Here is a 115343-nt window from a genome sequence, read left to right on the forward strand (position 1 = left end):
CCCGGGATTTCCGGCCAAGATGCCTTATGCTCCAGTTTCTAACCGCTTTGCTCCGCTCACTTACTGTTTTAATGGTAATCCCGATTCCCGTAAAGATAATTGATCTGGATCAAGTTTTGCTGATTTTGTTTGATAGTTAATTAATCGCATCGCGTTAAAGATGACAACTAAGATACTTGCTTCATGGACAAACATGCCACTAGCCATGTAAATGTAACCAAGCATTAGCCCGATTAAAAGAAATCCCACTGTCGCAATGGCGATGAAGATATTTTCTTTAGTATTAGCAACCGTCTTTTTCGCCAATCCAAACGCGTGAACCAGTTCGTCAAATTTTGATGCCATTAACACCACATCCGAAGTTTCGACCGCTACATCGGTACCCCCGCCCATGGCAATTCCGATATCTGCTGTGGCAATTGAGGGACTATCGTTAATTCCGTCACCAATAAAGGCGATCCGATGCCCCTGGGACTGATACTTCTTAACGTACGCCACCTTTTGTTCCGGCATCAATTCTGCGTGGACCGTATCAATACCAATCTGATTGGCGACCGCTTCAGCTGTTGCTTGGTTATCACCAGTTAACATGACGGTCTTTTTAATGCCTAGGCGCTTAAGTTGTTGCAGACTTTCAGCGACGTTTTGACGCACAACATCCGAAATGCCTAAAATCAATTGAACTTTACCGGCAACCGCAACGATAACCGATGAACTGCCTTGGTTTTGAATGCCGACAAGGTCACTTTGTTGCTGGGTTAATAAATTAATACGGTGATCCATCATTAACGCCGCGTTGCCAATCAAGACTTGCTGACCATTGATCGTTGCTTGAACGCCACGGCCCTTAATGGTGTCGACCGACTTAACCGAATACCGATCTGAGTCAATCCCGTGGTCATTTGCAAATTGAACAACGGCATTAGCCAATGGATGATCTGAATGCTGTTCAATAGCCGTTGCCATCGCCAAACTCGTGTTATCCATTCCATAGTTTTTAACCTGAGTCACAGCCGTTTTGCCCTCTGTCAAGGTTCCGGTTTTATCAAAAACCAGTGTGTCAACGTTGGCGAGTGTATTCATAACCTCGCCACCCTTAATTAAGACGCCGTTCTTAGCACCATTACCAATTCCGGCAACGTTTGAAACCGGCGCGCCAATCACTAACGCCCCTGGGCAGCCAAGGACTAAAACGGTGATTGCGAGGCGAAAGTCTTTAGAAACCAGACCGACAACTAACGCGATGACTAAAACAGCTGGCGTATAATAAGTCGCAAACTTATCGATAAATTTTTCAGCCGGTGATTTCGTATCTTGAGCGTCTTCAACTAACTCCACAATCTTACCAAAGGTCGTTTCATCCCCAACTCTCGTGGTCTCAACCTTAACCGTCCCGTTATCCAAAATTGTGCCGGCGTATACTGAATCACCAATGCTTTTGGTAACCAGTCTTGATTCGCCCGTGATACTGGCTTCATTCAAGTGGCCAGAACCGTTAACGATTTTACCGTCAACTGGAATTTGCCCACCAGCTTTAACCAAAACCACGTCACCTACGTCAATGAAATCCACGTCAGTTTCTTCTTGATTGCCAGCTTCATCCACCACCGTAGCAGTCGTTGGTGCCATTGCCGTCAAATTCTTAATCGAATGACGCGTTTTTGCCAATGTCTTATCTTCTAAAAAAGTGCCAAAAAGAAACAAGAAAGTCACAATTGCCGATTCGTTGTATTCCCCAATGATAAAGGCGCCAATGACTGCGATGCTGACCAGTAATTCAATGCTGATCGTCTTAAATCGGAGTGCCGAAATGGCTCTTAACAAGATTGGCACTGCCGAAATAAGGGAAGCTAAAATAAAAGCCCCCGTATAAACCAATTGAGCGCCTAGCAAACTTCCCAGCGTCCCAATGCCAATCAGAATTGCTGTTGCTAAAGTAATTTGATTAATATGTTGATTAATGAATCGTTGAATTTTCATAATGATTCGCTCCCGTCCTTTGATGATGATTCAAGTATATGAGCAAACCATCAATAAAGAATTGATGTAGATCAAGTATTCACTGGGTTAATCAATAAAAATCATAACGCTTTGTGTATGCAAACCATTTTCTTTATAATGAAGATAGCATTTAAATTTTTAGACGCTTTGCTTCCTCTTTAGAAAAGCTGTGCTCACAAATTTATGAGGTGATACTAATGAAAATTATTGTAATTGGTGCAACCGGTCGAGTTGGTTCGACCGTTGTTTCAAAACTAGCTAAGGATTCTGATATGGAAATTTATGCGGGTGCTCGCCACCCAGAGAAGATTCCAGAATCACCAAACGTTACCCCTTTTCGAATTGATCTCTACGATACCAAAGATGATATTAAAGAAGCATTACCCGAAGCTGGCAGATTAATTTTTGCAGCTGGTTCAGGCGGCAAGGATCTCTTACAGGTTGATCTTAACGGCGCCGTCAAAGTCATGAAGGCCGCCGAAGAAAAAGGTCTCTTACGATTTATCATGTTAAGTTCCAAGGGATCATTGACACCGGATCTCTTTTCCGGCAAGAATCGGTCACCATTGGCAAATTATCTCATCGCAAAGTATTACGCAGATGAATGGTTAATGAATAACACTCATTTGCAGTACACAATTCTCCAGCCGACTGCTTTAGTTGATAAGCCAGGTTCCGGTAAAGTCACTTTGGGCGATTACACGACCAACGAGAACAGCATTGAAAACGTTGCTGAAGTCCTGATTGGTCTGGCGGAACACAATGCTTCAATTGGAGAAGTTATTGAAATGAGTACTGGTAATGAGCCAATCCCAGACGCAATTAACCATTTGACCTAAACTGATTTTTTATGTAAATTTTTAAGAGGCAAGCTGACATTTCCATTTTAAGGACTGTTAGTTTGCCTCTTTTCGTATGTTAGAATTATTTACATTTTCGCCAACAGACTTCATTTCTTTGGCAAAAAATTATTGACGTCACTTATTGCTATCATAATGACCTTGGTGTCGCTTACAAGATTACTTATAATTCTCTTATTTTCTAATTGATTTCAAAAAATACTGGAAGTTTTAAAACGATGATGTTAGAATTTATGACATTAAGAAAAAGGGAAGCGATGTTATGAATGCGGCAAATACATCTTTTATGATTCTATCCAGTATTTTAGTCTTGTTCATGACCCCCGGCTTAGCGTTTTTTTATGGGGGCCTGGTTTCAAAGCGAAACGTAGTTAACACGATGTTGTCCGTCTTTATCATGACCGGTGTCGCCATTGTGTTATGGATCGTTATCGGCTATTCATTATCCTTTTCCGGCAATATTGGCGGCGTGATCGGCAATGTCCAAAATTTTTTCATGAACGGTGTCGATCTTACCGCGCTTACGGCAACTAAAATTCCGACCGGGATTTTTTCAGTGTTTGAAATGATGTTTGCCATTATTACACCGGCATTATTTGTTGGCGCCGTTGTTGGCCGGATTAAGTTTAACTTTTTATTAGTCTTTTTGATTCTCTGGTCCATTATTATCTATTATCCAATGGTTCACTTAGTTTGGAGTCCCCACGGCATTCTTTACGGCCTTGGCGTCCTCGACTTTGCCGGTGGTACCGTTGTTCATATTAATGCAGGGGTCACGGCCTTCGTCTTGTCCGCCTTTTTAGGCAAACGAATTAAGTTTGGTGATCGGCCGCACAATCACTACAACCTGCCATGGGTTTTGCTTGGCGCAACCATTCTTTGGATTGGCTGGTATGGCTTTAACGCCGGGTCGGCATTAGGCGTTGATAACATCGCAGCTCAAGCGACCATCACAACCACCATGTCAACCGGGACCGCCATGGTAACTTGGATGATTCTTGATATGGTGATCTCTGGCAAGCCAACCTTGGTAGGCGTTTGTACCGGCACCCTTTGTGGACTAGTTGGCATCACGCCGGCCTGTGGGTTTGTCACCATTGCCGGTTCGTTTTGGATTGGGATGTTCTCAACCTTTGCCAGTTACTTCTTTGTTAACTACCTGAAAGATCGAATTGGCGTTGACGATGCATTAGACGCCTTTGGCTGCCACGGTGTCAGCGGGATTGTCGGTAGTGTGGCTACCGGGCTGTTTGCAACCAAAACGGTTAACCCGATCGTTACTCACAATGGTGTCTTTTACGGCGGCGGCTTTCACCAGTTTGGTATCCAATTATTGGCTACGGCTGTCACCATCGTCTTTGTCATCATTGCCGCTTCAATTATCATCAAAGGGCTCAGCCTCATTATGCCAATGCGGGTTGATCGCAAAGAAGAGGAACTTGGGCTTGATCAAGGCGAGCACGGCGAAGAAGCCGACTACACCGTTGGCATGAGTGACGACCTCGCCGAATACCGTTCCGACATGAACCTCTATTCAAAAGAATTCCGTGGGCAAATGGCAAACTTGGCGCCAAAAGATCCTCCAACTCACTAAGAATCAAACTTAATTGATTAAAGTCACAACTTTCTGCCCATTCATTGTAGAAAATTGCATCATCCCCATAGTAATTACGCGTTATTGAAGCGTAACTGCCGTGGGGATTTTCTTATGGCTGGCTTGTCATTTCTTCGCGGTAAGCATAATATTCAATATGTATCAAATAGTTGATTTAGCCCATCGAAGACTCATTGGGTATTTAAGGGAGGAACACTGTTGGCGGATAAAAATTTTTTACCTCTCCCCAAGGAGCTGCAAGCGCAATTGGGGATTAGAGCTGGGAACAACGTTGAGGTAATGTTCACCGAAACAGGGATTATGATCAAATCACCACAAAAACCGCTGAACATTAAAAAACGGCGTTGGCGTACAGTTATTTTGACCGTCTTGATGACGATTATTTTTTTGAGCTATTTTTTGGTTCGCCGCATCACTTACGTCTCTTTGACCGGTGGCGAATCAGTCGCTACTGCTTGTCTTGGATTATCAACAATGAGCGGTTTAATTAGCTTTACCATTTCATTCATTCAACTTAAACGAGCCAAAGAATCAGTGGTCCAGGCCATCTCTTGGCGGAACTTCCCAACGATTGTGGCCGCTGGCGCCTTGATTAGTTTTATGGTCATGGCCGGCCTATTTTGGTTGATCGGCAATATTTTTAAAGGCGCCAAGTTTGATCTGGTGACCTCCACAGCCGTCTTTGGCGTCATCACGTTGATCATCACTCAGATGATGGCCAACGTCGTGCCGCAACTTTCCTCTCGACTGCTGACAAATACCTTTATCGCCATTATCGTCAGCGGCATGGTCTTGGCGATGCTTAGTAATCAAAATCTATATTGGTGGAAACGCAATTTAAGTTTTCTTGGCACCATTGACGCGCAAAATGCTTGGGAATTCAATCTCACGCTAATTTTCTCCGGGCTCATCCTAATTGCGCTCATTGATTACCTGTTTGTGTCGTTGAAACGGGTATTTAACCGAAACCGCCGACTATTGGTTTTGCGGATTCTTTTAACGCTGTTAGCCTTAGATTTGGCCTTCGTCGGCATTTTCCCCAATAACCTGCAGCTGCACTTATTGCATAATCGGGTGGCCGGCTCACTGGTTTATTTAGTCCTAGCCCTTATTTTAAGTATCAAGTGGCTACTACCAAATATTTCATCAGATTTTCTTCACCTCTCGTGGCTAATTGCCGGCGCGCTCTTACTTGGCGAAATTCTTTTTCAAGTAGTGGGTTACTTATCGCTAACCGCATTTGAAATCTTAGCTTTTCTATTAGCGTTTAGTTGGCTGGTAATGCTTTTTGAACGACTAAATGATTACTTAGAACCTACCCGTATCCGACACTACGTTGTAAAATAAACGATTGAGGTGATGAGATGACTTATTCCAGAACTGAACCAATCGAAATGGTCAATATGTGTATGATTTACAACCGGGAAACAGATGAAGTACTTGTTGAAGATAAAACCGACGTCGCTTGGAAATTTGGCCATACGTTTCCCGGTGGCCACGTTGAAAAGGGTGAAAGCTTATACGACGCCATGGTTCGTGAAGTACGCGAAGAAACCGGCCTTCAAATTAGCCACTTAGAATCCTGTGGCACCGTCGAATGGGTTAACACCAACCCCGCATATCGGCGAATTGGCTTTTTATATCGAACCAGCCAATTCAGCGGTCAATTGAAACCATCGACGGAAGGCAAAATTTACTGGTTGCCTTTAAGTGATTTAACTGAAGCAAATACCGCTGAAAGTTTTATGAAAATGCTTAAAATTTTCACCGATCGTTACGCCGTTGACGCAACCTCACCAATCATGAATGGCTCGCTCACCATAATCCCCAAACATGACTCATCAGCTAAATCATCATACAATGAGTATGACTAGCCAAGGATGACAAGGGAGGTGCGCCATGCAAAACTTCGTAATTATTTATAACGGTAATGCCGGCAAAAGTGATAATGAACGAATCGCTAATCAGGCAAAAACTTTTCTTGAAAAGAACGGTAAAACTGTTACTTTACAAAAGACAAAATCTGAAAAAGATGCTATATCGAAGGCTGCCTCGGCGGTAGGTCAATATGATTGTTTAATCACAATTGGAGGCGATGGCTCTATTAATACCGTTTGTACTGGATTCTTGCAAGCTGGCCAAGCAATTCCGCTGGGGGTCATTCCGGGCGGGACAGTTAATAACTTCGCCCGAGCGTTGAAGATTCCCTTAAATACCGATGACGCGATTAAAAATCTCCTAACGGGTACCCGAAAAAAAGTTGATTTAGGAACGATTGGCCCAACCCCGATGATCAGCAGTTTAACTTTAGGCCGACTGGCTGATATTGCTAGGAATATTAAGGACGATGAAAAGAAAAAATTTGGCAAGCTCATTTATCTCGTCAAAGGGTTTAAGGAATTATTTACGAACCGTTCTTATAAATTGAGAATTTCGGCTAACGGCCGTGTTGAAACTTTGCGGGCTCAAATTCTGTTAATAACGACCACTAACTCTGTTGGCGGCTATATTGATTTTAATCCAGAGGCTTCATATGATGATGACTATTTACATGTGTTTATATTAAAAAAATTTACATTGCCCAAATTATTCGCCTACCTTTCTTATTTTCTTACAGGTAACTTGAAAAACAACGATGATGTTAAGTACTTTAAGTGCCAAACTGTTAAAATCGAAGGCTTATCACGCCGAGAAATCCAAGCCCGGATTGATGGCGACCCGGCGATGGCACTGCCAATTACGGTTAAAACTAAAGCCAACTTTTTACAAGTTATCATGCCAAACTAATATTTCTGATATGAATCGAATAAACAGCCCAACCGAATTAGTCAAGTCACTGGATCATCTTGGCAGTACGGTTGAGCTGTTTATTTGGCTGTTAATATTTAGAGCTAAATGTTAACGTTTGGCTCGCTGTTCTTTATATGAACGAAATTGCTGATAAATCGAATAGGCTAATTGCCCTACTGCGATGATCATCGATAATTTTGTCCAAAAACCAGTTTTTTTCATTACCATCCCTCCAGTGAGCGGAGCAAAGCGGTTAGAAGCTGGAGCCTAAGTTATCTTGGCCGGAAATCCCGGGCTTGGATTTTTGGCCGAGATGGCTTAGGTGCAAGCTTCTGCTTTGCGGAGCTATCCTAAAATCAGTGAGCGGAGCAAAGCGCTTAAAAGTCGGAGCAGAAGTCTCCTTCAACAGAAATTCCCGGGTTTGGAATTTTTGTTGAAGGTGCTTATGCGCAGACTTTTGCTTTGCGCAGCTGTCCTAATAAAGTGAGCGAAGCCAGGCGCTTAGAAAGCGGCGTATAAGGCTCCTCGGATAGGAATTCCCGGGCTTGGAATTTCTGTCCGAGATGCTTATACGGAGCTTTCTGCCTGGCGCAGCCGTCCTAATAAAGTGAGCAGAGCCAGGCGCTTAGAAAGCGGCGTATAAGGCTCCTCTAACGGAAATTCCCGGTTCTGGAGTTTTTGTTAAGGGTGCTTATACGCAGACTTCTGCTTTGCGCAGCTGTCCTACAAAACAAACAGCTCCCTTACAAGTTAATCATCATTTTAATTAAAGAACTGGTCGTTCGCAATTTTAAACTCTGGCGTCTAACAAAATAACGCTACTTAATTACTATGAGCCGCCACCAATTTTCGATTAGCTGTGATATAGCTACCATCACTTAAGACATATCGGGTAGTTAAATGAAAGTTTACAATTCGTCGAGGCTTTAAAATCGTTCCTTTTTGATAATGCTTCAATTTACCAGTTAAATTTTTCAACCGATAAGCATTAATCCCGCTTGGATTAATGACGACCACTCGACCTTTATTATAAGCATCATAAACCGGTCGAACGTCACGCAAATCAGTGGTGATATACCCCTTATTGCCAGCGGTCCGGCTCAAATGATTAACGTCACGGACCCGATAACGCAGCTTGCCATCATTTGACCGCGCATAACCGATCACAACAAACATTGGCCGGAATGGTCGTGACACTTTTGAGTAAACGAACCGGCGGCTAGACTGACTAAAGTTAGCTGATCGATAAAGATTAATTTTTCGAATTGCATAGACTGCCAAGCCTTTGACCGCCACTTTGCTTGGCTGATTACTTGTTTCAGCGTGCCGTTCCGTTATTTTTGGCTCAACCGATGCCAGCGGTTTACTGTTCAGGTTATTCACTCTGAGTTCCCCAGTGGCGTGTTCGAAGGTTGAAGTCCCTTGCGTCTGGGGAGTTGATTGCCCTTTCTGCTTGATAACCGGCTGTTTTTCGCCACCATTAATAATGACAGTCGATTTTTGATCAACTGCTGAACTTGCTAATCCGGTCTTAGCAGGCTGAATGGGTTGACTAATCACTGCTGTTCCAGCGTCCGTTGTTGGACTAAGTGATTTTGTCCCAGAGTGAGTGGTTGCTTCTTTTGATTCTGGAATCTCCTTTTGAACAGCTACTGTTTGATTGACAACCAGATCTTTTTTCTTTGAAGCATATACTGGCTTTTCTTGGACATTATCTTCAACGGGTTCAACCTTAGTGTCCGGCTTAGCTTGACTGCTTAGCTGCGGCTTAACGGCAGTTTGACTAATCATTTTAGTCTCAGCGTTGTCAGAATTATCTGGGTGGATACTCTGAAGCACGTAATAAAAGTTAACTGTGTAGGTAGGATCGCGTAACTCTTTGAACGTAAAGTTCACCGATTTATCTAAGTTTTGAGCAAAATACCGATCCGGGATCCTAACATCCCGCAACTGATACCCCTTAATTGCTTTGGGGATAATTGTCACCTTATCAGTATAATGTAACGTTCGGGTGTCCGTAGAAATGACCGTTTCCTTTTGCTGATCAATATAATTTATATTAACTGTCGCCGTATATAAGCCAGTGCTTTGTTTTCGATACTTTAACCGAATTGGATGCGCCTGATCATTATCCCCGCTTGGCAACTTAGCCAGCTCAGTCGTTATCGGCACATAGTCCTTAATTGCTGGCGCCTCAATTGCTTGGCCTACCGTGCCCGCCACTGCAATCGGGCCAGTCCCTGGGATATCTTCCCAGCTGCCATCCCGGTCCAGTTGATATTGAGGCTGTACGTAAACTTGGACAGCCTGACGAGTTGCCGCGGCTGCTGTTAACGTCATTGTTGAAGCCACTGGTGATTGCAACAGCATCCAGCCGCCAACTGCCGCTAATAAAATTGATGCCAAATACCGTGAGGATCTGCCTAATTGTTGCCTAAATCCATAATTGTTCCTATTTTGCACTTAAATTCCCCTATTCATTTTAGTTTAAAAGAAGCTTCTTTGCTCCTTATAGAGTATATATACGGAAATAAAAATGACCATTTTTTTATTTTTTGGAAAAAATAAAAAATTCGCCAGAGATTTAATTCCCTGACGAATTTTATTAGACAGACACTTAGAAATCAAAACTAATGCCTACTATTTGGTTTTGCTTAATTCTTTTGGTTGTGGATCCATTGCGACCAAACCACCAGCCAAGTTATCCATATTTGGCTTTGCAGTCTTAACGATTAACTGTTCATTAACAAAGGCCTCTTCACCAATGTGGCTCATTTCACGACCGTAGCCTGAGAGCTTAACGCCACCAAATGGTAATTCTGGCAATGTTGTCATAAAGTTATTAACAAAGACCATCCCAGTTTCAATCTGAGAAGCAACCTCTGCGCCGTGATCTTCATCACCGGCAAAGACAATGCCACCAAGGCCATAAGGGTTGTCATTGGCAAGATCAATGGCTTCTTGCTCGCTGTGAACCTTGTAAACGCAAGCAATTGGGCCAAACAACTCAGTATGGTAAGCTGGGTTATTCTTGGAAATGTCAGTCAAGATGGTTGGCATAAAGAATTGACCTGGTAAGTCAATTGGTTTATTACCATAAACAACTTTAGCGCCAGCAGCAATTGCCTCGTCCAGTTGACCTTGAAGCTTATTCTTAGCTTTTTCGGTGTTCATCGGAGCAAGTGATGTTGATGGATCCATTGGGTCGCCTGGTTGTACTTTGCTGAACTTATCTTTCAAAGTGTCGACAAATTCATCATAAACGTTGTCCATGACAATGAATCGCTTAGATGAAGTACATACTTGACCAGTATTGTAGAGACGTGCTCGCCATGCGATATCGGCAACATCATCCATATTTGCATCACCTAAAACGATGAATGGATCCATGCCACCAAGTTCCATGGTGTTCTTCTTCAAGTTCTTGCCAGCAGCTTCAGCGACCGCTGTCCCACCACGCTCGGAACCAGTCAAAGCAACTCCTTGGACCCGAGGATCTTCAATTGCTTCGGTTACTTGATCATAAGTCAAGAACATGTTGGTCAATGAACCTTTAGGGGCACCAGCTTCAGCAACCACATCGCAGAACATTTGAGCTGAGGTTGGCGTGTTGGCAGCGTGCTTTAAAATCATGGTGTTACCAACCATAAAGTTAGGAGCGAACACCCGCATGATTTGATAATATGGGAAATTCCACGGTTCAACCATCATAATGACACCAGTTGCGTGTTTTTGAATTTCAGCTTGCCCAGTTGCAATCGTATCAATCTTTTCTGGGGCTAAAATTTCTTCACCATGATCCGCAAACCAATCAGCGATGATCGCAACCAACTCAACTTCGCCCTTTGATTCACCAATTAATTTGCCCATATCAATCGTACAAGCTTTGGCTAATTCATCTTCGTGCTCCCGCAATTTAGCAGCAACGTTATGCAGAATCTTTGCCCTCTCGGAAATTGGTTGTTTCTTCATTGCACGATAAGTGGCGTCACTTTCAGCAAGCACTTCTCCAAGTTGAACATCCGTTGCAAAAGGATACTCCTTCACAACTTCATTATTGTAAGGATTAACAGTTCGATAAGCCATTATACAACCTCCTATTATTGAAACTCACAACATTAAACTTTTAAATGACAAGACAACCAAAGAAAGGGCTTCATGGTTGACTCGTTGATGAACATGGTAGTTTATACAGGACTTTAGGCATCCAATTCTGAATGACCCTTTATCATCCAAAAAAAGAATACCATATTTTGAAAGCGAGTACAATAATATAGATTGTGATTTTCAAAACGTTCTAGTCGTTCAATTATAGATTGAATTAGAAATGAAAACTGCTTACATTTCACAAATGCGAATCTGCTCCCCTTTTCGTAGTATCTTTAATTTTGAAAACCAAAAAAATGGCAATTATTTCAAGAATTAGAAAAGTCAAAAAGACGTTATTGAAATTCTTTTCACCCAAAACAACGGTCGCCAATACAATCGCCGTTGAACCCATGACCTGGCGAACCGTCGCAATCACCGATGAACCATGGGGAATTAGGCTATTAGCTAATGAATTGGCACCAAGCGTAGTGGCTGGCATCATCGCAAAGGCATTGCCGGCCTCAATAATTATCGAACAGAGAACGGCAACCCACACATTTCTCAAACCAGAACAAATCAGCAACGCGCCCCAGCCAACGATGAACAAAGCAAATCCAATCAAGATAACTGGTTTAAACCCAATCCGATCTGCCAGGCGACCACTTCTTCGATTCAACCAGGATAAAAAAGCGGCAGCTGGCACTAATGCCAACCCTGACCAAAGTGGGGTCAATCCGATTATTTGCTGGTAATACAGTGGCATCACAATTGTAACGGTAATTAGTGACATATAAGATAAGGATGTCAGCGCAACGCCTAAATCAAAATTGGGAATTGCTAAAATATCTAATCTGAGTAACGGCATTTTCATATGTAACTGCCGATGAACGAACAGCACTAATAAAATTAATGAAACCACTAAAATTCCCCAGTTAAAGTAATCTGTCAAGGCCATATGAGAAATTTCATTAATAAAGTAAAGCAAGCCAATAATGCCAAGTGACATGAAAACAGAAATAAAATCGAAACTAGTCGAATGTATTTTCAGTGGACTCACAACCGTTTTCAAAGCCAAGAAAAAAACAATTGCTAAAACCAATAAGAAAAACCCAAAAATTGCCTGCCAATTAAGAATCTGTAATAAAACTCCAGACACGATTGGGCCTACTGCCAGTGCCGATCCCATAACTAACCCGACCGTCCCCATGACGGTTCCACGATTAGCCGTCGGTGTAATCTCTAAAATGATTGATTGATAAGACGGAAATAACACACCAACACTAAATCCTTCCATTAGCCGACCAAGCATCATAATTAAAAAGTTTGGCGCAAAAATAATGATCAGTGTGCCAATCACAAAGTTAATTAATAGGCTCAGATATAATGGTTTAAATTTAAAGTTAGCCATCAACCACGGGGACAATGGCATCACCACCGACATAATCAGCATGAAGCCGGTGGTCAACCAAGCAATTGTACTGGCTGGTAAATTAAAATATTTCATAAATGTCGGATAGGCGGTTGAAAGCGAAGACTGGCTAATTGACATTGTAAACGTTCCTAACAACAAGGTAAAAACAAACCATTTTCGCTGTTTAGCTGTCAAAGTCATGGTATTCCCCCTAAAAATTAAAGTGAGCGGAGCAAAGCGGTTAGGGATCGGAGTGTAAGGCTCCTCTAACGGAAATCCCCGGGCTTGGAATTTTTGTTAGAGGTGCTTACACGCAGATCCCTGCTTTGCGCAGCTGTCCTATCATCAGTGAGCGGAGCCAGGCGCTTAGAAAGCGGAGTATAAGGCTCCTCGGACAGGAATTCCCGGGCTTGGAATTTTTGTCCGAGGTGCTTATACGCAGCTTTCTGCCTGGCGCAGCTGTCCTAATAAAGTGAGCGGAGCAAAGCGGTTAGAAAGCGGAGCCTAAGTTGACTTGGCCGGAAATCCCGGGCTTGGATTTTTGACCAAGATGTTTTATGCGGAAGTTTCTGTTTTGCGCAGCTGTCCTAAAAAAAAAGCCAGCACAATGATTGCACTTAGCTCTTTAAGTTTATAACAATGGAAATAATCGAGTAATTAACGCACAACCATCACAGAGATTGGCGCGTATTTTGCCATATAAGCAGCTTGAGATCCAAAGTACTTTCGAACACCAGTCTTAGATAACGAGCCAACGATCAATAGGTCAGCTTTAACAGCCGGAATAATCGTCTTAACGATTGTTTCTCCTGGGTCACCTTCTTCAACAACTGTGTCTACTTGCTTAACCCCAGCCCTTAAGGCCAAATTACGGTACTCACTTAAATGTTGAACCAATTCTTTGCGTTCACCGTGGACATAGTCCTTGTTAAGTACTTGATAAACATTCATTTCTTCGTGTTCAAGGATTGAAGCAATGACTAATGAAGCACCAGAAAGTCGGGCTTCTGAAATTGCATAGCGAAACGCTAACTGGGCATCGGGTGAATCATCGACACCGACTAAAATGCGTTTAAACTTAGTATGTGGCATATCATTTTTGTCCATCTTTTATAATGCTCCTCTCATGACTATTTTACTCTTCTGGGTTCTTACTTTCATCATAATATTCTTCAGTTGTCTCAAAGCGTTTTGGCATCTTATCACGGCTTTGATACAAATCATAAATTGTCCATAAGAGAAGCAAAACAATCGCCACAATGATACCATAAGCGATTCCATGAGCTAATGAAACCGTGCTGGCAGAAGGGTTAGCTCCAAAGAAACTCGTGATATTATCTGGTAAACCTTTCATATTTAGGAAGGTCAAGCTTAAAACTGAAATCCAACCAAGAATCTTGACCCACAGCGTGTTCTTGAAACGATCGCCCATTTCTTTTGAATTATCAGTCATCATTAACAACGGCAACATTGAAAATGGCAAGGCAAAAGCCAAGAAGACCTGTGAGTTGTTCATTAACGTGTTGAGCGCCTCATGTTGCCTAATTGGTGATTCGCCACTTGTCATGGCAACACAAATCAAAACAGGAATTACTGAAATCAATCGAGTTACTAAACGACGAAGCCATAATGGCATTTTCATGTGAATGAAGCCTTCCATAATAACTTGGCCAGTTAAGGTACCCGTAATGGTTGAATTTTGACCTGAAGCCAGCAAGGCAACGGCAAATAGGATCGACAAGATGCCTGACTTAGCAACAGCAATCAAAATTCCGTTACTCAACATAGAAGTGTTTGATAAAGCGTCAAACAAACCGAAGAACGACGGATCCTTAACAGCGCCAGTCTTGAAGACTGCAACTCCCATAATTAAGAGCAGTGAGTTAATCACCCAAGCACACGATAATTGAATGTTGGAATCCCATGTTGCAAACCGAACAGTTCGAGCGACATCTTCTTGATCGTTATGATCCACTTTCCGAGTTTGTGAAATAGCGGAATGCAAGTACAAATTATGCGGCATAACCGTCGCACCAATAATTCCTAAAGCACCAGTCAATGGTGTATCACCATTAACATGATCTGCACTTGAGAAGGTTTGACCAGTCGGAATTAATCCCTTTAACATATCAGCAATATTTGGTTCTGACAAAGCAACTTCATAAACGAAAACAAATAAGATGACTAAGATCAGGCAAACAACAATTGCTTCAATCTTTCGAAAACCAACTTTAGTCAATAATAGCAATAGCAAAACATCAAATACCGTAATGAATACAGCGTAGACAAGTGGAATATGGAATAATAGGTAAAGCGCAATCGCTGCACCGATAACTTCCGCAATATCAGTTGCCATAATCGCTAACTCAGTTAAGATCCATAAAACATAGCCAAGTGACTTACTGGTTCGTGCCCGGATTGCCTGAGCCAAATCCATCTGAGACACAATGCCCAGTTTAGCCGCCATATACTGCAGTAACATAGCAATTAAACTCGACATTAAGATAACAGACATTAACAAGTACTCAAAATTTTGACCACCTGTAATTGAAGTTGACCAGTTTCCGGGATCCATGTATCCAACCGCTACTAGCGCACCCGGTCCTGAATACATAAACAAAGTTTTCCAAAATCCATGTCCCTTTGGAACCTCAATCGTTCCGTTAATCTCTTCCAAAGAAGGACCATTTGCATAATGAATCAAATGCTGCTTCTTTGGTTGCTTTTCTGTTGGCATCAGTGTACCTCCTCATTTTTGGTTCAAATTTATCCTATCATAATTTCAACTAATGTAAATCCTCAAATTAGGGTAACCTAACTTAGTTTTTAACCGAAATAAAAAGAAAGTCGCTTACTTATAAACAAAGAAAGCGCTTATCATGGCGACACTAATTATTTTATATTTTTTTGATTTCGCAACGCAATTTAGCGTCTAGAGGAAGCTTAATTGGATTTTTACGTCCCCCTTCCTTTTCAATAACGATTGCCTTTTTGGCCTTAGTCGCCATTTGTCAATAATCCGCTGAGTTCATTGCCCGGAACTGTCGTTCAATATATTTAATTTGCAATACTACTGCTCACACAAACGGTTTTGTCATATAATTATTATGATCGTGTTATTGATATTATTATATGTTTAAGGAGATTATTGCTTGTGAACAACTATATCAAACATGTCACGTCATTTACGGCCCTTACTGCAGTTTCTTGCGTGCTTGGATTTGCTACTCCTTGGCCAACTACCGAAACAATCGCTTCAGGTACCCATCACCAATCAACGACGGAACAAAAGATTGATAACCAGATCAAACACATGACCCTCAACGAAAAGATCGGCCAGTTGTTTGTAACCGCAGTCTCGAACAACCAAGCCGCCACTCGGCATGATATCAAGGCCTACCATTTGGGCGGTATCATTTTGATGGGCAATAACTTTGTCGGCACGCGATCTTCGTTTAAGCACCGCTTGAAAAATTATCAAAGCAGTGCCAAAATTCCACTCACGATTTCAACCGATCAAGAAGGCGGCTCCGTTTCCCGATTGAGTGCCAACAAGCGCATTTCGGGCCACAGTTATTATCTCTCGCCCCAACAGGCACTCCATCGCGGCGGTATGAAAGAAGTGTTATCAATGTATCGCTACCAAGCAAAACAATTGCACCGTTTAGGGATTAATTGGGATTTTGCCCCAGTAGCTGACGTGTCCAAGCATCACAACAGCTTTATATATGACCGAACTATTGGCAAGGGCTATCAAAAAACTTCTAAATACATTGCTGCCAGCGTGCCAGCTATCCAAAACCAACATGTTGCTGCCACCCTCAAGCATTTTCCGGGATACGGTTCTGCGGCAGATACTCACACTGGATCAGCAGGCGTCAACCGTTCACTTAAAACGTTTGAGACAAAAGATTTCCGGCCATTTAAAGCCGGCATTAACAGCGGCGTTGACTCGGTCATGGTCACCCATATTATCTTGAAAAAAGTCGATCCTCATAAACCCGCTTCCTTATCCAGAAAAGATATCAACTTGCTTAGAAACCAGCTTCATTTTAAGGGTGTTATCGTTTCAGACAGTCTGCAAATGCAAGCAGTTGGCAACTATGCGGTTTCCCACCATGTCTATCGAGACGTTGCCGCGTTCAAAGCTGGCAACGATGTTTTACTTACCAGCGACTATAAGCGCGGCATCAAACAATTGCATCGAGCTGTTGTTAAAAAACAAGTTTCTGTTAAACACATCAACAGTGCCGTCAAACGTATTTTGACAATGAAGGCTAAAATTGGACTGAATATTAAGTAATTGAAGGGATCATAATGAGCCGATGGAAACAATTAGTGTCGCTTTTAATAGTCGCCATGACAGGCTTGAGTTGGGCATCAGTTTCCACAAACGCCAGCACAACACCAACTGGATCAACCATTCAGCTCTCCGGAACCTACAACACGCAAGACTTGGGCGGCATCAGGACTAAAAATGGGCTAAAAATTAAAAAGAACCGACTAATTCGCTCAGATGCCTTAGCCAAACTGACTAACCACGATAGGTGGAAACTAACGTATCAAATTGGTTTGCGAACGGTTTTCGATTTTCGTTCCATTGGGGAAATCAACCGTGCTAAAGATAATAGGCTAAAAGGCGTTCACTACCGGGTTGATAGCGTGATGGCCAACTCAAAATTTGGTGTGCACACCGTTAGAACTTACGCAAACCAATTAGCAAACCAACGAACAACTAACATGTTGACCTTTTACCAAAGGATGGTTATCGATAAGCACTGCATCCATGCGTATCGCCAACTAATGATTCAGTTATTAAAACAGCATCATGACGCGTTGCTTTATCATTGCACCTACGGAAAGGATCGAACCGGAATTGCAACCATGCTGATTTTAGTAAGCTTAGGAGTTCCCAAAAAGACAATTATCGCTAACTACTTAAAGTCTAATGCGGCGCTGAAGCCCGTAGTCCATCAAGAATTTCAGCAACTAAAGCGCGCAACTCATAATCGCCGAGCTTTAGCCAACTTCAAACGGGCAAGAGAAGCCAAAACGAGTTACCTAAATGCAGCTTACCGCGCAATAAACCGCCATTACGGATCAATGAATCACTACTTAAACGATGCCATGGGTCTATCCGTCGCAAAAATTCATCGATTAAGACAGTTATACCTTACCAAGTAACGAAGAAAAGAAGCTTGACGGTATTTTGCCGCCAGGCTTCTTTTTGGTTTCAAAAACGTTTATGAAATTTACTTAAACTTTTCTACCAGGATTCAAAATATTATTCGGATCAAAGGCCTGCTTTACCCGACGCTGCAAGTCCACAACGTCTTTGCCTAATTGTGGCAAGACCCATTGATACTTCAAATCACCAATTCCGTGTTCAGCGGAAATGGTACCGCCAATCGACTGGACATATTTGAAAATCTTATTAATCGCCTCGTTAACATCTGCTGGCGTTTCCGCATATTCTTTTGAGACCGCAAAGTTTGGGTGAAAATTGCCATCACCAGCATGTCCGCCCAAGAAGGCCGTGACCTTTGACGTGAACGTCAAATTTTCCACAAAATCAGCTAGATCAGGCAGCTTAGACAGTGGAACGGCAACATCTTCGACAATTAATCGGCCATACGCTGCTTCGGCCTGATAATAATCTTGGCGGATTTTAATAATGCGTTTAGCATAATCTGGATCATCAGTGACGTTAACTTGCAATGCACCGGATTTTTTAAGAATTTGTTTCAATGCATCGACGGCTCCAGCTGGCGCAACGTCCAACTGAAAAATGAGCAACGATTCCGCCCCACCTTTACCCAGATCGGATTTTTCCAAATTATCCAAGGCTTCGATGGAGGTTTTATTGAGCGCTTCCATCATCGATGGGTAAAGGCCGCTACCCGAGATATTTTGAACGCCAACGCTTAATTGTTTCATGTTAGCAAAGGTTGCCAAACCAGTTACCGGATTACCAAATGGAATTGGCAGTAATTTGACCGTAGCGGCTGTGATAATGCCCAAGGTTCCTTCTGAGCCAACAAACAAATCTGTCAAATCATAAGGGGCGTTATTCTTAAACGTTTTGCCGCCAAGCTCGACTAATCGGCCATCAGCTAACACCACTTGAAGGCCCACGACGGACTGCTTAGTTGTTCCGTACTTTAACGAACTCATCCCACCAGCATTCGTTGCAATATTGCCGCCAACCGAACTGATTCGCTTTGAGCCAGGATCCGGTGAAAAGAAATATCCTTGTTTTCTAACCTCTTCATCGAGATCAGAATTCAAAACGCCTGCTTGGACAACTGCATATTGGTTTGGAATATTAATCTCAAGAATCTTATTCAATTTGGTCAAATCGATGATTAAACCATCCTTTTCGGCAGCTGAACCATTAACAATTGAGGTGCCAGCACCTCTAGCGGTAACTGGAACCTTGTTTTGATTAGCGAACTTAACCGCTGCTTGAACATCGGCCACGCTTTCGGCTTGAATCACCGCTAAAGGAGCGTTACTTTCTTCAATTGCTTCAGTAAACCGATCGTTACTAAGCTGATTGATCATATCAGGATCGGACACAACGTGGCCATCTGGTAATGATAATTCATGAATATTTACTGACATCTTGTTTTCAACCTTCTTCTTAAATTAATAGTGAGCGGAGCAAAGCGACTAGAAACTGGAGCATAAGGCAGCTTGGCCGGAAATCCCGGGCTTGGATTTTTGGACAAGATGTTTTATGCGGAAGTTTCTACTTTGCGCAGCTGTCCTAAAATCAGTGAGCGGAGCAAAGCGGTTAGGGATCGGAGTGTAAGTCTCCTTTGCGGGAAATTCCCGGGCTTGGAATTTTTCGCAAAGGTGCTTACGCGCAGATCCCTGCTTTGCGCAGCTGTCCTAGAATCAGTGAGCGAAGCCAGGCGCTTAGAAAGCGGAGCATAAGTCTCCTCTAACATAAATTCCCGGGTTTGGAATTTGTGTTAGAGGTGCTTATGTGTAGCTTTCTGCTTGGCGCAGCTGTCCTAATAGTGAGCGAAGCAAAGTTGTTAGAAAGCGGAGCATAAGTTAACTTGGCCGGAAATCCCGGGCTTGGATTTTTGGGCAAGTTGACTTAGGTGCAGCTTTCTGCTTGGCGCAGCTGTCCTAACCGTACTTACTTGGCACTTGCCGATAATTATGAGTAAAATATTAGAGTTTGTCAACGTTCTTTAGAAACCGATTGCAATTAAATGCGTTGTCAAGAAACTAACGTATAACGATTCTTCAAGATCTTTAAAAAGGCATTTTGCAGAACTTATCTGAGCATTTTTTAATAATTAAATCATTTTTTAGTTGACAAATGACGTATTCTCCAGTATTCTGTGGTCAACAAATTTCGGAGGTGTCTTTATGACTCAATTGATGTTTAATGCGATCAACAACTGTTGTCGAACAACGCACTTTTGGCGATGTTCGGCCTGTTTGCATGCATTGACATTTGAGGCATAAGACCTTAAAGGTTCAATTTATACCAGGCATGAGCTAAGCGAAGGGTGCGAAAATTCTGATGAGTTTTCGCACCCTTTTTCTATCTTAATTTCACTTAAAAGAGGATGAATCCATGTTAATCAATTCAGTTTCTGAACTTATCGGCCACACACCACTTATCGACTTACAGATTGACGTACCCCATCACAGCCACATTTATGCCAAGTTGGAAATGTTTAATCCTGGCGGCAGCGTTAAAGATCGACTTGGCCAGTACCTTATCGAAGATGGCATCAAAAAACACAAGATTGGTAACCAAACAACCATCATCGAACCAACCGCAGGCAATACGGGGATTGGTGTTGCTTTGGCCGCTCAACAGCACCATTTACCAACCATTTTAGTCGTTCCAGAAAAATTTAGTTTTGAAAAACAGCAGTTAATGAAAGCGCTGGGTGCCCGCTTAATTAATACACCAAGTGAACTGGGAATCAAAGGCGCTATCGCTAAAGCTAGGGAATTGGCTAAAGAAATTACTGATAGTTACGTTCCCATGCAGTTTGAAAATCCAGCCAACCCAGCCACTTATTACCATACCCTGGCGCCGGAACTGCTTGCGGATTTAGATGCGCCAATCACAGCCTTTGTTGCCGGGGCAGGCAGTGGTGGTACTTTCGCCGGCGTCACGCAATATCTTAAAGAGCAAAACCCGGCCACCAAGGCCATTGTGGTTGAACCAGAAGGCTCGATTCTAAACGGCGGGCCGGCTCACCCGCATCGAACAGAAGGAATTGGCGTTGAATTTGTCCCGCCATTCTTCAAAAATGTAACCATCGACCAGACTCTCACCATTTCAGACGAGGCTGCGTTTGCCCAAGTCAAACAAATGGCGGCTACCCAGGGGTTATTTATCGGCAGCTCAAGTGGCGCAGCCTTGGCCGCCAGTCTACAAGTTGCTGAAACCTTACCGGAAAACAGCCAAATCGTGACCATTTTCCCAGACAGCAGCGAACGTTATATGAGCGAGCATATCTACGAGTGAGCGAAGCAAAGCGGTTAGAAAGCGGAGTGTAAGGCTCCTCTGGGGGAAATTCCCGGGTTTGGAATTTTTCCCAGAGGTGCTTACACGGAGCTTTCTGCTTTGCGGAGCTGTCCTAAAATCAGTGAGCGGAGCAAAGCGTTTAGAATTCCAAGCAAACTCACCCTTCCACCAACCACAATCCATTTAAATCAAAGCGAGGTAATCAATTATGGAATTTGACACAAAATTATTACATGGCGGCATTAGTGAAGACGCAGCAACTGGGGCAACTTCAATTCCCATCTACATGGCTTCAACGTTTCACCAAAAAAAGATCGGTGAAAATCAATACGAATACTCGAGATCTGGCAACCCGACCCGAGAAGCAGTCGAAAAGTTAATTGCTGATCTTGAAGACGGCACCCGCGGCTTTGCCTTTGCATCTGGCTCAGCGGCAATCGATACCGTATTTTCCCTCTTTTCTGCTGGCGATCATTTTATTGTCGGCAACGACGTCTATGGGGGAACCTTTAGATTAATTGATGCCGTTTTAAAACGGTTTGGAATGACGTTTACGATCGTTGATACCCGTGACCTGGATGCGGTAGCCGCAGCCATTACCCCCGCCACCAAAGCCATCTATCTAGAAACGCCCACCAATCCCTTGCTGAAGGTGACCGATATTGCAGCCGTCGCTCAAATTGCTAAGGATCACGGTTTGCTCAGCATCATTGATAATACCTTCTCATCACCATTCGTCCAACGTCCTCTGGAACTTGGTGTCGACATTGTCTTGCACAGTGCTTCTAAATATTTAGGTGGCCATAGCGATGTTATCGCTGGGCTAGTCGTTACAAAAGATGAGACACTGGGCGATAAAATTGGCTACCTTCAAAACGCAATTGGCGGTATTCTAGCGCCTCAAGAAAGTTGGCTGCTTCAAAGGGGCATGAAGACCCTTTCACTTAGAATGCGGGCTCATTTGGCGAACGCCGAGGCAATCTTTAACTACTTGAATCACCAACCGCTTGTCAGCAAAATTTACTATCCAGGTGATCCCGATAATCCTGATTATGAAATCGCTAAAAAACAAATGCATGGTTTTGGCGCGATGATTTCCTTTGAGCTTCAACCTGGCCTCGACCCCAAAGCATTTGTCGAACATCTCCAAGTCATTACCTTAGCTGAAAGCCTTGGTGCGCTGGAAAGCTTGATTGAAATTCCGGCAGTTATGACCCACGGATCAATTCCACGGGCAACTCGGCTTAAGACCGGCATTCAAGATGAACTCATTCGGCTATCTGTCGGCGTTGAAGACAAAAAAGATTTGATCGCCGACTTGGAAGCTGGATTTGCAGCTTTGCAAAGGAGTACTCAGAATGTTTCAAACAGCTCGGTCCATCCTCAAGCGTGATCCGGCAGCCCATAACTTATTGGAGGTGATTCTCACTTATCCGGGGCTCCGAGCTTTATTCTGGTATCGAATCGCCCACTTCTTAGTAATGCGACGCTTCTTTACACTTGCTAGTTTGATCAGTCAGCACGCTGCCCATGTAACCGGCATCTCGATTGCCCCTGAAGCTCAGATTGGCAAGCGGGTTTTCATTGACCACGGCATCGGTGTCGTTATTGGCGCAACTGCCATCGTTGAAGATGACGTCACCATTTTGCACGGTGTCACTTTAGGCGCCCGCAAATTGGCTGGCGGCATCCGGCACCCACGGGTTGAACACGGTGCCTTCATTGGTGCCAATGCGCAAATTCTAGGTAACATCACAATTGGCGCTTTCAGCAAGGTTGGCGCGGGCGCTATCGTTTTAGCAGACGTGCCGCCAAAGGCAACTGCCGTGGGCAACCCTGCCAGAATTGTCGGCACCCCTGGTAAAAAAGTAATTGAAGTCAATTTTACAAAGCAAAAATCATAAATTCTTATTGAGCCTTACCAAACAAGACTAACCCCATAAAAAAAACTGCCCCACTCCAACAGGAGGATAGGACAGTTCAACAACATGTTCATTAATGGCTTCCTTGACAGACTCTCTGGACTATTTAAAGGACAAATTAGACCGGCGGCGCAAAATAATAGCTGGCGCGCTCACCTTTTCATCAGCGATAATTATACGTGAGCCCACTACAAAATGCAATTTCAAATTGTATTCTTCAAAAGCCTTGACAAAGATTAGAACAGCGACTAGTATTATCATTAAATTTTAATGCTAGTTCAAAAAAGCAAAGCTCTGAAGAGAAGAGTAGCCAACTAATACGCGTCAAGAGAGTCCGGTTGATGTGAAAGGATCGCTGCAATGTTGGTGAACATGAACTCTGATTAGCCGCGTTCAAGTTAACGCTTGAATTGTCGGGTGCGACCGTTACATCGCCGAGTATCAAGATGGTACTTTCAGAGGTATTATTCGCGAGGATAATATGAATTCAGGGTGGTACAGCGAAACATTCGCCCCTTAGGTCAGTTTTTGATGTAAGGGGCGAATGTTTTTTTATTTATCCAAAAGTATCTTGGAGGGTTTTTCTGATTTCAAGCTCGCGTTAAAATGATACTGTATCAAATATTTTTAAGGAGATTGGATATATTATGGCAAAAGTTGAAAGTTTTACATTAGATCACACAAAGGTTAAAGCCCCCTACGTTCGTTTGATTACAGAAGAAACTGGCCAGAAGGGTGATGTCATTTCTAACTACGATTTGCGGTTGGTACAACCAAATACTAACGCAATCCCAACTGCTGGGCTTCACACGATTGAACACCTATTAGCTGGTTTGCTTCGCGATCGACTCGATGGTGTGATTGACTGCTCACCATTCGGTTGCCGAACTGGATTCCATTTGATTACTTGGGGTAAGCACAGTACGACAGAGGTTGCCAAGGCATTAAAGGGTTCACTCGAAGAAATCGCTAATGACATCGAATGGAAAGACGTTCAAGGAACCGACAAGTACAGTTGCGGTAACTATCGTGACCACTCATTGTTCTCAGCCAAAGAATGGAGCAAGGATATCCTGGCAAAGGGCATCTCTGATGATCCATTTAACCGCAACGTTGTTGACTAAAACATGTCGGTCAACTCAACTTCGCCCTTCATATTAAGTTTTTGAACTAACATTAAAATAATTTGTAGCTAGGACAGCTGCGCAAAGCAAAAGTCTGCGCATAAGCACCTTCAACAAAAATTCCAAACCCGGGAATTTCCGTTGAAGGAGACTTCTACTCCGACTTTTAGGCGCTTTGCTCCGCTCACTGATTCTAGGACAGCTCCGCCAGGCAGAAAGCTACACGTAAGCACCTCTAACAAAAATTCCAGAACCGGGAATTTCTGTTAGAGGAGACTTACGCTCCGCTTTCTAAACGCCTGGCTCCGCTCACTTTATTTTAATAGGAGGGCTTCATATGACAACTACCATCATTGGATTTCCACGTATTGGGCATCATCGGGAATTAAAATTTGCAACTGAACACTATTGGAAGAAAAAGATTGACCAAGCCGAGCTTTTGAAAACGGCTGCCCAAATTAGGCAGAACCATTGGCAAGCTCAAAAAAAGGCTGGCATTGACTTAATTCCAGCCGGTGACTTTTCATTTTTCGACGGGGTTTTAGATACGGCTAATTTACTGAACATCGTTCCTGAGCGCTACCGGCAACTCCATCTATCGCCACTTGATGAATATTTTGCTCAGGCCAGAGGTTTTCAACAGGGACCAGAAACTGTCAAAGCCCTCCCGATGAAGAAATGGTTTAACACCAACTATCACTATATCGTCCCCGAATTTTCAAAGGATACAGATATTCGACTCGTTGGTCATAAACTATTTGATGAAGTTGAAGAAGCCCTGAAATTGGGCATCAATGTCAAGGCAGTGATTATTGGCCCTTACACTTTGCTAAAACTAAGCCGCTTTATTGATGGCGCCAAACCAAGGGATTTTGTTGACAAACTAGTTAGTGCTTATTCAACAATTCTCCAGCGACTAGCAGACCAAGGCGTTAAATGGATCCAAATTGATGAACCAGCCCTTAGCTTTGACGTCGATGCCGCAGAAAAGGCTCTGTTTGACAGCCTATATCAGCCAATTTTAGCCGCCAAAGGATCCCTTAAAGTTCTATTGCAAAACTATTTTGGTGATATTCGCGATATTTATAACGACGTCACTAACCTTGACTTTGATGGGATTGGCCTTGACTTTGTTGAGGGTCGCTATAACGCTGACTTAATTAAACAAAATGGCTTTCCAGCCGACAAGGTTTTATTTGCTGGCGTTGTTAATGGCAAAAACATTTGGCGAAATCACTACACCAAGACCATCGACTTCTTAACTAACTTAAACACCCAAGCAAAAGTTGTTTTGAGCAGTTCTGCTTCATTATTGCACGTCCCATATAGTGCCGCAGATGAAACCCAACTGCCATCAGACGTCAAACAGCATTTGGCCTTTGCAATTGAAAAGCTGGCCGAAATTACCGAACTGGATCACATTTATCACAATGAAACAGCCGGTGAAGCAGCGTTGGCTAAAAATGACGCACTCTTTAAAAACGTTAAGCATCCTTACAATCAAGCCGTCCATGATCGAATCGCCAGCTTAGATGAAGCTGATTATACGCGACAGCCTGCCCGTGATGAACGGGAGAAGATTCAAAAACAGGAATTTGATTTGCCAATCCTGCCAACGACCACGATTGGTTCTTTCCCACAAACTAAGGATGTTCGTCAAAACCGGGCTAAACTTCGGCGCGGTGAAATTACTAAAGAGGCTTATGATCGATTTAATGAAGACAAAATTCGCCGGATCATTAAGATTCAAGAAGAAATTGGCCTAGACGTACTGGTTCACGGTGAATATGAACGAAACGACATGGTGGAATACTTTGGTGAAAAATTAGCCGGTTTTGTCTTCACCCAAAATGGCTGGGTTCAATCATACGGTACCAGGGGCGTTAAACCGCCAATTATTTGGGGCGACATCAGCCGAACTGCCCCAATTACGGTTAAGGCTTCTGTGTTTGCCAAAAACTTAACTGACAAGCCGGTTAAGGGGATGTTGACTGGCCCAGTAACGATTTTTAACTGGTCATTCCCACGAGAAGACGTTACCCCCAAAGAATCGGTGACTCAAATTGCGTTGGCACTGCAAGATGAAGTCCTTGACCTGGAAAAGCATGATATCAAGATTATCCAAATTGACGAACCAGCCTTGCGGGAGAATTTACCATTACGTAAATCCAATTGGTACACTGAATATCTAGATTGGGCAGTCCCAGCATTCAGGCTAGTCCATAGTAAGGTTCAGCCAACCACGCAAATTCATACTCATATGTGTTACAGCGAATTTGGCGATATCATTAAGGCGATTGATGCATTGGATGCCGATGTCATCTCATTTGAAGCTTCCAGAGCTGATTTTACCTTGATCGATCAGTTGGTCGCAGCCCATTTTCAAACAGAAGTGGGCCCTGGCGTTTATGACATTCATTCACCACGGGTGCCATCTGAATCTGAAGTTGAAGATTTAATTAAGCAACTTGTCACAAAATTACCAGTTGAAAAAATCTGGATCAACCCAGATTGTGGCTTGAAGACACGCTCTGAAGATGAAGCCTTCGCCAGTTTAAGAAATATCGTCGATGCAACTAAAAAAGTTAGGAGTGTCATCCATGAGCCTAACAGCGTTGTTTAAGCAAAAAACGGTTTTCTCGCTGGAAGTATTTCCACCTAAAAAGACGTCACCTACAGAAGCAATCCTGCCAACTTTAGAACAGCTACAAGAAATTCATCCGGATTTTATTTCCGTTACTTTAGGCGCAGGTGGCACTGATCATTGTGATGGCACGGTTGCCATTGCTGACTTAATTCAAAATCAACTGCATATCCCAGCTGTTGCTCACGTCCCGGGCCTATATCAAACGAAGCAGCAAGTTTTAGAGCTGTTAGACCGGTTGGCATCGATCAACGTCAATGATGTTTTGGCTTTACGCGGGGATCATATTCCTGGCAAAGAGCCAGTTGGTGACTTTAATCATGCCGATGAGTTAGTTGCTTTTATTAAACAGCAACGTCCTAACTTTAGCATCGCCAGCGCGTGTTATCCAAACTGCCATACAGAAGCGGTGGACTTCGTTGACGATATCGGTCACTTAAAGCACAAGGTTGACGCGGGCGTTGACCACTTAATCACCCAACTCTTCTTTGATAACCAAGCCTTTTATGATTTTAAAGAAAAAACTGAGATTGCCGGCATCAACGTGCCAATCGAAGCAGGAATTATGCCTTGCACCAATCGGAATCAAATTGCGCGAATCACTCAGATTTCTGGCGTTCCGCTACCAAAGAAATTTCGGGCAATCATGGATCGTTATCAGGACAATAAAGCCGCAATGCGAGATGCCGGTATCGCCTTTGCGGTTGATCAAATCATCGATTTAGTTTCCCAAGGTGTGGATGGCATCCATTTGTATACGATGAACCACGCTAAAATTGCGAAAACAATTTGGCAGGAGACCCATTCCGTTTTAGAAGCTGCTCAGTAATTAAACAATCATTGAAAGACGTTCGAATCCAATAAGCTGATTTGAACGTTTTTTATGATTGTTATTTATTCACAATCTGATTACGTAACGCTAAGTTACCTATACCTGTGGTTCGTTTGCCCATCATTTTGGTCAAACATCTTTACCACTCCTAATTCTTGCACTAATTAGCTTTAAGTACATTCCTTTCCAGTAACTCAATCCCACCTCAAAGCCTAATTCTGTTAGGCTTTTTGCGAAAAAATCAGTCAATTATTTGAGGTATTCTCTGGTCAATTTTTTCTACCAGCTAATTATTTATCCTTGTTTGCTCGTTTTAGACGGTCATTTTAGAATCATTTAGAAAAGTAATGATTACCAAAATCCCACTTTTTGTCAGTAATTATTATGAAATTGTTAAATTTTGAGCAAAACATTTAACCTGGCCAATCCCTTGTGCCACTTGGTTATTAAAATGATTACAAATTGGTCTATATTTGATATTTCTTATATCTATGATAAGATACAGTTGGGGATGGAGTTAGTGATAAACTTCATTAGTTCAAAATTATCGTCGGGGTTTGCAAGGGAGATGGTTCTATGTTGAATTTAATAGTAGCACCCAGCAGCTCTTCAAGTCGTCTAGCTCGTAAATGGTTAATTGATCATGGTATCGAATTCAAAGAACGGAACCTTGCCCGCAGGCCACTTGGCGCCGATGAGATTAAGAAACTTCTTCGTTTAACGGAAAATGGCACAATGGATCTCATTTCTACCCGGTGCAACACCTACCATCAGTTAAAGGTTAATTGGGATGAATTGACCGTCTCACAACTAATTGATCTCATGGTTAAACATCCAGAATTGATCCGCCGGCCACTTTTGTTTAATGACCAACAGCTCCAAGTTGGCTTTAGTGAAGATGACATCAGAAGCTTTTTACCTCGTCAAGTAAGAAGAAAGCATCTCAAAGCGCTGATGAGTGCCGAGGCAGACTGAGCGGAATTAAAGAATCGTTTAAGTAAAAGTAGGGTGAGAAGTCAGGACTGGGACATACGGCATTTTGATCCCAGAGTTAACGCAAAATACCAACCAGGCGGCAATCCTGGTTGGTATTTTGCGTTAAATTTTGAGCTGGCTGTCAAGCGGGCCAGCCGCTACACGGCAGCCGTTGCAGCTTCTATTAAAAAATGAGTGAAACGTTAAGTTGTAGTGATAGGCATAACTGGCCAGAAACTTTACTTCTAATGGCGCAAGTTATCACCTCATTGCCCAATTCCTGACTTGACAAAATCATTCAATAATCTATCAGTTACCCGCTTCAACGACGCTTTCAAAAATAGTCCAACTAACAGCGCCATTATTAACATGCAGCCTAAGACGAAGAAGTCAACGGTTACCGTGCCTATATTAGGGCCACCAATGGCTTCACGAAAGCCACTGACGCTATATGAGAACGGAAAAATCGGTTGCATCAGTCTAAAAATCAGTGGGTTTAACTGAACCGGATACATGGCACCACTACCAGCTAACTGCACGGCAACCATCATAACCGCCAACGCCTTTCCCAAGTTGCCAAACACCGAAGCCATTGTGTAGACGATCACCGAGAACGTCAGTGACGTCACCACCCCCACCATTAACATGAGAAACAGGCTTTCCACGTGGACGTGGAGAATAAATACCGTTGATAGAATAATGATAATCGTTTGAATCATGGACAGCGTGTTAAAGATTAACATTTTGCCAAGATACTCTTCTTTAGGCTTTAACTTGGCAAACCGATGATATTTAGGCAGACTTGTGTGAAGAACCGCCACCAACATCGCGCAGCCCACCCAAATCGACAGTGCCATGTAGGTTGGCGAAAACGCTGAACCAAACGTGCTAACCGGATAAATATTTTCGTCTTTCACGTTAAAGGGTTCCGCCAAAGCATTGCCCATTAACTTTGGATTGTTCTGCAAAACGCTGATGATGTCGGCAATGTTATTATCCGAAGTTAACTTCAACTGATTGCTGGCAGTCAAAATAATATCCTTATATTGCAACAACCGGCTTTCTAACTGACCAGTGGTATCTCCGATCAATTGATTACCATGGATAACGGTATCCAATGATTTTTCATTCAAATTGCGAATTTGATTAAGATCGCTTAAAATTCCCGAAGTCCGATTAGTCGTTGCCAGCAAGTTCTGCTCAATGCCATCAAGGTCACTGCGTGCTTGATTGTGATAGCGGTTCACTGAATCGGCCAACTTGGAGCTAGTTGAATAAGCGTTATTGGCAAGCCGCTGTTGCAAACCGGCGATTGTTCGATTCCCTGAATTGAGATTGTTTTTTAATGTCGTGACTTCTTTTTGCTGCTCATCTAAAAGCTGTTGGGTTTTCTTAAGCTCATTAATCAAACTCGTAATTGTCCCAGTATGGTGTGCCTGATTAGCCGTCTGTAAATATGAAATCAACGGCGTCAATTGGCCGCGGATTAACTTAATTTGTGTTTCAATCTGATTGGCTATTCGGCTAACTTGGCCACGATTATTAGCCTCATTTAGCTGACTCAGCTGCTTGGATAAAACCGCGAGTTGTTTGGCATTCCTTTGAACGCTTGTTAAGTTGTTGTCAACGCGATTAAAGGATTGGTTGATTGAACGGTTCATCTCCTTAATCAACTCATCATTAGTAGTTCCAAGAACGCCGGCAACGTTCACATTTTGTGAAGCTGAAATGACTGGTTTTAATTCCGAAAACACCATTGCCAACCCATTTGACGCTTGACTGATATCTCCAAGCGAGCTGGTTGCCAATTCCATGCTGTCGCCCAATGAGATAATTAAATCTTTAAGGTTTAAAATTTCAGCTTGCTTACTGCCAGCTTTTTTTCCGGCGATATTCAAATAGGAAAAGATTGTTGCGTTAATTTGATACACAAATTGCTTTTTAACCGTGCTAACCAGTGTCTTGGCAGCCGTTTCGGTAATTTTATCCCCCATCGGACTTGCTTTCGTGTTTGCGATATAATTGATTTGAGCCTTTTGTGGATTGGCGGATGTGATGCTAGCCAGCTTGGTTGAGAAGTCACTTGGAATTTTAACTTCTGCATAGTATTGGCCATTCCGTAACCGGGTTTTGGCAGTCTTTTCGCTAACAAACCGCCAACCAATTTGGTGATTGTGCTTCATATTCTTAACAATCTGGTCGCCAAAGTTCATTTGCTTGCCCTGTAAAGTTGAACCCGTATCCTGATTCACAACCGCCACAGGAATTCGACTGACTTCCTGTGAATTGTAGGGGTTCCAAAGGGCTTTGACGTTAATTAACGTATATAGGCAGGGCAACACACAAAGCGCAGTAATTGTGAGTAAAGCCGCTTTATATTTGAAGATTGATTTTAAGTCGCGTTGATAAATAAGCTTGATGTTCTTAACCATAATTTATACTCCAAAATTTTGTAAATCGGTTTTTTTCTCGATAGAAATGCATTATACTGATAATAACGCGTCCATTAATCATTAACAATAGTTAACTAATAATTTTTAAACAGCTGTGTAAAGCAGAAATCTGCGTGTAACCGTAACTCCCGTCAGCAGAGACTTACACACTAATGCTTACTGCTTTGCTTCACTCACTTACTTCTAAGGAGATCTTACAATTGAAACGTTCACTAATCAACTTATTAATCACGAACCTAGTCGTCATTTTTGGCATTGGCTTATCTCAGTCAATAACCGCGGCTGCTAAAGCTAAGCCTGCTAAAGTTACGAGTACCAAAACTTTGACCAAAGATTCCTACCGAGCAACTAGCGGTTACCTATACAGTTCAGCTAAGTTAACCAAGAAAGTTCATAACGCGGATAATTATCCACTCACCACTTTTTACACCTATCGTTCTGCCAACATTACCCGTGCAAATGGCAACAAAGCCGTTTATTATTATATCAAGAACGGTAACGGCAAGGTAAAGGGGTGGATTTGGCGCGGTCATTTAGTAAGAATGATTAACGTTAGCAAACGGCGCCAACAGATTAATCAAATCATTGGGCTGATCGATACGTTATCAATTAATAATCGTAACCAAATTATTACGATCCTAGAATCAATGACGAAAACAAATACGTTGGTCGACTTACTCAACCAACTCGATCTCTTCAAGTCAACCATTCCAAACGACGCTGATATCGCCAAGCTAAACGAAATCTTTCAAATGATCAAGTCAGACGGCCAAGAACTTAACTACCTATTTAGTCAGGGAATCAATCGACTCTATCCAAAAGTAGTCGCTATTCATAACCTGAATGACAAAGTGTTCGCATTGGCTCAAGGATTGCTTGATCGGCTGAATTAATGAGGATCAATTCTTTCTATGAGAACAATATTTACTTTATTCAAACGAGATTTACGTAGCATTTTTCATAGCCGGCCGGTGTGGATCACCCTGCTGGCTTTTTGCCTAATTCCAGCAATTTATGCGATTCCAAATATCAAGGCCTCCTGGGATCCTTATTCTAAGGCTAACACCAGTCGACTGCCGATCGCCGTTGTTAATGGCGATCAGGGAAGCCGCATTAATGGCCGTTCAATCGATGTCGGCAAACAAATTGTCACTCAACTTAAACAAAGCAAAGATATTCATTGGGTCATTACCAATAGCTGGCAAGGAAATAACGGTTTGGATCAAGGCAAGTATTACGCATTAATTGAAATTCCCAACGACTTTTCCAGCAAACTTAGCACCTTAACGACCACTAATCCTCAAAAACCAAATATTATCTATAAATCAAACGAAAAGCTCAACCCTGCCGCGACCAAAATAACGGGTCAGGCAAAAGATTCACTAACCGAACAAGTCCGCGACAACTTTATTAAGATTAGCAGTAAAGCCGCTCTTAAAGAAATGAACACAGCCGGCGAAACGCTGAATACTCATAAACCCCAAATTCTCCAAATTCGCACTTCGCTATTAGACGCGATTAAAACGATTAAGAAAACGCAAGGCTATTTGGGCCAGATTAACAACGATTCAAAGGATATGCAGCAGTATCTCTCAACCGTTAAAAATGATATTCCTAAAATTTCCAATCAAATTACTGACCTCCAAAAAGTCGTTAGTCACGGCAAATCACTCACCAGTGCGACCAAAACAACCTTAGCCGCCACTAAAAATGATTTAGCAGACGGATTAGCCGACCTGCAAACCGATAATCAACAACTGTCTGCTTTAGCCTCAGACTTAAGAGCCAGCAGTGCTAATCCGTCCAGTTCATTAATCAAGACTGAGATCGCTCAATCCCAAACAGTGACGAACACCATTCTCGATCACCTTAATAACGCCTTGCGACTAGCCGATATCATTAATAATATTTTTCCTAGCAATCGAACCACTTCTTTAGTCCGCTCAATCAGCCAGGCTAAAAAAACTGTCCATCAGCAGCAACGCAATCTCACCAATCTTAAATCAAAAGCGGCCGCCGGTAGCTCAAAACAGACACTTAGCCAATTAGCGGCCAAAATTGCCCGGACAAGCGCGCAATTGAGCAGAAATATTGATGCCGCGAATACGTCATTTAACGACAGCGTGAACCAAGACTTAGATAACCTTAATAACACCCTAACGACCGGCATGACTGGTGATGACCAAGTACTCCAATCCCTGCGAAGCCTCATCCCCCAGTTAAATGCTCTCGCGGACGCCGGCACTTCCATCAGCAAGCTTTCCATTTCTCGGGTTAAGCAAATCCACAGTCGCCTAACCGACATTCAAGCCAAACTAAACGATTTAAATGATCAAACAAAGTTCATTAACGAAAAGAACCTCGATCATCTCATTAATCTATTGGCAGAGAATCCTCAAGCGGCTAACTTATTATCGTCGCCAATCACGTTAAAGCAAGCCGACCTTTACAACATGAGCAAATTTGGCTATGGCGTAACGCCATTTTACACAACCCTTTCCATTTGGATTGGCATTTTATTACTCACCACCATCATCTCTTGGAAATACCGATCAAAGAAGAACGAACGGTTTCCAAGAGCTAACCTCATTGAAAAGTACGTAGGTAAACTGCTGCTTTACTTGTCAATTTCACTCACCCAAACAACTTTTACCATGCTGGGAGAATTATTCATTCTGGGCATTCGACCCGTCAGCGTTTTGGCAATGCTGGCCACCGCTTATACGGCCACGATTGTTTTTACAATTATGATGTATACCTTGGTGTATATGTTTGGCAATGTTGGTAAAGTTATTAGTGTCCTACTCATGATTATCCAACTATTTGGTACCGGTGGCATTTATCCACTAGAAACAATTCCGCCATACTTGGCAGCTTTGGCGCCGTACCTACCGTTTACCTACGCCATTCAAGGATTCCGTGAAGCAATTGCCGGTCCAATTCCAAGTGTTTTTTGGCACTCATTATTGGTTTTAAGTGGTTTTGCGATTGCGTTCTTGTTGATTGCACCACTGCGACGCGTTTTTCAAAAGCCTATTGCCGAATTGGAGAACGGATTTCATCAATCAAAATTATAAGTGGTTAATGAAGCTTAACCGGCATCACAATTTAATCCGCTATTGATTTTTAACCACCATCTCCTGTGCCGGATGGTGGCTTTTTTAAGTTTCGCTGAAGGTTCATTTAAGGATGTTAGCGTTTTTTATAAACTCTTTTCACATCATCCCCAAATCGGTTCAATTTAAGTTTGACTTAAGCTGAATTGAATATTCTACTGTCATTCTAAAACGAAGGGGAGATGCCAATGATCTAATTAACCGACAATTGAATAAAAAACAATCCGGATTGAATCACTTACATGAACAACTTACATGAACAATTCAAACTTTAACCTATCAAACTAACTAAAATAAAAAGGAGATCATGCTTATGAATTTAAAACAATTTGTACTAACCTCAGGTGCCGCTTTGGCAATGTTAGGCACCACCTCAGTTTCAACAATGATCGCAAACGCAGATACAACTTCTGCTAATGCCCAAACAACTGCCGTTGCCAAAGGTACTCAAGGAAAAGCCGACTCAAAAGCAAATTCAACTAGCAGCCAAACTACTAGCGAAAAGGCGGCTGGCACTAGTTCGACTAAAGCTCAAACGTCAACCCCACAGGCATCTTCAAAGACAAGCTCGAATGAGAAAAGCACTACAATCACAACAAATAATTCGAGTCTAACCACAGAAAAAAAGCAGCCGGCAAAGGCTACTAACACCACGGTAGTCAACAACTCGAATACAACTGCCACAAAGACGCAGCCAGCTAAATCCACTAACACTGCTGCGGTCAACAATTCGAGTGCAACTGCCACAAAAACGCAGCCAGCTACATCCACTAGCTCTGCTGTAGTTAACAATTCAAGTACAACCACTCAAAAGAAGCAGCCGGCTAAATCCACTAGCTCTGCTGTAGTTGACAATTCGAGTGCAACCACTCAAAAGAAGCAGCCAGCTAAATCCACTAGCTCTGCTGTAGTTGACAATTCGAGTGCAACCACTCAAAAGAAGCAGCCGGCTAAATCCACTAACACCACTACGGCCACTAATTTGAGTACTCATAAAACTCAAACGCCTAAAGCTGGCAATACTAGCGATAAAACTGCTCGAAAAGCAACTGCCTCAACTAAAAGCAGCAAAGCCACTAACAGCCCAACTACTAAGAAGTTTAAACAACGGGCAACCCGTGTGACGGGAGACACTTACGCTTCTTATAATAAAGGTTATAACAGTTCTGTCACTGCAACCCAAGATAACTCAACGATCAACTACGCTGTTAACCTCTTTGATAGTGATGGTAACACTAGCAGCAAGCCAGTCCAAATCAAAATCTACAAAGATGGTAAACTGTGCAAAACGATTAACGCATCATCCGGTTCTGCAACTGGTTCTTTAAAGGTTGCTAAAGGAACTTACAGCTTACAAATCTTTAACAACAATTCTGCTCATTATGCAGGCGGCCTTTCACTCAACTAAACTTAATTGACAAAACTGATCATTAAGTTAAGCACCTGTATATGGCAGTTCGCTCCCATTTAAACGAAGCGGCGCAATCATTCCCAATTTAGGGAGTGGTTGCGCCACTTTGTTTTAAGCTGGTTTTTGATAGCTACAAGTCATCAGATTCAAGAACAGTCACGAAACGCCGATTTATTCGGCAGCTTCCAACCGTCTAGCTTTACTCATTTCAAGCTGGCCAACTCACTTCTTTGTCACCTCTGCTTGAATCATCTGATGCAGCCGTTCAAATAAGATGCCTTCTCTTAACCCGCTAGTCGAAAATATAATTCGGTCTGAATCCAAATAATTCATTAATAAGACCAGTGGGATTAACCCACCGACAATAATATCCGCCCGCGTTTTGCTAATTCCCGGAACCTTCTTTCGTTCCTCCAAATTTTCGCCAAGGATTCGTTGGAAAGTATCATTAACTTGATCGTCTCGTAATTGGTAACCGTGGATATCATCAGTATCTAGTAAATTATTATAACGGCGGTTAATTTTTGCCAACGTTCGATTACTCCCACCCAGACCAATGATCGGCAAATTCAAGCCGTTTTTCAACCACCAGACATTCTGAAAGAGCCGATCCACAAAAATGGTTGCCTTAAAGAACTCCTGAGCAGAAATTTCGTCTGATAATTCAAATTTAGATGACAGGGTTACCGAACCGACCGGAATACTGATTAAGTTATTGACCCGGCCATTTTGAACTAAGATCACTTCGGCACTGGCACCACCAGTATCGATAATGACACAGTTAACGGCCGGCAAAGTTTCACTAACTCCTACATAGTCATAATAGGCCTCCTGGGAGCCAGAGATAACTTCCAAATCAATCCCGATATCATTTTTGACCCGTTTCAAAAATTGTTTCTGATTGGTAGCCTGCCGGACCGCTGCGGTTGCGACAGCTTTTATCGTCAAGTTATCCAACTTTGAATAAACGTCCTTGAATCCCTGTAATGCAGTTAGCGTTCGGTCAATCGCATCCGGTTGGAGAATTTTTTCAACTCCCATGTTTTCCGACAACCGAACATACTCCTTCATTTGCGTCACGGTTTGATAAGTCGCATTCTTGCCAATCTGGCTAATGGTCATCCGAACGGAGTTGGAACCTAAATCAATCACAGCAAAATTTTCCATTATGAGTTCTCTCTCCCATCTTCATCGTCATTGAATGGATCAGGTTGATTTTGAGGGCTCAACATCGGCTGAAACTGGGCACCGGTTGTTTTCCGGTGAGTGTTTTGCTGAGCATCTGCAAGTTTGGTTGCTTGGGCCGCAAAGTATTCTTGAGAATCCAAAGGCGCTCGACCGCGGCGATCAACACGTTTATAGATCCCATCCTTATCCAAATTCCGAGTCTTGACGTTATCAGTCCACATCGTGTGATAAATTGCAATCACCCGTTTTGCTAAGTCGGGCTGCAATACTGGAAACAGCTGCTCAACCCGGCGATTCAAATTCCGGGTCATCAAGTCAGCACTCGACAAGTAAACTTGTTGTTCACCGTCAAAATCAAATAAATAAATTCGGCTGTGTTCAAGGAAACGGCCAACAATTGAATGAACGGTAATATTTTCGCTGACTGCTTTAATACCTGTTTTGAGGCAACAGATTCCCCTCACAATCAAGTCGATCTTAACCCCGGCTGCCGATGCCTCGTATAACTTGGCAATCATGTCTTGATCAGACAGTGAGTTCATCTTCATTTGCACGTGAACCGGCTGTCCAGCCTTGGCGGCCTTAATTGCTTCATTCAACCGATCAGTAATAAAATCACGAATCCCTTTGGGCGAAATGTGTAGTTGATGAAAGTATGGTGGTCGTGAGTATCCCGACAACATGTTAAAAATATTGGTAACATCAATGCCAATATCGTTATTGCAAGTTAATAATCCTAAATCGGTATAAAAGTGGGCGGTCACGTCGTTGTAGTTCCCGGTGCCCATGTGAATATAACGACGGATACCATTTTCTTCCCGCCGAACAACCAACGAAAGCTTTGAGTGCGTCTTTAGGCCAACCAAGCCATAAATGACGTGGCAGCCCATTTTTTCGAGTTGACGGGCCCAATGAACGTTATTTTCTTCGTCAAAACGGGCTTTGACCTCAACCAAAACCGTTACCTGCTTACCATTTTGCGCAGCCCGGCCCAAATACTTGATAATGGGTGAATCACCAGATACCCGATAAAGGGTCATCTTGATGGCTAATACTTCGTTATCAATTGACGCTTGGCGAATAAATTCTACGACGGAATCAAACTTATCGTATGGGTGCTGCATCAGCCAATCATGCTGTTTGATGGCATCGAAAATATTATGATCCGAATCCAAAGCTGCCGGTTGATATGCTTTAAACGGTGCATACTTCAAGTCGTCATGGCCAACTGTTGCACTGGCCAACTTATTCAAGAACGTCAAATCAATCGGCCCATTCACTTCATAAACGGAGTCTTCGTCAGTCGCTAACTCCCTGACCAAGCGCTTGCGTAACTTTTTGCTAATACTTGAATCCACTTCTAATCGGATCACTTGGCCATGCTCACGCAACTTTAGCTGTTGCTGAACTTTTTTTAGCAGATCGGACGTATCCTCTTCGGCAACATCCAAGTCCATATCCCGAATTACCCGAAACATGGTGACTTCTTTGATGTCGTAATTAATAAAGAGTTGACTGACAAACCGCTTGATAATGTCTTCAATCAAGATAAAATCATTTTGGCCGTCCGGGAGCCGAACCACCCGCGGAAAAATACTTGGCACCTGTAAGGTCGCGTACAAGTTCTTCCCATTCACATCATCATTTTTAGTGATTCGCAGGGCTAAATTCAAAGAATCATTACTGATAAATGGAAACGGCCGCGAACTGTCATCAGCCATTGGGGTTAAAACCGGGTACAATTCATCATGAAAATAGCCTTTAATAAATTGAAACTGATGGTCGCTTAACTCATCGACTGATAACAACCGGATACCGACTTGATTAATAGCCGGCAGCAGCGATCGGTTTAACGTACTATATTGCTTAACCAACATATCGTGGGCTTTATCATTAACCGCCTTTAATTGTTGTGCCGGTGTTAGTCCGGAAGCATCGGTCCCTTCATACTTAACCTCAGTCAATTTGGCCAGCGATGCCACTCGCACCATAAAAAATTCATCTAAATTGCTCTGGGTAATTCCTAGAAACTTGACCCGCTCCAGCAGTGGGTTGGCTTTATCCCGGGCTTCATCTAAGACCCGGTAATTAAAGTCCAGCCAACTGAGTTCACGGTTCGTGTAATAATTTGGATCCTTAAAATCGATTTTAGAACTCATTTTGCTTTCACGCCCCTTTGCTTCAATTCTGCTCTAAATCCATACGCTTCAGTAAAGAATTGACTTTTTGAATTGAATATCCAATTTTCATAAGCGAGACTAGCGTTACTAAAGACGGTAATAATCACTTTAGGCGCCTTGATGGAAACCGAAATCTTTTTGATTTTTTGCTGCCGGTCGTCGTCTAAAGCATCAGCCAGACGCAAAATTGCCGCTAGTTTGGAAATCAAGCGCCGATTTTCTGCTGAGATGTGCTGAAAGTGACTTAAATCTTCGCTTGGTGTCGTTGAGCTATGATATCTGGCAATGGCCGCAATGGTTCGGCGTTCAATATCTGACAAGCCAATAATGTCAGAGTGCTGAATGATATATTCCGAATGCAAATAGTGTTCATGAATGCCAATATAATTACCCACGTCATGCAAAATTGCCGCCACCTGCAGCAAGACCCGCTCCCGGTTACCCAATTGATGCAGTGGCTTCAACTGATCAAACAGGTGCAGCGCAAACTTAGTAACCAACTGTTGGTGGACTGGTTCCACCCCATAATGTTCGGCCAGGTTATTTGCCATAATGATCGTTTGGGGGACAAAGTTACGATTGGAATAGCCTTCAATCACGGCTTCATTATTGACCAGACCATCAACCACATTAGAAGTTGAAAAGCCAATCTCCTTTGCGTTGGTTACTCGAATAATGCGGCGAATCAATAACAGTTCCGGTAAAATGAGCGGTACATATTCTTCGTCAACCTGTAATTCCTCAATGACGTATTGATCCGAGGCATCGACTAACTTATCAATTAACTCGTTAAATTCATCAACCGTTAGATTTTTCTGCGGATCCCCCAAGTAATTATCAATCATCCGTTTGAGCGGCAAAGTGCCCAATAAAATAATTTTACTGGCAGCCGCGTCTTGCACAACGCTAGAAGGGTTGCCAATATAAAAGTCATTTAATTTACTATCAATGTAGTCGTTCAACAACCCAATTGAATTGGGGGCCGTCTGTCGCAGGCTTTGTAAGTCCTCGGCAATTTTAATTGGTCCCAACGCAAAGTTGGTCGATGACACAAATTGACTCCCATCAAATTCGGTGATGGCTGTATTGCCCGAAGTGACACCCACCAAAAAGGTCGTCCGCTGGGCCGTTTTTTCTTGACCCAATTTCATTGAAACCTTCTGATTCCGATAATAGGTTTCTTCACTTGTTGACAGCCATTGAACCGTCAACCCAGTATGAAGAAATAATTGGTCAGCAATAAAATCGGCGTTAATTGCTTCCGATAATGCCTGGCTTCCCCAAAGCTTATAATTAGTCACCCCATAATCATTTAAAATTTGGACAAACCCAGTTAACGCCTCAGAAACGCGTTCAACCGAATCAAAGCTCACTGGTTTATCTTGATAGACATCATCACCAAGGTTAATGTCTTTTTTTACCCGCTCTAAGGGTTTGGAATTCTTTAAATTCACAATCAACAACTCCAACCCCGAGACGCTTACAACAATTGCTCCAAAGTATTTGCCTGCCATTTTAATCATCCTCTGCACGCTTTACCACGGTTGTGGGGCCGCCTAATTAATATTATGATCAAAACAAGTATACAATATTTCTAATGGCTGGGTTGGATATCTGGACCGAGATTTTGCAATTCACAAAAATTTTACAATTTAGGGGCGTTTTAAATTTAAATCGAGTCAAAATCCGATTATAATATTTTTGGACCCACGGATATATCTTAAATGAAAGAAGTGGCAGTAATGGCAGAATTAAACGCAGCAAATGCGGGTACTTATCAGTTTGACGATCAGTTCAAGATTAATCGTTTAGGTTATGGAACAATGCAACTCACCGGTCCGGGAACTTGGGGACCGTACAAAGATCCGCAGCAAGCGGTTAGCGTTGTTAAACGGGCGACTGAACTTGGCATTAATTTCTTTGACACTGCCGATTCTTATGGCCCATGGTTTGCCGATCGTTACTTGGCTGCAGGCTTGAAGCAAGCAGCTAATCGTGATCAAATTTTTATTTCCGATAAGGTTGGTCAGACTCGCCAAGGCCCTAGTCAATGGACTCCCCATGGCGAACCCGGTTATTTGCGTCAGCAAGTCGAAGTGTCGCTGATGACTTTAGGCCTTGACCATGAAGACCTGCTGTTCTTGCATCGAATTGATTCCCACTTCCCAATTGCCGATCAAGTTGGTGAACTTAAGAAATTACAAGATGAGGGTAAGATTAAGCACATTGGCTTGAGCCAAGTTAGCGTCGATGAAATTAAGGAAGCCCAAAAGTACGCTCAAATTGATGCAGTTGAAAACCTTTATAACGTTGCCAACCACAAAGATGACGACGTGGTTGATTACTGTGAAGCCAATCACTTAGCCTTTGTCCCGTGGTTCCCATTGAACACGGGTAAATTAGTTGGTCAAGGAAGCCCATTGAGTGCAATTGCCAAAAAGAACAACGTTTCAGAAGCGCAAATTGCCTTGGCATGGCTCCTAAAGCGCTCACCGAATATTTTACCAATTCCAGGTACCAGTTCAATCCAACATCTAGAAGATAACGTCGCTGCAGCTAATGTCAGCTTGAGTGACGACGACTTTGATCAATTAAGCCACTTAGCTGAATAACTAATTGAGCGTTCATTTTTCGGCAATTTGCCGGCAGTTAAAAAAATCCCAAGCATTCTAGAATCACTTCAGAATGGTTGGGATTTTTCATTTTTGAACGGAAAAGGCCCCAAATATTAGCAGAACCAACCGTAATCGTTGTTGCTTCAATTCAAATATTGTGAATAGCTAACCTCGGCCGGCAGTCTCAACACTATTTTTTACCGCGATTACCAATAGAATCCCTTCCTGCTAATCACAAGCCACTAATTAGACTTGCTAGTTTAGAATTGTTATAATCTAGATATAAATAAGGGAATGGAGGCCTTACCATGAATAAACTCACAAATTACATGCGATTAATTGGTGTCCTCGTTGTCGGCCTAATCGCGCTTATTTTAGAATTTGCCCTCAACTTACCGCTATATGCCCAAATTGTTATTTCAACAATTGGTTCGCTAATCGCACTGTTGATGTTCATCGACATGGTGAAGACCTTGCGTTCTGGTAAATTTGGCGTTGATTTATTAGCGATTACGGCGGTGATTGCCACAATTGCTGTTGGCGAGTACTGGGCCGCCTTGATTGTGCTGTTGATGTTAACGGGCGGTGATGCGCTAGAAGACTATGCCGCCAATAAAGCGAATTCCGAATTACAGTCACTATTAGAGAACTCGCCCCAGTCTGCCCATTTAGTTCAAACTGACCAAATTGTCGAAGTCAAAATCGATCTTGTAAAAGTTGGCGATCGACTTCTGGTTAAACCGGGGGAAGTGGTTCCCGTCGACGGCACCATTACTGAAGGCACCACCACCATCGACGAGGCATCCTTAACTGGTGAATCCCGCCCAATCGATAAAACGGTTGGCGGAAACGTGATGTCTGGGGCAGTTAACGGTGATCATTCGTTTACAATGATTGCTGATAAAACCGCCGATGATAGTCAATATCAAAACATCATCCGGCTGGTCAAACAAGCAGAAAGCACGCCTGCTCATTTCGTTCGGATGGCTGATCGCTACGCAGTTCCATTTACCTTATTAGCATATGTCATTGCTGGAGTAGCTTGGTATCTTGCTAAAGATCCGGTTCGGTTTGCGGAGGTCTTAGTAGTGGCTTCCCCATGTCCGTTAATCCTAGCCGCCCCCATTGCGTTAGTTTCTGGGATGAGCCGGGCGAGTCGAAACGGGATTATCGTCAAGAGCGGGACGATCATTGAAAAGCTTGCCAACGCTAAAACCTTCGCATTTGATAAAACCGGTACGATTACGCGCGGCCATTTAACAGTTAGCGATGTTTTTGCAACGGCCGGTTACACAAAGCAAGCCGTCCTATCACTAGCAGCCGGGGCAGAACAGCAATCCAGCCACATTTTGGCGCGTTCGCTGGTTGCCGCAATCCCAGACCGAATTCCAGCGGCAATTAACGTCAAAGAAACGACTGCTCAAGGGGTTCAAGCAATTATTGATGATCACTTAGTTAAGGTCGGCAAGCCGGCTTTTGTGTCAGCTGATCCAATTAAACCAGTCGATAAAACGGCGGTTTACGTGTCCGTCGATGGTACTTACGTCGGCTACGTATCATTTGAAGATGAGCTGCGGCCGGAAGCCAAAACCGTCATGGACGACCTCCACCAAATGGGAGTTGCCCAAATCATGATGATTTCCGGTGACCGTCAGGCGATTGCCGCCGAGATCGCGGATCGAGTTGGCATTGATAAGGTTTTTGCCGAACGATTACCACAAGAAAAAATTGATGTGATTAAAACCGTTAATAAAAAAATGCGGCCAGTCGTCATGGTTGGCGACGGGGTTAATGACGCCCCTTCATTGGCAATGGCTGACGCCGGAATTGCTATGGGAGCCCATGGTGCAACGGCCGCCAGTGAATCTGCCGATGCGGTCGTGTTAAAAGATGATCTTAGTCTTGTCAGTAAAGCGGTTGATATTTCGAAAGGTACCATGGTAGTAGCTAAGGAAGCTGTTTTAATCGGCATTGCAATTTGTACAATTCTAATGTTGATTGCCAGTTTCGGCGTGATCCCTGCTATTATTGGGGCATTGTTCCAAGAGGTCGTCGACACCGTTACCATTCTTTGGGCATTGCGGGCAAGAAGCGACAAACGAACGGTGCGGGAGAAGAATCCACGGCGGACGCAAGTATTGAGTTAATATAATAAAAGCAAGGGTGGGGCGAATCTTGCTTTCCACTCGTAATTGTAGCTTAGACCTCCATATTTGGATTGAAGCTGTAACCAACAACAGCTTTCATCATTTAGCAAAGAGTGCCAACCATCCCTATGTCTGGAATGGTTGGCACTCTTTATTGAATGATGGAATCAAACCGCTGTCTGTCCCAGTCTATTTTCTAAGCCGTTACTTCTTGTTTCACAATCGTAGTTCCCTCAGTCCCGGCAATAATCTCTTTCACGTCTTCTAGGTCGCCGATCACCGCTGGATTTCCTGTATGGTTAACAAAGTCAACTGCCGCTTTTACCTTTGGCATCATGCTGCCCTTGCTGAACTCGTTGGCATCAATGTGAGTTTGGAGTTCAGCAACGTCAACTTGTGAGAGTTCTACTTGATCCGGCTTGCCATAGTTGTAGAAAATCCCGCCGCCAGAAGTTAGGATAATCAACTTGTCAGCGTCAATTAGTTGGGCAATCTTAGAAGCACTGAAGTCCTTGTCGATCACTGCTTCTTTGCCGATTAATTGGTTGCCTTTTTTCACAACCGGGATGCCGCCACCACCGGAAACGATCGGAATAATCCCGGCGTCAACGACTTGCTTAATTGCCCGATATTCATTAATCTCTAGCGGCTTCGGGGATGGTACTACTCGTCGGTAGCCCCGACCAGCATCCTCAACAATTTTCCAATCCGGGTGCTGGGCTTTTAATTCAGCAACCTCGCTTTCTTTATAGAATGGACCAATTGGCTTGGACGGGTTATCAAAAGCGTCATCGTCTTCGGCGACAATCGTTTGGGTGATAATTGAGATAACGTCCTTATCAATCCCATTTTCTAACAATTCTTGTTTCATTGCGTTTTGGAACCAATAACCAATACTGCCCTCAGTCATTGCCCCGCAGGTATCTAGTGGCATTGCCGGATTGGCTTGGCTATCAGCGGCTAATTGTTGCAAAAGCAAATTACCAACTTGTGGACCATTCCCATGGGTGATAATGAGCTGGTCACCGTTCTTAATGAAGTTAACCAATTCTTTAGCCGTCTTTTGAACAGCTTTCATTTGAGCCTCGGCTGATGCATCCTTTGATAAAATGGCGTTGCCGCCAAGTGCGACTACAATTTTTGACATATCCATATTCCTCCTAGTGAGCGGGGAGAAGAAGTTAGAAACCGCCAAGCAGGACGGTCATTTTACGGCCACCAAGCTAGGGTTCTTACCAAAACGACCCCACTCAAATTTTTCATTGCAGCGGTCGGAGAGGTTGCGGGCTGATCGATTCAATCAACTCACTGAGGCCAACCGTTATTTGCTGGCATCATTATATCAACAAACTTATGGTTTAAATAATTTAAGCTCTCGGAAAACGCTTACAAAGAGAATTATACCAGATTACCAACTGCCAGCAAGGATAATCTCCATCAACTGACTAGCTCATGCTCAATCATGAGAACTTTTTAATTTCAAAACCGCATCAAAAAAGAGCAACCCGCATCTGTTGCTCTCACATTATATTTCAATTAAGGCTATTCAGCCGCCGCTTTTGTCACCGACGTTTCTGTCATTTTCCCGTCCATGATTCGATACGCTTTATCTGCAAACTGCATCAACCGGGTGTCGTGGGTCACCACAACAACCGCTTTATCCCGGGTTTCGGCAAGCTCTTTAAATAGTTTGCCGACTTCGGCAACCCGGGCGCTATCCAAGGCAGCCGTCGGTTCGTCAGCTAAAACAATATCCGGGTTGGCAAATAATGCTCGGGCGATCGCAACTCGTTGCGTTTGGCCGCCAGAAAGCTCACCGGGAAATTTATTGGTCAACTGTTCGATTCCCAACTGTTTAAGCAACCCTGCCAGTTCTGCTTCGTTCAAGTTCCCCTGGCGTTTGACTTTATTTACAAAAGTGAATTGTTCCTTAACCTTCAAATACGGTACCAAGCTATAAGACTGCAAGACAAACCCAATTTGATTCAACCTTAATTTGTCTCGTTGGGCAGTAGATAATTGAGCAATTGGTTTGCCCTCAACAATGACTTCGCCAGACGTTGGCGTTTGCAGGCCCCCAGCAATGGTTAAAAAGGTACTCTTTCCAGATCCTGACGGGCCAACTACTAGGATTAACTCACCACGGTTGGCAGAGAAATTAACATCATGGAGAACATGAACTTTACTGATTCCAGAACCAAAGTACTTATTGATGTTTTTTAATTCAATAACTGACATATTAACCTCCTATGACTTTAACGGGATCAACGGTTGCAATCTTCTGAGCTGGTATAGCCGATCCAATGAAGCCCATGATCAACAATCCAATCGAAATCCACGTCAAAACGGGAATATTAAACGACATCGGCACGCCAATCGGAATGATGCTGGCTGTAGCTGCCGTGAGGGCTGCACCAATAACTAGGCCTGCCACCATCAGGATTAACGATTGACTAGTAACTGTCGCAACCAAAGTTCGTGCTGGGATGCCCTGGGCTCGCAAAACGGCATATATCGGTAACGCCTGCATCGTCAAAATGTACAAGAAGACGGCAATAATAATGAGCGAAATGATCATGAGAAACCCGATCATAAAGCCAAAAGTCGTATTTTGGGCTGAATATCCCGGCAGTTTGGAAATGAAGGATGAAATCGAATAGGTTTTTAGATGTGAATTTTTAGCATGGTATTTAGCCGTTTTAGACACAATGGCACTGCCGACAACTTTGACGTTCATCATTCCCCGTAAGGATTGCCAAGTTGAGACGGTTCCGTAAATAATTGGTGAAATATTAATTTTAGCGTTCTTGGTAAAGCCAACAATTTGATAGCTATCATTTGATGAATTTAGCGTAATCTTGTCACCTAGGCGGTAACCTTCATCCTTAAACTTTTGATCAACAACCACTTCATGACTGCTACGAGCTTTTCGGCCCGATGAGACTTTCAAATCCTTCAGCACAAATTGGTTACGCTTTGCGCCAATAAAAGTAGCTGAAACCTTCGCGCGCTTCTTATCTTTGGCAACCACCGGCGTTGAGCCAATTACCGCTTGCTTTGACGTTAATTTGGCGTTTTTAGCTTGATCACTAGTAATCACCGATTGGCTTAGATTAATATTCGAATCTTTATTCAAAACAATACTTTTGGCATCCCAGGAATCAATTGCCTGCGTATTTTCACCAGCTAGCCCAAATGCTAAACCGGTTAGAATAAATATCAAGTACGCAATCAAGACGATCATCGAAATAATGAGGCCATACCGTAATTTTTCGTGACGAATTTCCTTTAAGGCTAAATACATTAGTTGTGCCCCTTTCCTGCTAATAAATTCAATGCTTCACTAAACTTGTGCAGAATCATTGCTTGGTCGTTAGGCTGAATCAAAATTTGTTTAATGACTTCGTGGCTTAAAATCATAGCCGCCCATTCTCGACTACTCAATTTTGAAGCTTGACTACCACCTTGATCACCTACTAACGACTCGTTTCTAGTCAGATGCATCTCAATCAATTTTCGATAACGACTATTCATCACGCCATCGACAAACGCCTTAACTTGGTCAAGATAAAAAGTTGGAACAAACTTGCCGTCGCGCACCTCTTGGGTGATGGCCATGTGGATATTTTTCATTGCAACGCCATACATATAGTGGTAGGCATCGGTTAAATCATCGAAGTATTTGTAAAAAGCTCCCCGGGCAATCCCGGCTTCTTTGACAATCGGCGCAACCTGCGCTTCGGCTAACGGGTGAGTGCTAAACTCATTGACCAACGCTTCTTGGATTTTCAATTGTTTTTCATGGTTCAAATTTAAAAACGTGGTTGAAACCATTTGTAAGTCCTCCTAAGTGACATCGTGTCATTTTTTACAAGTATACATGCTTGGTGACACTGTGTCAACATTTTGCTCAAAAAGGGTGGGAAAAACTTGATTTCCACCCATACTTGCAACTTAGATCGCCAACCATATTGGGTAAAAAGTTGCGACGGCGGCCGGGAACACTTAGCCAATTTGGCAAACAGTCGGCCTTCTCTTAGTATCCTAAAAATCGGCTAGGGCTTAATTCTCGGTTAATTAGTAAGCGCGATTTGCCTGAAGCACTTCTGGGCAGTGGTTCACTAACAGATTGCCACGGGAGGTACCATCGTAGGCAATCCCCTCGAACTCTCGCTTAGGACCAAAGCGGGACCATTCAAAGCTGCGGTTAGTTAAATGACCACGGCCACGTAAACCTTTGGCTGGAAAACTGGCAATCGACGCGTCTGATAACAATAATAGCCGCTTGCGGACCGGATTATAGCCGATGCTCTGAATTCGCGTCCCTGGCACCCGTTTAAGGACTTGATGGGTCAGTCGGAATCTAACTGATCGTTTGTGGATTCTACCTTTAAAAATGTAGGCGCCCCAGCCAGGAAACGTCCAGAAATAAGCATTGCCGGCGTGGTCAAACGTGAGGTTATGGCCACCGGGAACGCGCGTACCATGGCTGCGCAGTGAAAACCGAATTGCATGATCAGGCCGCAGGGTTTCGGCATTAATGTGTTGGATATACCCCCAGTAATTGATTGGAATCCGCGGCGCTTTTTCCTTATCCCGCCACATGTATAAACCATGATTTTTCCAATTATAGGCTAACGACTGGCCGTGGCCGGTTGTAAACAGCGGCCCCACCTTAATCGCTCGTTGCAATTTTTTCTGCAAACGACTGTATTTGTGATGATGCTTGACGTACACATCCCGTAATTCTGCAGGATGCAAACGAACACCCATTGAATCCATTTTTTTCGTGTCAAAGCGCACAATTCGCCCACGATTTTTAAACTTGGTCGGGCAATAAACGATGTACATGTATTTCTTGTGCGTCATGGCAATCGACTGTGGGTTACCCCAATGCTGGCCATTTTTGCCCGGCAGCGGCAGAATGTAACGGGTCGTAAAAGTGACTCTCTTCCCCTTTATCGCCTTAATTTGATGCCTTTTGGAAACATCAACTACATGATCGTATTTCTTAGGAACTTTAACATAATGCACTTTTTTGTTATATAAGTTTCGCAGACGCCCCCGATAAAGTGCCGAAGATTTTTGGTGGTAAACTTTGAACTTAGCGTGGGCAACCATCGGGGCTGACAGCGCCATTGCCAAGATAAAACACAGCAAGACTTTGATTCCCTTCATTGATCGAATCCCCCCAGATAATGATTGCTAAATTTACAAAAATAACCTAGTAGTTATATGTTAATTCTTTCATAACTGAATGTAAATTTTTACGCATCAGTAGTTATCAGGCTGAGTTGAAGGATTTAACAAAGCAGCTGTAAACATCCAATGGATTACAATTTGCTAAAAAATGGCATCAACCTCCGATGTGAGATTGACGCCATTCGTAAATAATCAGGAAAATCATTTAATAATTGATCACCCGTTTAACCTAATTAGCCTCAGTTTGAAAAAGAAACTAGCCAATCATTCCGCTGCTGCCAGTGAATCCAACATCTCGATGTGCTTGAGCTTGTAATGAGTAATGATGCCAATTGCTAAGCTAAACGCCATTGTAAGCAACGCCGACCATAGATAGCCAGGATAATGGATTGTGAGTGGGAACAGAATACTGCCGGTCTGGGCCTTAATCATAATAAAGTGATGGAGGATAATGCCAACGCCCCAACCGAAAAGGATCCCCAACAGTGTCAAGATAACATTTTCCCTGGCAACATAGGCGGTCACCTCATTATCGTAGAAACCCAACACCTTAATTGTTGATAATTCTCGTAAGCGCTCTGAGATATTGACGTTAGTCAGGTTATAGAGTACGACTAGGCCCAGCGCACCAGATAACGCAATAAAGATGAGAACCACTGAGCTTAGGCCACCCGTTGCCAAAGAGCTGCCGGAATAGCGCGGATAGGTGACATTTAAGACGCCACTTTGTTTTAATAAGCGCTGATTGGTGTCATGGCGGGCGGCCGCGCTAGTGCTTTTCACTCTGATCAGTCGAGAAGTTGGCTGATAGCTTTTGCCGGTGATCTTTCGGTAATAACTCGGCGTTAGATACAGGTAATGACCAGCGTAATTTTTGGTCACAGCAGCAACTTTTGCCTTAACCAATTGATTACCGATCTTGACAGTCAATTGACCGCTACGATGCACATTCATATCCGTAGCCAATTTTTCGGTAATCACAACCCCACTATTAGTTAGTCGCTCAGGTTGACCATTATTAGGGTTCTTCAAGGTCACGTAACGACTGAACTTCTTGGTGGTCGCCGGCACCATCATTGTTACCGTGGCATTGCGTTTGGTCCCTTTAGTTGGCGAAGTCGTCACAGATTTAACCAGTGCCGATTGCTGGGAGTGGATATTTCGATCCTGAATTTGGTGATCAGCATCAGCCAACGTCACAATCCCCTGATAATGCTGGACTTGACTAAACTGGTCCGGCAATAAATCATTCACCGAATTACGAATGCCAAAGCCAGCTAGCATCAGACCCGTACAGCCGGCAATTCCGACAATCGTCATGATCATCCGGCCCTTATATCGAAATAAGTTGCGGTAGCTGACCTTTTGATTAAAACTCAGCCGACGCCAAAGTGGCTTAATCCGTTCAAGTAAAATTCGCTTGCCGGCTTTCGGCGCCCGCTGCCGCATTAGTTCAGTTGGTTTTTCCCGTAAATTCACAATTAAGACCACGATCGCGCTGCCGAGGGTCGCAACCAATCCGGCAATGACCGTTTCTATCAAGTAAGCCCACGGTATCACGCTTTGGTATTGAGTGAGGTTGTTATTGCTGAGCATGCTAAAGATAAACCGGGGCAAGGTTAACATCCCCGCAATGCCGCCAATAACGGCGCCAAGCAAGCCGGCCAGCAATGAATAAATGATGTACTTGAGTGAAATAACCCCTTTCGTGTACCCAAGGGCTCGCATCAGACCAATCTCCCGTCGATTTTTTTCAATCATCCGTGAAATCGTGGTAAAGGTGATCAGCACGGCGATAAACAGGAAAAATCCGGGGAAAATCACCGCGATGGCCGCGATACTTTGCGATTCATCAAAGTAATCTTGATAGCCCACGTTAGTTGTCCGATCATTATATAGGTAGGTCGGTACTGGTGTTTTGAGGAGCTGTTTTTTGGCGGTCGTCACCCTTTGGCGGCCAGCTTGCACTTTGACCGAAGCCGTTTTTAATCGGGCGGTTTGACCGGCAGCCGGCACTTGACTCAGCTGGGCCGCTCGTCGATTTAACCGGTCTAACTGCGAATTAATCTTTTTTAACGCTGGCTGAATGAGTTCAAGGCGTCGTTGTCGGGGCCGACCATTCAGCCGGTTCTCCAACCGCGTTTGATCAGCCTGAACCTGTCGATTATACCGATCAGTCCCGGCAGTCAGGTTAGCCGTGTTTTTAAACGTCATGGCAATCGTTGCGTACGTGGCTTGGTTAAATGCCTGTTGGGGGGCGTAAGCAAAGTACGTCACTTCGCCACTGCCCAAATTAGTCGTCCCCCGGTCAGTTGAGCTGACAAATAGCGGTGAATTAACGAAGCCAACAATTCGGTAGGCTTGATTCTTTAACCCACTCGTTTTAGGCACCCGATAGGTTTCACCCAACCGATACCCCTTGCGTTTAGCTAATTGGTCCAAGACGATTTGATGCTGGCTTCTTGGGAGATGTCCTGAAACGAGCTTGAGGCGATTGAGTTCAGCGGTGCGGCTAAACGAATAAACCGAAACCACTTCGTTTTGTGCTTTTTTGACAGTCACCATGTGAGTCGCTTCGGCGGTTTTAACCCCCGGCGCCTGTTTGACAAGTTTGAGATCCTGCTTGGTTAACCCCATCGTGGAGACGAGGTTAAGGTCGCCCAAGTGATACCGGTTAAAGTAATTGGCCGCCGAATGATCCAGATCTGGCCCAGTAGCCCGGATCCCTACGTAGAGAAGCGAGCCCAGTAAAATAATCAGGACAATTGAAATGAACTTGCCCCAAGAATATGTAATTTCGCGCATCGTTGCTTTAAAATAGGTCGTATTCATGTTCGTCACCGTCACCCATCATCATTAAAACTCACCTGTCTTATTTGGTCTATACGTTGAGTTTATACTATTTGGCGGGATAACGAAACATGGACGAGAATAATTAAGCATCAAAATCGGCATGCTGAATAGAGATTGAATCAAAATCAAATGAACAGACCAATCCATCCCAAAAGGCCAATCCTTCCAAGCTCAGGAACGATTGGCCTTTTCATCAAATTTTGGGATCAAAGAGAATCCAACTTCATGATTTTCACTTTCGGCGTTAGTGAGCGTCATAGTGAGTCCAGGCAGCAAATATCTTAACAACGTGATTGACGCCATCAACCTTATAAATCACTCTATGTTGCTCATTAATTCTTCGAGAGTAGAACCCATTATGATATGGTTGTAGTTTCTCAAAAGACTGGGTAGGTTGGTAAGGATCTGATTTTAGAGCAGAAATGATCTCCAAAAAACTATCTTTTAAGTGTGACCGGTTGATCTTTTTTAAATCCGCTTTTGCTGAGGAATTGATTTTAATTCGATAACTCATAGATTATCCCAATCAATATCATCAACATCAATGAATGTTTGATCATCTTTTTCTCGTTGACGGGCAACTGGTAATTCACCAGTAGCTTCAAGATAAATTGTCTCAGCCATTGAGTCCCAATCTTTTTTTGAAACAAGCACCGCAGCTTCATCTTCGTTGCCATTTGCCGGCGTAATTATCACCGGCTTTTTTTGTATGTTAACGTCTTTGATTAGCTGGAAAAAATTTTTTCGTGCCTTAGTTGGTGTGTAATTTTCCATATTGATCACCTCATTATGATTATAACGTACCATGGTACGGTACACAACAAAAAAGAGCCCAACCACATATTTCGATTGGAATTAATTGCCACAATTTTTTCCCACAGGTGAGCGCCACCGCCACCTTTAATTCCTTGGCAATTCTGATCAATTTGGTCGGCGCCATCAATCGTCCAATCGATACGGTCAACTTCATCAATTCCTTTTGTTGTAATACCTAGATCGTTAGCTTGCTTTTTCGTACGTTCTGAAGTGGGAACTCCGACAATTGAGAAACCTTTTTTATTTAACGTGTTCTCCCAATGCATCCACCATAAATCTGACGGTCAAACCCGTTCCTAAGCCAACAACTGTTTGATCTTCAATAAATTCAACAGCAGCTTGTCCAACTAATTTTTTCAGTTCATCTTGATGAGTCATCTATATGACCTCTCTTTTTGTGATTTCGTACAAAAGGAGCCAAGACAAATTGTACTGAATACGATTCGCCTTAGCTCCTACTTGTATGACTGTAAAGAATGTTTATTTCGTCCTACCTGCCAAACGCTGGTTAACCAACATCTCGACTTCCGCCGCCGTTTGGCATTTTGCCAATACTTCGTCAACGATTGCCGCACACTGGTCAGTTGTAAGGCTTCTCATTTGACTCCTTGACCGCAAAATTGAGCTGGCACTCATCGAATACTCATCGAGCCCCATTCCTAAAAGTAACGGTAAGGCTCTTGGGTCCCCAGCCATTTCACCACACATTGCCGCAATTTTTCCTTCCTTGTGAGCTGAATCGATCACATGTTTAATCAATCGCAACAGTGCCGGGTTCAACGGTTGATAAAGATAGGAAACAGCATCGTTGCCCCGATCAGCAGCAAATGAGTATTGAATCAAGTCGTTGGTTCCAATGCTGAAGAAATCAACTTCCTTGGCAAACTGATCGGCAAAGACCGCCGCAGCAGGAATTTCAACCATGATGCCAACTTTAATATTGTTACCAATTCCTGGCGTTTCTTTCTGAAGTTTTTGCTTTTCTTCAATAAAAATTTGCTTGGCCTTACGGAATTCATCCAACGTCGCAATCATTGGGAACATGATGCGGAGTTGGCCAAACTGTGATGCCCGAATCAACGCTCTTAATTGCGTCCTAAAAATATTTTGCCGATCCAGTGAAATTCGGATAGCCCGATAACCAAGGAATGGGTTCATTTCTTCAGGTAATGGCAAATATGGCAGCGGCTTGTCACCGCCGATATCCATCGTTCGGATGACAACCGGCTTGCCGGCCATGGCTTGGACGACTTGTTTGTATGACGTAAATTGCTGGTTTTCAGTTGGTAATGAATCGTTATCCATATACAGAAACTCGGTTCGAAACAAACCAATTGCATCCGCACCAACTTTCACGGCATCACTGACATCCTTTAAGGTTCCAATGTTTGCCGCAATCTCGAATTGTTTACCATCTTTAGACCGAGAGGCCACATTAACCATTTTCTCCCACTCAGCCCTTTGAACGGCAAATCGTGCTGCTTTTTTCTGATACTGTTTAATTTCATTTTGCGACGGGTTTACGATGACAATGCCATTAAGACCATCTAAAATAATTGAATCACCATTTGAGATTTCCGCCGTGGCCTGATTAGTCCCGACAACAGCAGGAATCCTGAGAGTCCGTGACATAATGGCTGAGTGGCTTGTTCGTCCACCTTCATCAGTAATGATGCCCTTAATATATTGCCGATTCATTTGTGAAGTGTCTGACGGCGTAAGTTCATGAGCAACTACGACAACTGGGCGATTAACCGCCGCTAAATCGGGTAATTTTGTCCCCAGCAAATGACTTAACGCCCTAATAGAAACATCTTTAACATCACTGGCACGTTCCTGCATATAATTGTTATTCTTCATTGTTGCCAATGTCTTAGTAAATCTTTCCGTTACATCAGTTAATGCTTGCTCTGCATTAACTTTGTCGTTTTTAATTTCAGCTTCAATTTCTTTAATCATGTCGGGATCTGACAAAATAGCAATGTGAGCCTTAAAAACGGACGCCTCATCATCACCCAAATTAGTCTTTGCCAAGGCTTGAATTTTCTCCAACTCCATAATTGACGAAGCAAAAGAATTATGAATACGCCTGATTTCATGATTAACATCTGTAACTAATTGCTTCTTAAACTTAAGCTTAGGTGCAACTAAGAGATAGGCTTGGGCAATCCCAATTCCGACACTAACCGGAATACCTGTAATCTTTTTGGACAAATAAACCCCTTCTTTTCAGCTTCTATCTTAGATCAATAAAAATCTTTGCTTAAAACCCAAGCTTATCTATAATTTGCTCATAAACGCTGTCAGCACCAATTCCAGTTAATAATGGAACAGCGTTAATCACTTGATCCCTTACATCATCCGGGACCACCACCGTGCTGACAAAAGCATCATAATCATCAATATTATTAATATACTGGGCAACTGTCCCTTTAAACGTGTTAACCTGATCAAGAAATCCCTTCGACGCCAAGAAGTCTCGAATTTTACCTTCTGCTACCGTCGACGTTGCCACACCACTACCGCATACAATCATAATCGTTTTCATTTTAGTCACCTATTCATTGTTCGGCTCAATTAATTATCGCTATCTCAAAGTTAACCCTTCAGCTTTAATTACGCTTTAAACTACTACTAATGTGAAATTTATTGTACCATATCATAATCAGTAAAGTTACTAACCCGATCAGGCCAATACCGCCCCACGTCATCGTTTTGCCAAGAGCTACCATCAGCCACGTTGTCCAGACGCCACCATCACTTAACACTGAGATAGAAGCATTAGCAGGCAAGCTCAATTTAGCACCATGCGCGGCGGCTGAAATAATAGGTGCTAACCACGATGCTGCATACAAGCTAATCACAATACTAACACCTCCGCCAATCAAAGTTCTAAATAAGTTCCCCCGAAAGACTGCCGCCATTACAGCAATCATGTAAGGGAAAGTTACCAAATCCCCAAACGGTAAAACATGGTTGCCAGGAACAATGACCGCCATGATTAGTGAAATGGGTACAAGTATCAGAGCCGTTGAAAGCACAGTCGCGTTCCCTGCTGCTAAAGCACTATCCATGCCAACATATACTTGGCGTTTCGTAAAGTGAGATTTAACCAATAAGTTAGTTCTTTCAGAAATTGGCGCTAACCCTTCCATTAATAAAGAAACCATCCGTGGCATCAATACTAAAAAAGCGGCGGTACTAACTCCCAACTCGAGAATTCGAGAAATTGAATAGTCGGCAAAGATTCCTATAATAATCCCCATGCATGAACCAAGTATGAGTGGATCTCCGAACAACCCCAATCGTTTTTGGATTGTCTTAGCATCAATCTTAATTCGATTGATACCTGGAATTCGATCCATGACCCAATTAAGCGGTAACGCAATTAGATATCCCGGAACTGAAGCGCCTTGTGGGAATGAAATCCCAGCTAACCCAAACTGTCTTTGAACATAAGGAGCAGACAGATCGGCTAGCAAATAAATTATCATAGTATGAACAATCATGGTTAAGATACCAAGATAAAAATCTTGTGAAGCAACGTATACCAATGATCCAGTGAACGCAATGTGCCAATAGTTCCAAATATCCACATCCAACGTTTTAGTTAAGCCGACATAAAGGAGGACAACATTCGAAATAATCCCAATTGGAATCGCACAACTGCCAAGTAATGTTCCATAAGCAATCGCCGATGCAGCTGGCCAGCCAACGTCAATTGTTTTAAGTGAAATTCCCCAATGTGCCATCATTGACTGAACGGCTAAGCCCAAATTTTGAGTCAAAAACCCCAAAACCAAATCCAAACCGATAAAACCGATTCCAATCGTCAACCCTGCTTTAAACGCCTTTTTAGGAGATAATTTTAAAATTAATGCAAAAACAAATAAGAGGATTGGCAACATTACGCTCGTTTTTAACCCCATAAACCATTGTAACTCCGCAACTATTATATCCATTGGGACCCCCCTTAATGTGCAATTCCAGCAGTTTTCATAATATTGATAAATGTGTCTTTGTCACGAACCGTCTGAAGATAGCCTAACATTTGATTATTTTGAAATAACGCCATTAAAGATTGTAGTAACGCCAGCTGATCTGTGGATTCTTTTAAAGCCAGCATGAAAATCAATTTAACCTGAATTTCCGTATTATCACCCATCTGGAGAAATTTAACCGGCCGTTTTAGCCGCATGAACGCTATTTGGGGCACTGTAACCTTATCTGTATCAGTGTGTGGAATTGCCACCCCAATTGTTTGCGTCTTGAGGGCTGTTGGAAATTGAGCCTCCCGAGCTAAAATTGCAGGTTTAAACGTTTCAGTGACACATCCTGCTTGGTAAAGCCTGTCAGCTAAGATTGACAAGGCACTTTCGAGGTCAGTTGCTTGCTCATCGAATAAAATGACGTTTCGATCAAATAACATGTTAGTCATCTCCAATTCAGATCATTTTGGACTCCCCTTAATAATATATCATCTAATCTGCCAAAGCCTGGATCTTGTCACGGCATTTCGTAATAATCAATACGAAATTTGAATTATGGATCAAAAGACGTCCAAATAACGACGAAACTCTCTCGCCATTTTCGGACGTCCTTTATATGAATATAACGTTTTTATGATTGGAGATGAACTTCACTCAAACTGCGCCTCATACAGCTGCTTATAATACCCATCTTGGCTCATCAAACTATCATGGGTACCGCGTTCAACAATTCGACCACCATCGACCACAAGTATTTGATCGGCATTGTGAATCGTTGATAGTCGATGAGCGATGACTAATGAGGTCCGCTCTTCCATCAGATTCTCCAATGCGTGCTGAATGGTTTTTTCAGACTCGTTATCTAGCGAAGCGGTGGCTTCATCCAAAACAACAATCTGGGCATCTTTGAGTAGCGCTCTGGCAATTGCAATTCGCTGCTTTTGACCACCAGAGAGCCGAATGCCCCGCTCACCTACTTGCGTTTGCATTTGATCTGGCAGCCCATCGATAAAGTCGGCAATGTCCGCTAATTTAGCAACCTCCCATATCCGATCATCAGCGGCTCCGGGTGTGCCATAGCGAATATTATCTGCGATTGTCCCATCAATAATAAAGATATCTTGAGAAACAATTGCGATGTTTTGCCGCAATGATTTTAGTTTGATGTGATTAATCGGCACCCCATCAAAATAGATTTGGCCGCTATCAACGTCGTAGAGTCGATCCAACAAATCAGTGATCGTTGATTTACCAGCCCCCGAGTGGCCGACCAATGCAGTCTGTTTACCAAATGGGATATCGAAAGTTACATCTTTGATAGCTGGCTTTTGAGTTTCACCCATTTCATCAGCTGCATATGCAAAGGTAACGTGATCAAACTTGACGCCTTGTTTGATAGTTGGGAAGTTAACCGCGTCTTTGGCATCAACAATTTCTGGTTTCAAACCAATAATGTGAACAATTCGGCCATAAGAAACTAAGGATTGCTGAAACTGATTCAACAATCTAGAGAAGGCGCTGATGGGGCTTTGAAGAATACTGACATAGCTCAGATAAGCAACCAACTCACCAATTGTTAACTGCTTCTTGAACACAAATAGCGTTCCCAATAACAGCACGATTGCTGTGCCTAAATACTGAATAAACGTGATTAACGGTGAAAAAATCGCTTGATTTCGAGTTGCCTCGATAATATTATCTTTATTCCGATTAGCAAGCTTGCTAAATCGACTCGACTCCAAGTCCTCCGTTGTATAGCTTTTAATCAGTTGAATTTGGGTTAATGTATTTTGCAGTTGGTTAGTCATCAACGCCTGCGACTGCCGCGCTTTTTGGTACGAATTCCGAATCCGCGTTCGAAAAATCCGAACGACTAAAAAGATTAACGGAAAGGTTAAGCTGACAGCTAAAGCCATTAACCAATTGACATAGAAAATAAATCCCAAAACGCCAATAAATGTAAACAAACTGCCAATCAGGGACAACATATTTGGTGAAATCAAGTTTTGTAAATTATTAATATCAGACGTTAATCGAACCATCAAGTCACCGGTCTTACTGGATTCAAAGAAGTGAGTATCTAACCGGATGAGGTATTGGTATAACTGATTTCGAAGTTTTGTAATTGCCCCTTGACTCATGACGCCCATAAAATAAGTAGACAGATAAGTAAAGATCCCAGAAATCGTAACCGTCAGCAGTAACAAAGCCACGACGATGATTAGACGTCCCGTATCTTTATTGGGAATCACGTGATCAATAATATATTGATTAAACTGTGGTAATAAGAAATCCATGAATGATAAGATCGTCAATACGGCGACGTTAAGGACCAGAATCCATGGTCGCTTGAGAACCGTTCCAAAAACAAACTTAAACATTGCAGTCATTGTAACGGCTTGATCCCGATTATCATCAACATTTTCTCGATGCTGCTGCATCCCCCTCGCCCCCTTATCAAAACCATTCGGTCAATTAATAACAACCAATTACATCATGATTATAGGGGAGATGTCAAAGAAATTGCTCACGTCATGGTGTCAGTCGTTTAAGAAGTTAGTTTAAATTGAAAACTAATCTTTTCGCTATTGATTGAATATGATACTATTTAATACTGTGCTTACTGCAAAATTAACTGTCATGAGGGAGACTGCAAATGAATCGTTTTAAATTACAATCAATTATTTTTGTTCTCGTTGCGTTTATGTTAGGCTGCAACGAATTTATTGTCGTTGGGATTTTGTCGGATCTCTCCAAAACGTTTGACGTGCCGTTGTCAATCATTGGTTATCTCGTGACGATCTTTGCGACCGTTTACGCCATCAGCACGCCATTTGTAACTGTTTTGACCAGCCGCTATAGTCGCTATAAGACATTATTGGCACTAATTGGGGTCTTTTTAATTGGTAACACCATGAGTGGGCTTGCAACCAGTTATCTTTTGATGGTGATTTCGAGAATGGTGACGGCCACCACGGCTGGTTCAATCATCTCTTTAGTAATGACGTTTGCCAGTACAATTGCGCCCCGAGACAAACGGGCGGGATTGGTTTCTTGGATCTTTGCCGGCTTTAGTATCGCTTCAGTCTTTGGCGTCCCAATCGGGGTTGCTGTAAGTACAAACTTCAGTTGGCGTTATGCCTTTTATGGCATCTCAGTGTTAACTATTATCACCTTTATTCTCTTAGTATTCATCCTGCCTCGAAACATCAAACAAACCCAAGGCACCATTAAAAATCAACTAACGTTACTGCTGGATCCACGAATCTACTTTGCCATCTTCGCAACTTTATTCATGGCTGCTACGATGTATGCTTACTACACCTACATTCGGCCCCTATTGACTACTTCACTGGGATTCAGCACGACGAGCTTAAACTGGCTGCTATTCATTATCGGCATTGTCAGTATTATTAGCAATCGACTGTCCGGTGTCTTGGCGGCCCGCCCTAATAGTTTACGACTAATGCCACGATTCTATTTAGCAGACATTGTTCTACTTCTATTAATGCCCTTTGCGTTACTCAATCAGGTTTCTGGCTTCTCGATCCTATTGGTTCTAACCTTAGTCGTCACCATCATGAATTCACCGATTCAGATTCACTTTTTAAACACGGCGGAAAGTGACTATCCACAATCACTCGTCTTAGCCTCTTCATTAAGCTCAATCTTTTTTAACTTTGGCATTTCTTTGGGTTCAGCAACCGCTTCTAGCATGACCGGCCTAGTCGGCTTGGATCATATCAGCCTTGGCGGTGCAGTCTATGCGGCTTTAGCGATGCTATTCGTTGTTTTGACCAACCGGGCGGTTAAGAAGCATGATCAGACCAAGGAGGCGCTGGGGCCCAATCTGAAAGTTGATAGATAAACATTGTTACTAAACTTGAGCAAATTGAATTTACCAAAATGACACCTGACCTATCTTCATAGATTGTCAGGTGTCATTTTAGTGTTCAAATGGCTACCACTCACATTGATATTGTAACTAAACTTAACTTACTCCCTCAATATAAAGTAAAAGCTAGTACCTTCGCAAGAAACTCGAAAGGCGATACGAATCGGCTACCGTGAGTTTTCCAATTACCTTAAAATTGGCAATTGTTTTTAGCGTCGTGACGGTTTTAGTCGTATCGATCCATGTTGGCTTATTTAGGCCAGCTTCTCTCCATTGCTTAATCTCAAAATAGTTATTTTGAATTTTTTTAGATTTAGATTGAAACTGGCTGGTAAGCTTGTAGAATCTGACTTCTTGGCCGTTATCCCAGACAATTAGTACCGGTCTTTTTTTGCCGCCCTCTTGATCAAAAAATCTGACATAAGTGATAGCAACATCATTCACCTTCATCAGACAGCCACTTTTCTAGTTTCTTGGGATCAGAAATATATTCATTAGGGACATTTTTTGACGCTTCCGCAACTGCAATATCTGCTTTTTCACGGGGTGATAATTTTAATTCAAATGGTAGGCTACCTGTCGCAGTAATCCTGCTATATAAAGCGTTAATGACAACGGTTGGATTAAGTCCTAATTCGTTTAAAACAGCTTCTGTACTGTCAGCCAGTTGCTTATCAACTTGAACTTGGATTCTTTTCTTTTCTTTAGTAGCCAAAATCACTCACCTCACTCAATTAGTACTTATATTCTACTTTTGAATGAGTTTGATTACAATCATTTTGAACCTTATTCAAATGAAAAACAGGCTCAAAATTGACTGAACCTGTTTGGATGAAATGTCAACTAATCAAACTATCTTGCTACTATGATTTGGAAACGATTTTAAAACGACTTCACCATTTCCTCATTTTCTTCATCAACATAGTAACCGACTCAACTTATCGCAACATTAACACTCTGTTTTTATTACATTTTCATAATTAATGTGTGAGCTGCTATTTTATAACCAACTAAGCAGAAATATCGGCGCTTTGGGACTACTTTTGATATGTCAGACAAGTAAGGGGAGTCAACAGCTACCCCTCGCAGTTTTGAACACAAAGATGATCAATCCACTCGACTTAGAGAGAATCTCATAGAATCATCTGCCGAGAACAAAGGCTTCTGGCAGCCTCAATCATGAACTTCAAAGGAGCAACCAAAATTGATCAGTTGCTCCTTTGAAGTCAACAAATTATTACTTGATAATTTTCACATACTTGCCATTAGCAGTTACATAACCACCAGCAACTTGATAACGCTTAGCCCCAAAGGTTGTCGTCGAATATGGGTGGGAATATTCCCACTTCTTAACCTTTAACACAGTGCCTTTCTTGATGTGCTTAGTACGTTTGCCAAAGTTAGCGTTGTTGTAACGGTAAATGGTTTTCTTAACTTTAATTTGCTTTGGCTGCTTAGTCTTAGCGGAAATCACTAACTTCCGGTTACCCGTAATGTAGTGACCATTACTCAAGAGATAACGCGTGGTCAAGTTATGCTTAACAAATCCCTTAACTTTCAGTTGAGTACCCTGCTTGAAGTTCTTAACCTTGCTCGTCAAGTTTTTATTCTTGTACTCATTGACACCCCCGGGATTGATTACCGTCAGTGTCTGGTGCGAAGTGTGATAGTAAACTGGGCGAACATAGGCGTACTTAGCAGTAATGTAGCCTCTCTTGCCGGCAGTCTTGCTGTAGTGGTTGACATCCCGCACAACATAGCGCAGGTTGCCCGCCTTGGACGTTGCATAATTTGTGACCACAAACATCGGTCGATTGATCCGCGGCTTCTTAACGTAACTGGCACTTCGCTGGTTCTTCTTGAAGTCCTTGTGCTTGTAAAGGTAAATCTTCTTCAAAGCATAAACAGCTTCACCCTTCTTGGCAAGCCCGGGAGTTGCTGATTGAGTCGTCGTTGTGCTGCCCGGGGTTGGCGTTGGATTAGGCGTTGGTGTAACTGGGTTAACTGGGTTCACCGGATTAACTGGGTTAACCGGGTTCACTGGAGTCGGTGGTGTCGGTGGCGTTGGGTTGCTATTCTTTGTATACGTCATCGTGACCGATTGGGCCTCGTTCGACAACGTATACTCAAACTGATTATTAGTGATGCTCTTAAATGTATAGTTATCGATAGTTTTCTTATAGGGGGCAGTTGATAAGTCAAATTTCTGTCCCACACTGCCATTCACAACCTGATCAGCTGAAATCGTGTGACTCACACCCTGCTCGTCAACATAAACATAGTGAATCGTTAATGGCTCAGCCGCAACTGGCTGTGACCTTTCACTAAAGATGTAAGTAACCGTTGGGGTGGCTGTTTTACTATATGTGCCAGTCTCACTACCATCAACGGTATAACTATTAAAACGATACTTTTGGTCAAGCGCTTGAATAATTCCTTGAATGGTTGCATTGTTTTTCAAATCATACGTCGTTCCAGCATCCCCTGACAAAGTTTGTTGCTGATAGAGTTGTTGGTCAGTACCATCCGCGAGTTTTTGAACAAAGCGGACATTAACATTACCCACACTATCATCGAGAGTGTATGGCTGAACAATTGCACCATCAAACATATGTCCAGTCGACCCAAACAACGGATCATCCCAGTACAATGTCAGAAAGCCTGAATTACCGGCCTTATTCAAATTTGTCCAAGTAACTGATTGTACTTTTTTGGAGCTAGAGCCACCATCGGCTGTGCTAATGTATGAGCTTGCAAATCTCGTTGTATTTAGTGACTTCTGATAATCATCATAATAGTATGGCAGGACTGGCACATTGGCCCCGTCAATATTTTTAATAACAAATGATGACATCGTATAACTTGAAACATTAGAATTTAAGCGAATAGTCGGTAATATGAAAATGTGCGAGTTAACGTCTGTGCTTGGCTGCAACGTTGCTTGCGAATTATTCAGAGGTGAAATATCAGTAATCTCGTTGGAAGAAAGGGCCACACCCTTCATCTTAAGATTAGTTACCGGCGTTAAATCATGAATATGGTTTCGCTGAAAATCAATATCAGTTAAATTTGATAGGTTGGCTAAAGCACTGATATCGCTAACGTACCCTTTCCTAGGGGTTACGTCCCATGGACCTCCATAATCTTTGAAAGCGCCAAGATAAGCAGATATTGAAATTCTTGTAAGCTCCTTTGCGTATTGAAGCCCAGTTAATGACTGAACATCCAAAATATTCTGTAGCGCTTGTTGGCTGTTAACCTGTGTATCTGTGCGTGCCGAGTAGGTCAACGCCGTCAGATTATCCTCAATCATCTTTTTAGTAATCTGATCAACGGATGATACCTGAACCCCATCATGCTGAAGTTCTGCTAACACCAATTGCTGCAACGCTTTATCTGGCATCCACTCGTCAATTTTGCCAGTTGCGTTCGGATCAATGTCATCTGCGGCCTTTTGCGTCGTCCACGCTGAGTTGACATGATCATGCAGCCAGGTATCGTGTTGCGCGTCGGTACCTCCCTGCCAAAATACCGGCGTTGAATCATCTGCTAAAGCCGTTGGTAATTCGTTTATTACGCTAAATGAAAACGCAAGGAACATCGTTACAATTGCTGTAAGTGCGGCGTTAATAAGCCGTCTTGTTCCTTGCTTTTTACGATTACTAATCTGATCCATATTAATATCCCCCTCATCAATTAATGTGATCAATCCGCACCTGTGTTCCCCAACACATACGGACAAATTGTCGGTGCAAGTTAATCTTACCATGAATTATTATTGTTTGAACATCTTTTTAGTAATCGTTTTCAATGCCAATATCTAAACTATTCAATTTATGGCAAGATATCCAAAAGCCCCTTTAAATTATCCGATAATGCCTCTAACCTAACTGCTAACTACCTATCCCAAACTCCCACCATCAAAAAAATGGCTGAGAGCAGTATCCTACTCCCAACCACAATTTATTATTTATTAACACCGATTATCTTACCTAAACCCTGCCTCACCAGCCAAATGTTCCTTGGCTGTATAAGCTTTCACCCGAATTCGAATCACACCAACGTAAGCCATCGTCTTCTCCGAAATATTAAACAAGTCGATCGACTGCCCCGTTTCATGTGACAATAGCAACTGCAAAGCATGCCGCTTAACGTCTAAGTCATCAATTAATTCAGCATCCCCATACCCCATCACACTTCTATAAGCAAAGCTCGGGGTATTTTCCTTAGGGCTTTCTGGTGTCATCAATCTGCCGCCATCGTCAATTTCAAATCCCATCCGGCCATCTTGTTTGATTAATTCACGTTTGTGGCCAACCGGGGCCCCGTGAATATACAAGGTTAACCGATCCTGCTCATCAAATTCATAGCCAAAATTTGTCGGCACAACATAGGGATAATCGGCTGTCCGAAAGCCGCTGTGAATGACGTGAGAGGCTTGTAAGATTGACTTGATTTCTGCCATGTCAATGACTTCTCGATCTTTTCTACGCATTCGATTAACTCCAATTGATTATGATTGACTAACTTGATGCGAACTCTTTTGACCTGATAAGACCGCCAAGACATCGTCTAAAGCAAACTGAACCATGTTTTCTACTGCCACTTCCGTGTAAAAGCCAATGTGGGGACTCACGTTAACGTTTGGCATAGCCAATAATTTCTTTAGGTTTTCGTTAGTTAACGGCTTGCCGGTAAGGTCTTGGCCAACAATCCCGTTTTCGCCCTCAATCGTATCGATGGCTGCCGCGGCAATTTCTTTGTTTTCCAAAGCTGCGACTAATGCTGGTGTATCAACCACTGGTCCTCGAGAAGCATTAATGAAGATGGCCGATGGCTTCATTTCTTGAAAGACTTTTGCGTTAATAATATGGTGAGTTTCGTCAGTTAACGGCGTGTGCATCGTGAGAATATCGGCGGTCTTGTATACCGTTTCGTGATCCACATAAGTTAAGGTGTCGTTTAATTCCGGTCGATGAATTGGATCTGCGGCAATCACCGTGGCGCCCAAGGCATTAAAGATTCTGGCCACAGCACTGCCGATTTTACCAGCCCCAATAATGCCGACCGTTAACGTATGAATTTCTTTGGCTTCCACGCCGCCCCAACTAAAGTCACCCTGATCTTCGCGTGCTTTAACTTCTCCGAGATGCCGCAATAACCACATCACGTGGGCTAACACCAATTCACTCACCGAACGCGGTGAATAGGCCGGCACGTTAGTTACCACCAACTTATTTGCGGCCGCTTGCTTTAAGTCAATAATCTCATAACCCGTACTCCTAAGAGCCAACTGCTTAATTCCAAAAGCGTGCAGTTGCTGATAAATGACGGGATCGCTAACAGCCCCATGCTGTAAAATTGAAACGCCATCGTATCCCTTGGCTAATTTGACCGTGTCGGCTGTCAATGGCACCGTGTTCGTGTCGACTTGGACGTTATGCTGCTTAGCCCAATCATCAATTGGCTTTTGCTCATCTGGACGAGATGTGTACATCAAAATTTTCATTTTTTACCCTGATTTCTTCGTTTTATCGTGCTGTTTATACTCATTGGTGGGTTTTTAACCCCACCTCATTGCCTGCTCAGCACCATTCAAGCAAAATCATTTTTATTTTTCACTAACTTGTTTGCTGGCAACATATTGTTGGATACGCTCAACTGCTTTTTGTAAGTCTTCGGTACTTGCCGCGTAACTGATTCGCACATAGCCTTCACCGCCAGCGCCGAAGAATTTACCAGGGATCAACGCAACGTGGGCTTCTTTAGCCAAATCATAACAGAAGTCAACACTACTTTGGTTCAGACCAGCTGGAATTTTAGCAAACACGTAAAAGGCCCCAGCTGGCGTTGGGCAGGTGAACCCAGCCTGGGCGAGGCCGGCCGTTAACAAATCCCGCCGTTTTAAGTAGGTTGCTTTCATTGGTTGAGCGTCGTCAAAGCCATTCTTGAAGGCTTCTTCAGCGGCCGCTTGGGTGTTGGTAGCTAACGATGTCATCGTAAATTCACTAACCTTGGCAACTTCGTCAATAATAGCTGCTGGACCACAAATCATCCCAATTCTCCAACCCGTCATCGCGTGGGACTTCGAAACGCCATTCATGACTAAGGTCTGCTCCGGCAAAATCGAGCCCATCGAAACGTGGGTGCCATCGTAAGTTAACTCACTGTAAATTTCATCGCTCAAACAAATCATATCGTACTTAGAAATAACCGCCGCTAATTTCTCCAAGTCAGCTCGGTGATAGGTCACACCCGTTGGATTGTTCGGGAAGTTCAAGATAACGGCTTTGACAGTCCCTTGGTTGTCATCGATTGCGGCTTGCAGTTTTTCGGGAGATAACACAAAACCATTATCGGACGTATCAACGAAAACCGGCTTGGCGCCCGCTAACATGACAATCGGAATGTATAACGGGAAAATCGGCGTTGGGATAATCACAGTGTCACCGGGATTGAGCATTGCCGTTAACGACGCGTAAATTGCTCCAGTGGCGCCAGCGGTCATCAGCACTTGGGTTGCCGGATCGTAGTGCAAACCATATTTCTTATTCAAGAAATTGGCAGCCGCTTGCCGCAAGCTATCGGTTCCCCGTGAATTGGTGTAGTGGCTTTCATTATCATTGATTGCGTTAATCGCTGCTTGTTTCACGTGCTCCGGGGTATTGAAGTCAGGTTCACCCAAAGTAAGTTTGACAATATCTGGAATCGTTGAAATCTTCTGATTGAAGGTTAAAATTGCGGCGGGCGTTAACGCAGCCACCCGTTTGTTCATTTTTTCTGATAATTGACTCATAGTGTGTCCTCCTAATGTATAAGTGAGCGGAGCAAAGCGGTTAGAAAGCGGAGCGTAAGTCTCCTTTGTGGGAAATTCCCGGGCTTGGAATTTTTCACAAAGGTGCTTACGCGCAGATTTCTGCTTTGCGCAGCTGTCCAAAAAAGTGAGCGGAGCCAGGCGCTTAGAAAGCGGAGCATAAGTCTCCTCGGACGGGAATCCCCGGGCTTGGGATTTTCGTCCGAGGTGCTTATGCGGAAGTTTCTGCTTTGCGTAGCTGTCCTAAAAAAGTGAGCGGAGCCAGGCGCTTAGAAAGCGGAGCCTAAGGCTACTTGACCAAAAATCCCGGGCCTGGATTTTTGGACAAGTTGACTTAGGTGCAGCTTTCTGCTTTGCGCAGCTGTCCTAAAACAAGTGAGCGGAGCCAGGCGGTTAGAAACCGGAGCATAAGTTTACTTGGCCGGAAATCCCGGGCTTGGATTTTTGGGCAAGTAGGCTTAGGCGCAGGTTTCTGCCTGACGCAGCTGTCCTACAAAATAGGGCCCTTCACAGTCAGCTGATTGACTGAAAAGGACCCCACCATTGGTTTAATCCCGCACAGTCAATAACTGATCTGTGCGGCCTTTAAATTCTCATCACGAAAATCTCTTGGCTTATCACAGATCAGATCTGGAAAAACCAAAAGTAATATCGGCAACTATTCAAATGAGTTCGATGTAAGTTGGTCATCATTAAAAACTCCTTAGAATAAGTTAATTACATGATAGCCGTTTTAATATACATTGGCAAGGGCTATTTTGACTTTTCTACCTGTCCAAGATGCAAAGCAGCGGCGCCAAAGGTAAGCGGTCGATAGGAAACATTGATCATCCCCGCTTGCCGAAACATCTGCGCTAACTCTTTGGCAGAAACAAATTGTTTAGCGGTTTGTTGCAAATATGAATATTCCCGATATTTACCAACAGCAAATTGGGCCATCACTGGAACGGTTTTAAAATAAAGCCACCATCCTAGTTTAAACAACGGCGAGGTTGGCTGCGAAGTTTCTAGCGATTCAATTTGGCCACCTGGTCGAACGACGCGAACCATCTCTTTTAAAACCCGATTCGCGTCCGGAACGTTACGCAAGCCAAAGCCAATGGTGGCAACATCAAATTCGTTATCCGTGTATGGCAGCTGCATTGCATCTCCGGCCACGAAAATCACACGATCAGAAACACCTGCTGCGGTTATCTTTTGCTTGGCAATTGCCAACATATCTTCGCTAAAGTCCAAGCCAACCACGCGCCCAGAAGGCCCCACTGCCTTAGCCAAGGCAACCGTCCAATCGCCGGTACCACAGCAAACGTCAATGACAAACGCGCCGGTTAACTGCTGAAGTTCTTTCATGGCGACTTGTCGCCATTTACGATGCCGACCCAAGCTAATTAAAGAATTCATCGAGTCGTAGTTGGGGGCTAGTTCGTTAAACAATGATTCAACTTGTGACTCCGGGGTCTTATTTGTTAAGCTCATGTTGCCACTCCTTTGGTATAATTTGATTGTGCCTTGTAACAAATCGATTCAAAAATGGAGGTTCCTATGGATTTATCAACATTTACCGAACTAATTGAATTTAAAATTCTCGGCGCCAGCGCCTTTCCGTTTAGCGTCGGCCTTTTCTTTAGCTGGTACTTTTTAAATTCCGTTAACGGATTATACGCGGCCTTATTTTTTATTGCCATGATTTTATTTGATGCGGCTGTTAACGTCATGGACAACTATAATGATTTTCACCATTCCGATGCCGAAGAATATAAATCAAAAACCAACATTGTCGGCCGAGCAAACATCTCAGCAACCTTTCTAAATAGTTTGTTGGTCATTTTAATTGGTCCCTCAGCTGCGATTGGTCTTTATTTAACAGCCAAAGTGGGCTTGCCACTCCTTTGGATGGGGATATTCTGTTTTGCCATTGGCATACTATATTCCTCTGGACCTCACCCAATTTCTAGCACCCCATTTGGTGAATTGGCCTCTGGCTTTACGATGGGTGTGATGATCGTCTTGATTTCAGTTTACATTAATTCCTATCAAGTGTTCACGTGGAATGCCGAATTATTGTTAGAAATTTTATTAGCCGCCTCTCCAGAATTTATCTGGATCGGCAATATCATGTTTGCCAATAATATTTGTGACGCCGAAGAGGACCGCTTAAATCATCGTTACACGATTGTCCATTATTTAGGCGTTTCTCGCTCTGTATTCTTATTTAACGCGATGAACGTGCTTGTGATTTTGCTGATTTTTTTGGCAATCTTTTTAGGCGTTTACCCAGTTGCCTTGATTTCTGTGGTTCTAGCAGTGCCATTCATCTTAAAGCAAATGCGATTATTTACCGCCAAACAGGTTAAAACCGAAACCTTTATCTGCTCAGTACGAATTCTAGGCGCCGGCTCCCTTAGCCTCTGGGTTGGCTTCTTAGCTTATCTCCTATATGTATGGGCACGCTAAGCTTTTTGGCAGGGTTAACAATAATCCCGCTAACGCTTAAAAATTGGATCAAAGCCAGCCAAATAAGGAGCGTGATGCCATGCGTTACAAAAAAATGATGACACTAGTTGGCAGTTTCATTCTCTTGATGACCGTTTTAGGTAGCGTCATTGTTTTTCAGTCTAAATCCGGCTCACGGCCACCTAGTGATCGACCAGCGGCTAAGAAGCGTTATCGGCCGCTCACGACTAATACTTTTTATCGGCACCCTAAGATTCGCGATAGTGCCATTATTTACTTTGCCATCAAGCACGTCCACATTCAGCGCTGGCAAGAAATTGCCGACTTTAAGGCCGGCTGGCAGGTCGAAAAATACCGAAAAGCTGGCCACTGGCGCTACTTGGTTTGGCCCGATCAACATATCACTGAACAAGAAAAGCAGCTGACCCCAAACTGGTTTGAATTTAGACATGCTAACTATGTGATCTACCATAGTTTTGAGGTTCACACGGCCCAAGCCGATGAGGACCAGCACGTCAAAGTCAGTATGAGCAACATTCTAAAACACATTAATGCCGATCGGGCGGCGGGGACGGTGCGGAGGATGACTCGAAAGTTGGTGATCAGGGATCATGATTGAGGGATTAGCAAAACAAGGAGATTTAACGATGGATAAGAACGCTGATTTAACAAGGAAAAAGCGAATTAAATTATTAGCACTCATTACACTGAGCTTAATCATTGGGGTCACGACTTTGCCTCATGTCGAAGCCGCTTCGACTTATACCGTCGACAAAGTCATTGCTGGTAACAACGCCGATCGTGCCTATCATTTAGTCAATAATTCCAAGAATATTTATCTTTGGAACAGCCACCACACAAAAGCCGAAGCCAATTTAAAAAATTATAAAAACTATAGTTGGCGATACTATGACCAAAGAGCAATTCTATCTCACAATTCAAAAAGGTCAGTTTATTATTACGTTCAAGGAATCACTCCTAACGGCAATGATAGTAGCAAATTACATGGCATCGTTTGGCGTGGTTACCTAACCCCTGGCGTCAATCCCAACTACAAGCGGCTTAACAATATTGGTTTTCGTTATTTTGATACCGATCGCGACTATCTAAACTATATTCAGAAATCACCGTCACAAAAATTAACCCGCGAAGTTTTAAAGCTGTTTCCCAACACCAAATTATCAATCCAACTTACCAAAGCCGCCGGTGGTGCCAGCCCTTGGGATTGGAACAGCCCAACGGTTGAGGGATACAAAAATATTCTTGAATTTCCAGCGGCCCAAAAATACTTCAATAAGCGTTTTTATAAGGAGGGCATGTCCGATAGCGCAAGGTTCCAATTAATCAAAACTGCCATTGACAAAAGCGGCTACAGTCAAGCAAAACGAAACGCGCTAAGCAATTACGAAATTGGCATCTATTATTACAATAATCCGCATCGGCTTATTTCCGACGAAGCGCCCGGTTTTACCATTGCCATTCCTGATGAAGAGTCGCTTTCGTAGCGTTGCCCTGGGTTATTGGGCAGCATGGTCAATAGTCGTGAGAGCTGCACTTAGCCTGCTTAGCGAAAAGCAGCCGCTCGGCTAACAATATAGAGGCCTTATTCCAAAATCCAAAATCGGAATCTCTGTTCTAGGCGACTAAGCCTAATGGCACTCCGAGAAACAGTCACCAACAATATAAGCGTCCCACTTCCCAAATCCAAAACAGGGATTTGAGGAGTGGGACGCTTATATTACTGCGGCTAAGCGCTTCTTTGCGCACACTAACTCTTCATCGACTCCTTAAACTTAGTCTTAATAAAGTTAGCTGAAGTCTGCAGTTTTTCTTTTTCTTCATCTGTTAAGTCCAGTTGCACCTTTTCGAGAATCCCGTCTCGGCCGACAATTGCCGGGTAAGACAAGTAGGTATCCAATTCTTCTCGATAATTTGAAACCGCCAATTGGGTTCTAGCATCACTGATCACCGTATTAGCTAAACGGACTGCCGCCGTTGCCACGCCATAATTTGTATACTTCTTACCATGGAAAACGTTAAAGCCACCCTCACGAGCTGCCTTATCTAATTGGTTCAAATCAAGGCCACGTTGCTTGGCAATTTCGGTGATTGGATGGCCCAATACCCGAACCGTCGACCACGCCGTAAATTGAGAATTACCATGTTCACCCAAGTTGTAGCCCGAAACCGAGCGCGGATCGATACCCAACTCTTTGGCAACTGCCCGCTTCATTCTTGAGGAATCAAGCAGTGTTCCAGTTCCAATTACGTGTTTCTTTGGCAAGCCAGTAAGTTGTTGATACATCGATGTAATCACGTCAACTGGATTTGAAATGTCAACGATGATGCCATTGAAACCAGACGCCTTAATCCTTGGGGCCACCGACTTAACCGCCTCACTGGTAAACGGCAGTTCAGCAAACCGGTCATCATTTTTATTATCCTGTAACTTGATGTTTCCTAACGCCGAAATAATAACGTCTGCGTCCTTTAACGCCGAATAATCATTAACCGTAATGTTCGTATGATATGGCAGGTTAGACATTGCGTCTTCAAAGTCAGTCGCATCAGCTTCCACTTTCTTTTCCCTAGTATCAATTAAAACCAGATCATCCGCAAATCCGCATGCAACTATGTAGTGAGCGGCCGTTGAACCAACATTGCCCATTCCAATAACAGCTATTTTTCGTGTCATGTAATCACCTCATATTATGTTTGATGCTACAAGTTTAGCACGGAAATGATAAAAATGGCAGTTAAATTAAAATGTTAAATTATTCTTTGAATATTAAAAAGAAGCCTCTAACTTTTTAATCAGCTAAAGACTTCTTATTTTGGAAATAATCACTTATCTTACTTCATATAAGCATATTTGTAACTCCACTGAGTACCCGCGGTATTATGGATAACTCCCTTTAGTGCTGGTTTCTGCAAGTATGACGTCACTTGCTGATACAACGGCGTCATGCCTTGATCCTTATTAAATAATTTTGCGGCTTGAACCAAATCATCCCACCGCTTTTCGGCATTATTAGCATCCTGATTCTGCGCGCGGCTAATCAAGCGATCATAAGTTGAATTAGTATACTTGCCATAGTTATAGGCCGTGTTTGATTCTGGAATTTGTAAGAACGAGATCGGGTCGTTAAAGTCAGCGCCCCAGCCAGACAGGTAAATATCAAATTCCCCTTTTTGGGCATCTTGGGTAGCCACTTGACCTGGCACGTTTCGAATATTAAGAGTCATCCCGGGCAAAACCTTTTCCAGTTGCGCCTTTAGATATTGGGTCACTGGGCTGGTGGTCTGGTCGTCACTAGATGCCAGGATTGAGAGACTAACTTTTTTAACGCCAACTTGTTTGAGTCCTTTTTGCCAGTATTGCTTAGCCAATTTTTCGTTATGGTCAACGGTGTTAGCCACCGTCTGTTGCTTAGCAAAGTCGACTCCCGTCTTCGGATCACTGGCTAGCTTGGAAGCCACGAACCCAGTTGGAGTAGCCGAACCATCACCCAATACTTTTTTGGTCAACTGCTTTCGGTCAACTGAAAGCGAAATCGCCGTTCGAATATTTCGGTTACTCATGACTTTTCGCTTCGTTGAATTGGCATCTTTAAAATTATATTCCAAGAAGCTGACCAGTGAGTAAGGGTATTGTTTGAATTCAGAATTGTTTTTATAATTTTTAATTTGCTGGTTTGACAGCGGTGTTAAGTCAAGCTTACCTTGTTGGTATAATTCAAGACCAGTTGTTGGGCTGGCAACAACCGTATAATTAATCTTTTGAAGCTTAACGGCTTTTTTGTCCCAATACTGATTATTTTTAACAAACTGCCACTTATTACCGGTGCCATTCCAGCCCTCAATCTTGAACGGGCCTGAATAGACCATATATTGGGACTTGGTTCCGTATTTCTTGCCGTACTTTTGAACAACTTTTTGATTCTGGGGGCCAAATAACGGATAGGCCATCAAGACCTTAAAATAAGCAATTGGCTTATCCAATTGAATCACAACCGTCCGATCATTGACTGCTTTAATTCCAACCGCATTTGGTGACAACTTGCCTGCATTGACTTTATCCGCGTTTTTAATCCCACTAAAAAGATAAGCATACGTTGACTTTGTCTTAGGGTTCAAAGTTCTTCGCCATGAATAAACGAAGTCTTGGGCGGTAATTTTGTCGCCATTGCTCCACTTGGCGTTCCGTAAGGTAAACGTCCAAGTCTTGCCATCTTTTGACTTCTTAGCACTTTTAGCCAACCCGGCCGTTGGTTTACCATCTTTGCCTAATCGATAAAAGCTCTCAAAATTATTGCCGGTTTGGCCATAGCCGGTAGACTTAGAAATGTCAATGGTGTCTAGCGGCGCTGTTGTACTCAGATTCAGTGTTTGGCTCTTCGTGGAACTTGATTTTTTGCTTGATTGTCCACAAGCCGCCAACGTAATTGAAATCAACCCAATCACCGCGACCAACAATATTGCTCTTAATTTTTTCATTTTTATCCTCCAAAAATATCAATTTAGTTTATAAAGCTAACATCTGACTACACAATGCAATCTTCCCCTTTATTAACTTCAACGTTGGTGGTACCCTACATGAGTTTAACTACGCAGAAGTCTGACATATTTGTTGAAAATAAAAAGAGTGCCGCAAACTCCAGCTAACACTGAAGTTGCGACACTCTGGAATCCGTTCAATCGATCAGCATACAGAGCGATCACCATGAAATGGATTTCCTAAAGAAGCCACCATCAGCGCTAACCTGAGCTGGACACATTGAACAACACATTAATTGTACCGCTGACGTTTGCATAGGTGACCCCTCCTCGTTAAAAATAAGTGAGCGGAGCAAAGTGGTTAGCAATCGAGGTGTAAGTTCCCTTTGAGAAAAATTCTCAATTTGAAATTTCTCACAAAAATGCTTACATGCAGATTGCCGCTTTGCGCAGCTTTCCTTAATATCTGCAACAAATATAAAGTAATTGGCCACATTTGTCAACCAAATTACTAAAATCCTGAATGAACAACTCGATTATAATATCGCAAGTAGTAATCGTGACTAGATGCCCTCAACGTTATTTTTGTCACGCTGGTGTTATCAGGTTCTTCGATCACCATCATTTCTTTTGGTGATCCCAATGCGGCTAAAACCGCCGCTTTAATCGTAAATCCGTGGGTCACGACGATCACATTGCCATCAGGGTTGTTTTGCCCGACGTCTTCCATAAAGTCTTGTACCCGTTTGATCACGTCATCAAACGTCTCGGCCCGCCCGCCGGCAATCGTCACATATGTTGGCAAGACATCATTTAAGACGTGGTCAAACACATCCGGGTATTGCGCCTCCAGCACCCGATTCTTCTTACCATCCCAATCGCCATATGAAATTTCCAACAGCCGATCATCATAGGTTATCGGTAGGTTCGCGCTCTGATTCAAAATGTTTGCTGTATCTTTTGTCCGCTGCAGTGGGCTTGCAATGATTTGATCCGCAAACGAAATATCGAAACCTTCGTGCAAACTTTGCGCTTGTTTCTTTCCGGTTTCCGATAGGTAAGTAATCTCGGTATTAATGATTCCTTGCTTAAGCCCAATGGCGTTGGCCCCGGTTTGACCATGGCGAATAAAATAAAAATCAGTCATGCGTGGTTTCCTCCAAATGATTGCCGACCACTGTCAGTAATGAGCAATCGATGTTTTAACAAAGTTATTGCCAGTTCAAATTATCCAGCCGATTCGTAGACGGCCGAATTGTTTCATGCCCTAGTTAAAAATCTATCATGTTCGCTACGCGCTTGCAAACACCTTTTGATGAAATTAGTTAAATTGATCTTGCATTTAACTGTGGGTTCTGTTAGATTTTAATTATAAGAAACGGAGGTTACTCATATGAATAAGGTTTTAATTAAGCTAACAACAATTAAATCATCCTCCTGGTCTACGGTGCCATTCATGTAGGCCAACTTTCGTATGGGTAATCCTCAACAAAAGGTCTTACATGGATGAAGCCTTTCATCACACTGTGAGACCGGCTAAATGCGAACGACTGGGCTCTCACAGTGTCACACTGTGAGAGCCTTTTAATTTATAACAAGGGAGTTTTAGCTATGACGGTTTATAACTTTGCAGCGGGGCCAGCAACCCTACCGGATCCGGTCATCAAACAAATACAAGCGGAATTACCATCGCTTCAGGGAACGGGCATGAGTGTCCTAGAAATTTCTCACCGTTCTGCAATGTTTGACGATATCATCAATACAGCTGAACAGGATATTCGCGACCTCATGCATGTTCCGGCAAATTATCACATCTTATTCTTCCAAGGAGGCGGGACGGGCCAATTCGCGGCCGCTCCGCTTAATTTAGCCACTCAACACAAACGAATTGCTTTACTCGACAGTGGTCACTGGGCAAGCCGAGCAGGCGATGAAGCAGCTAATCTCGGCGTGACGGTCGACACAATCGCTTCTACCAAAGACAAGCATTACCAGGAACTCCCCCATTTAGATAAACCCCTGTCGGCTGAAGACTATGATTATCTCCACGTCACTACCAACAACACCATCGAAGGAACTGCCTACCACACATTACCTGAGCACGGTGACGTCACACTGGTTGGTGACCTCTCTTCTAACTTTATGGCCGAAAATTATAATGTCCAAGACTTTGGCCTCATTTTTGGTGGGGTTCAAAAAAATCTCGGTCCAGCCGGCGTCACCATTACGATCGTCCGGGACGACTTGGTCAAGCCGGTTGAACATATTCCAAGTATTCTAAATTACGCCCTATTTGTTAAGAAAAATTCAATGTTTAACACGCCGCCAGTGTTTGCAATTTACGCTACCGGACTGGTTCTCAAATGGTTGAAACAACAAGGCGGGTTAGCCGAGATTGAAGAGGTTAACCGAAAGAAAGCGGCGTTGCTTTACGACTTCTTGGATGATTCCAAGTTGTTCACCAATTACATTAAGAAATCAGACCGCTCACTCACTAACGTGCCATTTACAACTGATAACCCTGACCTGGACACACAGGTTATCCAAGCAGCTGCTGATTCTGGCCTCATGAACTTAAAAGGCCATCGAAGCGTTGGCGGCCTCAGAGCCAGTCTTTATAATGCAATGCCAGTTAAAGGGGTTCAAGCCCTGGTTGACTTTTTACACAATTTTGAAACTCAACACTGAGTCATAAAGGAGAATAAACCATGTATCAAGTAAAAACATACAACGCGATTGCCCAAGCTGGGCTCGATCAATTCACCGATAACTACCAAATTAATAAAACAGACGAAGCCGATGCCTATCTAATTCGATCTGTCAATTTGCACGATCAAACATTTCCTAAGAGCCTCAAAGTCATTGCCAGAGCTGGTGCCGGGTTTAACAACATCCCCCTCGACAAAGCAACTCAAAACGGAACGGCCGTTTTTAATACCCCCGGCAGTAACGCGAATGCTGTAAAGGAGCTCATCATTGCCCTTTTGGTTGCCTCATCGAGGAATCTTTTTGCGGCTGCTGATTACGCTGCCCATAATAGCGGTGCCGATATTTCGCTGCGAACCGAAAAGGATAAGACGCGATTTAAGGGGACTGAACTTACCGGCCGGACGCTGGCCGTCATTGGGGTTGGCCACGTTGGTTCCTTAGTTGCCAACGCTGCTAGTGCTTTAGGCATGAAAGTGATCGGCTATGACCCATACTTGTCAGCCGACGCCGCTTGGCACATTTCAACCCGGATTACGCGAGCTAGAACCCTTGGCGAGGCACTAAAAAGCGCGGATTACGTTACGGTTCACGTCCCAAAGAACGAGGAAACCACCGGCCTAATTGGCAGTGAACAAATGGAAATCATGAAAGATGGCGTCAAACTGTTCAACTATTCCAGAGGCGGCATTATCGACAACGCGGCAGCAATCGAAGCCCTGGACGCTCGAAAGATTCGAACCTATTACACTGACTTTGGTGAAAATATACTCTTAAACCGAGACGATGTTGTTGTCACGCCCCATATCGGTGGTTCAACCATTGAAGCTGAAGCCAATGGGGCAACTCAAGGGGCTAATACCATCATGACGTATTTGGAAACTGGCAACATTATCAATTCAGTTAATTTGCCTAATCTCCAAGTACCCTTTAACGCCCCATACCGAGTTACAATTATTCATAAAAACATCCCCAATATGGTCGGCCAAATTGCCACAGCCTTAGCGGATGCCGGCATTAACATTGAAAGTATGAGTAACGCTGCTAGAGACGGCGTGGCCTACACCATCATTGACTTGGATAACTTAAAAAATGAGGAAGATAATAAGCTCATTCAACGATTAAGCAAAATTGACGCTGTCTTTCGGGTGCGCGTGTTGAAGAAATAACAGGTTAGTGGTCATCATCTCTAAAATAACTTGTCATCCACAACTTTCTTAGCTACTATTATTCATAAGTCTTATTTTTTTGGGGGGCGGGGCGATAGTCATGCAACGATTTTGGTTTGAGCGCAAAAACGACCAACGCGAATTTTTGTTACTTGATACTAAGCTCGACCAATGGCGGCTTTGGGCATTATTACTTTTTGTTTCAATTGCAACGGTGGTCTGGGTGGCCTTTGCGAAAACCGTGACTTTCAATAGTTACTTGGCAACAACTGTTTTCGATGACGTTCTTCCCATGACCATCATGATTGGCGGTGTTTTGTATCTCAGCCAAGGCCAGCTCAGCCAATTATTTAGCAAGCCTCGCTGGTCTGATTTTGGCTTTGCTGCCGTGATGTTTATTCTTCAATTAGCCTATGCGCTCGCGGCGGCAACTGGCCTCCAAGCACTAGGCGGTTCATTAGGTGAAAACGGCTCTGCTACCGAAATTGCAGAATCAAACAATAAGTTGGTGGCGTATTGCCAGAGTATTTCCTCGGATCTCTTTGACCTCATGAACGAAGAGTTGCTTAGTATTGTGATCTTCTTGACAATTGCGGCCCTCTTAATTCAGTATTACCATTTTAGCCGTCGCGCGAGCCTCGGGATTGCAATGCTGTTGTCAATGTTGATCTTCGGGCTGCTTCACTTTCAAGCCTATGACTGGAATCTGGTTCAGATGCTTGCCATTATTGCCGTTGAACGATTTTTTCTCAACGCAACTTTTATCCATAGCAAGACCATTTGGCCGTCATATGTAGCCCACATGATTTTTGATGGGTTGGCATTTTTAGCAGCGATATAATTTGCCAGGGCATTAAAATTGAATAAATCTAATCAAAGTACTGAATTCTTGATATTTGATAGGGGTCACGATCATTTTCTACACAATGTTCGTGGCCCCTTTGCTAAAACTCTTACCACTGGTCGCCAATATCTGCCAACCATCCCCAAAAGGTATCAAGAATTGCATTAAGTCATTATGATTAAGTCATTATGATAATAACAGGAGGTGAGCAGTTTGGAAGTTCAAGTTAAAATTATTAACGATCTCAATCCTAATACGATTGTTTTGGGAGTTCGGCAGCACAGTGAACCGCTTAACAAAATCATTGCCTATATCGAAAGCGTGCAAGGCGCAACTATTACCGGTCAAATCGACAGTCGAAACAAGATCATATCCTTGTCGGACTGTCTATCATTTTACTCAAGCCAAAAGAAAGTTTACGTCAAAACCTTTAGTGGTGATGAATTTAAAGTTAACAAGCGACTGTATACCCTGGCCAATTCTCTTCCCAGAGATTTCATTCGCATCTCAAACACAGAAATCATTAACTTGGCATACGTAAATGAATTTGAAGTTTCACCCACTGGTATTATTATCATTCATTTTAAGAATGGCACCCAAACCAGTTCATCAAGACGGTATCTCCGTCAAGTAAAGGAGCGGTTATCATGATCAAAAAATTCAGTATCCAAACAATCGTCGGCATTGTCTCCGGGGTATTTATTGGCTTTGTATTATCGTTAATCTTTTCATTACTGAACGGGGCAGTTAGTTATTCCCCTTCAACGCCGAAATTTGTTGCCCAATTTAATGGATCACTTTCTGCTACGGTCTTTTCAGCACTTCTCTGGGCTTTAATGGGGATTGTATTCGCCGTTGGATCTCTTATTTTTACCATCACCGATTGGAGCATCGCTAAGATGACCATTGTTCATTTAGCGGTTACTTACTTTGGCTTTTTACCACTAGCAATTTTGGCTGGTTGGTTTCCACTAAATTTTGTTGAATTGGGCGGCTTTACCATTATTTTTATTGTGGTTTACATCGCTATCTATATAACCAGTATGATCGTTGCTCGTAAGGAAGCTGAGTCCCTAAATCAAAAGTTGAGGGAGAGATAACGCGTACTAGTAGATTCAACAGCTTTCCATTTACCAACCAGATGTGCTATGATATCAGTAACTTAATAACGACTGCCACCGGGCAGCAATTGTGGGTACTTTTGGCAATTCCGTTAGGTCTTTGAAGGAATTGTGAGGGGTACCATTTTTTTATTAGGACAGCTGCGCAAAGCAGGGATCTGCGCGTAAGCACCTCTAACAAAAATCCCAGAACCGGGGATTTCCGTTAGAGGAGACTTACCCTCCGATCCCTAACCGCTTTGCTCTGCTCACTTTTTTAGGACAGCTGCGCAAAGCAGGGATCTGCGCGTAAGCACCTCTAACAAAAATCCCAGAACCGGGGATTTCCGTTAGAGGAGACTTACCCTCCGATCCCTAACCACTTTGCTCCGCTCACTTTTCAGGACAGCTGCGCAAAGCAGAAGCTTGCACCTAAGTCGACTTGCCCAAAAATCCAAAACCGGGATTTCCGGCCAAGTCGACTTAGGCTCCAGCTTCTAACCGCTTTGCTCCGCTCACTTTTATTTGGAGGTTTTTTTATGAATTGGATTACATTAATTATTGCTGGTCTTTTCGAAGTTGTCTGGGCAACCGCCATGAAATTTAGCCACGGGTTTACCCAATTAAACGCAACTTTAATCACTATCGTCGGCATGCTAATCAGTTTCTTCTTACTAGCTCACGCAACCAAAACATTACCGCTGAGTATCGCTTATCCAGTCTGGACGGGTATTGGCGCGGTAGGGACGGTCATTGCCGGTATCATCTTATTTGGTGATAAGATTTCGCCAATCACCTGGGGATTTGTAATCATGCTGCTTATTAGTATCATCGGCATTAAGATGACAAGCTAATTTAGCCTTTCTTATCTCACCAATTAAATGAATGTTTGATTTAGGCTAGTTTTTTGTATCCTTTAAGTTTACAATGTAAATTGTGATTACAACGTAAACAGGAGGATATAGAATGACCTTATCAATAACCTTAAAGAACATTCGCAAAAGTTTTAACCGAAGAACAATTCTAAATGGTGTCAACTTACAAGTCCATCAGGGTGAAATCATCGGCTTACTTGGTCCAAATGGTGCTGGCAAATCAACATTAATCAAATTAATGACTGGCCTACTTGAGCCTGACTCTGGCGAAATCACTATTTTGGGTCAACCACTCCACAAAAATAAACGAGAATTAAGAAAATATCTTGGGATTGCCCCCCAATCGTTAGCAATTTATCCACAACTAACAGTCAAACAAAATCTAACCCATTTTGGGGCAATTAACGGCCTCTCAGTTGAACAACTCCGGACCAAATATACCAAGGTACTCACAACATTTAATCTCACTAATCTTCAAAACCAGCGGGCAATTAATTTAAGCGGTGGTCAAAAAAGACGACTGCATTCTGCAATCGCCCTAATGAGTCAAGCAAAAATCATTTTTCTTGATGAACCGACCGTGGGGGCTGACGTCGATTCTCGCAATCAAATCATCCAATCAGTTAAGGCACTAAGTCATCAAGGTATCACCGTTATTTATACAACGCATTATTTGCAAGAAATGGAGGCCCTAAACGCGCAGATTATTTTCTTAAATCATGGCGTTATTCAAGCAACTGGCAGCGTTAAAAGCATTGTGCAGCAATATGCCCATCCTTCACTGGAACTTTATTTTGGCAAAAGTATTTCGGATAACGTAGCTGGATGGCAACGATCGGATGACCACCTACACTTAATTAATTCAAGTCCCCATCAAAACTATGCAGAAGTATTGCAAGCAGCCTTAAGTAACCCTATCGTACAAAAAAGCCAGCTTATTAACGTTAAGATCTTAAGAGCCGACTTGGAATCAGCCTACCATACCTTATTAGAAAAGAGTGTCAACCATGAAATCTAAACAAATTTTGTCAGAAGTTCGACTAAATAGTCGGCTACAGTTAGCTAATCCCACCGTTCCCATTATTTTGATCCTTATCCCACTAATCATGGCACCCTTCATGTTACCGGCTGCTAAGACCCAATTAATTGCTCAAGGATATTTTCATGCAAATGGTTCTGAGCAGGTTATTCCAGGACTAGCTGTTTTGTTTTCCTTCTTTTCAATTCAACTCATTATTCAGATGTTCTTTGATGAAACAGTCTGGAACACTTGGGACCGTCAACAGGTTTCTGCCACATCATTGGGTGAAATTATTACCGGCAAGGTGTTGGTTGCCTACCTGATTCAACTCGTTCAACTTTCAATCATCATTTTATTAAGTATTTGGTTATTCAACTTTCATCTTAACGGGAGCTGGATTGCTTTTGTCGCCATCATCATACTCTTCTCGGCTGTCTTGACTTGCTTTGGTACAATGATTGTGAGCTGGGCAACCTCGGCAAACATTGCACTCTCATTATCAAACTTACTGGGAATTTTGTTGGCTGGGTTGGGTGGAAGTCTCTCACCAACAAACACCTTCCCACGGTGGGCAAAAGCGATTGCTCAATTTGATCCCGCCTACTGGGCTTTATCAGCAATCAGAAAAGTCAGTCTTAACCATGCAAGTTTTGGTACAATTAATCATAGCTTAATCATTCTTTTAAGTATGGCCATTATTTTTGGCGTAGTTTCCTTAATTGGCTTTAAGTATCAACCTCTTACAGAAGGGAACCATTAGCAATGAAACCAGTTAAACCAACGAAAGACACTTTAAATCGTTCTTACATTTTACAAACGGCACTCGAATTATTAGACAATGGGGGCCTTCAAAAATTCACCATGCGAAAACTAGGTCAGAAAATGGCCGTTTCCCCAATGGCTGTTTATCGTTATTTCCCTAATCAGGGAGCTCTTTTTGATGGATTAGTTGAGTTGATTTGGCAAAAAGCGTTAACGACCCAATCAGGCCAAACAGATCACAATTGGCAAGAGCAGCTCATTAGAATTATGGCTCAATTGCGGGAAACATTGCTAGCCCATCCCCAAGCCCTCTCACTAATCTCAACTCATCCATTAGTTACCCAGTCAGAATTGATGCGCGTAGAAGAAATTCTAAGCCAGTTGAAAAGTGCCGGGTTAGTAATCCAATCAACAACTGTTTTCTTAATTAATTCCATGACGGCTTACACATTGGGGTTCGTTTGGGCAGAGGCCATTGAACCTGAGGGTGGTAAAAATGCGGATTCAAATTTACTCATGGACAGTCAACGTTATTCTGATGATTTTAATCAACTTATGCACCCAATAATGACTAATCAGTTCACAACGGATCAGCAATTCTTAATGGGTATTAAAGCCCTTCTAGCAGGTTGGCAGTGAGTAATTATTAATTAGTTACCGGTAACTATAATCCACTTCATCTGCAACTTTTATGGTGTGGTGAAAAAATCTTGGATAATGGTTTTTTTACACCAATGCCAATATAATTAGAATATTTCCACAATCTTTTTACTCAGGAGGTTTTCGATGTTCAAAACATGGCACCATCCCGGCTTAATTCTCAACCGCAAGAATGTCTACCACGGTCGCGTCTTCGCCGTCGATCAGTTACACATTCAAACCCCAGACGGCTTAAAAATCGAACGGGATCTTATCAAAACGGCCCCTACTATTACGATTTTGGCCCTCACCCAAGATGAACATGTCGTTATGACTAGCGAATACCGTGCTGGCGTTAACAGTGATTCCGTGTCTTTACCAGCAGGAATTGTCAATCCTGGCGAAACTGCCGAACAAGCTGCTAAGCGAGAATTACAAGAAGAAACCGGCTACGTTGCTCAATCAGTCACTCGAATGACCCGAATCACGTCTTCAGAAGGATTCATGGATCAGTTTGCTGACTTAATGCTCATTAGGTTCAATCCAGACGACCGCGTCAAAAAACATTTTGACCAAGATGAATTCGTCAATAGTGAATTAGTACCGCTTGACAAAGTTATCCAGTGGATCAAGGATGGCCAAGTCAATACCGCCCAAGCAGTTGCCTCAGTAAGCTATTACAAACTATTCATCAAATAAGTCTAAGAAAAGCGCCCCCAGAGTCGAACACTGGAGGCGCTTATTTTGAGTGATAAAACCTAATTATTTTGATAAACCACGTTACCATCAACCAGCGACATCACCGTTTCACCGTAAACCGTCTCGCCAGTAAACGGCGTGTTTTTACCTTTTGATCGGTACTCACTTTCCACAATGGTATGAGGCTTATCCAGATCAAAAATCGCAATATCCGCCGGTTCACCAACTGCTAAGCTACCCGCGTGAGCCATCTTAAAGACGGCAGCCGGCCGGCGACTCATCCAGTTAATTAATTGATCCAGGGTGAAAATACCAGTTTTGACAAACTTCGTGTACAACATATTAAAGGCCGTCTCGCTACCGGTAATCCCGAAGGAAGCTGTCGCAATTGATCCCGTCTTATCTTCTTTGGTATGGGGGGCGTGATCGGTCGCTATCATATCAATGGTCCCATCCAACAAGCCAGCAATTAAGGCTTGCCGGTCATCCTCCCCGCGCAATGGCGGGTTCATCTTATAATTCGGATTGTCTTCTGTGATATCCTCGTCAGATAACAATAAATGATGCGGAGTTACTTCAGCCGTCACGTTAATCCCAGCCTTTTTGGCTGCTCGAATGATGTTGACTGTGTGCTTAGAAGAGACGTGGCAGACATGATAGTGAACCCCGGTTGCTTCAGCTAAAATAATGTCTCTGGCAGCTTGTGCCGTTTCACTGACCCACGGCATCTCTTTTAAGCCCAGGCGGTTAGCCGCCCCACTATTTAAAACGCCGTCATATGTAAGGTCATCATCTTGGACATGTTCGACAATTGCCATGTCCAATTGAGCTGCCTGCTGCATCGCTTCGTACATTGTACTGCTCTTTTGAATCCCGTTGCCGTCGTTGCTAAATGCAAAGGCGCCAGCTTTTTTTAATGCCGGAAAATCAACCAATTCATCGCCACCACGGTGAGTCGTGATAGTCGCGTACTGCTTAATATGAACGGCGCCATCACTTTGGTTTAATTGAATCAAACTTTCAAGCCGCTTAGGACTATCCGGAGCCGGAATAACGTTTGGCATTGCGCCCACCGTCGTAAAGCCACCATGAGCCGCTGCCAAGCTTCCCGTTTTAATTGTCTCTTTTTGCTCTTGGCCCGGTTGGCGATAGTGAACATGAACATCCACTAACCCCGAACTAACGAAGTGATGATGCGCATCAATGACGTTATCAACACCATTACTTCCTATTGTAGGCGCAATTTTTTTGACAACGCCATCGTCAATTAAAATGTCCCGATCAACTAATTGACCGTTTTCTAGGATCCGACCGTTCATAATCACGCGTTTCATCGGTTTGAATTCTCCTTGCTAAAATTAATATTCTTCGTTAATTAATCCTCGATAGCGAAGCATGCTGGTCATGATCGCCATTCGAACGAAGACGCCATTAGCCATTTGTGGGAAGATTCGCGATTTGTCACATTCGACAAGTGAATCGGCAATTTCAACGCCACGGTTAACGGGAGCTGGGTGCATGATAATTGAATGTTCTGGCATCATTTGTTCACGGGCTTCAGTTAAACCGTACATTGCATGATACTTTTCAGCGGAGAAAGTGCCATTTTCGTCATCGCTAATCCGTTCGTGTTGAACTCGGAGAAACATCATGACATCCATTTGGGAAACCAAATCGTCAATTGGCAACCATTCGCCGTATTTAGCAAATTCTTCGGTGTACCACTTCTTAGGGCCGCCAAAGTAAACGTGAGCGCCTAACATGGTCAAAACTTCCATATTTGAACGGGCAACCCGAGAATGGGTTAAATCACCGACGATAGCAACCTTTAAGCCTTCAAAGTGACCAAATTCTTCATAAATCGTCATCATGTCAAGCAATGATTGAGATGGATGTTGACCAGAACCGTCACCACCATTGGCGATGCCGACATGGATGTTTGGATCGGCAATTAAATCCTTGTAGTATTCGTTTTGGCGAGCCCGAATGGCCATGACATCAACACCAATTGCTTGGAAGGTTTTAATGGTATCCCCCATTGATTCACCCTTATTAAGCGAACTGTTTGATGGGTCAAAGTTAACCACTTGCAAGCCTAATTTGCGTTCAGCCATTTCAAAACTGGTATGGGTGCGGGTACTGCTTTCAAAAAATAGATTTGCGGCATAGGTTGGTCGCTTTAATTCGATTTGCTTGCCTGCCTTAAAATCTGAGGCTTCGTGGATAAATGATAAAACATCCTGGGCTGAAAGGTCTTCCATACTTACAACGTTCTCAAAACTAACTGGCTTCGTAATTTGCATCATCATTAGGTTCCTCCTCAGGAATAAATAAAAGCGCCTTGCCATGTTCGCAAAGCGCTCCTTTTGTGTAGTGGAATCACATTTTTGGGACGTTTTGCTCTCACGGGAACAATTAAATCGTCAACTATATTCTGCATAAAAAAATCCCCTTTACCGCCGTTAGGTAAAGAGGTTTGAGCAATTCCCAAGATAGTCTTAGGTTCACCGATTCCTTATTAACCTCACGGGGTTAAAATTAAAGGTTCTTTTTTTGTTATCTGAATCATATGCTATTTTCAGAAAAAATACAAGGCCAATTTGAAAAATAATTTTGAAAATGTTTATTTATCCAAACAGACGGGATTATTGAATCACAAGGGTTATCTTATGTATACAGGGCAAACCTCAACGATAATCATTCATTCTAATAAATATACATATTCATTTTTAAATCTACATAAAAATCCAAATATCACGATTTTTTGTATAAATCAGCTTGACATTTGTCCAAAAAGCTCCTATCTTTATACATCAAAAGCGTTAGCCGCTTGTATCACGTAGATGTTAGCAAAATTGGAGGCTTGGACATGAAAAAATATTTAACACTTGAAAACGGCGACGTCTTTGTCGGGACAGCCTGCGGTGATTTAGCAGGCGAAATCGATGGTGAGTTGGTTTTTACCACTAGCATGACCGGCTACCAAGAGACCTTGACAGATCCGTCGTACAAAAATCAAATTATCACGTTTACCTATCCGTTGATCGGTAATTACGGTATTTCATTGGGCACCAACCAATCCGACACTGTCGAGGCAGCCGCAGTCGTTGTCAAAGAAATGACCGATCAAGTATTTCATTACCAGAGCGTTATCTCACTTGACGCTTACTTGAAGCAATCAAAAGTTCCTGCAATCAGCGGCATCGATACCCGGCGGCTAACCAAAATCATTCGCCAATATGGAACAATGAAAGCCAGCTTAACCAATCAGCCAATTGATGCTAATAGGGCTGCTAACGAGCATCAGGCCTCAATTATCAAAATGGCTTCACTTTCTACAACTAGCGACAAGAAAATCGATCACGTTGTCTTAGTTGACTTTGGTGTCAAGGACAACATCGTTAGATCAATGCAGCGACCAGGTGTTGACGTAACCGTCGTAACCCCCGAATCCACTTTTGAAGACATTGTTAACCTGCATCCCACTGGTGTTTTATTATCTAACGGTCCTGGTGACCCTAAAGATTATTCGAACTTCCTGCCAGTCATCCAACAATTGCAAGCTCGCTTCCCAGTCTTTGGCATTTGTTTGGGGCACCAACTACTTGCTTTAGCTAATGGCGCGCAAACTTACAAAATGACATTTGGCCATCGGGGCATTAATCATCCGGTTAAAAATTTGGAAACCGGTGATATCTTCATCACCTCTCAAAATCACGGATATGCTGTTGATTTTGATTCCGTCAAATCAACGCCACTGAAGGTCACCGCCTTAGAGGTCAATGACAAAACCGTTGAAGGCCTGCGCTATCCAGGACGGCCAGTCTTTTCGGTTCAATATCACCCAGAAGCTGCCCCCGGTCCCCATGACGCTACTCAGTTATTTGACCACTTTATTGACTTAATGCATACCAACGAGGAGGTTCACTAATGCCAAAACGAACAGATATTAATAAAATTGTGATTATCGGCTCCGGTCCAATCGTCATTGGACAAGCTGCCGAATTCGACTATGCGGGCAGTCAAGCTTGCCTGAGCCTGCGTGAAGAAGGCTACCAGGTTATCCTAGTGAACTCAAACCCAGCAACCATCATGACCGATGATGAGATTGCCAACAAGGTTTATCTCGAACCGCTAACTGTCCCAAGCCTTAAAAAGATTTTGATCAAAGAACGCCCAGACGCCATTTTACCAACACTCGGCGGCCAGACCGGCTTAAATTTGGCCGTTGAACTCAGCAAAGACGGGATCTTGGATAAACTAAATATCGAACTGCTTGGCACCAGTCTTAAAACCATCAACCAAGCTGAAGACCGCGAACAATTTAAAGATTTGATGGAAACTCTTCATCAGCCAATTCCCGCCTCTAAAACCGTTTATGACTTGCAAACCGGCATCCAATTCGCGCACCAAATTGACTATCCGGTTATCATTCGCCCCGCCTATACATTAGGTGGTACCGGTGGGGGGATCGCCCATAACGATGCCGAAATGACAACCATTCTAAACCGTGGTTTGACCATGTCGCCATCAACGGAATGCTTGGTAGAAAAGAGCATTGCTGGTTATAAAGAAATCGAATTTGAAGTCATGCGGGACCACCATGGCAGTTCAATTATCGTTACTGGAATGGAAAACTTTGATCCAGTTGGTGTGCACACCGGCGACTCAATTGTGTTCGCACCAACGCAAACGTTAACTGACAAAGAGTATCAACGATTGCGAGATGCATCGCTCACTATCGTTGATGCTCTAAAAATCGAAGGCGGCTGCAATGTACAGCTAGCCCAAGATCCATTTAGCGAAAACTACTACGTGATTGAAGTTAATCCTCGAGTTAGCCGTTCATCCGCATTAGCCTCCAAAGCAACCGGTTATCCAATTGCAAAGATTGCGGCTAAAATTGCGGTTGGTTTAAATCTCGATGAAATTATCAATCCAATTACGCAAACCACATTTGCAATGTTTGAACCAGCCTTAGACTACGTTGTTGCTAAGATTCCGCGCTTTGCGTTTGATAAGTTCACAAACGCCGATCGCAAACTGGGAACCCAAATGAAAGCTACCGGCGAAGTGATGGCAATCGGCAGTACGATTGAAGAAGCCCTCCTTAAGGCCGTTCAATCATTGGAGTTAGATAAGCAAGCTCAAGTGAACCTCATTCCTGCTTACACAAGCAACCTCTCATTAGGTGAATTGCTAGAAAGGATTCAGACACCAACGGACTACCGCTTATTTGAACTATTTGCAGCCATTGGTAAAGGGGCAACAATTCAGCAAATCAATCGTTCAACTCAGATTGACTTGTACTTCTTATCCAAACTAGAAAACATTATTAAGATGCAGCAGAAACTCACGGATGGCCTGTTAAGTGCCGATTTGGTGCTTGATGCCCGCAAACTCGGCTTCAACAACACCATGATCAAAGCGGTCCGTTCCGTTACCGATAACGAATTAGCTAAACTCGACGGCATGGAAGATGAACGAACCGTTTACAAGATGGTCGATACCTGTGCTGCCGAATTTGAAAGTACCACCCCTTACTACTACAGCACCATCGGCAGTGAAAACGAAAGCCATCCGCTTGGCAATAGCATCGTGGTTATCGGTGCCGGCCCAATTCGGATTGGTCAAGGCGTTGAATTTGATTACGCAACGGTTCATTGCGTCAAAGCCATTCAGGCCGCTGGCTACAATGCGATTATCATTAATAACAACCCCGAGACCGTTTCAACAGACTTTTCAATTTCTGATAAGCTCTACTTTGAACCACTAGACATTGATAGTGTGATGAATGTGATCAATTTGGAACAACCAATTGGCGTAATCGTTGAATTTGGTGGTCAAACCGCTATTAACTTGACCGAGGCCCTCACTCAAAACGGCGTGACTATTTTGGGCACCTCCATGCATGGTATTGAACAAACCGAAAACCGCCATGATTTTGAAGAGTTGCTGATTAATCAAAAAATTGATCATCCAAAAGGTGATACGGCAACTAATGCCGAACAAGCTCATGAAATTGCCGATGAACTTGGGTTTCCAGTTCTGGTTCGGCCAAGTTTTGTCCTTGGTGGTAAAGGCATGGCGGTCGTTGATAACGACGCCGAACTTGATGAATATTTGGTTCCAGCCTTAAAAGCCAGCCACGGCGAACCATTGTTAATTGATCAATATATCCATGGCATTGAATGCGAAGTTGATATTTTAAGTGACGGTCATCAAGTATTCGTCCCTGGAATCATGGAGCATCTTGAAGGCTCAGGTATTCACTCGGGCGATTCGATTGCCATGTACCCACCACAGCATCTCTCTGCTGAAACGCAAGATAAGATTGTGGCAATCGCCACCAAAATTGGTCAGCAAGTTCATGCGGTCGGTATGATGAATATTCAATTTATCGCCGCTAACGACACGGTCTACGTGATCGAAGTCAACCCGCGGGCATCTCGAACCGTCCCGTTTATGAGCAAAATCACCAAGCTACACTTAGCTCAATTAGCAACCCAACTTATTTTAGGCAAATCGCTTAGTGACCTCGGCTTAAACCCTGGACTATATCCAGAACCAACAAAAGTCTACGTCAAAGCACCGGTCTTCTCATTTGCTAAGCTTCCAGGCGCCCCTACCGCACTCAGTCCGGAGATGAAGTCTACCGGTGAAGATATCGGCAGTGGCAATAGTTTGCCCGAAGCCTTACACAACGCCTTATTCGACAGCTACCATATCGATACAAACGATCTTCACGGCGTCGTCTTAATTTCTGAATTTGATGCTCATGATGATCACGTTGAAAGCAAATTAAAGAGTGCTGGCTTCAACGTTCAACCTTATCAAGTAGATATGGTCTGGCCAAGCGAAGTCGCCTTTGTACTTGCTTCACAGGATGAAACGTCGGATCAAAAACAGTTAGTGGCAAAAGCACTGAGCCACCAAGTACCTGTGTTCACGGCTCAAGATACGGTCTTAGGTATTTTCCAACCACAGCTGATTAAATAATCAAATTCAACAAACCACTAAAAAAGCCTTGTTAACAAGTTCAAACACTTGTTAGCAAGGCTTTTTTTACGTCCTTGAATTTTTAAACGTACTTGATCCCACCATCAACCATGATGGCTTGACCAGTAATGTAATTCGCTTTTTCACTCGCTAAAAATGATACTAAGTTGGCAACGTCTTGCGGTTCTTCACCACGGCCTAATGCAATCCCCTTCAAATACTCTTTAAGGGATTCACCCTTGGCAACATGGTTCACTTGACCCATTTCTTCGTCAATTTGATCCCACATTGGGGTTAACACGATTCCTGGGCAATAAGCATTAACGGTAATTTGATCACGAGCCAGTTCCTTTGCGGCTGCTTGGGTCAATCCGCGAATGGCAAATTTAGTAGCTGAATAGGCGCCAAGTAATTCAAAGCCCTCATGACCAGCGATGGATGAAGCGTTAATGATTTTTCCAGGCGTCTTTTGTTTCTTGAACTGTTGAGCTGCCGCCTGAATGCCAAAAAACGTTCCTTTGACATTAATATCCAGCAACTTATTGAGGTCTTCCTCTTCGGTGTTACAAATCTGTGCAACGTGCGCGATGCCTGCATTATTAACAAAAACGTCCATTTGGCCAAATTGATCAACCGTTTGTTTAACGGAATCAAATACTTGATCCTTATATTGAACATCTGATTGGATAGCGACTGCTTTGCCGCCATCTTTGTTAATATCATCAGCCACCCGTTGAACTTTGTCTAAATGACGGCCAGCTAAGGCAACTTCAAAACCATCCTTAGCTAATTGACGTGCGATTCCTTCACCAATTCCTTGACCAGCACCTGTAATTAACGCAACTTTTTTTGTCATGTTTTTCCTCCATGTGTTCGTTTCTTAAATAACTATTTGATAACAATTAGGGTTGATCCTGCTTGAGTGATCTAAAAACTTATCCCAGCTTTTAAATGGCGCAGCCCCTTGTTTATTGAAATTGCATCCCGCCATCGACGATCAAGGTTTGGCCGGTTACATAGTTTGAATCTTTGCTTGCCAAAAATGAAACGGCAGCAGCAACATCCTCGGGTTCTGATAACCGCTTCATAGCGATTCCCTTTGCAAACGTCTGCATGCCCCATTCGTCACTTTTACCGGCATTTTGACCAACTTCGTGCGCAATATCATACATCATTGGGGTTTTTACAATTCCGGGCGCAAAAGCATTAGCGGTAATCCCTTCCTCGGCTAAATCACGAGCCGTTGTTTGGGTAATCCCTCGGATCGCAAATTTAGTCCCAACATATAAGGCTAAGTTGGGATTACCAACAACCCCTGCTTGAGAAGTGGCGTTAATAATCTTGCCACCGTGACCAAATTTCTTAAATGCTTTGTGAGCAGCCTGGGTTCCCCACAGAACACCGCCAACGTTTACTTTATAGACCCATTCAAAATCATCTGGGGTAATGGTATCAATTGGTGTCGTGGGACCCAAGCCAGCATTGTTGACAATCACGTTGAAGTCACCAAATTGATCACTGGCTTGATCAACGGCTGCAAACACCTGATTCCGATCTGATACATCAGCTTTAACTGCCAACGCTTCGCCACCAGCTTGGTTAATATCATCAGCCACTCGCTGAACTTTATCCAAATGACGACCGGCTAATGCAACCGCAAAACCATCGGCTGACAAACGCCGAGCGATGGCTTCACCAATTCCTTGACCAGCACCAGTAATTAATGCAACTTTTTTCGACATATCAGAGACCTCCGTCTTACTTGTGAAATTAACAACAACTTATGCGTGAATTATAAGCCTCCTGTTTGTGAAACACAATACAAATATTTTTGTAAAGAATTTTCATTTGTTGAGAGTGATATACCAGTCTTTTTTCAAATTTAACTTTATTTTATTAATCAATAGGTTAATCTATATCAGTTAATAATAACTATTTATTTATCTATTTTGAAAACCAAATCGTTTTAGTTGCGCTTTATTGTCAAAAGCAGTTGAATAAAGGTGTCTTTTAAATGCTTGGGTTAAGCCAGGATTAAACCTGATCGGTTGGGTTTTCATTGTCTGGTTTTGCTCGTTTTTCCTTTGGAGGAGGAGATTACATGTTAGACGTTAAAAAATCTTTAGATCGACTTACTTGGAATACTCAGCACCACTTTGCTCATATTGAAGCCCAGCATGAATTTATGCGCGCTTGGGCCATTCAGTTTGAACTTGCTTACACCGACTTTCGGGTGGTTGAAATGGCCCTGCAATTAGACGGCTCTCATCACGATTTATTAGCTGCATTTGCGGCCGCCTATGAGAAAGTCTATGATTACGAGTATGCTTTTGTAGCCGGCGGCTTGGAAGGCTTTAACGAACAATATGGCGATAAAATAGCTGATTACAAAGCAGCCGCTGATGATTTTCTTAAACTTGTTGATCAAGTCCGAGCCATTAACGGCAAAGCTTAATCACTAATTGATAATTATTTTCAAACACAAAAACAAATGACGCCCAGATTGCTTTTCTAGCTCTGAGCGTCATTTGTTTTTGTGTTAGGTGTCACTTTTAATCATGATTGCACTATGTGTTAACTTTCGCTAAGTCTAAACAATTTCAAGGTGGAGCTGCTCATCTTTAACCCAATGCATACTGAGGAGTAGTCGATAGGATACCACTGAGATTGCTGCTGGAACAACAATTCCCATCACTAAATAAGCAACGAACATATTCATGCTGGTTGATGCCAAGTTAAGTGGGGCGATAAACGAATTAAGCCCCAAGCCCCCAAGTGTATATGGTACTTTGAAGTTAAAGAAGAGTGTTGCGATTGGCGCGGCCACAATTGCTGACAACATCGAAGGAATTGCTAAGCGTGGATTGGCTAATAAATTAGGAAACTGAACTTTTGGCGTGATGACACCTTGGGCAATATTAGCGCCCAAATTATTTTGACGCCAAGAAATAATGGTGAAACCAACAAATTGAGCGGTAGTCCCAATCAATGCGGCGCCTGATGATAACGGATCCAGCATAACAGCAACCGCTAAGGCCGCCGAAGACGCTGGCGTCATCAAAAAGATTGACCAAGCTAATGACACACACATCGACCCTAATAATGGATTAATCTGCATGGATTGTGCAATAAAAGCACTCAGCCAATTAAGTGCTGGCGTGGTTACACTGGCAAGCCCCAAGCCGGCAATCGAACCAACCAAAGTGGCAGCCAATGGTACTAACATCATATCAAGCGGCGTCTTTCCAGTTAAATATTTACCAACTAAAGCGGCAATTAACCCTGCAGCAACCGCACTAATTGGTTGACCAGTCGTAAAGACGCCGGCCCCAGCTGCTTGGGCCATTTGATTGCCAGTAGCCGTTGCCGCGTGAACGCCAGAAGAAATAAAGTAGACTGCGTTAGCTCCCACAGTTGCCGCAATCATTGAACTAAATAATACCAGTGTATTAGTCTTTAACTGTGAAGCGACGGCAGCGCCAAACGCCGGTGCCAATAGCCATTGCGCAATCGCCCCGACTTGATGCAATTGTGGCCAATTAACAAAGTTAGCAATTGTTTGGGTTAACAACCCAATCCCTAACATGACCAGAACTGCGTTTGAAACCCCCGCGGAAACCAAATAAACATAATCTTTAACGCTCAGCTTCTCAACTGGCTTTTCTGTTGCTGTTTCCATTCACAAAACCTCGATTTCCAAATAATAATTAATAAATGAGAGAATAATGATAAAAATGAAATTGTTTTAATCTAAACATCAAAACACCGTGATGTCAACATCAATTATAAGATTATTTTTAATTAGATGTGATTCTTCTCATATACCTATTTAAACGGAAAAGGCTTTCTTGGTTGTTCAACCCCCTATTAAATTGATATACCGATCCGATTTTTTCGAATCATTAATAAACTGATTGTGTTAGCTGATTGGCTTGTCGATTGTTTCAAAAAGGTCAATAGCCAGCTCGGCCTTGATTTAATTTAGGTATTCATTGGTGACTAATGTATAATGGGCTTAACTCATCATTAATAATGACTGTTGAGAGGAGAGTTATTTGAATGCTTAGTTATTTTGCAATGATTACGTTGGTCAAACTATCAGGAATTTTATTACCATTCATCTGGTTCATGATCATCGCAAATCGACGCGGCCGCATCTATGGGGTTTTGGTGTTGGTCGCCCTGTTTATTGTCAGTTATGTCAATACCTACTTTAATTTGCCAGACCTAGCCTATCCGGCAATGATTGATAACTGGCTAATGTGGCTGATTGGCGGCTTTATTGTCGTCGCTGTTTTAAGACGATTTGTTTATTCGCCAAACGCGGTTGCCGCGCGAAACGCAGAGGTTGGCGGCTTTATCGGCCAACTGATCCAGCGATTTACCGGCGCATTTGGCTGGATTGGCAAAGCCGCGGTTGCCATTGTCATGGCCATTATTGTCTTCATTATTCTTGGGAGCATTTCTTCCTTAGTAACGACGATGAATCCGCGGCCGGCAGTTAATTCCATCAAAGTTGACATGAACGACGATACGAAGAGTGCACCAATGCCGGTAATCAAAAATAGTAGTGAGACACCCGTTGTCAACGCGCCGCAAACGGTTTCCACTGATATGAACAACTCACTGAATAGTTTTAAGAATTCGAACGTTTACGATTTAAATCACATGCGGGTTCAAATGTATCGTGGCAAAATGGTTTACGTTGCCCCCGTTGAATTTTCCGGTGGCTTTTGGCGCTATATCCATTACTTAAAGGTTCCTGGTTACTTTCGAACGGATGCAACGGATAAGAATGCCGATCCCAAATTTGTCAGCAAGCCCATGCGCTACACACCAAGTGCTTACTTTAACCGGGATGCCGATCGGCGAATCAGTGCCCATAGTTTAGGCTATTCAATGGTAGGGTTAACTTCTCAACTGGAAATTGACAATCATGGAACGCCTTATTACGTGCGGACGTTAGCTAAACCCATTTCGTATTTGAATCGTAATTACAACTATAAAGATTACAAAGTGGCGGTCTTAAATACGATTACCGGTAAAGTGAACGTTTACTCACCGACCAAAGTGCCGAAGTTCATCGATATTGCGGTGGCCCCAGAATTTGTGTCTCATGAAGTTTCGATGTTTGGTAAATACCGCCACGGCTTTTGGAACGCCACCGGCTTCGGTGGTCATTCCGGCGTGATGAAACCAACTCAAGCCGGAACGGAAGGCGGCGATAAGCTCACCCCTTATGCATATAAGGGCCGCGTTTATTACTTTACTGGCATGACCAGCGTGAACGAGCATCAAAGCTCCATTTTAGGTTACACATTTGTTGACGCCCGGACTAATACGCTGCATTATTATCGAGAACATGGTAACGTTATGACGCCTGAACGGGCAATTTCTTACGCCCAACAGGATATCAATCCACAGAACTACCGGGGAACCTTGCCGCTGCTTTACCGGATTAACGGTGAGCCAACTTGGGTGGTTTCCATGCTTGACCGAGATAACAATTCCTTTATGAAATTTGTTTATTTGCTTGCTGACGGTAACAACCAAAGTGGCACTTACGCCGTGGGGGATGATGCCCAAAGCACCTTGGCGCTCTTTAACCAACGGCTGGAAGCCAAGACCGGCGTGACGGCGAGTGCACCTGTTGGCAAAACCATCACTGGGACGATTTACCGAATTGTCCGTACAAGTGACAATAAATTATTGTTTATTCTCAAAAATAACAGCCAGGTTTACCGCTTAGATACGTCTGCCAAGAACTTTAAACCTATCTATCAATTCATTTCAGAAGGCGATAAAGTTAGTTTCAAGGCGGAGGCTACTACCAGTCAATCCGATTTAGCAACAACGAACGTTTCATTAGCTACCTTCAAGGATCAGTCGCTAAGCCAGGCTAAATAGTTTTTCTAAAAATTAATATTAACAAACGAAATCGTGCCCCAATGGTTAGCCTTATCATACTAACCATTGGGGCACGATCTCGTTTGTTAAATTTCGAATCACAGTTAATCGCTTGTAGCGGTTTTCGCTAATTTCTGCTTTTCCAATTGCTGAGCCCAGATGCTGATTCCTCCGGCAACGAGCATAATGATTAATGATAACCACATGATGTGATGTAAACCAGTATATAAAATTGCTCGCATTTGTGGGATCAAGCGTTGTGGGAGTGAGCCGACACTTGAAGCATCGCTTAACTCATTCATCATCTTCATCGTGATTGTGCCACCCGAACGCTGGACACCATTCTTTAGGGCATTGTTTAACACAATGCCAAAGATGGACGCCATAAACGCTTGCGCTAGCATCCGAATTAGAAAGCTAAACGACGTTGCAATGGGCACGTCAACCATTTCAGCATCTTGCTGGACTTTAACCTGTAATTCATTAAAGCAGGCGCCGTTGCCAAAGCCCTCAAAAGCTCCTGCAACTAGCAATAGCCAATACGGCGCCTTGATGCCGGCAACCGCCATAATCGCAAAGGCCACAACCAGTGTCATAATCCCAGCAGCAACCACTTTTTGCGGCGATAAATATTTTCTCATGGGGGCCACTGAACCTGAGCCGATAAAGTCCGTTACCGACCCCGGAATTTGCGTTGCCCCACCAATCAAGGCAGAAGTGCCTAAAAGTCCTTGGGCCCACATTGGGCTGTAAATTAGAAAGCCAATAAAAGCCCCCCAAATCAACGTAAACAGGACAAAATCAATCATCAATGGTAAATTTTTGAACAACCGGCTGGGAATAATTGGATCAACTACCCGCAATTCGACCCGAAACATCACTGCCAAAATAATCAGGGCAATTAAAATAATGACCGTAACTAATAAGCCATCCGCATTACCAATCATTTCAATCCCGGATAACAAGGCCACCAAACCAATTGTCATTAATGTTGCTCCCAGATAATCAACTTGACTATTAGGCTTTGGTAATTTCTTTAAATGATAATATAGCTGAACCAAGATAATCGAAGCTAAACCAATTGGAACATTTAAATAAAAGACCCAGTGCCAACTAAACGTATCAACGATATAGCCACCAACTAACGGTCCAATAATTGTTGCCATGCTGTAACTAGCGGAAACAAAACCAAGCACCTGCATTCGTTTACGAGGATTCTGATACATTCTGGCATAGATAATGTAGGGTAATGAAATCATGCCACCGTTACCAATCCCCATAATTGTCCGCGCGACAATCAAAAAAATGATATTCGGCGACATTCCTTGCAAAAAAGATCCTAAGACAAAAAAGGCGGCCGCCAGTTGGTAACTCATTTTATTACCAACATATTCGCCAAGCTTGCTCCAAAGTGGCGTACTAACGGCTGTCCCAAGCAAAAATACGGCAACAATCCAACCAATTAATTCAATCCCATGAAGGTCGGAAATAATTGCTGGCAGCGCGGTATTAATGATCGTGTTATCTAACCCACCCATTGCATTTGATAGCAGTAGGGCAAAGGTAACAATCCAAATATCTCGTTTTGACAATGTTTTCCCCCCTAGTGAGCGCAGCAAAGCGCTTAGAAACTGGAGCATAAGGCATCTTGGCCGGAAATCCCGGGCTTGGATTTTTGGCCAAGATGTTTTATGCGGAAGTTTCTGCTTTGCGTAGCTGTCCTAATCAGTGAGCGGAGCCAGACACCTATGTGTAACTTTCTGCCTGGCACAGCTATCCTAATAAATCACGCCTTCTATCTTACAACTTTTCCAATACCTTTTTCCAATTTCCTAAAATGCCCATAAAAAAAGCGTTTCTCCAAACTCATTTGGTAGAAACGCCACTCACTTTTGACGATGGGAAACTTCTGTTTTGACTGCTTCAACGACTTTTTGAATTGGCATCTTTTGTCCTGTCCATTCCAAAAACGAACCAGCTGCCTGATGGACCAACATGCCAATCCCATTAGCTGCCCGACTGCCTTGCTGTTTGGCTGCCTGAACAAATGGTGTTAACAATGGAAAATAAACCACATCGACCACCACGTGCTGTGGTCCCAATCGATTCATCAACTGCTGGCTAACTGGCAGCTGCTGGTTGCCGGCCATTCCAACATTAGTTGCGTTGACAACAATTTGGCTGTCATCAAATGACCGCGCCATTGCTGCTTGGTCTTCGTAAGCAACAACCGCCACGTTAGGCGACCACCTTGTCATTTGTTGTCGGACTTGGGTGAACGTTTGATTTTGCCGTTTGAAAACATTAATTTGAGCTGCATCGGCATCAATCGCCGCGGCGACAATTGCTCGGCCGGCACCACCGGCTCCTAAGACAGTTAATGTTTGGTTAGCAACCTCAACGCCATTCGCATGCAAGGCATCGATAAACCCTTGACCATCTGTACTGTCGCCAAACAATCGGCCGTCACGGTTAACCACCGTATTAACAGCCTGAAGCCGGGCTGCTCTGGGACTTATTTCATCCAGCATCGGGATCACGGCTGTTTTGAGTGGCATCGATAAATTAAAGCCGCCAATATTCATTACCCGCATGGCTGCCAAACTGGTAGAAAGCCCAGCCGGCGTGACGTCAAATGCCAGGTAAGTACCATTTATTCCAGTTGCTTTAAAGCTGGTATTATGAATCAGTGGCGACAAGCTGTGAGCCGCTGGATGAGCCAGCAGGCCAAATAATTGTGTGTGACCATTAATCATCACTGATATTCTCCTATCTATTGGATCATCAATAATTGCCGTTTCAAAATTTTAACAATTTCAATCGGTGTCAATTTATCCGTAGCAATCCGATAATTGCTGACTTGCTCGTATCGGTCATCACGCTGGCTTTTTAAATCAACTAACCCACTTAACCCAAGTTCTTTGGCAAGCGGCCGGCCAGTATCATCCTTTAGTCGCTTCATAATGGTTTCTGGCAACACGTCTAATAAAATGACTGGCACATTGCTCTTTTGCAGCAAGCTAAAGTTAGCTGCTTGAATTGGCGTGCCGCCACCGGTCCCCAAAATCCCTTCTTGGGCCAGCGACCGCGCCAAGGCAATGTGTTCCAATTGGCGGAAGGCCGCTTCACCATTCTCGTCAAATATCTGTTGGATTGACTTGCCAGCCATCGCCACAATGATGTCATCCAAATCATGGTAGGGCACGTTTAATTGTTGTGCTAATAATTGGCCCACGGTTGTTTTACCACTACCCATGAATCCCACTAAAATTGCTTGCATCAGCCTCCCACCTCCTAATGATTGAGGGACTTGCGAATCTTACTAGCTGCTTCAAATATTTCAAAAACCCGTTGGCGATCGCCCCGCTTAATGGCAGCTTGAAGTTCAGATAACTGGTTTTTGAACTGATCAAGATCACGGGTAATTTCGTCAGCATTACTTAAGGCAACGGCCGTCCACATTTCTGGACTGGCACCGGCAATTCGAGTCGTGTCCTTAAAGCCACCGGCAGCGACTTTTAAACCAAGTGGGTTGTTTTCCAGCGATTTGGCAACCGTATTAACTAAGGTTGTCGCGACGATGTGGGGGACATGACTGAGTTCGCTTACCAAGTGGTCATGCGCCTTGGCGTCAATCATCTGCCAATTAACATTTGCCGGGGCCATTAGCCGCTTGAACTGATTGAGTTGGGTATCGGTTTGTGATTGGGCAACCAAAAAATAAGCTGCCCCAGAAAATAAATCGACACGACCAAAACGGCTGCCAACCTTATCGGAGCCCGCCATGGGATGACCACCAACAAACGCTACTTGACGAGCCGATAAATGCGTCGCCGCAGCCATAATCTTGACCTTGGAACTGCCAACGTCAGTGACTAAAACATCTGGCTTGAGTGATAAAGACACTAGTTCATTAATTTGTTCGATAATGACAGACACTGGTCCGGCTAAAACAATCAAGTCAGCTAGTGGCGCTGCCTCAGCAAATGACCGCCGCTGATCAATCACCAGCTGGGCCATTAAAAAGTCCACCGAACGGTCATCCGGGTCCACGCCGATTATTTGGATCGTTGAATCAGCTTGTTTGATTATCCGGGCAATCGAACTGCCAATTAATCCCAAACCGCTAATTAAAACTGTCCTCATGTGCCAACCTCTCCCTCCCTATAACAGCTTTGTCAAATCATTGAAAAATTCGGGATAAGAAATGTTGATACTGTCGGCACCGTCAAGAGTCAATGGTTCGTCGACCAAAAGCGCGGCGATTGCCATCACCATGCCAATTCGATGATCCCCATGACTACTTAACTGAGGATTTGTCACGTGCCAAGGCTTGGTGCCATCGATAACGAATCCATCTGGTTGTTCTTCAATCGCAATCCCCATTTTTTTAAATTCTTCGACAATGACCGCAATCCGATCCGTTTCTTTAATCCGTAATTCGCCGGCCCCTGAAATCTTGCTGACGCCATTTGCCTTTGCAGCTAATAACGCCACTAACGGTAGTTCGTCAATGACTCCCGGAATCTCCTTTGAGCCGATGGTTATTGGCCGCAAATCAGCACTTTTAACCATAATGTCAGCAAGCGGTTCGCCGTGCCGCCGAATATTTGTAACCTGAACGTGGCCGCCCATCCGTTCTAATATGGTCAGTAATCCCGTTCTCGTTTTATTGATACCAACATCCATCAGTTGAATTTCAGAATTTTCAACCAAACTTGCCGCAGTTACGAAAAAGGCGGCCGATGACATGTCACCAGGGATTGTCAATGTCATGCCCGTTAATTTAGGCGCTGGATGAACCGTCAGCGTTACCTCGTCTGGCTCACAGTCAATCTCGGCACCAAAGGCTTTTAACATCATTTCAGTATGATTTCTGGTGGGCTGTTTTTCCACAAAAATTGATGCCTTATCTGCTTGGAGGGCCGCCAATATGAGGGCACTTTTAACTTGTGCGCTGGCTACCTTTAGATGATAATCAACCGCGTGGAGTTGACTGCCGTGAATGGTTGCCGGCAGGTGCCCATCACTTACATCAATGTGGGCGCCCATCTCCGCTAATGGTTCGCTGACTCGCCGCATGGGGCGCTTGGATAGTGAGGCATCACCAATCAGTTTTGTATCAAAGGCTTGCCCAGCTAATAATCCCATGATTAACCGAGTTGTCGTTCCAGAATTCCCCATATCAAGAGGCCTTACCGGTTGTTTGAGCCCGTGGAGGCCAACCCCTTCAATTGTGACAGTTTGACCATCACGTTTAATCGGCACCCCCAATTGTTGAAACGCATGAAGGGTTGACAGGCAATCAGCCGCCGTTAAAAAGTGGTGCAATACTGTTTGGCCTTCACTAATTGCACCAAGCATCACCCCGCGATGCGAAATGCTTTTGTCACCCGGTACAGTAATTTTGCCGTGTAGACCATGCTGTGGTTGTGTTTGTAGTTCTTTCATTTATGTTCGGTGTCCTCCTGTTAAAGTGAGCGGAGCAAAGCGCTTAGAAAGCGGAACCTAAGGCGGCTTGGCCAGAAATCCCGGGCTTGGATTTTTGGGCAAGTTGACTTAGGTGCAGCTTTCTGCTTTGCGTAGCTGTCCTAGTAAAGTGAGCGGAGCAAAGCGCTTAGAAACTGGAGCATAAGGCAGCTTGGCCGGAAATCCCGGGTTTGGATTTTTGGACAAGTTGACTTAGGTGCAGCTTTCTGCCTGGCGTAGCTGTCCTAGTAAAGTGAGCGGAGCAAAGCGCTTAGAAACTGGAGCATAAGGCGGCTTGGCCGGAAATCCCGGGTTTGGATTTTTGGACAAGTTGACTTAGGTGCAGCTTTCTGCCTGGCGTAGCTGTCCTAAAAATCAGTGAGCGGAGCCAGGCGGTTAGAAAGCGGAGCGTAAGGCTCCTCTAACAGAAATCCCCGGGCCTGGGATTTTTGTTAGAGGTGCTTATATGGAGCTTTCTGCCTGGCGCAGCTATCCTAAAAATCCCTAACTTCTTTTCGGTAAGCTGCCAATTGTTCCTGCAGCCGTTGAAGATTATCCCCATCAAATTGGTCAGTAATCGCCTTAGCCAATTCAATTGCCACGACACTTTCAATCACAATGGATGCCGGCACGATTGCCGTTGTATCAGACCGTTCAACGCTAGCCTTTTTAACCTCTTTGGTTTCAACGTCAACACTTTGCAATGGTTTATAAAGCGTTGGAATCGGCTTCATTGCTGCCTTGACGATAATTGGCATTCCATTGGTCATCCCACCTTCAAAGCCGCCAAGGTGATCACTCTCCCGAGAAAAACCGGTTGATTGGTCCCAATCAATTTCATCCATCACTTGGCTGCCAAACCGGGTAGCCGCTTGAAAGCCATCACCAATTTCGACGCCTTTCATCGCATTAACGCCCATAACGGCCGCTGCCAGCTTGGCGTCTAGCTTGGTATCACAACTCACGTAACTACCAAGTCCGGCCGGTACGTTGGCTGCAACTACGCGAATAACGCCGCCCAGTGTATCACCGTCTTTTTTAGTTTGATCAATCAAATTATGAATCCGCTCAACTTGGGTTTGGTCAATCACTCGCAAATCATTTTTAGCGAGTTCGTCTTCAATCTTAGCAACATCCAATTCTTCATGATCGGCAGTGGTAATTGAACCGATTTGTTCAACGTAGCCAACCAGTTGAATTCCCAACTGAGCCAATAATTGTTTACAAATGGCGCCAATTGCGACTCGCATAGCCGTTTCTCTGGCCGAAGAGCGTTCCAAAACATTTCGCAAATCACGATGCCGGTACTTCATACCGCCAACCAAATCAGCGTGGCCTGGCCGTGGACGTTCGACTTTGCGCAACGTATTTTCAGCAGTCGCTGGACTCGTTGGATTCATAATTTCATGCCAATGGGCGTGGTCACGGTTGTTAACGACTAACGCAATTGGCGATCCCAAAGTTACTCCGTGACGGACACCGCCAACAATCGTCACTTGGTCATGCTCAATTTTTTGGCGATTACCACGACCGTAACCACCCTGACGTTTTTTTAATTGTGCGTTAACCGCCTCAACGTCTAAGTGAAGCCCACTTGGAATTCCTTCTAGAATCCCCGTCAGCTGTGGCCCATGAGATTCCCCTGCAGTTAAATAATTCATTACCGTTCTCCCTTTTTAGTTTGTTGACTATTTTTTATCAATTCACATTGGTAAGCTCGCGAATTGGCCAAAATTTCGTGATAAATATTTTCAATATAGTCAGCAGTCGCATCATCCGAATTAACCGCCCTTACCCGCTTTAAAACGGTCTGTTCGCGATTTTGATCCAAAACCGTCACTTGGTTTTGTTTCTTAATTTGACCAATCAATGCGGCAACTTGAAATCGTTGGGCCAGCAGCCTCACAATTGACTCATCCAAGTAGTCAATTTGCTTTCTGGCAGCCTTCATTTCGGCTGGATCACTCATCATTAGCTGTTTAGTTTTATCTTCCATTATGTCACCTCGTCATTTCAGTTAAAAAAAGGCCAGCTAGATAATTATCCAGCTGGCTTACGAAACTCGTAGGAAATTGGTTCTTACCCAGCTAGATCATTGCGTCTAGCGGGCCACAACAAAGTTTTGACTTTGCACCACTTGACGCGAACGCGCATCTTGCGTCCGCATCTAAGCGGACGCTATCTAAAGTAGGCATAGCCAAAATAATAAGTAGTAGTCGTCAGGATAAGAGTTGTCATTAACACCAATTCCTCTCTTTTAAAGTTATAGTCATTAAAACATATTAGAAATTATCCGTCAACCCTAATCATTTTCTCATTTTGATCGATTCCCCTTGGTTTGTTTGATTGACTTCCATTTACCAGAATGCAAAAATATAGCTGTAATCGTTATTACATCCTTAGGAAGTGATTAACTTGGCTCATAAACATTTATTATTGGCATTGGGAATTGTCGCTGCCAGCATCGCGGCTTTCCAATTCCATCCCACTCAACCTGCATTAGCTGCTGTCAAGAAGCCATTAACATTTGGTGATATTACTAATAATAACCTTCACCGATTAGGAACCATCCGTCAATTAACCCGTTCCCAGTTAGCCGAAGATCACCATTTGACAGGTAAACAAGTTCAACAGCTTGTTTATTTACCATTACCGAAACATCTAACGGCTCACAATTTCACTTTAAGCAAAACGCACTTGACCGTTCACTTAGTTAAAAATGCTTATAACGTCAGCCGAGTGGCAATCCCGCTCAATAAGTTAACTGGCATTATTTTGAACCGCTACATGCCTAGTCAATATGATTATACCAAGCCTCAAACGCCCAAAAAGGTCGTGTCGCTTACCTTCGATGATGGTCCGGACCCAACGTTAACGCCTAAACTATTGAAAATTCTTCATAACTATCATGTTCATGCAACCTTCTTTGAAGTCGGCAATAGTGTCATGAAGTATCCAAGTACTAGTCGACTCGTCTTAAAATATGGCGATCAACTCGGCAACCATTCTTGGAATCATCCCCAGCTGACGAACTTAAGCAGTTCATCAGCTTTGCGCCAAATTGCCTTGGCCGACGCGGCCATTTACAAAGCAACTGGTACTTTACCGCAATACATCCGAGCTCCTTATGGTGCCATTAATTCACGGGTTGGCAATTTATTTGACCGACCAACTATTCAGTGGTCCGTTGATTCTAAGGATTGGTCTTACCTCAACACCGCCAAAACCGTTAACCACGTACTAGCAACCACGCACAACGGATCAATTATCCTGATGCATGATATTCACCCAACGTCAGTTGCAGCGGTTCCTCAAATTATCCAAAAGCTCAAGAAGCGCGGTTATACATTCGTGACGCTGCCCAACCTGATCCAAAAGCCATTGTTATCGGGCTTGCAGTATTTTGGTAGAGGCGATTACCGCGACGTTTAATTCAACATTGATTCCAGCCATTGAACTTGGTAGAATATGTGAAACTAGCAAACGAGAGGCCTTTTTCCATCATGAGTAAAGCAGTTACGGTTAAAACCACCACTTTTAGCGCCGGCACAACCCGAATTGCCGTTCCAATTACCAGCAGGCAGCCGGATCAGCTTATTACAGAAGCTAAACGAGCGATTAAAATGCACCCGGATGTGATCGAATGGCGACTTGATTTTTTTAACGATCTCGATAATCCCGCAGTTCTTAAAAAAACTGGTTTACAACTCAAAAAGTTACTTGGCAACATTATCCTCCTCACTACATTTCGAACGGCAACCGAGGGTGGCAATCAAGCACTTGCTACAATTGATTACTTCCAGTTGTACCAATTACTCATCACTAACCATCTTGCTGACATGCTAGACATCGAACTTAGCCAAAACGCAACCAACGTCCAACAGTTAATCAGGCTGGCCCACAACCAGCACATCACCGTTATTTTAAGCAATCATGACTTTCAGCGAACGCCAACGGAAGCTGAAATTGTCCGCCGGCTGGTTCAGATGCAGCACCGGCATGCCGACATTGCCAAAATTGCGGTGATGCCACAAGCCGCGGATGATGTCTTGACTTTGGTAAAGGCCACCAAGCGAGCTGCTCAATTATTGACCATTCCGATCGTGACAATGTCGATGGGAGAATTAGGCAAAATCACTCGGATCTCTGGTCCTCAAACTGGTTCTGTATTGTCATTTGCCACCGTAGGAAAACAATCGGCCCCAGGGCAAATGCCAATTGCAGAATTACGAGCTGATCTGACAAATTAGCAACTGGAGATTAAATAAAAAACATGGAAGGCCAATTGGCAATTCCATGTTTTTTATTGATCTTTCTTAATAGTAAGTTGCAACGTCATACATCTTCTGTGCAAAAGTCTTGGTACTGACATTATTCGCCAGCGGACCTTGATTGGTAAATACCAGCGCCAAATGGTAGTTGTCATTTCTCGCATAGTAGCTTGTATGAAAGCTCGTGCCACCAAAGGAGCCGTTATTGTATTTAATGCCTTTTTGGGTCACGTAAAAGCCACCAGAATAAACGCTGCCATAGCTAAGCAGCTGTTGGTACTGTTTGGCAGTTAGAATCTGGCCATTTTGCAAGCCGAGCACAAACTGATAGAAATCACTCGGGGTGCTCAATAAGTTGCCAGCGCCTGGAATGGCAGATAATCTAGGCATCGAGACTGCGTGGGTGCCAGTATAATTGGTCTTATTATTTCCCACATACCCCATTGCGACAACTGCTTTGGTATCCGGCGATTGATCGTCCACGATCAGGGTATTCTTCATTCCTAATTTATCCAAGATCCGTGTCTGGAGATTAGCGGCGTAACTTTTACCAGTTATCTTGGTAATAATGCCTGCCAATAGAATGTAATTGGCATCACTATAATCAAACTGATGGCTGTTAGTCGACTTCAATCGTTTGACAACACTATTATAAGCTTGATTTTCGGTCATTTGATCATCGGGTGTTATATCCGTATTGTCTAATCCTGAAGTCATCGACAACATTTGTTTGATCGTGATGTTTTTGCTATATGGCACACTAGGATAATATTTTGCTAACGTCGTCGAGGCAGATAGCTTTGATGAATCAATTAACTGCTGAATCATCGCACCGGTCATTGCCTTTTGCAAAGAGGCCAGAGGGTAAACGACTGACCCATCCCCGTTATTTGGCGTGTTATGAGCCAGATCAGCGAACCCATTGCTGACGGTGATGGCTTTTTTACTCCCTGAAGGAGCCAATAAAGCAGTCCCAATCGCGTCAGATTGCTTCATCGTCGCTAATGCAATTTGTGATAACGTGGCAGACTTAATACCATGTGCGTTCATCCAACCAATCATTTTATTAAAATATCGGAGTTGAACGTAAGAACCTGTCTTGGTCGTCTTAGTTTGCATTACCCTGACATAGTCATTATTATACTGACTACCATTGGCATCGGCAGACGTTGTACTGGCACTCGTATCGTAAGGGCCTGAGTTATACAGCGGATAGCCCTTGGCAATCGTTGGTTGATTAACAATTTGGGCATCGTATCGACTACTGCTGCTGCTTAGGATTGGATTATAACTAGCCTTTACTTTATACGTCATAAAGGATCCAGCCAGTAGCAGTCCAGCTAAAAAAAGCAATCCATCCTTGAGCTTTATTCTCATTTCCTCATCACCATCGATTCCTTTCAAATCAATCAGTATTGATCTTGCTGCCATTTCTTACTATAAAATTGATTATTAATCTTGTAATGTGGCGGACTCACTTTCTTAGTCAAAAACGGTTTGACGCTTTGATCAATTTTTAGCCAGCCCCGCCAACCCGGGTGAATCGTATCCGTCATAAAGTATGGTACGTTGCCATCCTTAGATAAATCGGCAATATGATTAAACCCTTGGGAGCGTAATTGATACTTAATTTTGGCACTAAACTTTTGCAACATTGACGCCGAAAGGCCGGTGTATTGCTGCCACTTTCGGTTTACCGGCGGAATGATGAATAAGACGTTGGTTCGATCCTTGGCAAACTGGTCAAGGACCAATTCGAAATCACTATATTCCGGGGACTGAAGGTAGCTTTGATTGGCTTGAAAGTCTTTTAGCTGGCCAATATGCCGCTTTAGACGACGATTCCAAAAGGCATTACTAATCCCAAAGTCATTGGAAGTGGTTTGTTGCTTGCCAAGCTTTCCGGCTAATGCGTATAGTTTTCGATCATTGTCATGCTTGGGCAGCAATTTCATATTCTTATCAATCGTTTCGGCATTATTAAGCGGGATTCGAAACCGTGAGTAAATTTGATCTTCGTTTAACAAAATTCGCCGACGAACGCCAATATATAGCATTTGAGACCTCGTTGGCGCTAATCCGGCCGCAATCCTAGCTAAAGCTGATGAAATAATCTTGTCTGAATTACCGGATGGCATCTCTAAGAGCCGATAAGCCGCATAACGATCCATCTTGGAACCAGTTTGATTTTCAATCCATGTCGTCGTTTGCAGCGGTGAATAATAAAACATAAATGCGTTGGGATTCTCGCCGATTGGGGTAAACCATTGAGGTGATACGAAGAAAACCGCCTTTTTGTTTTTAAGTTGGGCATTTACCGACTGCATCACAAAAAAGTTGGTTAGCGACTGGCTCCCCCGAGCACCCAAAAGAAATGGTCGGTACGAACGATGATACTTTGTTGCCAAAACCGACGGGTGAAATGGGTCAAATCGGGACCATTCAGACGAACCGAAAAACGGCACGTAATGATTTTCCAAAGCATTTCTTTTGATCAGCTGCCCCTTTAATACTAACGGTGACAGTGACGCAGCAGCATTTCGTTGAACCTTTGGACTAACGTAATTAAATCGGCTCCAAAGCGGGGACAAAAATACCACCAACATCAACGCAGCCGCCGTTAGAATCGGGCCAAAGATTAGCCATAACCGCTTCTTTAGGCTCATTGTTTCATTGCTTCGACTTTCTCAATAATTTTGGCTGGCGTATCCCACTCGTTTCGATCAAATTCCGAAACGGGCGCTTCAATTCCAAGTTGATCTTGGAGTTCCAGCAATAATTGAACCGTCCCCATTGAATCTAGTAAGGCACTATCATACAGGTTTTCATCAAGATTCTCTGAAAAATCCTCACCAGTTAAATCCTTCAAAATTTCAATAACCGTTTCTTTTACATTATCCATCATAATCCACCTCTATTATTAATAAGTGAGCGAAGCAAAGCGCTTAGGAATCGGAGCGTAAGTCTCCTTTGTGGGAAATTCCCGGGCTTGGAATTTTTCACAAAGGTGCTTACGCGCAGATTCCTGCTTTGCACAGCCGTCCTAAAATCTATGCGGCCCAAAGAACAAAGTGTTCAAGAAACCTGAGAAAATCAAGAAACTAAAGCAAACAACGTTAAACGTTAAAAATATCGCGAATAATTCCGTTAACTTGTTGTGTGGAATAACCGCTTGATGTTTCTTTTTATACCGAAGCCACGTGTCATTAATAACCAACGCCACGCCATGGAACAAGCCATAAGTAATATAAAACCAAGTTTCACCGTGCCAAAATCCCATGATTAACATATTGATAACGTAACAGACATTCGCCGTCGTCACCCGACTTTTGAATACCTTGTGCTTCATGAAGAAGAACACCAGCCGCATGAATATATAATCCCGGAACCAAAACGACAGAGTCATATGCCAACGATTCCAAAAGTCTTTAATGTTCTTAGACTTAAATGGTTGGTTGAAGTTCATTGGCGTCTTGATACCCATCAAATAACTAATTCCAACCGCAAACAAACTATAACCGGCAAAGTCAAAAAACAAATCCATGCTGTAGACATACATATAAGCCACAATGTTCCATGAAAAGCCATGTGCCAAAAGTGCCCGCCGTTCAACGATTGGCATCAACATCGTGCCAAAAAAGTAAGCTAAGATAAACTTATACACAAACCCGGTAAAAATATAACGAACCCCGGTTTGGATCAAGTTTAAATACTCTGATTGTGGAGGCACTTTTTCGTAATCCGTCAAAAAACGACGGTACCGATCAATTGGCCCAGAAGAAATCGTTGGGAAGAATAATAAAAACTGGCCAAAGAGAACCGGATGAAATTCCTTGATAATCCCATCCCTAGTTTCCATGATTGTTTGGACGACCTTGAACGTGATGTAAGAGATCCCCAAAAAGCCGATAATTGATTGGCGCCCATTTTCAATGGCTGGCGTCACTTTAACAATCACTAACGGCAAAATTGCTAAAATAACTGCCCCAATGAAGACCCAGCCCTTATTGGCCGATCCCTTTCGCTGACGATAGTAAGAATAACCACTAACTAGCAATATCTGATAGATAAAATAACCAATCAAGGCAATCCCGGTTCGCCAATTTGGCCCGCCAAACGTCAGTAATAAAAAGAAGAAGGAAATAAGGGTTTGGTACCCCCGAAAACGCCGGCCATATAGCAGGCCAATCATTAACGGGATAATCGCTAGTGCCAACCATAGAAAGTAAGTTGGATTACCGTATGGAACAAACCACCTCATTGGCTGTTAACCTCTTTAATAACCGCTTTAATATCAATCTTCCCATTTGTACTCAGCGGTAAACTCTTTCGATAAACCAGCTTTTGTGGAATCATGTAGGCCATCATCATGGTGCTCAGATTTTTCTTGATTGCTGCAGTGAGGGCTAACTCCGACTTAAAGTCATTGGCTTCCGGCACAATATAAGCAATCAACATTGAAACCGTGTGTTGCGCGTTATACTTTGGCACGACCACGGCTTGCTTAATATGCGCTTCCTTGCTGATGATGCCTGATACGTCCTCTAATTCAATCCGAAAACCATTTAATTTGATCTGGAAATCTTTTCGACCGAAATATTTCAACAGCCCATTTTCATCTATACTTGTAATATCGCCCGTTCGATAAGCATTTGCATTACCTACTTTGTAAAAGACTTGGGCATTTTTTTCGGGATTGTTGATATACCCCTTTGAAACGCCGACACCATCAATTACCAGTTCTCCTTTTTGTCCGTTAGCCACGGGCATTTTTTTATCATCAACAACCGTTGCCTGCATACCGGCTTTGACATAGCCAATTGGCAAACGGTCATACGTATCGAGAATTTCATTGGTAATCTCAATTTGGGTGATTGCAACCGTTGACTCAGTTGGCCCATAAGTGTTGAAAACATGGGCATCCGGGAACCGTTTTTTTAAGGCTGCGGCCGTTTGGTGAGTCAATTCTTCACCACAGAAAAGAAAATGGGTTAGCTGAGGATAATGTTGCTGATCAAAGGTCGATTCTAACAAACAAATGTCAACAAAAGACGGCGTCGACACCCAAACATTAATCGACAGACTTCGCAATGCTGTAAATAAAACAATAAAATTGTCAGTCGTCTTTTTGGATAATACCTGCAAGACGCCCCCACGAACCAAAGTGGGATACAGACTCATAACCGATAAATCAAAAGAATATGCTGGTTGTTGGAGCATCTGGAGTTCTGTCGGTAACTTAAAATCGTCGCCTACCATCCAATCAACGAAGCTTTTTAGGTTGTTATAACTGATTTGAACCCCTTTGGGCACACCCGTTGTCCCCGATGTAAAAATGATATAAAAAGTTTGATCATCAGAAACGGCGTGAGTCAGGTGGTAATTAACTCGTTCTAAAAAGATTTGGTCCAACTCTGCTTTGCTAATCGTCGGCACATTTGGCATAGCGACTGGTAAGTCAGCAACGGCAATCACCGCTACTGGTTCGGCAATTTTGTTAATCATCTCAAGGCGTTCTTTAGGAGAGTTAACATCAACTGGAATATAAGCATGTCCTGATTTGACAACCCCAATAAACGTTGCAATCATCTCAAATGATTTACCACCAAAGACGATGATTGGCTGATTAATTGGCAGCCCCATCGCATCAATATGTTCGGCCAAAGCATCCGAATAAGCTTTTAATTCCCCGTACGTGTTTTGTTGATTCTCATAATGATAGGCAATCTTACTACCATCGCTTATCGCATAGGAATCAATTTGGTCAATTAAACTTTCAGTCATCAATTGTCACCCTCTCAGAATTCGTTGTAAATAAATTTAGCTTGATTAATCCCACTGTAGTCGTAAAGGTAAAACAGGATCATCATGATCGCAAAATAGATCAGCGTTTCTAATATGAACTTAACAATGGGTTTTTCCAGCCATTGTTTTAATGCCATATAACCACCTCCCAAAAGATAGTGAGCGGAGCAAAGCGCTTAGAAGTCGGAGTACAAGTCTCCTCGAACGGAAATTCCCGGGCTTGGAATTTTTGTTCGAGGTGCTTGTGCGCAGACTTCTGCTTTGCGCAGCTGTCCTAGTAAAGTGAGCGGAGCAAAGCGCTTAGAAAGCGGAGCCTAAGTTGGCTTGGCCGGAAATCCCGGGCCTGGATTTTTGGACAAGTCGGCTTAGGTGCAGCTTTCTGCTTTGCGTAGCTGTCCTAATAAAGTGAGCGGAGCAAAGCGCTTAGAAACTGGAGCATAAGGCATCTTGGCCGGAAATCCCGGGTTTGGATTTTTGGCCAAGTCGCTTTAGATAAAACTTCCTGCCTAGCGCAACTATCTCAACACATTAGGTGATCTGACCATCTAGCAATTCTGTATACAAAGCAATCGCGGGCTCTTGAATTGATTGAGCCGGCCGGTAGTTATTACTAAGTAACACAACGCCATTTTGGCCGCCTCTGGTAATTAAAATAACCGCTTCATAGCCATAGCCGATGCCATGCGACCGGATACCGTTTTTGAGGTTATAAATCCCGCCACCATACGTTGAAGCACTACCTGCCGCATGTAATGCCGCCACGGCCTGCCTGGAGATAATCCGTCCCCGTAAAATAGCTCGTTCGGCCTTAAACAAATCAATCGGACTCATATAAACTTGGCCGGTTCCCAATTCATTTTGTTTGGCCGCTTGTGCTTCCTTAAAGGGCACCTCATAATTTTGCTCAGCTTGATTGGTCTTTTGGTATCGATAGGCAATTGTTCGAAACGAACTAGCCGGCCAACGTTGAACAAAACCAGTTCCCCGTAAATTCAACGGATAAACGAACGTTTGGTAAAAGTTTTGTCGATATGATTGCTTTGTCAGTTTGCCAATAATGCCTGCCAATAACACATAATTGACTGGTTGATAATCCCACTGACCTAATGCGGTCTCCCGGCTGTCCACATGAGTAACTGCATACTCAATCACCCGCTTTTCACTAAGGGCAACGTTTGCACCCACGGTTGACATTGAGAGTCCAGAATCCATATCCAATAAATTTCGAATTGTGATTCGATTGGCGTTTGGAATCGCCGGATAGAACTTGGCTAATTTCGTATTAAGTGAAAGTCGCTTTTCGACAACTAACTTCATCATTTGCACGGCGGTCAATGATTTTTGAATTGATAAAATTTGGTATTGAGAATTTGGCAGATTAGGTTGGCGCTTGGCGTAGTTCGCGTAACCAAGTCCGCGACGATAAATGACCCGACCATTTCGGACAATTAATGCTGAGCCAACAAAGTGATTTTGCCGTAAATAATTCGTAATCCGAAGTGCTTGGCCGGTCAACTTTTTTGGCTGTTGACTCGAAGAACGCTTGGCAGCTGGCGTAGAACTTGATTGACTGCTGGCTTTGCTAGCCGACTCTTTTGCTGACTTTTTTTGCAACTTCTTCGCCTGCCGCGTTTGATCATTATTTTGGAAATGCCAGTAGGAAAGACCTCCTACTAATCCAACTACGAAAACTGTCAGCAATATGTACAAAAAAGTTTGCCGTCGTCGCATAAAATCCCCCTCCCCTCTAAAAAAGTAAGCAGTACCAAGCATTCAATCACTATCGCAAATAGAATGTGAGCTAGCCTGCATCGTAGAATAAGCCACCCTTAACTAGGACTGCTAACCCCAGCTTTCGCTTATCCATGATCCCGACTTTTTACTGCTGTTCCAAAAATTACATTTTGCAATCATTGTCACATTCCGGTAACATTGATCGGTTTTATTATGACTTGTCCAAAACAAATCACAAGCAATATGACTTTTTTATTGAGCGCTTACAAAAAGCTTTAGTTTCTTTGGAATTTCTTTATAAGATCTTGCGCATTTATCTATATCATGGTTAATAAAAAAGTAATAAAGTGTAATAGCTATGTTGCCTCATTTTTTACTTGATTAATTAGTCTGATTATCAAGTTTTACCTAAAAAGCCCCACAATCATTAGACAATTTTGTCCAATAATTGTGGGGCAATTCACCAAACTGGCGAATGAATATCGTTGTTAAGTCACTTTATTTAGTTGGCAACACAATGTCTGAAGGCTTTACTTCCTTACCAAAGTAAGGCTTCAGCTGGGTGTTGTAATCCTTGACGAAGAAACTTTGCTTCGTTAATTTGGTGATTTCCTTATTGGTCCAGTTAAGCAACGATTGATTGCCCTTCTTAACCGCTGGGGCGATATAGGATTTCGGTCCAATGCTCTTAATGCCAACCGTGTACTTAGGGTTGTCCTTTGACCAAGCGTAAAGATAAGAATTGTCATCAGCTAATGCCACGCCACGGCCATTTTTCAAAGCGTTAAATTGCTGTGTCTTGGAATCAAATTTTAACAGGTTCACATCTGGCTGCTTAGAAGTAAAGTAGGTTTCCGCCGTCGTTCCTTTAGTCACAATCAAGTTCTTACCCTTTAATTGGCTGGCGTTGGTAATTGGCTTACTCTTCGGCGAAACCACCCCAA

93 protein-coding genes and 1 pseudogene (1 of these 94 running past the window's edge) are annotated in these 115343 nt (G+C 43.3%); 39 read left to right on the forward strand and 55 right to left on the reverse strand.

Annotation, left to right across the window (positions count from 1 at the left end; all coding sequences use genetic code 11):
- Positions 1-60: 60 nt before the first annotated feature.
- Positions 61-1980 (reverse strand): heavy metal translocating P-type ATPase, encoded by a 1920-nt coding sequence (locus YK48G_RS07590; RefSeq protein WP_203630126.1) that lies wholly within the window; start codon positions 1978-1980, stop codon positions 61-63.
- 218 nt (positions 1981-2198) lie between these two features.
- On the opposite strand from YK48G_RS07590, the gene YK48G_RS07595 reads away from it, so the two are divergent.
- From YK48G_RS07595 to YK48G_RS07615, 5 genes are all read left to right on the forward strand, one after another.
- Positions 2199-2840 (forward strand): NAD(P)-dependent oxidoreductase, encoded by a 642-nt coding sequence (locus YK48G_RS07595; protein ID WP_203630127.1) that lies wholly within the window; start codon positions 2199-2201, stop codon positions 2838-2840.
- A 283-nt stretch (positions 2841-3123) separates the two neighbouring features.
- Entirely contained in the window at positions 3124-4455 is a 1332-nt protein-coding gene (locus YK48G_RS07600) for an ammonium transporter (protein WP_203630128.1), read from the forward strand.
- Positions 4456-4674: 219 nt separating this feature from the next.
- On the forward strand, positions 4675-5823 hold the full coding sequence (locus tag YK48G_RS07605; RefSeq protein WP_203630129.1) for a permease: 1149 nt from the start codon (positions 4675-4677) through the stop codon (positions 5821-5823).
- Positions 5824-5840: 17 nt separating this feature from the next.
- A complete protein-coding gene (locus YK48G_RS07610) occupies positions 5841-6350 on the forward strand; it encodes an 8-oxo-dGTP diphosphatase (protein ID WP_203630130.1) in 510 nt (169 codons plus the stop codon).
- A 25-nt stretch (positions 6351-6375) separates the two neighbouring features.
- Complete coding sequence (locus YK48G_RS07615) at positions 6376-7263, forward strand: diacylglycerol/lipid kinase family protein (RefSeq protein ID WP_203630131.1); 888 nt, start codon at positions 6376-6378, stop codon at positions 7261-7263.
- An 825-nt stretch (positions 7264-8088) separates the two neighbouring features.
- On the opposite strand, the gene YK48G_RS07620 is transcribed toward YK48G_RS07615, so the two are convergent.
- From YK48G_RS07620 to YK48G_RS07640, 5 genes are all read right to left on the reverse strand, one after another.
- Positions 8089-9729, reverse strand: coding sequence for a DUF5776 domain-containing protein (locus YK48G_RS07620; protein ID WP_203630132.1), 1641 nt, complete (start codon positions 9727-9729; stop codon positions 8089-8091).
- Positions 9730-9906: 177 nt separating this feature from the next.
- Positions 9907-11352 carry an NAD-dependent succinate-semialdehyde dehydrogenase gene (locus YK48G_RS07625; protein ID WP_203630133.1) on the reverse strand — a complete coding sequence of 482 codons (1446 nt, stop codon included), beginning with the start codon at positions 11350-11352 and terminating at the stop codon, positions 9907-9909.
- Positions 11353-11611: 259 nt separating this feature from the next.
- Entirely contained in the window at positions 11612-12967 is a 1356-nt protein-coding gene (locus YK48G_RS07630) for an MFS transporter (RefSeq protein WP_203630134.1), read from the reverse strand.
- A 456-nt stretch (positions 12968-13423) separates the two neighbouring features.
- Complete coding sequence (locus YK48G_RS07635) at positions 13424-13873, reverse strand: universal stress protein (protein WP_203630135.1); 450 nt, start codon at positions 13871-13873, stop codon at positions 13424-13426.
- Positions 13874-13901: 28 nt separating this feature from the next.
- Positions 13902-15503, reverse strand: a complete 1602-nt coding sequence (locus YK48G_RS07640; protein WP_203630136.1) for an Nramp family divalent metal transporter — start codon at positions 15501-15503, stop codon at positions 13902-13904.
- Between the two features lie 417 nt (positions 15504-15920).
- Between YK48G_RS07640 and YK48G_RS07645 the strand changes: the two genes are divergently transcribed.
- On the forward strand, positions 15921-17069 hold the full coding sequence (locus YK48G_RS07645; RefSeq protein ID WP_203630137.1) for a glycoside hydrolase family 3 protein: 1149 nt from the start codon (positions 15921-15923) through the stop codon (positions 17067-17069).
- Positions 17070-17083: 14 nt separating this feature from the next.
- Complete coding sequence (locus tag YK48G_RS07650; protein ID WP_203630138.1) at positions 17084-17950, forward strand: tyrosine-protein phosphatase; 867 nt, start codon at positions 17084-17086, stop codon at positions 17948-17950.
- A 72-nt stretch (positions 17951-18022) separates the two neighbouring features.
- On the opposite strand, the gene YK48G_RS07655 is transcribed toward YK48G_RS07650, so the two are convergent.
- Positions 18023-19390 carry an FAD-binding oxidoreductase gene (locus YK48G_RS07655; protein WP_203630139.1) on the reverse strand — a complete coding sequence of 456 codons (1368 nt, stop codon included), beginning with the start codon at positions 19388-19390 and terminating at the stop codon, positions 18023-18025.
- 973 nt (positions 19391-20363) lie between these two features.
- Between YK48G_RS07655 and YK48G_RS07660 the strand changes: the two genes are divergently transcribed.
- The 7 genes from YK48G_RS07660 (at position 20364) to YK48G_RS07690 (ending at position 28769) form a co-directional block, all read left to right on the forward strand.
- Positions 20364-21272, forward strand: a complete 909-nt coding sequence (locus YK48G_RS07660) for a PLP-dependent cysteine synthase family protein (RefSeq protein WP_203630140.1) — start codon at positions 20364-20366, stop codon at positions 21270-21272.
- 208 nt (positions 21273-21480) lie between these two features.
- On the forward strand, positions 21481-22665 hold the full coding sequence (locus tag YK48G_RS07665; RefSeq protein WP_203630141.1) for a trans-sulfuration enzyme family protein: 1185 nt from the start codon (positions 21481-21483) through the stop codon (positions 22663-22665).
- Positions 22631-23176, forward strand: a complete 546-nt coding sequence (gene epsC, locus YK48G_RS07670; RefSeq protein WP_203630142.1) for a serine O-acetyltransferase EpsC — start codon at positions 22631-22633, stop codon at positions 23174-23176. Before YK48G_RS07665 ends, epsC begins: the two co-directional genes overlap by 35 nt.
- Positions 23177-23841: 665 nt before the next feature.
- On the forward strand, positions 23842-24318 hold the full coding sequence (locus YK48G_RS07675) for an S-ribosylhomocysteine lyase (RefSeq protein WP_203630143.1): 477 nt from the start codon (positions 23842-23844) through the stop codon (positions 24316-24318).
- A 337-nt stretch (positions 24319-24655) separates the two neighbouring features.
- Entirely contained in the window at positions 24656-26941 is a 2286-nt protein-coding gene (metE, locus tag YK48G_RS07680) for a 5-methyltetrahydropteroyltriglutamate--homocysteine S-methyltransferase (protein ID WP_203630144.1), read from the forward strand.
- Positions 26919-27791, forward strand: a complete 873-nt coding sequence (metF, locus tag YK48G_RS07685; RefSeq protein WP_203630145.1) for a methylenetetrahydrofolate reductase [NAD(P)H] — start codon at positions 26919-26921, stop codon at positions 27789-27791. The genes metE and metF overlap by 23 nt, the downstream gene beginning before the upstream one ends.
- A gap of 579 nt (positions 27792-28370) precedes the next feature.
- Positions 28371-28769 (forward strand): Spx/MgsR family RNA polymerase-binding regulatory protein, encoded by a 399-nt coding sequence (locus YK48G_RS07690; RefSeq protein ID WP_203630146.1) that lies wholly within the window; start codon positions 28371-28373, stop codon positions 28767-28769.
- 266 nt (positions 28770-29035) lie between these two features.
- Here YK48G_RS07690 and YK48G_RS07695 read toward each other — a convergent pair whose 3' ends face one another.
- A complete protein-coding gene (locus tag YK48G_RS07695; RefSeq protein WP_203630147.1) occupies positions 29036-31201 on the reverse strand; it encodes a YhgE/Pip domain-containing protein in 2166 nt (721 codons plus the stop codon).
- 221 nt (positions 31202-31422) lie between these two features.
- Here YK48G_RS07695 and YK48G_RS07700 point away from each other — a divergent pair, with 221 nt between their 5' ends.
- From YK48G_RS07700 to YK48G_RS07710, 3 genes are all read left to right on the forward strand, one after another.
- Entirely contained in the window at positions 31423-32115 is a 693-nt protein-coding gene (locus tag YK48G_RS07700; RefSeq protein ID WP_203630148.1) for a D-alanyl-D-alanine carboxypeptidase, read from the forward strand.
- 18 nt (positions 32116-32133) lie between these two features.
- Positions 32134-34299 (forward strand): YhgE/Pip domain-containing protein, encoded by a 2166-nt coding sequence (locus YK48G_RS07705; RefSeq protein ID WP_203630149.1) that lies wholly within the window; start codon positions 32134-32136, stop codon positions 34297-34299.
- A gap of 352 nt (positions 34300-34651) precedes the next feature.
- Positions 34652-35746, forward strand: coding sequence for a hypothetical protein (locus YK48G_RS07710; protein ID WP_203630150.1), 1095 nt, complete (start codon positions 34652-34654; stop codon positions 35744-35746).
- Between the two features lie 225 nt (positions 35747-35971).
- Here YK48G_RS07710 and ppx read toward each other — a convergent pair whose 3' ends face one another.
- The 3 genes from ppx to YK48G_RS07725 are packed head-to-tail and all read right to left on the reverse strand — an operon-like array spanning position 35972 to position 40631.
- Positions 35972-36916, reverse strand: a complete 945-nt coding sequence (gene ppx, locus YK48G_RS07715; protein ID WP_203630151.1) for an exopolyphosphatase — start codon at positions 36914-36916, stop codon at positions 35972-35974.
- Positions 36916-39096 (reverse strand): RNA degradosome polyphosphate kinase, encoded by a 2181-nt coding sequence (locus YK48G_RS07720; RefSeq protein WP_203630152.1) that lies wholly within the window; start codon positions 39094-39096, stop codon positions 36916-36918. The genes ppx and YK48G_RS07720 overlap by 1 nt, the downstream gene beginning before the upstream one ends.
- Positions 39093-40631: a Ppx/GppA phosphatase family protein gene (locus tag YK48G_RS07725; RefSeq protein WP_203630153.1), complete on the reverse strand. Its 1539-nt coding sequence runs from the start codon at positions 40629-40631 to the stop codon at positions 39093-39095. Before YK48G_RS07725 ends, YK48G_RS07720 begins: the two co-directional genes overlap by 4 nt.
- 228 nt (positions 40632-40859) lie before the next feature.
- On the opposite strand from YK48G_RS07725, the gene YK48G_RS07730 reads away from it, so the two are divergent.
- Positions 40860-41729, forward strand: a complete 870-nt coding sequence (locus YK48G_RS07730) for an aldo/keto reductase (RefSeq protein WP_203630154.1) — start codon at positions 40860-40862, stop codon at positions 41727-41729.
- Positions 41730-42040: 311 nt separating this feature from the next.
- The gene (locus YK48G_RS07735) at positions 42041-43879 is read left to right on the forward strand and encodes a heavy metal translocating P-type ATPase (RefSeq protein WP_203630155.1); all 1839 of its coding nucleotides are present in this window, start codon (positions 42041-42043) and stop codon (positions 43877-43879) included.
- A 196-nt stretch (positions 43880-44075) separates the two neighbouring features.
- Here the strand turns inward: YK48G_RS07735 and arcC are convergent, their stop codons facing one another.
- The 14 genes and pseudogenes from arcC to YK48G_RS07805 form a co-directional block, all read right to left on the reverse strand.
- The gene (arcC, locus tag YK48G_RS07740; protein ID WP_203630156.1) at positions 44076-45026 is read right to left on the reverse strand and encodes a carbamate kinase; all 951 of its coding nucleotides are present in this window, start codon (positions 45024-45026) and stop codon (positions 44076-44078) included.
- A 395-nt stretch (positions 45027-45421) separates the two neighbouring features.
- On the reverse strand, positions 45422-46117 hold the full coding sequence (locus tag YK48G_RS07745) for an ABC transporter ATP-binding protein (RefSeq protein WP_203630157.1): 696 nt from the start codon (positions 46115-46117) through the stop codon (positions 45422-45424).
- A gap of 1 nt (position 46118) precedes the next feature.
- A complete protein-coding gene (locus YK48G_RS07750) occupies positions 46119-47183 on the reverse strand; it encodes an ABC transporter permease (RefSeq protein ID WP_203630158.1) in 1065 nt (354 codons plus the stop codon).
- Positions 47183-47713, reverse strand: coding sequence for a TetR/AcrR family transcriptional regulator (locus YK48G_RS07755; protein ID WP_203630159.1), 531 nt, complete (start codon positions 47711-47713; stop codon positions 47183-47185). The genes YK48G_RS07750 and YK48G_RS07755 overlap by 1 nt, the downstream gene beginning before the upstream one ends.
- 243 nt (positions 47714-47956) lie before the next feature.
- Complete coding sequence (locus YK48G_RS07760) at positions 47957-49057, reverse strand: hypothetical protein (protein ID WP_203630160.1); 1101 nt, start codon at positions 49055-49057, stop codon at positions 47957-47959.
- A 288-nt stretch (positions 49058-49345) separates the two neighbouring features.
- Complete coding sequence (locus YK48G_RS07765; RefSeq protein WP_203630272.1) at positions 49346-51913, reverse strand: ABC transporter permease; 2568 nt, start codon at positions 51911-51913, stop codon at positions 49346-49348.
- A 265-nt stretch (positions 51914-52178) separates the two neighbouring features.
- Positions 52179-52448 carry a Txe/YoeB family addiction module toxin gene (locus tag YK48G_RS07770; RefSeq protein ID WP_203630161.1) on the reverse strand — a complete coding sequence of 90 codons (270 nt, stop codon included), beginning with the start codon at positions 52446-52448 and terminating at the stop codon, positions 52179-52181.
- Complete coding sequence (locus tag YK48G_RS07775) at positions 52445-52708, reverse strand: type II toxin-antitoxin system Phd/YefM family antitoxin (protein WP_203630162.1); 264 nt, start codon at positions 52706-52708, stop codon at positions 52445-52447. Before YK48G_RS07775 ends, YK48G_RS07770 begins: the two co-directional genes overlap by 4 nt.
- Positions 52709-52767: 59 nt before the next feature.
- Positions 52768-53128, reverse strand: a pseudogene (gene rpiA, locus YK48G_RS07780) (ribose 5-phosphate isomerase A); the annotation flags it as partial.
- Positions 53129-53230: 102 nt separating this feature from the next.
- Positions 53231-54964 carry a phosphoenolpyruvate--protein phosphotransferase gene (ptsP, locus tag YK48G_RS07785; RefSeq protein ID WP_203630163.1) on the reverse strand — a complete coding sequence of 578 codons (1734 nt, stop codon included), beginning with the start codon at positions 54962-54964 and terminating at the stop codon, positions 53231-53233.
- A 49-nt stretch (positions 54965-55013) separates the two neighbouring features.
- On the reverse strand, positions 55014-55298 hold the full coding sequence (locus YK48G_RS07790) for a PTS sugar transporter subunit IIB (protein ID WP_203630164.1): 285 nt from the start codon (positions 55296-55298) through the stop codon (positions 55014-55016).
- A 64-nt stretch (positions 55299-55362) separates the two neighbouring features.
- On the reverse strand, positions 55363-56712 hold the full coding sequence (locus YK48G_RS07795; RefSeq protein WP_203630165.1) for a PTS galactitol transporter subunit IIC: 1350 nt from the start codon (positions 56710-56712) through the stop codon (positions 55363-55365).
- Between the two features lie 11 nt (positions 56713-56723).
- On the reverse strand, positions 56724-57179 hold the full coding sequence (locus tag YK48G_RS07800) for a PTS sugar transporter subunit IIA (RefSeq protein WP_203630166.1): 456 nt from the start codon (positions 57177-57179) through the stop codon (positions 56724-56726).
- A 210-nt stretch (positions 57180-57389) separates the two neighbouring features.
- Positions 57390-59180, reverse strand: coding sequence for an ABC transporter ATP-binding protein (locus YK48G_RS07805; RefSeq protein WP_203630167.1), 1791 nt, complete (start codon positions 59178-59180; stop codon positions 57390-57392).
- Between the two features lie 215 nt (positions 59181-59395).
- On the opposite strand from YK48G_RS07805, the gene YK48G_RS07810 reads away from it, so the two are divergent.
- On the forward strand, positions 59396-60607 hold the full coding sequence (locus YK48G_RS07810) for an MFS transporter (RefSeq protein ID WP_203630168.1): 1212 nt from the start codon (positions 59396-59398) through the stop codon (positions 60605-60607).
- A 153-nt stretch (positions 60608-60760) separates the two neighbouring features.
- Here YK48G_RS07810 and YK48G_RS07815 read toward each other — a convergent pair whose 3' ends face one another.
- The 7 genes from YK48G_RS07815 to YK48G_RS07845 all read right to left on the reverse strand — a co-directional run bounded on the left by YK48G_RS07815 (position 60761) and on the right by YK48G_RS07845 (position 68924).
- The gene (locus YK48G_RS07815) at positions 60761-61084 is read right to left on the reverse strand and encodes a hypothetical protein (RefSeq protein WP_203630169.1); all 324 of its coding nucleotides are present in this window, start codon (positions 61082-61084) and stop codon (positions 60761-60763) included.
- Positions 61071-61349, reverse strand: a complete 279-nt coding sequence (locus tag YK48G_RS07820) for a type II toxin-antitoxin system RelB/DinJ family antitoxin (RefSeq protein ID WP_203630170.1) — start codon at positions 61347-61349, stop codon at positions 61071-61073. Before YK48G_RS07820 ends, YK48G_RS07815 begins: the two co-directional genes overlap by 14 nt.
- Positions 61350-61871: 522 nt before the next feature.
- Positions 61872-64310 (reverse strand): DUF5776 domain-containing protein, encoded by a 2439-nt coding sequence (locus YK48G_RS07825; RefSeq protein WP_203630171.1) that lies wholly within the window; start codon positions 64308-64310, stop codon positions 61872-61874.
- A 312-nt stretch (positions 64311-64622) separates the two neighbouring features.
- Complete coding sequence (locus tag YK48G_RS07830) at positions 64623-65129, reverse strand: pyridoxamine 5'-phosphate oxidase family protein (RefSeq protein WP_203630172.1); 507 nt, start codon at positions 65127-65129, stop codon at positions 64623-64625.
- An 18-nt stretch (positions 65130-65147) separates the two neighbouring features.
- On the reverse strand, positions 65148-66143 hold the full coding sequence (locus YK48G_RS07835; protein ID WP_203630173.1) for a D-2-hydroxyacid dehydrogenase: 996 nt from the start codon (positions 66141-66143) through the stop codon (positions 65148-65150).
- A gap of 102 nt (positions 66144-66245) precedes the next feature.
- Positions 66246-67430, reverse strand: a complete 1185-nt coding sequence (locus YK48G_RS07840) for an aminotransferase class I/II-fold pyridoxal phosphate-dependent enzyme (protein ID WP_203630174.1) — start codon at positions 67428-67430, stop codon at positions 66246-66248.
- A gap of 771 nt (positions 67431-68201) precedes the next feature.
- A complete protein-coding gene (locus YK48G_RS07845) occupies positions 68202-68924 on the reverse strand; it encodes a demethylmenaquinone methyltransferase (RefSeq protein WP_203630175.1) in 723 nt (240 codons plus the stop codon).
- A 66-nt stretch (positions 68925-68990) separates the two neighbouring features.
- Here YK48G_RS07845 and YK48G_RS07850 point away from each other — a divergent pair, with 66 nt between their 5' ends.
- The 3 genes from YK48G_RS07850 (at position 68991) to YK48G_RS07860 (ending at position 71407) form a co-directional block, all read left to right on the forward strand.
- Complete coding sequence (locus tag YK48G_RS07850) at positions 68991-69902, forward strand: 1,4-dihydroxy-2-naphthoate polyprenyltransferase (RefSeq protein WP_203630176.1); 912 nt, start codon at positions 68991-68993, stop codon at positions 69900-69902.
- Between the two features lie 79 nt (positions 69903-69981).
- Positions 69982-70521 carry a hypothetical protein gene (locus YK48G_RS07855; protein WP_203630177.1) on the forward strand — a complete coding sequence of 180 codons (540 nt, stop codon included), beginning with the start codon at positions 69982-69984 and terminating at the stop codon, positions 70519-70521.
- Positions 70522-70549: 28 nt separating this feature from the next.
- Positions 70550-71407: a hypothetical protein gene (locus YK48G_RS07860; RefSeq protein WP_203630178.1), complete on the forward strand. Its 858-nt coding sequence runs from the start codon at positions 70550-70552 to the stop codon at positions 71405-71407.
- A gap of 263 nt (positions 71408-71670) precedes the next feature.
- Here YK48G_RS07860 and YK48G_RS07865 read toward each other — a convergent pair whose 3' ends face one another.
- From YK48G_RS07865 to YK48G_RS07875, 3 genes are all read right to left on the reverse strand, one after another.
- Complete coding sequence (locus YK48G_RS07865) at positions 71671-72597, reverse strand: L-lactate dehydrogenase (RefSeq protein ID WP_203630179.1); 927 nt, start codon at positions 72595-72597, stop codon at positions 71671-71673.
- Positions 72598-72755: 158 nt separating this feature from the next.
- A complete protein-coding gene (locus YK48G_RS07870) occupies positions 72756-74399 on the reverse strand; it encodes a peptide ABC transporter substrate-binding protein (RefSeq protein ID WP_203630180.1) in 1644 nt (547 codons plus the stop codon).
- 511 nt (positions 74400-74910) lie between these two features.
- Positions 74911-75546, reverse strand: coding sequence for a histidine phosphatase family protein (locus YK48G_RS07875; protein WP_203630181.1), 636 nt, complete (start codon positions 75544-75546; stop codon positions 74911-74913).
- 464 nt (positions 75547-76010) lie between these two features.
- Between YK48G_RS07875 and serC the strand changes: the two genes are divergently transcribed.
- From serC to YK48G_RS07925, 10 genes are all read left to right on the forward strand, one after another.
- Positions 76011-77087: a 3-phosphoserine/phosphohydroxythreonine transaminase gene (gene serC / locus YK48G_RS07880; protein WP_203630182.1), complete on the forward strand. Its 1077-nt coding sequence runs from the start codon at positions 76011-76013 to the stop codon at positions 77085-77087.
- Between the two features lie 20 nt (positions 77088-77107).
- Complete coding sequence (locus YK48G_RS07885) at positions 77108-78274, forward strand: phosphoglycerate dehydrogenase (protein WP_203630183.1); 1167 nt, start codon at positions 77108-77110, stop codon at positions 78272-78274.
- 100 nt (positions 78275-78374) lie between these two features.
- On the forward strand, positions 78375-79115 hold the full coding sequence (locus YK48G_RS07890; RefSeq protein WP_203630184.1) for a CPBP family intramembrane glutamic endopeptidase: 741 nt from the start codon (positions 78375-78377) through the stop codon (positions 79113-79115).
- A 216-nt stretch (positions 79116-79331) separates the two neighbouring features.
- Positions 79332-79769 carry a LytTR family DNA-binding domain-containing protein gene (locus YK48G_RS07895; protein WP_203630185.1) on the forward strand — a complete coding sequence of 146 codons (438 nt, stop codon included), beginning with the start codon at positions 79332-79334 and terminating at the stop codon, positions 79767-79769.
- Complete coding sequence (locus YK48G_RS07900; RefSeq protein WP_232365322.1) at positions 79766-80218, forward strand: DUF3021 domain-containing protein; 453 nt, start codon at positions 79766-79768, stop codon at positions 80216-80218. Before YK48G_RS07895 ends, YK48G_RS07900 begins: the two co-directional genes overlap by 4 nt.
- Before the next feature lie 539 nt (positions 80219-80757).
- Positions 80758-81072 (forward strand): DMT family transporter, encoded by a 315-nt coding sequence (locus tag YK48G_RS07905; protein ID WP_203630186.1) that lies wholly within the window; start codon positions 80758-80760, stop codon positions 81070-81072.
- A 112-nt stretch (positions 81073-81184) separates the two neighbouring features.
- Positions 81185-82111 (forward strand): ABC transporter ATP-binding protein, encoded by a 927-nt coding sequence (locus YK48G_RS07910; protein WP_203630187.1) that lies wholly within the window; start codon positions 81185-81187, stop codon positions 82109-82111.
- A complete protein-coding gene (locus YK48G_RS07915; protein ID WP_203630188.1) occupies positions 82101-82874 on the forward strand; it encodes an ABC transporter permease in 774 nt (257 codons plus the stop codon). Before YK48G_RS07910 ends, YK48G_RS07915 begins: the two co-directional genes overlap by 11 nt.
- A 2-nt stretch (positions 82875-82876) precedes the next feature.
- A complete protein-coding gene (locus YK48G_RS07920; RefSeq protein ID WP_203630189.1) occupies positions 82877-83515 on the forward strand; it encodes a TetR/AcrR family transcriptional regulator in 639 nt (212 codons plus the stop codon).
- A gap of 147 nt (positions 83516-83662) precedes the next feature.
- On the forward strand, positions 83663-84214 hold the full coding sequence (locus YK48G_RS07925) for an NUDIX hydrolase (RefSeq protein ID WP_203630190.1): 552 nt from the start codon (positions 83663-83665) through the stop codon (positions 84212-84214).
- Between the two features lie 59 nt (positions 84215-84273).
- Here the strand turns inward: YK48G_RS07925 and pyrC are convergent, their stop codons facing one another.
- Positions 84274-85548, reverse strand: coding sequence for a dihydroorotase (gene pyrC / locus YK48G_RS07930; RefSeq protein WP_203630191.1), 1275 nt, complete (start codon positions 85546-85548; stop codon positions 84274-84276).
- Between the two features lie 24 nt (positions 85549-85572).
- Positions 85573-86520 carry an aspartate carbamoyltransferase catalytic subunit gene (locus YK48G_RS07935; RefSeq protein WP_203630274.1) on the reverse strand — a complete coding sequence of 316 codons (948 nt, stop codon included), beginning with the start codon at positions 86518-86520 and terminating at the stop codon, positions 85573-85575.
- A gap of 563 nt (positions 86521-87083) precedes the next feature.
- Here YK48G_RS07935 and YK48G_RS07940 point away from each other — a divergent pair.
- Both YK48G_RS07940 and carB read left to right on the forward strand, forming a co-directional pair.
- On the forward strand, positions 87084-88145 hold the full coding sequence (locus tag YK48G_RS07940; RefSeq protein ID WP_203630192.1) for a carbamoyl phosphate synthase small subunit: 1062 nt from the start codon (positions 87084-87086) through the stop codon (positions 88143-88145).
- A complete protein-coding gene (carB, locus tag YK48G_RS07945; RefSeq protein WP_203630193.1) occupies positions 88145-91213 on the forward strand; it encodes a carbamoyl-phosphate synthase large subunit in 3069 nt (1022 codons plus the stop codon). Before YK48G_RS07940 ends, carB begins: the two co-directional genes overlap by 1 nt.
- An 82-nt stretch (positions 91214-91295) precedes the next feature.
- Here the strand turns inward: carB and YK48G_RS07950 are convergent, their stop codons facing one another.
- The gene (locus YK48G_RS07950) at positions 91296-92069 is read right to left on the reverse strand and encodes an acetoin reductase (RefSeq protein WP_203630194.1); all 774 of its coding nucleotides are present in this window, start codon (positions 92067-92069) and stop codon (positions 91296-91298) included.
- 112 nt (positions 92070-92181) lie between these two features.
- Positions 92182-92955 carry a (S)-acetoin forming diacetyl reductase gene (locus YK48G_RS07955; RefSeq protein ID WP_203630195.1) on the reverse strand — a complete coding sequence of 258 codons (774 nt, stop codon included), beginning with the start codon at positions 92953-92955 and terminating at the stop codon, positions 92182-92184.
- Positions 92956-93314: 359 nt separating this feature from the next.
- Between YK48G_RS07955 and YK48G_RS07960 the strand changes: the two genes are divergently transcribed.
- On the forward strand, positions 93315-93668 hold the full coding sequence (locus YK48G_RS07960; protein WP_203630196.1) for a hypothetical protein: 354 nt from the start codon (positions 93315-93317) through the stop codon (positions 93666-93668).
- Positions 93669-93803: 135 nt separating this feature from the next.
- On the opposite strand, the gene YK48G_RS07965 is transcribed toward YK48G_RS07960, so the two are convergent.
- Complete coding sequence (locus YK48G_RS07965) at positions 93804-94892, reverse strand: PTS sugar transporter subunit IIC (protein WP_203630197.1); 1089 nt, start codon at positions 94890-94892, stop codon at positions 93804-93806.
- A 380-nt stretch (positions 94893-95272) separates the two neighbouring features.
- Here YK48G_RS07965 and YK48G_RS07970 point away from each other — a divergent pair, with 380 nt between their 5' ends.
- On the forward strand, positions 95273-97120 hold the full coding sequence (locus tag YK48G_RS07970; RefSeq protein ID WP_203630198.1) for a CvpA family protein: 1848 nt from the start codon (positions 95273-95275) through the stop codon (positions 97118-97120).
- Between the two features lie 104 nt (positions 97121-97224).
- Here the strand turns inward: YK48G_RS07970 and YK48G_RS07975 are convergent, their stop codons facing one another.
- The 7 genes from YK48G_RS07975 to YK48G_RS08005 all read right to left on the reverse strand — a co-directional run bounded on the left by YK48G_RS07975 (position 97225) and on the right by YK48G_RS08005 (position 104585).
- On the reverse strand, positions 97225-98658 hold the full coding sequence (locus YK48G_RS07975) for an MFS transporter (protein WP_203630275.1): 1434 nt from the start codon (positions 98656-98658) through the stop codon (positions 97225-97227).
- Between the two features lie 348 nt (positions 98659-99006).
- A complete protein-coding gene (gene aroE / locus YK48G_RS07980; RefSeq protein WP_203630276.1) occupies positions 99007-99876 on the reverse strand; it encodes a shikimate dehydrogenase in 870 nt (289 codons plus the stop codon).
- A 17-nt stretch (positions 99877-99893) separates the two neighbouring features.
- Entirely contained in the window at positions 99894-100400 is a 507-nt protein-coding gene (locus YK48G_RS07985) for a shikimate kinase (protein ID WP_203630199.1), read from the reverse strand.
- 14 nt (positions 100401-100414) lie between these two features.
- Positions 100415-101266 carry a prephenate dehydrogenase gene (locus tag YK48G_RS07990; protein ID WP_203630200.1) on the reverse strand — a complete coding sequence of 284 codons (852 nt, stop codon included), beginning with the start codon at positions 101264-101266 and terminating at the stop codon, positions 100415-100417.
- An 18-nt stretch (positions 101267-101284) separates the two neighbouring features.
- The gene (gene aroA / locus YK48G_RS07995) at positions 101285-102571 is read right to left on the reverse strand and encodes a 3-phosphoshikimate 1-carboxyvinyltransferase (RefSeq protein ID WP_203630201.1); all 1287 of its coding nucleotides are present in this window, start codon (positions 102569-102571) and stop codon (positions 101285-101287) included.
- A 512-nt stretch (positions 102572-103083) separates the two neighbouring features.
- The gene (gene aroC, locus YK48G_RS08000; RefSeq protein WP_203630202.1) at positions 103084-104250 is read right to left on the reverse strand and encodes a chorismate synthase; all 1167 of its coding nucleotides are present in this window, start codon (positions 104248-104250) and stop codon (positions 103084-103086) included.
- A complete protein-coding gene (locus YK48G_RS08005; RefSeq protein WP_203630203.1) occupies positions 104250-104585 on the reverse strand; it encodes a chorismate mutase in 336 nt (111 codons plus the stop codon). The genes aroC and YK48G_RS08005 overlap by 1 nt, the downstream gene beginning before the upstream one ends.
- A gap of 410 nt (positions 104586-104995) precedes the next feature.
- Here YK48G_RS08005 and YK48G_RS08010 point away from each other — a divergent pair, with 410 nt between their 5' ends.
- A complete protein-coding gene (locus YK48G_RS08010; RefSeq protein ID WP_203630204.1) occupies positions 104996-106021 on the forward strand; it encodes a polysaccharide deacetylase family protein in 1026 nt (341 codons plus the stop codon).
- A gap of 71 nt (positions 106022-106092) precedes the next feature.
- Positions 106093-106839, forward strand: coding sequence for a type I 3-dehydroquinate dehydratase (gene aroD, locus YK48G_RS08015; protein ID WP_203630205.1), 747 nt, complete (start codon positions 106093-106095; stop codon positions 106837-106839).
- Positions 106840-106905: 66 nt separating this feature from the next.
- On the opposite strand, the gene YK48G_RS08020 is transcribed toward aroD, so the two are convergent.
- From YK48G_RS08020 to YK48G_RS08055, 8 genes are all read right to left on the reverse strand, one after another.
- The gene (locus YK48G_RS08020; protein WP_232365324.1) at positions 106906-108174 is read right to left on the reverse strand and encodes a serine hydrolase domain-containing protein; all 1269 of its coding nucleotides are present in this window, start codon (positions 108172-108174) and stop codon (positions 106906-106908) included.
- Positions 108175-108269: 95 nt separating this feature from the next.
- Positions 108270-109526: a D-alanyl-lipoteichoic acid biosynthesis protein DltD gene (gene dltD, locus YK48G_RS08025; protein WP_203630207.1), complete on the reverse strand. Its 1257-nt coding sequence runs from the start codon at positions 109524-109526 to the stop codon at positions 108270-108272.
- A complete protein-coding gene (dltC, locus tag YK48G_RS08030; RefSeq protein ID WP_505744173.1) occupies positions 109523-109762 on the reverse strand; it encodes a D-alanine--poly(phosphoribitol) ligase subunit DltC in 240 nt (79 codons plus the stop codon). The genes dltD and dltC overlap by 4 nt, the downstream gene beginning before the upstream one ends.
- 141 nt (positions 109763-109903) lie before the next feature.
- Positions 109904-111121 (reverse strand): D-alanyl-lipoteichoic acid biosynthesis protein DltB, encoded by a 1218-nt coding sequence (dltB, locus tag YK48G_RS08035; protein WP_203630208.1) that lies wholly within the window; start codon positions 111119-111121, stop codon positions 109904-109906.
- The gene (dltA, locus tag YK48G_RS08040) at positions 111118-112644 is read right to left on the reverse strand and encodes a D-alanine--poly(phosphoribitol) ligase subunit DltA (protein ID WP_203630209.1); all 1527 of its coding nucleotides are present in this window, start codon (positions 112642-112644) and stop codon (positions 111118-111120) included. Before dltA ends, dltB begins: the two co-directional genes overlap by 4 nt.
- 14 nt (positions 112645-112658) lie before the next feature.
- Entirely contained in the window at positions 112659-112802 is a 144-nt protein-coding gene (locus tag YK48G_RS08045; RefSeq protein WP_203630210.1) for a teichoic acid D-Ala incorporation-associated protein DltX, read from the reverse strand.
- A gap of 391 nt (positions 112803-113193) precedes the next feature.
- Entirely contained in the window at positions 113194-114396 is a 1203-nt protein-coding gene (locus YK48G_RS08050; RefSeq protein ID WP_203630211.1) for a serine hydrolase domain-containing protein, read from the reverse strand.
- Between the two features lie 501 nt (positions 114397-114897).
- Positions 114898-115343 carry the 3' portion of a transporter substrate-binding domain-containing protein gene (locus tag YK48G_RS08055; protein ID WP_203630212.1) on the reverse strand. The gene runs 409 nt beyond the window's last position, so only the last 446 of its 855 coding nucleotides appear in the window; its start codon lies off the right edge, out of view; the stop codon is at positions 114898-114900.

It is taken from the genome of Lentilactobacillus fungorum, assembly GCF_016860605.1.
Classification (GTDB): Bacteria; Bacillota; Bacilli; order Lactobacillales; family Lactobacillaceae; genus Lentilactobacillus; species Lentilactobacillus fungorum.

Excerpts from the sequence above, each read along its gene's own strand:
- YK48G_RS07650 (WP_203630138.1), top strand. The coding sequence starts at position 17,084 with ATGAGCCGATGGAAACAATTAGTGTCGCTTTTAATAGTCGCCATGACA.
- metE (WP_203630144.1), top strand. The coding sequence starts at position 24,656 with ATGACAACTACCATCATTGGATTTCCACGTATTGGGCATCATCGGGAA.
- aroD (WP_203630205.1), top strand. The coding sequence starts at position 106,093 with ATGAGTAAAGCAGTTACGGTTAAAACCACCACTTTTAGCGCCGGCACA.
- YK48G_RS07635 (WP_203630135.1), bottom strand. The coding sequence starts at position 13,873 with ATGGACAAAAATGATATGCCACATACTAAGTTTAAACGCATTTTAGTC.
- YK48G_RS07800 (WP_203630166.1), bottom strand. The coding sequence starts at position 57,179 with ATGTTATTTGATCGAAACGTCATTTTATTCGATGAGCAAGCAACTGAC.
- YK48G_RS07625 (WP_203630133.1), bottom strand. The coding sequence starts at position 11,352 with ATGGCTTATCGAACTGTTAATCCTTACAATAATGAAGTTGTGAAGGAG.
- YK48G_RS07590 (WP_203630126.1), bottom strand. The coding sequence starts at position 1,980 with ATGAAAATTCAACGATTCATTAATCAACATATTAATCAAATTACTTTA.
- YK48G_RS07765 (WP_203630272.1), bottom strand. The coding sequence starts at position 51,913 with ATGAATACGACCTATTTTAAAGCAACGATGCGCGAAATTACATATTCT.
- YK48G_RS07840 (WP_203630174.1), bottom strand. The coding sequence starts at position 67,430 with ATGAGTCAATTATCAGAAAAAATGAACAAACGGGTGGCTGCGTTAACG.
- YK48G_RS07600 (WP_203630128.1), top strand. The coding sequence starts at position 3,124 with ATGAATGCGGCAAATACATCTTTTATGATTCTATCCAGTATTTTAGTC.
- YK48G_RS07900 (WP_232365322.1), top strand. The coding sequence starts at position 79,766 with ATGATCAAAAAATTCAGTATCCAAACAATCGTCGGCATTGTCTCCGGG.
- YK48G_RS07725 (WP_203630153.1), bottom strand. The coding sequence starts at position 40,631 with ATGGCAGGCAAATACTTTGGAGCAATTGTTGTAAGCGTCTCGGGGTTG.
- YK48G_RS07885 (WP_203630183.1), top strand. The coding sequence starts at position 77,108 with ATGTATCAAGTAAAAACATACAACGCGATTGCCCAAGCTGGGCTCGAT.
- metF (WP_203630145.1), top strand. The coding sequence starts at position 26,919 with ATGAGCCTAACAGCGTTGTTTAAGCAAAAAACGGTTTTCTCGCTGGAA.
- YK48G_RS07855 (WP_203630177.1), top strand. The coding sequence starts at position 69,982 with ATGCGTTACAAAAAAATGATGACACTAGTTGGCAGTTTCATTCTCTTG.
- YK48G_RS07705 (WP_203630149.1), top strand. The coding sequence starts at position 32,134 with ATGAGAACAATATTTACTTTATTCAAACGAGATTTACGTAGCATTTTT.
- YK48G_RS07970 (WP_203630198.1), top strand. The coding sequence starts at position 95,273 with ATGCTTAGTTATTTTGCAATGATTACGTTGGTCAAACTATCAGGAATT.
- YK48G_RS07890 (WP_203630184.1), top strand. The coding sequence starts at position 78,375 with ATGCAACGATTTTGGTTTGAGCGCAAAAACGACCAACGCGAATTTTTG.
- YK48G_RS07790 (WP_203630164.1), bottom strand. The coding sequence starts at position 55,298 with ATGAAAACGATTATGATTGTATGCGGTAGTGGTGTGGCAACGTCGACG.
- YK48G_RS07865 (WP_203630179.1), bottom strand. The coding sequence starts at position 72,597 with ATGACACGAAAAATAGCTGTTATTGGAATGGGCAATGTTGGTTCAACG.
- aroA (WP_203630201.1), bottom strand. The coding sequence starts at position 102,571 with ATGAAAGAACTACAAACACAACCACAGCATGGTCTACACGGCAAAATT.
- YK48G_RS07760 (WP_203630160.1), bottom strand. The coding sequence starts at position 49,057 with ATGAAGGGAATCAAAGTCTTGCTGTGTTTTATCTTGGCAATGGCGCTG.
- YK48G_RS07925 (WP_203630190.1), top strand. The coding sequence starts at position 83,663 with ATGTTCAAAACATGGCACCATCCCGGCTTAATTCTCAACCGCAAGAAT.
- YK48G_RS07810 (WP_203630168.1), top strand. The coding sequence starts at position 59,396 with ATGAATCGTTTTAAATTACAATCAATTATTTTTGTTCTCGTTGCGTTT.
- YK48G_RS07655 (WP_203630139.1), bottom strand. The coding sequence starts at position 19,390 with ATGTCAGTAAATATTCATGAATTATCATTACCAGATGGCCACGTTGTG.
- YK48G_RS07745 (WP_203630157.1), bottom strand. The coding sequence starts at position 46,117 with ATGTCAGTTATTGAATTAAAAAACATCAATAAGTACTTTGGTTCTGGA.
- YK48G_RS07975 (WP_203630275.1), bottom strand. The coding sequence starts at position 98,658 with ATGGGTGGGTTAGATAACACGATCATTAATACCGCGCTGCCAGCAATT.
- YK48G_RS07915 (WP_203630188.1), top strand. The coding sequence starts at position 82,101 with ATGAAATCTAAACAAATTTTGTCAGAAGTTCGACTAAATAGTCGGCTA.
- YK48G_RS08020 (WP_232365324.1), bottom strand. The coding sequence starts at position 108,174 with ATGACGTATAAAGTAAAGGCTAGTTATAATCCAATCCTAAGCAGCAGC.
- carB (WP_203630193.1), top strand. The coding sequence starts at position 88,145 with ATGCCAAAACGAACAGATATTAATAAAATTGTGATTATCGGCTCCGGT.
- YK48G_RS07935 (WP_203630274.1), bottom strand. The coding sequence starts at position 86,520 with ATGATGCAAATTACGAAGCCAGTTAGTTTTGAGAACGTTGTAAGTATG.
- YK48G_RS07805 (WP_203630167.1), bottom strand. The coding sequence starts at position 59,180 with ATGCAGCAGCATCGAGAAAATGTTGATGATAATCGGGATCAAGCCGTT.
- YK48G_RS07695 (WP_203630147.1), bottom strand. The coding sequence starts at position 31,201 with ATGGTTAAGAACATCAAGCTTATTTATCAACGCGACTTAAAATCAATC.
- YK48G_RS07985 (WP_203630199.1), bottom strand. The coding sequence starts at position 100,400 with ATGCAAGCAATTTTAGTGGGATTCATGGGTAGTGGTAAAACAACCGTG.
- arcC (WP_203630156.1), bottom strand. The coding sequence starts at position 45,026 with ATGTCAAAAATTGTAGTCGCACTTGGCGGCAACGCCATTTTATCAAAG.
- YK48G_RS08005 (WP_203630203.1), bottom strand. The coding sequence starts at position 104,585 with ATGGAAGATAAAACTAAACAGCTAATGATGAGTGATCCAGCCGAAATG.
- serC (WP_203630182.1), top strand. The coding sequence starts at position 76,011 with ATGACGGTTTATAACTTTGCAGCGGGGCCAGCAACCCTACCGGATCCG.
- YK48G_RS07660 (WP_203630140.1), top strand. The coding sequence starts at position 20,364 with ATGTTAATCAATTCAGTTTCTGAACTTATCGGCCACACACCACTTATC.
- YK48G_RS07795 (WP_203630165.1), bottom strand. The coding sequence starts at position 56,712 with ATGGATATAATAGTTGCGGAGTTACAATGGTTTATGGGGTTAAAAACG.
- dltD (WP_203630207.1), bottom strand. The coding sequence starts at position 109,526 with ATGAGCCTAAAGAAGCGGTTATGGCTAATCTTTGGCCCGATTCTAACG.
- YK48G_RS07750 (WP_203630158.1), bottom strand. The coding sequence starts at position 47,183 with ATGTATTTAGCCTTAAAGGAAATTCGTCACGAAAAATTACGGTATGGC.
- YK48G_RS07755 (WP_203630159.1), bottom strand. The coding sequence starts at position 47,713 with ATGGTTTCAACCACGTTTTTAAATTTGAACCATGAAAAACAATTGAAA.
- YK48G_RS07830 (WP_203630172.1), bottom strand. The coding sequence starts at position 65,129 with ATGCGTAGAAAAGATCGAGAAGTCATTGACATGGCAGAAATCAAGTCA.
- YK48G_RS07615 (WP_203630131.1), top strand. The coding sequence starts at position 6,376 with ATGCAAAACTTCGTAATTATTTATAACGGTAATGCCGGCAAAAGTGAT.
- pyrC (WP_203630191.1), bottom strand. The coding sequence starts at position 85,548 with ATGAAACGCGTGATTATGAACGGTCGGATCCTAGAAAACGGTCAATTA.
- epsC (WP_203630142.1), top strand. The coding sequence starts at position 22,631 with ATGTTTCAAACAGCTCGGTCCATCCTCAAGCGTGATCCGGCAGCCCAT.
- YK48G_RS07735 (WP_203630155.1), top strand. The coding sequence starts at position 42,041 with ATGAATAAACTCACAAATTACATGCGATTAATTGGTGTCCTCGTTGTC.
- YK48G_RS07910 (WP_203630187.1), top strand. The coding sequence starts at position 81,185 with ATGACCTTATCAATAACCTTAAAGAACATTCGCAAAAGTTTTAACCGA.
- YK48G_RS07960 (WP_203630196.1), top strand. The coding sequence starts at position 93,315 with ATGTTAGACGTTAAAAAATCTTTAGATCGACTTACTTGGAATACTCAG.
- YK48G_RS07775 (WP_203630162.1), bottom strand. The coding sequence starts at position 52,708 with ATGGAAAATTACACACCAACTAAGGCACGAAAAAATTTTTTCCAGCTA.
- YK48G_RS07610 (WP_203630130.1), top strand. The coding sequence starts at position 5,841 with ATGACTTATTCCAGAACTGAACCAATCGAAATGGTCAATATGTGTATG.
- YK48G_RS07835 (WP_203630173.1), bottom strand. The coding sequence starts at position 66,143 with ATGAAAATTTTGATGTACACATCTCGTCCAGATGAGCAAAAGCCAATT.
- YK48G_RS07630 (WP_203630134.1), bottom strand. The coding sequence starts at position 12,967 with ATGACTTTGACAGCTAAACAGCGAAAATGGTTTGTTTTTACCTTGTTG.
- dltA (WP_203630209.1), bottom strand. The coding sequence starts at position 112,644 with ATGACTGAAAGTTTAATTGACCAAATTGATTCCTATGCGATAAGCGAT.
- YK48G_RS07815 (WP_203630169.1), bottom strand. The coding sequence starts at position 61,084 with ATGAAGGTGAATGATGTTGCTATCACTTATGTCAGATTTTTTGATCAA.
- aroC (WP_203630202.1), bottom strand. The coding sequence starts at position 104,250 with ATGAATTATTTAACTGCAGGGGAATCTCATGGGCCACAGCTGACGGGG.
- YK48G_RS07940 (WP_203630192.1), top strand. The coding sequence starts at position 87,084 with ATGAAAAAATATTTAACACTTGAAAACGGCGACGTCTTTGTCGGGACA.
- YK48G_RS07950 (WP_203630194.1), bottom strand. The coding sequence starts at position 92,069 with ATGACAAAAAAAGTTGCGTTAATTACAGGTGCTGGTCAAGGAATTGGT.
- YK48G_RS07640 (WP_203630136.1), bottom strand. The coding sequence starts at position 15,503 with ATGCCAACAGAAAAGCAACCAAAGAAGCAGCATTTGATTCATTATGCA.
- YK48G_RS07690 (WP_203630146.1), top strand. The coding sequence starts at position 28,371 with ATGTTGAATTTAATAGTAGCACCCAGCAGCTCTTCAAGTCGTCTAGCT.
- YK48G_RS07675 (WP_203630143.1), top strand. The coding sequence starts at position 23,842 with ATGGCAAAAGTTGAAAGTTTTACATTAGATCACACAAAGGTTAAAGCC.
- YK48G_RS07845 (WP_203630175.1), bottom strand. The coding sequence starts at position 68,924 with ATGAGCTTAACAAATAAGACCCCGGAGTCACAAGTTGAATCATTGTTT.
- YK48G_RS07720 (WP_203630152.1), bottom strand. The coding sequence starts at position 39,096 with ATGAGTTCTAAAATCGATTTTAAGGATCCAAATTATTACACGAACCGT.
- YK48G_RS08050 (WP_203630211.1), bottom strand. The coding sequence starts at position 114,396 with ATGCGACGACGGCAAACTTTTTTGTACATATTGCTGACAGTTTTCGTA.
- YK48G_RS07825 (WP_203630171.1), bottom strand. The coding sequence starts at position 64,310 with ATGGATCAGATTAGTAATCGTAAAAAGCAAGGAACAAGACGGCTTATT.
- YK48G_RS07955 (WP_203630195.1), bottom strand. The coding sequence starts at position 92,955 with ATGTCGAAAAAAGTTGCATTAATTACTGGTGCTGGTCAAGGAATTGGT.
- YK48G_RS07595 (WP_203630127.1), top strand. The coding sequence starts at position 2,199 with ATGAAAATTATTGTAATTGGTGCAACCGGTCGAGTTGGTTCGACCGTT.
- YK48G_RS07875 (WP_203630181.1), bottom strand. The coding sequence starts at position 75,546 with ATGACTGATTTTTATTTTATTCGCCATGGTCAAACCGGGGCCAACGCC.
- YK48G_RS07905 (WP_203630186.1), top strand. The coding sequence starts at position 80,758 with ATGAATTGGATTACATTAATTATTGCTGGTCTTTTCGAAGTTGTCTGG.
- dltB (WP_203630208.1), bottom strand. The coding sequence starts at position 111,121 with ATGAGGTGGTTTGTTCCATACGGTAATCCAACTTACTTTCTATGGTTG.
- YK48G_RS07990 (WP_203630200.1), bottom strand. The coding sequence starts at position 101,266 with ATGAGGACAGTTTTAATTAGCGGTTTGGGATTAATTGGCAGTTCGATT.
- YK48G_RS07850 (WP_203630176.1), top strand. The coding sequence starts at position 68,991 with ATGGATTTATCAACATTTACCGAACTAATTGAATTTAAAATTCTCGGC.
- ppx (WP_203630151.1), bottom strand. The coding sequence starts at position 36,916 with ATGGAAAATTTTGCTGTGATTGATTTAGGTTCCAACTCCGTTCGGATG.
- YK48G_RS07770 (WP_203630161.1), bottom strand. The coding sequence starts at position 52,448 with ATGAGTTATCGAATTAAAATCAATTCCTCAGCAAAAGCGGATTTAAAA.
- aroE (WP_203630276.1), bottom strand. The coding sequence starts at position 99,876 with ATGATTAATGGTCACACACAATTATTTGGCCTGCTGGCTCATCCAGCG.
- YK48G_RS07710 (WP_203630150.1), top strand. The coding sequence starts at position 34,652 with ATGAATTTAAAACAATTTGTACTAACCTCAGGTGCCGCTTTGGCAATG.
- YK48G_RS07860 (WP_203630178.1), top strand. The coding sequence starts at position 70,550 with ATGGATAAGAACGCTGATTTAACAAGGAAAAAGCGAATTAAATTATTA.
- YK48G_RS07965 (WP_203630197.1), bottom strand. The coding sequence starts at position 94,892 with ATGGAAACAGCAACAGAAAAGCCAGTTGAGAAGCTGAGCGTTAAAGAT.
- YK48G_RS07920 (WP_203630189.1), top strand. The coding sequence starts at position 82,877 with ATGAAACCAGTTAAACCAACGAAAGACACTTTAAATCGTTCTTACATT.
- YK48G_RS07870 (WP_203630180.1), bottom strand. The coding sequence starts at position 74,399 with ATGAAAAAATTAAGAGCAATATTGTTGGTCGCGGTGATTGGGTTGATT.
- YK48G_RS07665 (WP_203630141.1), top strand. The coding sequence starts at position 21,481 with ATGGAATTTGACACAAAATTATTACATGGCGGCATTAGTGAAGACGCA.
- YK48G_RS08045 (WP_203630210.1), bottom strand. The coding sequence starts at position 112,802 with ATGGCATTAAAACAATGGCTGGAAAAACCCATTGTTAAGTTCATATTA.
- dltC (WP_505744173.1), bottom strand. The coding sequence starts at position 109,762 with ATGGATAATGTAAAAGAAACGGTTATTGAAATTTTGAAGGATTTAACT.
- YK48G_RS07730 (WP_203630154.1), top strand. The coding sequence starts at position 40,860 with ATGGCAGAATTAAACGCAGCAAATGCGGGTACTTATCAGTTTGACGAT.